At 71.8% G+C, this 115343-nt stretch carries 99 protein-coding genes, 2 tRNA genes and 5 pseudogenes (1 of these 106 running past the window's edge); 49 read left to right on the top strand and 57 right to left on the bottom strand.

Annotated elements, in window-relative coordinates; all coding sequences use genetic code 11:
• Together Mam01_RS26600 and Mam01_RS26595 are read left to right on the top strand one after the other, a co-directional pair.
• Positions 1-824: the 3' portion of an MFS transporter gene (locus tag Mam01_RS26600; protein ID WP_204287907.1), read on the top strand. 676 nt of this gene lie to the left of the window's left edge; the window shows 824 of its 1500 coding nt (coding positions 677-1500); the start codon falls outside the window, past its left edge; the stop codon is at positions 822-824.
• The gene (locus Mam01_RS26595) at positions 802-1434 is read left to right on the top strand and encodes an acyl-CoA-like ligand-binding transcription factor (RefSeq protein WP_204287906.1); all 633 of its coding nucleotides are present in this window, start codon (positions 802-804) and stop codon (positions 1432-1434) included. Before Mam01_RS26600 ends, Mam01_RS26595 begins: the two co-directional genes overlap by 23 nt.
• A gap of 15 nt (positions 1435-1449) precedes the next feature.
• Here the strand turns inward: Mam01_RS26595 and Mam01_RS26590 are convergent, their stop codons facing one another.
• From Mam01_RS26590 to Mam01_RS26580, 3 genes are all read right to left on the bottom strand, one after another.
• On the bottom strand, positions 1450-2838 hold the full coding sequence (locus Mam01_RS26590; RefSeq protein WP_239101635.1) for a C40 family peptidase: 1389 nt from the start codon (positions 2836-2838) through the stop codon (positions 1450-1452).
• Between the two features lie 126 nt (positions 2839-2964).
• Complete coding sequence (gene greA, locus Mam01_RS26585) at positions 2965-3465, bottom strand: transcription elongation factor GreA (RefSeq protein WP_150937703.1); 501 nt, start codon at positions 3463-3465, stop codon at positions 2965-2967.
• Between the two features lie 75 nt (positions 3466-3540).
• Entirely contained in the window at positions 3541-3966 is a 426-nt protein-coding gene (locus Mam01_RS26580; protein ID WP_204287904.1) for a DUF4307 domain-containing protein, read from the bottom strand.
• 146 nt (positions 3967-4112) lie between these two features.
• Here Mam01_RS26580 and mca point away from each other — a divergent pair, with 146 nt between their 5' ends.
• Genes mca through Mam01_RS26565 form a run of 3 tightly spaced genes read left to right on the top strand, consistent with a single transcriptional unit; the run spans position 4113 to position 5485 of the window.
• Positions 4113-4994, top strand: coding sequence for a mycothiol conjugate amidase Mca (mca, locus tag Mam01_RS26575; protein WP_150937698.1), 882 nt, complete (start codon positions 4113-4115; stop codon positions 4992-4994).
• A gap of 9 nt (positions 4995-5003) precedes the next feature.
• Positions 5004-5171: a hypothetical protein gene (locus tag Mam01_RS26570; protein ID WP_191910348.1), complete on the top strand. Its 168-nt coding sequence runs from the start codon at positions 5004-5006 to the stop codon at positions 5169-5171.
• The gene (locus tag Mam01_RS26565; protein WP_204287903.1) at positions 5168-5485 is read left to right on the top strand and encodes a GNAT family N-acetyltransferase; all 318 of its coding nucleotides are present in this window, start codon (positions 5168-5170) and stop codon (positions 5483-5485) included. The genes Mam01_RS26570 and Mam01_RS26565 overlap by 4 nt, the downstream gene beginning before the upstream one ends.
• A 26-nt stretch (positions 5486-5511) precedes the next feature.
• Here Mam01_RS26565 and Mam01_RS26560 read toward each other — a convergent pair whose 3' ends face one another.
• Positions 5512-6675, bottom strand: a complete 1164-nt coding sequence (locus tag Mam01_RS26560) for a hypothetical protein (RefSeq protein ID WP_239101634.1) — start codon at positions 6673-6675, stop codon at positions 5512-5514.
• Between the two features lie 152 nt (positions 6676-6827).
• On the opposite strand from Mam01_RS26560, the gene Mam01_RS26555 reads away from it, so the two are divergent.
• The gene (locus tag Mam01_RS26555; protein WP_204287902.1) at positions 6828-8870 is read left to right on the top strand and encodes a thioredoxin domain-containing protein; all 2043 of its coding nucleotides are present in this window, start codon (positions 6828-6830) and stop codon (positions 8868-8870) included.
• A 194-nt stretch (positions 8871-9064) separates the two neighbouring features.
• On the opposite strand, the gene Mam01_RS26550 is transcribed toward Mam01_RS26555, so the two are convergent.
• Together Mam01_RS26550 and Mam01_RS26545 are read right to left on the bottom strand one after the other, a co-directional pair.
• The gene (locus tag Mam01_RS26550; protein ID WP_239101633.1) at positions 9065-11506 is read right to left on the bottom strand and encodes a transglycosylase domain-containing protein; all 2442 of its coding nucleotides are present in this window, start codon (positions 11504-11506) and stop codon (positions 9065-9067) included.
• Positions 11507-11692: 186 nt separating this feature from the next.
• Positions 11693-12160: an Lrp/AsnC family transcriptional regulator gene (locus tag Mam01_RS26545; RefSeq protein WP_150937689.1), complete on the bottom strand. Its 468-nt coding sequence runs from the start codon at positions 12158-12160 to the stop codon at positions 11693-11695.
• Positions 12161-12256: 96 nt separating this feature from the next.
• Between Mam01_RS26545 and hppD the strand changes: the two genes are divergently transcribed.
• The 3 genes from hppD (at position 12257) to Mam01_RS26530 (ending at position 15509) form a co-directional block, all read left to right on the top strand.
• On the top strand, positions 12257-13360 hold the full coding sequence (gene hppD, locus Mam01_RS26540) for a 4-hydroxyphenylpyruvate dioxygenase (protein WP_204287901.1): 1104 nt from the start codon (positions 12257-12259) through the stop codon (positions 13358-13360).
• 57 nt (positions 13361-13417) lie between these two features.
• Positions 13418-13954, top strand: coding sequence for an RDD family protein (locus Mam01_RS26535; protein ID WP_204287900.1), 537 nt, complete (start codon positions 13418-13420; stop codon positions 13952-13954).
• Between the two features lie 76 nt (positions 13955-14030).
• Entirely contained in the window at positions 14031-15509 is a 1479-nt protein-coding gene (locus tag Mam01_RS26530) for a M1 family metallopeptidase (protein WP_204287899.1), read from the top strand.
• Positions 15510-15518: 9 nt separating this feature from the next.
• On the opposite strand, the gene ilvA is transcribed toward Mam01_RS26530, so the two are convergent.
• From ilvA to Mam01_RS26515, 3 genes are read right to left on the bottom strand one after another with little or no spacing between them, the layout of a single operon-like run.
• Positions 15519-16781 (bottom strand): threonine ammonia-lyase, encoded by a 1263-nt coding sequence (gene ilvA / locus Mam01_RS26525; protein ID WP_204287898.1) that lies wholly within the window; start codon positions 16779-16781, stop codon positions 15519-15521.
• Positions 16782-16835: 54 nt separating this feature from the next.
• Positions 16836-17918, bottom strand: coding sequence for an ROK family protein (locus tag Mam01_RS26520; protein ID WP_204287897.1), 1083 nt, complete (start codon positions 17916-17918; stop codon positions 16836-16838).
• Complete coding sequence (locus Mam01_RS26515) at positions 17915-19102, bottom strand: FIST signal transduction protein (protein ID WP_150937676.1); 1188 nt, start codon at positions 19100-19102, stop codon at positions 17915-17917. The genes Mam01_RS26520 and Mam01_RS26515 overlap by 4 nt, the downstream gene beginning before the upstream one ends.
• 236 nt (positions 19103-19338) lie before the next feature.
• Here Mam01_RS26515 and Mam01_RS26510 point away from each other — a divergent pair, with 236 nt between their 5' ends.
• The 3 genes from Mam01_RS26510 (at position 19339) to Mam01_RS26500 (ending at position 23608) form a co-directional block, all read left to right on the top strand.
• A complete protein-coding gene (locus Mam01_RS26510) occupies positions 19339-20748 on the top strand; it encodes a sigma 54-interacting transcriptional regulator (protein WP_239101632.1) in 1410 nt (469 codons plus the stop codon).
• A complete protein-coding gene (locus tag Mam01_RS26505; RefSeq protein ID WP_204287895.1) occupies positions 20745-22715 on the top strand; it encodes a vWA domain-containing protein in 1971 nt (656 codons plus the stop codon). Before Mam01_RS26510 ends, Mam01_RS26505 begins: the two co-directional genes overlap by 4 nt.
• A 461-nt stretch (positions 22716-23176) precedes the next feature.
• Positions 23177-23608 carry a hypothetical protein gene (locus Mam01_RS26500; RefSeq protein ID WP_150937670.1) on the top strand — a complete coding sequence of 144 codons (432 nt, stop codon included), beginning with the start codon at positions 23177-23179 and terminating at the stop codon, positions 23606-23608.
• A gap of 19 nt (positions 23609-23627) precedes the next feature.
• On the opposite strand, the gene Mam01_RS26495 is transcribed toward Mam01_RS26500, so the two are convergent.
• Positions 23628-24617 (bottom strand): CGNR zinc finger domain-containing protein, encoded by a 990-nt coding sequence (locus tag Mam01_RS26495; RefSeq protein WP_239101631.1) that lies wholly within the window; start codon positions 24615-24617, stop codon positions 23628-23630.
• Positions 24618-24669: 52 nt separating this feature from the next.
• Between Mam01_RS26495 and Mam01_RS26490 the strand changes: the two genes are divergently transcribed.
• Positions 24670-25950, top strand: a complete 1281-nt coding sequence (locus Mam01_RS26490) for an MFS transporter (protein WP_204287893.1) — start codon at positions 24670-24672, stop codon at positions 25948-25950.
• Between the two features lie 192 nt (positions 25951-26142).
• Here Mam01_RS26490 and Mam01_RS26485 read toward each other — a convergent pair whose 3' ends face one another.
• The gene (locus Mam01_RS26485) at positions 26143-27282 is read right to left on the bottom strand and encodes a cystathionine gamma-synthase (protein ID WP_204287892.1); all 1140 of its coding nucleotides are present in this window, start codon (positions 27280-27282) and stop codon (positions 26143-26145) included.
• 103 nt (positions 27283-27385) lie between these two features.
• Positions 27386-28756 (bottom strand): cystathionine beta-synthase, encoded by a 1371-nt coding sequence (locus tag Mam01_RS26480; protein ID WP_204287929.1) that lies wholly within the window; start codon positions 28754-28756, stop codon positions 27386-27388.
• 141 nt (positions 28757-28897) lie between these two features.
• On the opposite strand from Mam01_RS26480, the gene Mam01_RS26475 reads away from it, so the two are divergent.
• The 3 genes from Mam01_RS26475 (at position 28898) to Mam01_RS26465 (ending at position 32590) form a co-directional block, all read left to right on the top strand.
• Entirely contained in the window at positions 28898-29872 is a 975-nt protein-coding gene (locus Mam01_RS26475; RefSeq protein WP_204287891.1) for an SGNH/GDSL hydrolase family protein, read from the top strand.
• Positions 29873-29919: 47 nt separating this feature from the next.
• A complete protein-coding gene (locus tag Mam01_RS26470) occupies positions 29920-31281 on the top strand; it encodes an outer membrane protein assembly factor BamB family protein (RefSeq protein ID WP_204287890.1) in 1362 nt (453 codons plus the stop codon).
• Positions 31282-31372: 91 nt separating this feature from the next.
• Complete coding sequence (locus Mam01_RS26465; protein ID WP_204287889.1) at positions 31373-32590, top strand: acetyl-CoA C-acetyltransferase; 1218 nt, start codon at positions 31373-31375, stop codon at positions 32588-32590.
• Between the two features lie 52 nt (positions 32591-32642).
• Here the strand turns inward: Mam01_RS26465 and Mam01_RS26460 are convergent, their stop codons facing one another.
• The 8 genes and pseudogenes from Mam01_RS26460 to Mam01_RS26430 form a co-directional block, all read right to left on the bottom strand.
• Positions 32643-33053 carry a PPOX class F420-dependent oxidoreductase gene (locus tag Mam01_RS26460; protein WP_150937659.1) on the bottom strand — a complete coding sequence of 137 codons (411 nt, stop codon included), beginning with the start codon at positions 33051-33053 and terminating at the stop codon, positions 32643-32645.
• Between the two features lie 58 nt (positions 33054-33111).
• Positions 33112-33330: a DUF4287 domain-containing protein gene (locus Mam01_RS26455; protein WP_117410461.1), complete on the bottom strand. Its 219-nt coding sequence runs from the start codon at positions 33328-33330 to the stop codon at positions 33112-33114.
• Between the two features lie 231 nt (positions 33331-33561).
• The gene (locus Mam01_RS26450) at positions 33562-34347 is read right to left on the bottom strand and encodes a Bax inhibitor-1/YccA family protein (protein WP_204287888.1); all 786 of its coding nucleotides are present in this window, start codon (positions 34345-34347) and stop codon (positions 33562-33564) included.
• Positions 34348-34530: 183 nt separating this feature from the next.
• Positions 34531-35682 carry an asparaginase gene (locus tag Mam01_RS26445; RefSeq protein ID WP_204287887.1) on the bottom strand — a complete coding sequence of 384 codons (1152 nt, stop codon included), beginning with the start codon at positions 35680-35682 and terminating at the stop codon, positions 34531-34533.
• The gene (locus tag Mam01_RS26440; protein WP_204287886.1) at positions 35679-36641 is read right to left on the bottom strand and encodes a Clp protease N-terminal domain-containing protein; all 963 of its coding nucleotides are present in this window, start codon (positions 36639-36641) and stop codon (positions 35679-35681) included. Before Mam01_RS26440 ends, Mam01_RS26445 begins: the two co-directional genes overlap by 4 nt.
• Positions 36642-36923: 282 nt before the next feature.
• Positions 36924-37105: pseudogene (locus tag Mam01_RS37870) on the bottom strand (IS1634 family transposase); the annotation flags it as partial.
• Positions 37106-37360: 255 nt separating this feature from the next.
• Positions 37361-37591 (bottom strand): annotated as a pseudogene (locus Mam01_RS36950) (LLM class flavin-dependent oxidoreductase); the annotation flags it as partial.
• Positions 37592-37685: 94 nt separating this feature from the next.
• Entirely contained in the window at positions 37686-38669 is a 984-nt protein-coding gene (locus tag Mam01_RS26430) for an NAD-dependent epimerase/dehydratase family protein (RefSeq protein ID WP_204287884.1), read from the bottom strand.
• 168 nt (positions 38670-38837) lie between these two features.
• Here Mam01_RS26430 and Mam01_RS26425 point away from each other — a divergent pair, with 168 nt between their 5' ends.
• Positions 38838-39290: a MarR family winged helix-turn-helix transcriptional regulator gene (locus Mam01_RS26425; protein ID WP_204287883.1), complete on the top strand. Its 453-nt coding sequence runs from the start codon at positions 38838-38840 to the stop codon at positions 39288-39290.
• A gap of 502 nt (positions 39291-39792) precedes the next feature.
• Here the strand turns inward: Mam01_RS26425 and Mam01_RS26420 are convergent.
• The 3 genes from Mam01_RS26420 to Mam01_RS26410 all read right to left on the bottom strand — a co-directional run bounded on the left by Mam01_RS26420 (position 39793) and on the right by Mam01_RS26410 (position 42490).
• Positions 39793-39865: transfer RNA gene (locus tag Mam01_RS26420), tRNA-Leu, on the bottom strand.
• A 302-nt stretch (positions 39866-40167) separates the two neighbouring features.
• Positions 40168-41526, bottom strand: a complete 1359-nt coding sequence (locus Mam01_RS26415) for an NAD(P)/FAD-dependent oxidoreductase (protein ID WP_150937639.1) — start codon at positions 41524-41526, stop codon at positions 40168-40170.
• Positions 41527-41689: 163 nt separating this feature from the next.
• Positions 41690-42490, bottom strand: a complete 801-nt coding sequence (locus Mam01_RS26410; protein WP_204287882.1) for a uracil-DNA glycosylase — start codon at positions 42488-42490, stop codon at positions 41690-41692.
• 250 nt (positions 42491-42740) lie between these two features.
• On the opposite strand from Mam01_RS26410, the gene Mam01_RS26405 reads away from it, so the two are divergent.
• The gene (locus tag Mam01_RS26405) at positions 42741-43946 is read left to right on the top strand and encodes a cytochrome P450 family protein (protein WP_225311975.1); all 1206 of its coding nucleotides are present in this window, start codon (positions 42741-42743) and stop codon (positions 43944-43946) included.
• Positions 43947-43950: 4 nt separating this feature from the next.
• Here Mam01_RS26405 and Mam01_RS37425 read toward each other — a convergent pair whose 3' ends face one another.
• The 3 genes from Mam01_RS37425 to Mam01_RS26390 form a co-directional block, all read right to left on the bottom strand.
• Positions 43951-45027 (bottom strand): HAAS signaling domain-containing protein, encoded by a 1077-nt coding sequence (locus tag Mam01_RS37425; protein WP_204287881.1) that lies wholly within the window; start codon positions 45025-45027, stop codon positions 43951-43953.
• Complete coding sequence (locus tag Mam01_RS26395) at positions 45024-45353, bottom strand: PadR family transcriptional regulator (RefSeq protein ID WP_204287880.1); 330 nt, start codon at positions 45351-45353, stop codon at positions 45024-45026. The genes Mam01_RS37425 and Mam01_RS26395 overlap by 4 nt, the downstream gene beginning before the upstream one ends.
• 207 nt (positions 45354-45560) lie before the next feature.
• Positions 45561-46340 carry a GbsR/MarR family transcriptional regulator gene (locus tag Mam01_RS26390; protein ID WP_204287879.1) on the bottom strand — a complete coding sequence of 260 codons (780 nt, stop codon included), beginning with the start codon at positions 46338-46340 and terminating at the stop codon, positions 45561-45563.
• A gap of 255 nt (positions 46341-46595) precedes the next feature.
• Here Mam01_RS26390 and Mam01_RS26385 point away from each other — a divergent pair, with 255 nt between their 5' ends.
• On the top strand, positions 46596-47258 hold the full coding sequence (locus Mam01_RS26385) for a DUF4097 family beta strand repeat-containing protein (RefSeq protein WP_204287878.1): 663 nt from the start codon (positions 46596-46598) through the stop codon (positions 47256-47258).
• Positions 47259-47462: 204 nt separating this feature from the next.
• Positions 47463-48692 carry a serine hydrolase domain-containing protein gene (locus Mam01_RS26380; protein WP_204287877.1) on the top strand — a complete coding sequence of 410 codons (1230 nt, stop codon included), beginning with the start codon at positions 47463-47465 and terminating at the stop codon, positions 48690-48692.
• Positions 48693-48792: 100 nt separating this feature from the next.
• On the opposite strand, the gene Mam01_RS26375 is transcribed toward Mam01_RS26380, so the two are convergent.
• The 7 genes from Mam01_RS26375 to mfd all read right to left on the bottom strand — a co-directional run bounded on the left by Mam01_RS26375 (position 48793) and on the right by mfd (position 57543).
• Positions 48793-49728 carry a Ppx/GppA phosphatase family protein gene (locus tag Mam01_RS26375; RefSeq protein ID WP_204287876.1) on the bottom strand — a complete coding sequence of 312 codons (936 nt, stop codon included), beginning with the start codon at positions 49726-49728 and terminating at the stop codon, positions 48793-48795.
• Positions 49729-49804: 76 nt separating this feature from the next.
• Positions 49805-50320: a DUF501 domain-containing protein gene (locus tag Mam01_RS26370; RefSeq protein WP_204287875.1), complete on the bottom strand. Its 516-nt coding sequence runs from the start codon at positions 50318-50320 to the stop codon at positions 49805-49807.
• 19 nt (positions 50321-50339) lie between these two features.
• Positions 50340-50747 (bottom strand): FtsB family cell division protein, encoded by a 408-nt coding sequence (locus Mam01_RS26365; protein WP_204287874.1) that lies wholly within the window; start codon positions 50745-50747, stop codon positions 50340-50342.
• A 150-nt stretch (positions 50748-50897) separates the two neighbouring features.
• Entirely contained in the window at positions 50898-52178 is a 1281-nt protein-coding gene (eno, locus tag Mam01_RS26360) for a phosphopyruvate hydratase (protein WP_150937620.1), read from the bottom strand.
• An 82-nt stretch (positions 52179-52260) separates the two neighbouring features.
• Positions 52261-53295, bottom strand: a complete 1035-nt coding sequence (locus Mam01_RS26355) for a nucleoside triphosphate pyrophosphohydrolase (protein WP_204287873.1) — start codon at positions 53293-53295, stop codon at positions 52261-52263.
• Between the two features lie 34 nt (positions 53296-53329).
• Positions 53330-53980, bottom strand: a complete 651-nt coding sequence (locus Mam01_RS26350) for a SurA N-terminal domain-containing protein (RefSeq protein WP_204287872.1) — start codon at positions 53978-53980, stop codon at positions 53330-53332.
• Between the two features lie 53 nt (positions 53981-54033).
• Positions 54034-57543 (bottom strand): transcription-repair coupling factor, encoded by a 3510-nt coding sequence (gene mfd, locus Mam01_RS26345; protein ID WP_204287871.1) that lies wholly within the window; start codon positions 57541-57543, stop codon positions 54034-54036.
• Between the two features lie 275 nt (positions 57544-57818).
• Here mfd and Mam01_RS26340 point away from each other — a divergent pair, with 275 nt between their 5' ends.
• Together Mam01_RS26340 and cysC are read left to right on the top strand one after the other, a co-directional pair.
• On the top strand, positions 57819-58550 hold the full coding sequence (locus tag Mam01_RS26340; protein WP_204287870.1) for a methyltransferase domain-containing protein: 732 nt from the start codon (positions 57819-57821) through the stop codon (positions 58548-58550).
• 178 nt (positions 58551-58728) lie between these two features.
• A pseudogene (cysC, locus tag Mam01_RS26335) lies at positions 58729-59952 on the top strand (adenylyl-sulfate kinase); the annotation flags it as partial.
• Positions 59953-59977: 25 nt separating this feature from the next.
• Here cysC and Mam01_RS26330 read toward each other — a convergent pair.
• The 4 genes from Mam01_RS26330 to Mam01_RS26310 form a co-directional block, all read right to left on the bottom strand.
• A complete protein-coding gene (locus tag Mam01_RS26330) occupies positions 59978-61018 on the bottom strand; it encodes a TolB family protein (protein WP_204287868.1) in 1041 nt (346 codons plus the stop codon).
• Between the two features lie 23 nt (positions 61019-61041).
• Complete coding sequence (locus Mam01_RS36935) at positions 61042-62676, bottom strand: MFS transporter (RefSeq protein WP_239101630.1); 1635 nt, start codon at positions 62674-62676, stop codon at positions 61042-61044.
• A 4-nt stretch (positions 62677-62680) separates the two neighbouring features.
• Positions 62681-63541: an alkaline phosphatase family protein gene (locus tag Mam01_RS26315; RefSeq protein ID WP_204287867.1), complete on the bottom strand. Its 861-nt coding sequence runs from the start codon at positions 63539-63541 to the stop codon at positions 62681-62683.
• Positions 63542-63698: 157 nt separating this feature from the next.
• Entirely contained in the window at positions 63699-64766 is a 1068-nt protein-coding gene (locus Mam01_RS26310) for a glycoside hydrolase family 26 protein (protein WP_204287866.1), read from the bottom strand.
• Positions 64767-65062: 296 nt separating this feature from the next.
• On the opposite strand from Mam01_RS26310, the gene Mam01_RS26305 reads away from it, so the two are divergent.
• From Mam01_RS26305 to Mam01_RS26280, 6 genes are all read left to right on the top strand, one after another.
• Complete coding sequence (locus Mam01_RS26305; protein ID WP_204287865.1) at positions 65063-66475, top strand: Wzz/FepE/Etk N-terminal domain-containing protein; 1413 nt, start codon at positions 65063-65065, stop codon at positions 66473-66475.
• Entirely contained in the window at positions 66472-68046 is a 1575-nt protein-coding gene (locus Mam01_RS26300; RefSeq protein ID WP_239101629.1) for a hypothetical protein, read from the top strand. Before Mam01_RS26305 ends, Mam01_RS26300 begins: the two co-directional genes overlap by 4 nt.
• Positions 68043-69161, top strand: a complete 1119-nt coding sequence (locus tag Mam01_RS26295) for a hypothetical protein (RefSeq protein WP_204287864.1) — start codon at positions 68043-68045, stop codon at positions 69159-69161. The genes Mam01_RS26300 and Mam01_RS26295 overlap by 4 nt, the downstream gene beginning before the upstream one ends.
• Positions 69162-69228: 67 nt before the next feature.
• On the top strand, positions 69229-70086 hold the full coding sequence (locus tag Mam01_RS26290; RefSeq protein WP_204287863.1) for a sulfotransferase domain-containing protein: 858 nt from the start codon (positions 69229-69231) through the stop codon (positions 70084-70086).
• A gap of 25 nt (positions 70087-70111) precedes the next feature.
• Positions 70112-71626, top strand: coding sequence for a lipopolysaccharide biosynthesis protein (locus tag Mam01_RS26285; protein WP_239101628.1), 1515 nt, complete (start codon positions 70112-70114; stop codon positions 71624-71626).
• A complete protein-coding gene (locus tag Mam01_RS26280) occupies positions 71623-72543 on the top strand; it encodes a sulfotransferase domain-containing protein (RefSeq protein ID WP_204287862.1) in 921 nt (306 codons plus the stop codon). The genes Mam01_RS26285 and Mam01_RS26280 overlap by 4 nt, the downstream gene beginning before the upstream one ends.
• 323 nt (positions 72544-72866) lie before the next feature.
• Here Mam01_RS26280 and Mam01_RS26275 read toward each other — a convergent pair whose 3' ends face one another.
• Positions 72867-73250: a tautomerase family protein gene (locus Mam01_RS26275; protein WP_204287861.1), complete on the bottom strand. Its 384-nt coding sequence runs from the start codon at positions 73248-73250 to the stop codon at positions 72867-72869.
• 59 nt (positions 73251-73309) lie between these two features.
• Here Mam01_RS26275 and Mam01_RS26270 point away from each other — a divergent pair, with 59 nt between their 5' ends.
• The 3 genes from Mam01_RS26270 to Mam01_RS26260 all read left to right on the top strand — a co-directional run bounded on the left by Mam01_RS26270 (position 73310) and on the right by Mam01_RS26260 (position 75335).
• Positions 73310-73774 carry a MarR family winged helix-turn-helix transcriptional regulator gene (locus Mam01_RS26270; protein ID WP_204287860.1) on the top strand — a complete coding sequence of 155 codons (465 nt, stop codon included), beginning with the start codon at positions 73310-73312 and terminating at the stop codon, positions 73772-73774.
• A 283-nt stretch (positions 73775-74057) separates the two neighbouring features.
• A complete protein-coding gene (locus tag Mam01_RS26265) occupies positions 74058-74585 on the top strand; it encodes a hypothetical protein (protein WP_204287859.1) in 528 nt (175 codons plus the stop codon).
• A gap of 36 nt (positions 74586-74621) precedes the next feature.
• Positions 74622-75335, top strand: coding sequence for a hypothetical protein (locus Mam01_RS26260; protein ID WP_204287858.1), 714 nt, complete (start codon positions 74622-74624; stop codon positions 75333-75335).
• Here the strand turns inward: Mam01_RS26260 and Mam01_RS26255 are convergent.
• The 4 genes from Mam01_RS26255 to Mam01_RS26240 form a co-directional block, all read right to left on the bottom strand.
• On the bottom strand, positions 75325-75690 hold the full coding sequence (locus Mam01_RS26255) for a hypothetical protein (RefSeq protein WP_204287857.1): 366 nt from the start codon (positions 75688-75690) through the stop codon (positions 75325-75327). The genes Mam01_RS26260 and Mam01_RS26255 overlap by 11 nt on opposite strands.
• The gene (locus tag Mam01_RS26250; RefSeq protein ID WP_204287856.1) at positions 75687-76253 is read right to left on the bottom strand and encodes a flavoprotein; all 567 of its coding nucleotides are present in this window, start codon (positions 76251-76253) and stop codon (positions 75687-75689) included. The genes Mam01_RS26255 and Mam01_RS26250 overlap by 4 nt, the downstream gene beginning before the upstream one ends.
• Positions 76254-76279: 26 nt before the next feature.
• The gene (locus tag Mam01_RS26245; RefSeq protein ID WP_204287855.1) at positions 76280-77578 is read right to left on the bottom strand and encodes a Fic family protein; all 1299 of its coding nucleotides are present in this window, start codon (positions 77576-77578) and stop codon (positions 76280-76282) included.
• Between the two features lie 104 nt (positions 77579-77682).
• Complete coding sequence (locus Mam01_RS26240; protein WP_204287854.1) at positions 77683-78183, bottom strand: MarR family winged helix-turn-helix transcriptional regulator; 501 nt, start codon at positions 78181-78183, stop codon at positions 77683-77685.
• Between the two features lie 98 nt (positions 78184-78281).
• On the opposite strand from Mam01_RS26240, the gene Mam01_RS26235 reads away from it, so the two are divergent.
• The 4 genes from Mam01_RS26235 (at position 78282) to Mam01_RS26220 (ending at position 81154) form a co-directional block, all read left to right on the top strand.
• Positions 78282-79226: an EamA family transporter gene (locus tag Mam01_RS26235; RefSeq protein ID WP_204287853.1), complete on the top strand. Its 945-nt coding sequence runs from the start codon at positions 78282-78284 to the stop codon at positions 79224-79226.
• A gap of 106 nt (positions 79227-79332) precedes the next feature.
• Positions 79333-79953 (top strand): cyclodeaminase/cyclohydrolase family protein, encoded by a 621-nt coding sequence (locus Mam01_RS26230; protein ID WP_204287852.1) that lies wholly within the window; start codon positions 79333-79335, stop codon positions 79951-79953.
• Positions 79950-80801 (top strand): bifunctional 5,10-methylenetetrahydrofolate dehydrogenase/5,10-methenyltetrahydrofolate cyclohydrolase, encoded by an 852-nt coding sequence (locus Mam01_RS26225; protein ID WP_204287851.1) that lies wholly within the window; start codon positions 79950-79952, stop codon positions 80799-80801. Before Mam01_RS26230 ends, Mam01_RS26225 begins: the two co-directional genes overlap by 4 nt.
• A gap of 17 nt (positions 80802-80818) precedes the next feature.
• Positions 80819-81154: a hypothetical protein gene (locus Mam01_RS26220; protein ID WP_204287850.1), complete on the top strand. Its 336-nt coding sequence runs from the start codon at positions 80819-80821 to the stop codon at positions 81152-81154.
• Between the two features lie 30 nt (positions 81155-81184).
• Here the strand turns inward: Mam01_RS26220 and Mam01_RS26215 are convergent, their stop codons facing one another.
• The 8 genes and pseudogenes from Mam01_RS26215 to Mam01_RS26180 all read right to left on the bottom strand — a co-directional run.
• Positions 81185-81442, bottom strand: coding sequence for a DUF6247 family protein (locus Mam01_RS26215; protein ID WP_239101627.1), 258 nt, complete (start codon positions 81440-81442; stop codon positions 81185-81187).
• Positions 81439-82356, bottom strand: a complete 918-nt coding sequence (locus Mam01_RS26210) for a WecB/TagA/CpsF family glycosyltransferase (RefSeq protein WP_204287848.1) — start codon at positions 82354-82356, stop codon at positions 81439-81441. Before Mam01_RS26210 ends, Mam01_RS26215 begins: the two co-directional genes overlap by 4 nt.
• A complete protein-coding gene (locus tag Mam01_RS26205) occupies positions 82356-83276 on the bottom strand; it encodes a glycosyltransferase family 2 protein (RefSeq protein ID WP_204287847.1) in 921 nt (306 codons plus the stop codon). The genes Mam01_RS26210 and Mam01_RS26205 overlap by 1 nt, the downstream gene beginning before the upstream one ends.
• On the bottom strand, positions 83273-84187 hold the full coding sequence (locus tag Mam01_RS26200; RefSeq protein ID WP_239101626.1) for a sulfotransferase: 915 nt from the start codon (positions 84185-84187) through the stop codon (positions 83273-83275). The genes Mam01_RS26205 and Mam01_RS26200 overlap by 4 nt, the downstream gene beginning before the upstream one ends.
• A 158-nt stretch (positions 84188-84345) precedes the next feature.
• On the bottom strand, positions 84346-85608 hold the full coding sequence (gene cysN, locus Mam01_RS26195) for a sulfate adenylyltransferase subunit CysN (RefSeq protein WP_204287846.1): 1263 nt from the start codon (positions 85606-85608) through the stop codon (positions 84346-84348).
• A complete protein-coding gene (cysD, locus tag Mam01_RS26190) occupies positions 85608-86522 on the bottom strand; it encodes a sulfate adenylyltransferase subunit CysD (protein WP_204287845.1) in 915 nt (304 codons plus the stop codon). Before cysD ends, cysN begins: the two co-directional genes overlap by 1 nt.
• A 10-nt stretch (positions 86523-86532) precedes the next feature.
• The gene (locus Mam01_RS26185; RefSeq protein WP_204287844.1) at positions 86533-87306 is read right to left on the bottom strand and encodes a 3'(2'),5'-bisphosphate nucleotidase CysQ; all 774 of its coding nucleotides are present in this window, start codon (positions 87304-87306) and stop codon (positions 86533-86535) included.
• 2 nt (positions 87307-87308) lie between these two features.
• Positions 87309-87938, bottom strand: a pseudogene (locus tag Mam01_RS26180) (sugar transferase); the annotation flags it as partial.
• Between the two features lie 390 nt (positions 87939-88328).
• Here Mam01_RS26180 and Mam01_RS26175 point away from each other — a divergent pair.
• The 6 genes from Mam01_RS26175 to Mam01_RS26150 all read left to right on the top strand — a co-directional run bounded on the left by Mam01_RS26175 (position 88329) and on the right by Mam01_RS26150 (position 97476).
• Positions 88329-88925 carry a 3'-5' exonuclease family protein gene (locus tag Mam01_RS26175; RefSeq protein WP_239101625.1) on the top strand — a complete coding sequence of 199 codons (597 nt, stop codon included), beginning with the start codon at positions 88329-88331 and terminating at the stop codon, positions 88923-88925.
• A 374-nt stretch (positions 88926-89299) separates the two neighbouring features.
• Positions 89300-90517 (top strand): glycosyltransferase family 2 protein, encoded by a 1218-nt coding sequence (locus Mam01_RS26170; RefSeq protein ID WP_204287843.1) that lies wholly within the window; start codon positions 89300-89302, stop codon positions 90515-90517.
• Complete coding sequence (locus Mam01_RS26165) at positions 90518-92845, top strand: right-handed parallel beta-helix repeat-containing protein (RefSeq protein ID WP_204287842.1); 2328 nt, start codon at positions 90518-90520, stop codon at positions 92843-92845.
• A complete protein-coding gene (locus Mam01_RS26160) occupies positions 92842-94812 on the top strand; it encodes a right-handed parallel beta-helix repeat-containing protein (protein ID WP_204287841.1) in 1971 nt (656 codons plus the stop codon). Before Mam01_RS26165 ends, Mam01_RS26160 begins: the two co-directional genes overlap by 4 nt.
• A gap of 3 nt (positions 94813-94815) precedes the next feature.
• Entirely contained in the window at positions 94816-96018 is a 1203-nt protein-coding gene (locus Mam01_RS26155; RefSeq protein WP_204287840.1) for a right-handed parallel beta-helix repeat-containing protein, read from the top strand.
• Between the two features lie 126 nt (positions 96019-96144).
• Positions 96145-97476: a UDP-glucose dehydrogenase family protein gene (locus Mam01_RS26150; RefSeq protein ID WP_150937564.1), complete on the top strand. Its 1332-nt coding sequence runs from the start codon at positions 96145-96147 to the stop codon at positions 97474-97476.
• Positions 97477-97530: 54 nt separating this feature from the next.
• Here the strand turns inward: Mam01_RS26150 and pth are convergent, their stop codons facing one another.
• Positions 97531-98142 carry an aminoacyl-tRNA hydrolase gene (pth, locus tag Mam01_RS26145; RefSeq protein ID WP_150937562.1) on the bottom strand — a complete coding sequence of 204 codons (612 nt, stop codon included), beginning with the start codon at positions 98140-98142 and terminating at the stop codon, positions 97531-97533.
• Between the two features lie 79 nt (positions 98143-98221).
• Positions 98222-98821, bottom strand: a complete 600-nt coding sequence (locus Mam01_RS26140; RefSeq protein ID WP_204287839.1) for a 50S ribosomal protein L25/general stress protein Ctc — start codon at positions 98819-98821, stop codon at positions 98222-98224.
• Positions 98822-99239: 418 nt separating this feature from the next.
• On the opposite strand from Mam01_RS26140, the gene trpS reads away from it, so the two are divergent.
• A complete protein-coding gene (gene trpS / locus Mam01_RS26135; protein ID WP_204287838.1) occupies positions 99240-100328 on the top strand; it encodes a tryptophan--tRNA ligase in 1089 nt (362 codons plus the stop codon).
• 61 nt (positions 100329-100389) lie between these two features.
• Here trpS and Mam01_RS26130 read toward each other — a convergent pair whose 3' ends face one another.
• The 3 genes from Mam01_RS26130 to Mam01_RS26120 form a co-directional block, all read right to left on the bottom strand.
• A complete protein-coding gene (locus Mam01_RS26130) occupies positions 100390-101367 on the bottom strand; it encodes a ribose-phosphate diphosphokinase (RefSeq protein WP_150937556.1) in 978 nt (325 codons plus the stop codon).
• Between the two features lie 230 nt (positions 101368-101597).
• Positions 101598-103094, bottom strand: coding sequence for a bifunctional UDP-N-acetylglucosamine diphosphorylase/glucosamine-1-phosphate N-acetyltransferase GlmU (glmU, locus tag Mam01_RS26125; RefSeq protein ID WP_204287837.1), 1497 nt, complete (start codon positions 103092-103094; stop codon positions 101598-101600).
• Positions 103095-103271: 177 nt separating this feature from the next.
• Positions 103272-103342: transfer RNA gene (locus Mam01_RS26120), tRNA-Gln, on the bottom strand.
• Between the two features lie 361 nt (positions 103343-103703).
• Between Mam01_RS26120 and Mam01_RS26115 the strand changes: the two genes are divergently transcribed.
• The 4 genes from Mam01_RS26115 (at position 103704) to Mam01_RS26100 (ending at position 109023) form a co-directional block, all read left to right on the top strand.
• Entirely contained in the window at positions 103704-104642 is a 939-nt protein-coding gene (locus Mam01_RS26115; RefSeq protein ID WP_204287836.1) for an acyl-CoA desaturase, read from the top strand.
• Positions 104643-104802: 160 nt separating this feature from the next.
• Positions 104803-105768 (top strand): TetR/AcrR family transcriptional regulator, encoded by a 966-nt coding sequence (locus Mam01_RS26110; RefSeq protein WP_373868726.1) that lies wholly within the window; start codon positions 104803-104805, stop codon positions 105766-105768.
• Between the two features lie 247 nt (positions 105769-106015).
• Positions 106016-108112 carry an RNA degradosome polyphosphate kinase gene (locus Mam01_RS26105; protein ID WP_204287835.1) on the top strand — a complete coding sequence of 699 codons (2097 nt, stop codon included), beginning with the start codon at positions 106016-106018 and terminating at the stop codon, positions 108110-108112.
• 29 nt (positions 108113-108141) lie between these two features.
• Positions 108142-109023 (top strand): NUDIX hydrolase, encoded by an 882-nt coding sequence (locus tag Mam01_RS26100; protein WP_239101623.1) that lies wholly within the window; start codon positions 108142-108144, stop codon positions 109021-109023.
• 82 nt (positions 109024-109105) lie between these two features.
• On the opposite strand, the gene Mam01_RS26095 is transcribed toward Mam01_RS26100, so the two are convergent.
• Both Mam01_RS26095 and Mam01_RS26090 read right to left on the bottom strand, forming a co-directional pair.
• Entirely contained in the window at positions 109106-110566 is a 1461-nt protein-coding gene (locus Mam01_RS26095) for a CYTH and CHAD domain-containing protein (protein ID WP_204287833.1), read from the bottom strand.
• A 204-nt stretch (positions 110567-110770) separates the two neighbouring features.
• Positions 110771-111529, bottom strand: coding sequence for a trans-aconitate 2-methyltransferase (locus Mam01_RS26090; protein ID WP_239101622.1), 759 nt, complete (start codon positions 111527-111529; stop codon positions 110771-110773).
• Positions 111530-111612: 83 nt separating this feature from the next.
• On the opposite strand from Mam01_RS26090, the gene Mam01_RS26085 reads away from it, so the two are divergent.
• From Mam01_RS26085 to Mam01_RS26075, 3 genes and pseudogenes are all read left to right on the top strand, one after another.
• Positions 111613-112149, top strand: coding sequence for a MarR family winged helix-turn-helix transcriptional regulator (locus Mam01_RS26085; RefSeq protein ID WP_182883299.1), 537 nt, complete (start codon positions 111613-111615; stop codon positions 112147-112149).
• Positions 112150-112505: 356 nt separating this feature from the next.
• A complete protein-coding gene (locus tag Mam01_RS26080) occupies positions 112506-114155 on the top strand; it encodes a trypsin-like serine peptidase (protein WP_204287832.1) in 1650 nt (549 codons plus the stop codon).
• Positions 114156-114895: 740 nt separating this feature from the next.
• Positions 114896-115343: pseudogene (locus Mam01_RS26075) on the top strand (trypsin-like serine peptidase); the annotation flags it as partial.

Raw genomic sequence — 115343 nt, 5'->3', positions numbered from 1 at the left:
GCGTCCTCGCCGGCCTCGCGGCCGGGGTCGTGTTGCTGGCGGCGCTCGTCCGGGTCGAGGCCCGCGTCCGGCGGCCGATGCTGGATCTCGGCCTGTTCCGCGACCGGGTCTTCGTGTGGGGCGCGGCCGGCGCGACGTTCGTGAGCCTCGGCATGTCGGGCGTGCTGTTCGTCGTCCCCCAGCACCTGCAGGCCGTGCTCGGCCACGACGCCTTCGGCACCGGCGTCCGGGTGATCCCCATGGTGGCCGGGCTCATGCTCGGAGGCCTCGCCGGAGAGCGGCTCACCGCCCGCCTCGGGCTGCGCCTGGTGATGCCGGCGGGCCTGGTCGTGCTCGCCGCCGGCTTCTGCCTGGGCGCGACGACCTCGGCGTCCTCGGCGTACGGGTTCGTCGCGGCGTGGCTCACCGTCATCGGGGCGGGCGTGGGGCTGGCCATGGTGCCCGCGATGGACGGCGTGCTCGCCACGCTGCCCGAGGAGCGGTCGGGCTCGGGCTCGGCGACCCTGCAGACCGTGCGTCAGATCGGCGCCGCGCTGGGCGTGGCCGGCCTCGGCAGCCTGCTTTCGGGGGCGTACGCCTCCGGCCTGCCGGACGGCGCGCCGGAGGCGGCGGGCGACTCGATCACGGCAGCGGTGGCCCTGGGGGACGCCACGCTCCTGCACGCCGCCAGGGATGCGTTCGTCGCCGGCATGGACCTGGTCCTGCTGGTCTGCGGGGCCGCGTCGGCGCTGGCCGCCGTCCTGGTGGCCGTCTTCCTGCCGAGGAGCACGGGCAGGGACGGAAAGACGGCAGAATCGGGACATGAGCTCACCGCAGCGCGCTGACCGGGCCCCGCACCCCTCCGATCGCGTTGTCACGAGCCTGCGTGAGCGCAAGAAGGCCAAGACCCGGCGGACGATCCAGGAGGAGGCCCTGCGGCTGTTCGCCGAGCAGGGATACGACGCGACGACGGTCGAGCAGATCGCGGAGGCCGCGGAGGTCTCCCCGAGCACGTTCTTCCGCTACTTCCCCACCAAGGAGGACGTGGTCACCCAGGACGACTACGATCCCATCCTCCTGGAGGCGATCAGGGCCCAGCCGCCGGACCTGCCCCCGCTGACCGCGCTGCGCGCGGCGTTCCGCACCGCCTTCGAGTCGATGGGGCCGGAGGAACTCGACCGGACGCTCGCCCGGACCAAGCTGTCCACCTCCGTGCCCGCCCTGCGGGCACGGATCACGGAGGGGCTGTTCGCCACGATCGAGATGCTCGCGGGCGCGATGGCCGAGCGGGCGGGCCGCGACCGCCGCAGCCCCGCCGTACGGGCGCTCGTCGGCGCGGTCATGGGAGTCATGCTGGCGTCGCTGTTCACCTGGGTGGAGCAGAACGGCAGGACCCCGCTACCCGTGCTGCTCGACGAGGCACTCGGCTATCTTGAGGCCGGCCTGCCGATATAGGGCACGGCCGGTGGGTCAGCGGACCCGGGCGGAGACCTGGGGGCTGACCCGGACGACCCCGGCGAGGTTCTTCGTGTAGACGTTCGCGATCTTCACGACGTCGCCGGTGTGCGGGGCGTGCAGCATCTTCCCGTTGCCCCAGTAGATGGCGACGTGCGAGATGTAGCCGGGGTTGGTCGGGTCGTTGCGCCAGAAGAGCAGGTCGCCCGGCTGCGCCTGCGACAGCGGCACCTGCGGCCCGGTGACCCACTGCTGGTACGTCACCCGCGGCATCTTCACGCCCGCCTGGGCGTACGCCCACTGCACGAGCCCGGAGCAGTCGAAGCTGTCCGGCCCCTCGGCGCCCCAGACGTACGGCCGGCCGAGCTTGCTGACGGCCGCCTCCAGCGCCACCTTGAGCTGGTCGGCGGACATGAACGCGGTCGACGGCCACACGGTGCGTCCCTTGGGCGTGACCACCACCGGATTGATCGTGGCGACCTGGCTGCCCTTGGGCAGGATCTTCAGCAGGCTCCGGCGGAGCCTGGCCGAGTCGACCTTCGGCGCGCTCACGACGAGGGCGTTGCCGTCCGGGACGCCGAGCGCCGCCGCCGTGTCCTTCGAGACGATCGCGGCGATCGAGCCCATGCCGACCGTGGCGTACGCGCCGATGCGCAGGCGCCTGCCGCCGCCCTCGACGACGGACCCGAGCTTGACCCCGCCGTCGTGGCCGAGCTCGAACGAGACCGCCATGTCCCCGGCCGCGATGTTGCGCCACAGCCCGTCGGTGCCGGCCGTCACCTTCGGCGTGTACGCCCGGAACGTCGACGGGTCGACGCCCATCGTCTGCACGCGCTTGCCGTCCACGGTCACGTCGGCCGCGCCGGTCACCTCGGCGTCCGCCACGCCCTTCACCCGGCGCACCTTCTCGACCAGTTCGGCGGGCAGCGGCTGCTCGGCCACCACGAACAGGTGCGGGCGGATCAGGCGCTCCAGCGGCGCCACCTGCGCCACCGGGCTCTGCGGCGATCCCGCCGCCGGGCCCGCGGGGTCGGGGGCCGTACCGGGTGCCGTCCCGGCGCGGTCCTGCCGCGCCGCCGCCACGTAACCGTGGCCCGCACGCCGCTGGGAGACCGCCGCGGTCACATCGGGGTTCGCGGCGTCCGACGTGAGCTCGCCGAGCGCGAGGACGTCGGCCGCCAGCACGCACACGAGCAGCACGGCGATGAAGGGGACCGTCCGGCGCGACCCGGCGGACCGCCGGGTGAGACCGTGCCGTCCGAGATTGGGCCGTGCGAGGCTGTGCCGTCCGATGGTGTGCCCGGGAAGCCGCGGCCGGTACGCGAGGTCCTGACGCGCCTCGAAGACCGCTCTGGCGAGTTTCCTGCGGACACGGGTGGATAAGCGCGCTCGGCGTTCGAGCACGATCTCACCCCTTCCGCAGCGAATGCTTCGTTCCACGACGAGACTGCCGTACGGCCGGGAATACCGCAATCGATTGCAGAATTCCCGGCCGGGGCGAAAAGGGACAAGACCTGTGGGCCACGGCCCCTAGTTGCCGACGTACGGCACGGCCTCGAGGATCTCGACGCTGTTCTGCCTGCCGTTCGGCATCGTGTAGGTCGCCTGCTCGCCGACCTTCTTGCCGTTGATCGCGGACCCGAGGGGAGAGTTCGGCGAGTAGACGTCGATCGGAGCGCCGCTCTCCTCGCGGGAGGCCAGCAGGAAGGTGACCTCCTCGTCGTCGCCGTCGAAGCGGACCGTCACGGTCATGCCGGGTCCGACGATGCCTTCGGCGCGGGGAGCCTCACCGACCCTGGCGCTGTCCAGGATCTGGCGGAGGTGGAAGATGCGGGCCTCCATCTTGCCCTGCTCGTCCTTGGCGGCGTGGTAGCCACCGTTCTCCCTGAGGTCACCCTCTTCCCGGGCGGCTTCGATCTTCTTGGCGATGTCCGTGCGACCCGGGCCCGAAAGGTACTCGTACTCCTCCTTGAGGCGGTCGTACGCCTCTTGCGTCAGCCAGGTGACGTTGTCGTTCTGGGAGACGGCCACGGGCTCTCCTTGTTTCCGTAAGTGACTCGAAAGGCTAACGAGTTAACGCCTTCGAACGCTTCCCCAAAGATTCCACTATACGAGATCGCAGTAGTCGACATGTACCGCCGTGGCCTGCGCGCTTGTTCTCACCCGCTCGGTGAACTCGAGGTCCGACCGGCCCCGCGGGACGTCCACCTCACGGCTGCCGACCTCCAGGTGCCTGGTGTCGAGCGCCTGGATCCGGCACGTCGCCGCCCGGCCCGCGGGCTTGCTCACGGTGAACGTTATTACGGCGGAGTCCGAAGCGCTCGCGTCGAAGGTGATCACCTGGGCGCTGACGACCGGATTCCCGTTCGCGCGGAGCATGACGTAGCCCCAGCCGCCCGCGATCAGCGCCACGACCAGCGCGATCACGACGTACGGCACCAGCCGGCCGGGCCGCGCCGGGCGCGGCGCGAAGTCGTCCGGCGTGCCGAGCACCGGGCGTGTCCCCCCGCCGCCGGCCTCATCGGTGGGCATCGCGGAATCTCCCTGAGGTTTGTCGGTGTTGTGCGAGACGATCGTCCGCACAGGGGACCGTGCCGGCGCGGGCCATGCCGGTCCGGTGCACACGGTCACTAAGAAGCTAACCTCTTTGACAGCCAGAGGACACCATGAGGAGAGCCGTGAGCGCACCGTTGAGGCTGATGGCCGTGCACGCGCACCCCGACGACGAGTCGAGCAAGGGTGCCGCCACGATGGCCCGCTACGTCGCGGAGGGCGCGGAGGTCCTCGTCGTCACCTGTACGGGGGGTGAACGCGGCTCGATCCTCAATCCCAAGATGGACCGGCCCGACATCCTCGAGAACATGGGCGAGGTCCGCCGGCAGGAGATGGAGAAGGCCCGCGAGATCCTCGGCGTACGGCAGCGCTTCCTCGGGTTCGTCGACTCCGGCCTGCCGGAGGACGAGAACGAGCCGCTGCCCGAGGGCTGCTTCGCGCTCCAGTCGCTGGAGGCGGCCTCGGCGCCGCTCGTCGCCGCCGTGCGGGAGTTCCGGCCGCACGTGATCCTCACGTACGACGACAACGGCGGCTACCCGCACCCGGACCACATCATGACCAACCGGGTGTCGGTCGAGGCGTTCGAGGCGGCGGGCGACCCGGACCGCTATCCGGGCACCGGCGAGCCGTGGCAGCCGCTGAAGCTCTACTACCACATGGGCTTCACCAGGGAGCGGTTCGAGGCGCTGCACAATGCGATGACCGAGCGCGGCATCGGCTCGCCGTACGCCGACTGGATCGCCCGCTGGGAGGACCGCCCGGAGAAGTGGGAGGTCACGACCAGGGTGCCGTGCGCGGACTACTTCGAGCTCCGCGATCTCGCCCTGCTGGCGCACGCCACCCAGGTCGACCCCGACGGCTTCTGGTTCGTCTGCCCGAGGGATCTCCAGGAGGAGGTCTGGCCGACCGAGGACTACCACCTCGCGCGGTCGCTGGTGGACACCACGCTGCCGGAGGACGACCTGTTCACCGGGATCCACGCGGAGGCCACCCCTGCCCGCTCGTAAGCTGGTCGGGTGGACGCAAACAGCTACGGGCCGGGTCTCCTGGGCTTCCTCGTCGTCGCCGCGATCGGCGTCGCCCTGTTCCTCCTGCTGAAGAACATGAACAAGCAGATGAGGAAGATCCAGGTGCCGGACGACCGCCGCGAGGACGAACGGCACGGGAACGGACCGGACGCGTGAGCGCGGCCGTCGAGGTCGTCGCCGACCCGGCCGCGTCGCGCTACGAGATCCTGGTCGACGGGGTGGTCGCCGGGTTCGCGCAGTACCGGATGCGGGACGGCGCGATGGTCTTCACGCACACCGAGGTGCGCGGCGAGTACGAGGGCCGGGGGCTGGGCGGCCATCTGGTGGGCGCCGCCCTCGACGGCGCGCGTACGGCGGGGCTGAGCGTGGTGCCCCTGTGCTCGTTCGTGGCCTGGTACATCCAGCGCAATCCGGAGTACCGCGACCTGGTGGACGACGACTACCGGAACCTGGTCGACACGGCCGGGTGAAGTGTCAGTCGGGCAGGGCGGGGCCGTCAGTCGGGCAGGGCGGGGCCGGAGGACCAGGCGCGCTCCAGCGCCTTGGGCAGGCCCCACCAGCCGAGCGGGGTCAGCACCTCCGCCCGGTCCACGATGCCGAGATGCGCCCACAGCGGGGTGACCGCCGTGAAGAGCATCTCCGTCGCCTCCAGGTCCTCCGGCTCGTCCGGGTCGACGTCGACGTCCTCGGAGTCGGCGATGAACCGGGCGATCCGCTCGGGTGAGGCGAGCACGCCGGGGCCGTACCGGACGAGGGTGATCACCGAGGCGAGCCAGTCGGCGTGGTGGATGGCGCACAGCGAGGCCAGTATCGAGTCCTCGTGGCTGAGGTCGCCCTCCATGTCGAAGAACCGGGCGGCGTCCTCCTCGTCCGGAAGGTCGGAGATCGGCGCGGCGATCCCGGCGGCGACCGTGAGCCACAGGTCCTCGTCCCGTTCCGGCAGATCGCCCTCCTCCAGGCCGGCGCACGCGCGCAGCACGTTGCCGGGATAGCCGGGCCGGCCCAGGGTGACACGCAGCCGCCGGGCGGCCATACGGAGGTCGGCCTCGGGGAAGGGCGGCTCGGGCAGGTCGTCGAGCACCCGCCGCAGCTCGCTCAGCGCGAAGGCCTCCTCCTCGTCCCAGGCGGCGTACAGCTCCTTGTCCTGCTCGTCGTTGACCACGACGTTGGGCACCCGGCCGTCGGGAAGCGGCGTGCCGAGCCAGCTTTCCTGGAGTTCCTCGTAGGCGTGGCGGGCCCCGGGGTCTCCGGCGGCCAGCGCGTCCGCGTCGATCTCCCCGGCCGCCAGGCGCTCCTCCAGGAACTCGACCAGCCGCTCGTACATCTCGGTGGCCACCGGGCCGCGCTCACTCTCCTCGGGCCACAGGAAGTAGCTGCGGGTGAGCATGATCGGCTCGGTCCCGCTGGACTCCAGCCAGCGCTGCACCTCGCCCACCGTGGCCACGCCCGACTCGATGCTGGTCAGCACCGCCTTGGCGGACTCCCAGAACGCGACCGACAACGGATTGCCCGCGGCGAGCAACTGCCGCCGCAGGTCGGGAAGGGCGACCAGGGCCTGCCCGGACGGCACGGCCAGCAGCACCCGGGCGACGTCCCGCCGCGTCATGGCGGCCGCCGGGCGTCCCGAGTGCCTGACCGCGAAGTCCAGATCCAAGCCCACGTCCTGTGAGCCTACGCCCGGACGCGCCCGAACACATCCCCGCGTTCCCCCCGCGCGTTCCCTCCGGGCCGTTTCCCGGACGCGACGTCGCCAAGCATCCCCGTGAGCCGCACTCGCGTAGGGCCTTTCTGAGCGTGTGAGAGGCTGGCCGTATGAACCGGCTGGGCGGCGAGACCTCTCCTTACCTCCTGCAACACGTGGACAACCCGGTGGACTGGTTTCCGTGGGGCGAGGAGGCGTTCGCGGAGGCGCGCAGGCGTGACGTCCCCCTGCTGATCAGCGTCGGCTACTCGGCGTGTCACTGGTGTCATGTCATGGCACACGAGTCGTTCGAGGACGAGCCCACCGCGCGGCAGATGAACGACCTGTTCGTCAACGTGAAGGTCGACCGCGAGGAACGCCCCGACGTGGACGCCGTCTACATGGGCGCCGTCCAGGCGATGACCGGGCAGGGCGGCTGGCCGATGACGGTGTTCGCCACGCCGGAGGGGCATCCGTTCTACGCCGGGACCTACTTTCCCCGGCCGCACTTCCACCGGCTGCTGCAGGCCGTCTCGGAGGCCTGGCGGCAGGACCGGGAGGGCGTGCTGACCCAGGGCGCGAAGGTGGTGGAGGCACTCGGCGGGCAGACCGGGGTGCCGTCGGGCCCGCTGCCGGACGCCGGCACGCTCGCCCTCGCCGTACGGAACCTCGCGGAGGGCTTCGACGAACGGCGGGGCGGCTTCGGCGGGGCGCCGAAGTTCCCGCCGTCCATGGTTCTGGAGTTCCTGCTGCGGCACGGCACGCCCGAGGCGGTGTCCATGGCCGAGGCGACCATGGAGGCCATGGCCAGGGGCGGCCTGTACGACCAGCTCGGCGGCGGCTTCGCCCGCTACTCCGTCGACGCCGACTGGGTGGTGCCGCACTTCGAGAAGATGCTGTACGACAACGCGCTGCTGCTGCGGGTCTACGCCCACTGGTGGCGCGCGACGGGCTCGGTCCTCGCCCGGCGGGTGGCGCTGGAGACCGCCGAGTGGCTGCTGCGGGAGATGCGGACCCCGGAGGGCGGCTTCGCCTCGGCCCTCGACGCCGACAGCGAGGGGCCGGACGGCACCCACGGCGAGGGCCTGTTCTACGTCTGGACGCCCGAGCAGCTTCGCGAGGTCCTCGGAGAGGACGACGGCGCATGGGCGGCCTCGGTGTTCGAGGTCACGGGCACGTTCGAGCACGGCACATCGGTGCTCCAGCTTCTGGCCGACCCCGACGATCGGGAGCGGTTCGACCGAATCCGTACGGCCCTGCGCGCCGCCCGGGAACGGCGCCCGCGGCCGGGCCGGGACGACAAGATCGTGGCCTCGTGGAACGGGCTGGTGATCGCCGCCCTGGCCGAGGCGGGCGCGCTCTTCGAGCGGCCCGTGCTGGTGGACGCGGCGCGGGAGGCGGCCGTGCTGCTCGACGACCTGCACACTGTGAGCCGCGCCCCGGCGCGGCTGCTGCGCACCTCACGCGACGGCCGGGCGGGGACCAACGCCGGCATGCTGGAGGACTACGCGAACACGGCGGAGGGGTTCATCGCCCTCTACGGCGTCACCGGCGAGAGCCGCTGGTTCCACCGGGCGGGCGACCTGCTGGAGACCATCCTGACCCGGTTCCCCGATGGTTCCGGAGGGTTCTACGACGCCCCGGACGATGGCGAACAGCTTTTCCAGCGGCCCGCGGACCCCACCGACAACGCCACCCCGTCCGGGCGGTTCGCGGCGGCGGGCGCGCTGCTGTCGTACGCCGCGCTGACCGGTTCGGCCCGGCACCGGGAGGCGGCCGAGGCCGCGCTCGGCGCGGTCTCCACGCTGGCCGGGCGGTACGCCCGCTTCGCCGGATGGGGTCTCGCGGTGGCGGAGGCCGCCCTGCGCGGGCCGGTTGAGGTGGCGATCGTCGGCCCGCCCGGCGACGCCCGCACTCGGGCGCTGCACCGGGCGGCCCTGCTGTCCGGGGCGCCGGGCCTGGTGGTCGCCCTCGGCGACGGATCCGCCGGCAACGGATCGGTGGGCGACGGATCGGTGGACGACGGATCAGGCGACGCCGGATCAGTGGACGTGCCGCTGCTGGAGGGACGCGGCATGATCGGCGGTTCCCCCGCGGCCTACGTGTGCCGCCGCTTCACCTGCCGGGCGCCGGTGACCACCCCCGCCGAGCTACGGGCCGAACTGGCCAACTGACGCGGGGCCGACGCCCCCTGCCGATACCCCCGGCCCATCGCCCCGGCCGATCGCCCGAGTCGCGTCGACCGGAGCGGCACCGCGCGGCGTCGCCCGACCCGGGGGCCGTCCTTGCCGGCATCTCCGCCGTGGCCTCTCCGCCTCGTGACGCACCATTCCAGACACCGCTCCGTCCGGGCAGATCCGCCCGGCGGTTAGGGCAGTAGGCCCGCCGGGGCTCCGCCGGTGCTCCTCCTGCCGCCCGTGCCGGTGCCGCCGGTGCCCGCGCCCGTGCGGTCAGCCCCCGTGCGGTCGGCGCCGCCGGGTGCGGGGGCGTCCTGCCCGGTGCCGGGCCCGCCCGGCGCGCTCCCCCCGTCGTCGGCCCGGCCCGGGTCGTTCGGGCGAAGATCGTCTGGGAGGAGGCCGTTCGGGCGCAGGTTGTTGGCGCCGCCGCCGCGCTCCGGACCGCCGCCGTCCTGGCCCGTGCCCTCCGGGCCCGTTCCGCCGGGCTGCTCCTCGTCTCCGGGCGCGCCGGGAGGCAGCCCCGGCGCCCCCGGCCCGTACGGCGGGAAGGTGCCCGAGGGGTCCATCGGGATGGCGTTGGGATCGCCGCTGGGCTGGGGCGTGGCCCTGCCGTAGTCCCAGGAGTAGTAGGGGTTCCAGGTGACCGGCTCGGGGAACTCCTTCACCGGCTTGCCCTCCATGGCGGCGCCCACGAAGGTCTTCCAGATCTCCGCGGGAAGCGTGCCGCCGTACAACTCGCCGTATCCGGGGACGGTCACCGGCTTGTTGTCGTCGCGGAACATGTCGACGGCGACCGCCAGTTGCGGGACGTACCCGGAGAACCAGACCGCGGCCGACTCGTCGGTGGTGCCGGTCTTGCCGGCCGCCGGACGGTCCCACAGCCGCGCGGCCGTGCCGGTGCCGTTCAGCACGACCTGCTCCAGCGCGTACGTCGTGTCGGCGGCGGTGTTCTCGCTGAAGGCCCGGGTGCCGGGCGGCGAGAACGTGCGAACGAGCCCGCTGCCGTCGGTGACGGACCTGACCACGTGGGCCTCGCGGTGGATCCCCCCTGCGGCGAAGGTGGCGAACCCGGAGGCCTGCTGCACGGCGCTCACCGACGCCACCCCGAGCGGGAGCGTGGCGGCCTTCGCGTGGGGGGCGAGCTGCGCCTCGGGGATGCCGGCCGCCCGGGCCGCCGCGACGACCTTGTCGAGGCCGATCCGCTGCCCGAGGTCGACGAAGGCGGTGTTGACCGAATATTGCGTGGCCTGGGCCAGCGGAATCGCCGGGCCGTACGACCTGCCGCCGGAGTTGGGGATGCTCGCGGACCCGATGGTGATGGGCGAGTTGCCGTACACCAGCGTGTCGAGCCCGTATCCGGCTTCGAGCGCCGCGGCCAGCGTGTAGGGCTTGAAGGTCGACCCGGCCTGGACCTTGGCGGAGAAGGCGTTGTCGTACTGGTTGGTCTCGTATCGCCCGCCGTAGAAGGCGACGACCTCACCGGTGCCGGGGTCGACGGCCGCGAGGCCGGTGCGGACCTTCTTCGGGGTGCCGTCGGGCAGCACCGACCTCACCGCTTCGGCGGCGAGGGACATGAGCTTCTTGTCGAACGTCGTGGTGACCTTGAGGCCGCCGTGGTTGATGTCCTCGTCGGTGAAGCCCAGCCGGTTGAGCTCGGCCCGCACCTGCGCGAGCATATAGCCGTTCTGGCCGCCCAGGGACAGCGGCGGCCGCTGCCTGGCGAGCGTGGGGAACGTCTGCGCCCCGGCCTCCTCGCGGCTGATCGCGCCGATCTCGCGCATGCCCTGGATCACCGACGCCCACCGCGCCCTGACCGCGTCGAGCGCGGCGCCGGTCGGATCGGCGAAACGGGTGGGCTGCTGGATCACGGCGGCGAGGTAGGCCCCCTCCGCCGGCGTGAGGTTCTGCACGTCCTTGTCGAAGTAGGCGCGGGAGGCGGCCTGGATGCCGTACGCCCCGCGGCCGAAGTAGATCGTGTTGAGGTAGCGCTCCAGCACCCAGTCTTTCGGCTTGGAGCGATCCACCTTGAGCGCGATCATGATCTCCTTGAGCTTGCGCCCGACGGAGCGTTCCTGGCCGAGGCCGCTGTAGTAGTTGCGGACCATCTGCTGGGTGATCGTGGAGCCGCCCTGAAGCTGCTTGCCGGTGACCGTCGACCAGAGGGCGCGCGCCGTGCCCTGCACGGAGACGCCCTGGTCCCGGTAGAAGGTGCGGTTCTCGGCGGCGATCACGGCGTCCCTGACCACCTTGGGCACCCGTGAGAGCGGCACGTTCTTGCGGTTGACGCCCTCGGTGGCGAGGACGGTCTTGCCGTCCCGGTAGTAGATCACCGATCCCTGGGCGGTCGCCAGCTCCTGGGTGCCGCCCGGAATAGGGGTCAGCGCCCACACGACGGCGAGGAACACGACCAGCCCGGCGATCGAGGTGGCGAGGCAGACGAGCAGGACGCGCGGAAGCCGCCGGCGTCCACGGCGTCTCGGCCGTCCACCACCGTCCCCCGAGTCTCCGTGTGCGCCGCCCCCGCCTGCCCCGGCCGCGCCGCCGTGCGCCGCACCCGGCGCGACGGTGCTTCCCTCGCCCGGACCCCCCTCGGCCGAGCCCTCCCCGATCGGGCCCTCCCCGGTGTTGCCCACCCTGTGACCCCCGATAAGTCCGATACCCCCGATACGCCCGCTTTTGGCCCCGTGAGCTGGGCGAATGCAACCACGGTAAACGATGGCCCACGATGGTTCCGCACTCCCCGTCACCTCTGTGGAAAAGATGCCCCGCGGACAAGCGCCTGTGGATAAACCGCGCCAACATGACCCCCCGCGCCCCGATCAGCCGCCCGCCGCCCGTACGAGGGGAAGGGTCCGGTACGGCACCGGCGTGTCGAGCGCGATCACCGACTCGGTCCGCACGACCCCCTGCACGTCGACGATCAGGTCGATGACGCGCTGGAGGTCGGCGTTGCTCCGGGCGACCACCCGGCAGAGCATGTCTCCCCCGCCGGTGATCGTGTGGACCTCCAGGACCTCGGGGATGCCCGCGAGCTGGTCGGCCACCGGCACGTGCCCCGCGACCTGCCTGATGTGCAGCGTCACGAAGGCGGTCACGTCGAAGCCGAGCGCGGCCGGATCGATGTCCGGGCCGTAGCCCGTGATGACCCCCTTCGCGGCCATCCGATCGAGCCGCGCCTGCACCGTCCCCCGGGCGACGTCGAGCCTGCGGGAGCACTCCAGCACGCCGATCCTGGGCTCGGCGGCCAGCAGGGCGACGAGCCGGGCGTCGAGGTGGTCAATCGTCATAACGATTTCCCCTTCACAAGCGCAGAGACTGAGCAAATTGTCCACCGAATCAACTCACTGTTGCACAATTTGGCTACACCAACCGACAGTTGTCACATGAACGATGTCTTTCCGGTTCACGGCATGGACGCGGTGGTCTTCGCGGTCGGCAACGCGAAGCAGGCCGCCCACTACTACTCGACCGCCTTCGGGATGCGCCTGGTGGCCTACCGGGGGCCGGAGACCGGCAGTCGCGACGAGGTGGCGTACGTCCTCGTCTCGGGGTCGGCGCGCTTCGAGCTGCGCGGGGCCGTACGGGCGGGCACGCCGCTCGCGCGGCACGTGGCCGAGCACGGCGACGGCGTGATCGACCTCGCGCTGGACGTGCCCGACGTGGAGGGGGCCTACCGGTACGCGCTGCAGCAGGGCGCCCGGGGGCTGGAGGAGCCTCACGTCGTGGAGGACGAGCACGGCAAGGTCGTCGTCGCGGCGATCGCGACGTACGGCGAGACCCGGCACACGCTGGTCGACCGGGCCAACTACACCGGCCCCTACCTGCCCGGATACGTCGCGGCCGAGCCCATCGTCGCGCCTCCCGCGGTGAAGAACGGCCGGTTCTTCCAGGCGGTCGACCACTGCGTCGGCAACGTCGAGCACATGGAGGAGTGGGTCGGGTTCTACGAGAAGGTCATGGGCTTCACCAAGATGGCGGAGTTCATCGGCGACGACATCGCGACCGAGTACTCCGCGCTGATGTCCAAGGTCGTCGCGGACGGCACCCGCAAGGTCAAGTTCCCCCTTAACGAGCCGGCCGAGGGCAAGAAGAAGTCGCAGATCGAGGAGTTCCTGGAGTTCTACGGCGGCCCGGGCGTGCAGCACGTCGCGCTGGCCACCAACGACATCGTCGCGACGGTGGACGCGATGCGGCAGGCGGGCGTCGAGTTCCTCGACACGCCCGACTCCTACTACGACGACCCGGAACTGCGCTCCCGCATCGGCGAGGTCCGCGTGCCGGTCGAGGAGCTGAAGAAGCGCCGCATCCTGGTGGACCGCGACGAGGACGGCTACCTGCTGCAGATCTTCACCAAGCCCGTCCTGGACCGCCCGACCGTGTTCTACGAGCTCATCGAGCGTCACGGCTCCCTCGGCTTCGGCAAGGGCAACTTCAAGGCCCTCTTCGAGGCCATCGAGCGCGAGCAGGAGCGCCGGGGCACCCTCTGACGCACACTTTGCGCGTGCCGGGCTTTGCCCGAAGGGCGGCGGGGTGACCAATGAGCCATGGGAACGCCGCCGCCTCCGGGAAACCCGTACGAGGAACCCCCACACGGGGGATCCCCGTACGAGGGACCGCGGAGTCCCTGGACGCCCCCTCCCTTCGGGCAGACGGCGCCGCGGCTCGCCGGGCGGTGGAGACGGCTGTTCGCCGGGATCGTGGACGCCGTGATCGTCTCGCTGATCACGGCGCCGGTCACCTGGGACGACTGGAGGGCCGCGTACGACGACGTGACGGGCGTGGTGACGAGGGTCCCGGCCGGTGACGGCTTCCTCGTCGCGCTGATCGGGTTCCTCTACTACTGGCTGCTCCAGTCGTACTGGAACGGGCAGACGGTGGGAAAGCGGCTGTTCGGCATGCGCGTCGTCCGGGAGACCGGGGAGCCCGCCGGTCTCGGGCCGGTCGCGCTGCGGCAGGCGGTGATGACCGTGCTCGGCTCGCTCTGCTTCCTGGGGCTGGTCGACGTCGGCTGGATCCTGTTCGACTCCAGGAAGCAGGCCCTGCACGACAAGGCCGCCCGGACTCTCGTCGTGGACGCCTGAACCCCCTGTGAGCAGGGGAGACACCCTGACGTGGCGACACGGAGCACGCCGACGCCTCGCGTAGAGTGGCGACTCTATGCCGCTGAACCGTTCTCCAGTCATCCCGGCCGTCCCGGCGATCGTCTGCGCCGTCGCCGTCGCGACCGCCACGGCCTGCGCGCCGTCCCAGAGCGCCGCCGCCTCGGCCTCGCAGGGCGCGACCACTGTCGCGGCCCCGCCCGTGGCCACCGCGCGTACGGCAGGCACGGGAAGCACGACGGGCGCTCCCGGGATCGGGGATCCCGACTTCCCCGGTGACGGCAACGGCGGCTACGACGTCGAGCACTACGACCTCACGCTGTCCTACGACCCGGCGTCGCGGAACCTCGCGGGCAGCACGACGATCCGGGCGAAGGCCACGCAGGACCTGACGTCGTTCGACCTCGACCTGCACGGGCTCACGGTGAGCCGGGTGACGGTGGACGGCGCGGCGGCCACGTTCGACCGGCAGGACGACGAGCTCGTGGTGACACCGGCCGGGCGGATCGCGGACGGCGGGAAGTTCGCGGTGACGGTCGACTACTCCGGCGTGCCCCAGTCGCTGCGGTCGGCGAGCCTCGGCGAGTACGGCTTCATCGCGACGCCCGACGGCGCCTTCGTCACCTGCGAGCCGAACGGCGCCAAGACGTGGTTCCCCGCCAACGACCACCCCGCCGACAAGGCGACGTACGACTTCCAGATCACCGTGCCCGCGGGGCTGACCGCGATCGCCAACGGGGAGCTGTCCGGGACGCCGCGCACCACGGCGGGAAAGACCACGTTCGTCTGGCGCGAGAAGCACCCGATGGCGAGCTACCTCGCCACGATGACGACCGGGAAGTTCCAGGTGCGCACCGGCACGAGCGGCGGGGGGCTGCCGATCTACGCCGCCGTGGCCGACTCGTTCCGCGGCTCGCTCGACACCCTGATCACCCAGACGGGCAAGATCACCGACTACTGGTCGAGCGTCTTCGGGCCGTACCCCTTCTCCTCCACGGGCGGGGTGATCGACGACCACGCGGTGGGGTACGCGCTGGAGAACCAGACCAAGCCGATCTACGGCGGCTTCACGCCCGAGCCCGCCATCATCGCGCACGAACTGGCCCACCAGTGGTTCGGCGACAGCCTGAGCATCGGCCGCTGGCGTGACCTGTGGCTGAACGAGGGCTTCGCGACGTACGCCGAGTGGCTCTGGGCGGAGCACAACGGCCAGGGCACCGCCGACGCGACCTTCCGCCGCTACTACGCGAACGAGGCGGACGCGATGTGGAGCTATCCCCCGGGGGTGGCCCGCTCCGACGACCTGTTCAACGCCGCGGTCTACACGCGCGGCGCGATGACGCTGCACGCCCTGCGCCGGGAGATCGGAGACCAGAGGTTCTTCCCGCTGATCAGGCAGTGGACCGCCGCGCACCGGTACGGCAACGTCACGACGCCCGAGTTCGTCGCGCTGGCCGAGCGCGTCTCCGGGAAGAACCTCAAGCCGCTGTTCGACGCCTGGCTGTTCCGGCCGGGGCGCCCGGCGCCGGTCGCCTGACCCGCCCGGTCAGGGCCGCAGGGCCGCGACGACGCCCTCGCCGCCCACCTGGAGGCCGTACTCCGCGTCGATGCGGTAGCCGTGCCGCCGCAGCGCGCCGAGCACCTCGTCGCCGTGCGCGGGCCCCCGGGTCTCCAGTTGCAGCAGGACCTCGGCCTCGTCGAGGTGCAGCCGGGAGCCGAACCGCTCGTGGACCACGTCGAGCACGTTGACCCCGAGATCCGCCAGCCTGGCCAGCAGCACGGCGAGCGCGCCGGGCCGGTCGGTCAGCCGGATGCGGAAGGCGAGGTAGCGGCCGGCCGCGGCCAGGCCGTGCCGCAGCACCCGGGCCAGCAGCAGCGGGTCGATGTTCCCGCCGGACAGCACGGCGACCACCGGCGGCTCGAACGCCTCGGGATGGTCGAGCAGCGCGGCCACCCCCGCCACGCCGCCCGGCTCCACCAGCAGCTTCGAGCGTTCGAGGCAGAGCAGCAGGGCCCGCGACAGCGACTCCTCCGAGACGGTGACGACGCTGTCGACGAGGTAGTGGATCAGTTCGAACGGCAGGTCGCCCGGCTGCCCGACCGCGATGCCGTCGGCCATCGTCGACGTCGGCACGACCATCACCGGGTGGCCCGCGGCCAGTGAGTCGGGATAGGCGGCGGCCCGCTCCGCCTGCACCCCCACCACCTTGATCCCCGGGCGCTGGGACTTCACCGCGAGCGCGACGCCCGCGGCCAGGCCGCCGCCGCCGATCGGCAGCACGATCGTGGCCGTGCCGGGAAGCTGCTCCAGGATCTCCAGGCCGACCGTGCCCTGCCCGGCGACGACGTCGGGGTGGTCGAACGGGTGGATGAACACCGCCCCGGTGCGCTCCGCGTGCTCCCTGGCCGCCCGGAGGGCCTCGTCCACGGTGTGCCCGGCGAACACCACGTCCGCGCCGTACGCCCGGGTGGCCTCCACCTTCGGCAGCGGCGCGCCCTCGGGCATGTAGACCGTCGCCTTGGCCCCGAGCAGGGACGAGCCGAGCGCGACCCCCTGCGCGTGGTTGCCCGCGCTGGCCGCGACCACCCCCCGGGCCCGCTCCTCCGCGGTCAGCCGCGCGATGCGCACGTACGCGCCGCGGATCTTGAACGACCCGGCTCGCTGCAGGTTCTCGCACTTGAGGTGGACCGGGCCGCCGACGGTCTCGGACAGCACCCGCGAGTGCAGCACCGGCGTCAGCGCCGCCACCTCGGACAGCATCGCGCGCGCGGCGACGACGTCGTCGTACGTCACCTGTGGGACAGCCATGCGCCCATCATCACAGGTTCCGAGGGGGACAGGGGGCGTGGGCCGAGCGCGTCGTCACGGCCCGGGCGACCAGTACCGGTCGCCGGCGATCACCAGGGCGGCGGCGCCGACGAGGCCGGCGTCCTGGCCGAGCGCGGCGGGCACGACCCGCACCCGCCGGGCGAACCCCATCCGGGTGTGCTCGCGCAGCGCCTCCTCCAGCGGCCCGAAGATCAGGTCACCGGCCTGGCTGAGCCCGCCGCCGATGGTCACGAGGTCCAGGTCGCAGAGGTTGACGGCCGAGGCGATCGCGATGCCGAGAGCCCGCCCGGCCCGCGTCATCGCGGCGAGCGCGATCGGGTCGCCCGCCGCCGCGTCGGCGGCCAGGCGCCGCGCGGTCGCCGTCCCCTCCTCCCGGTAAAGCTCCCCGCCCTGCCCGGACGGCTCCCGGCCGTCCTGGGACGGCTCCCCGCCCGGCTCCGAAGCCCTGCCCGGCTGTGACGGATCCCCCCCGCCCAGGTCCTCCGGAGATCGGGCGCGGCTGGGCGATCCGGTGCCGCCGGGTGACCAGCCCTGGGCGAGCGCCCAGGCGGCGAGCCCGGGACCGCGGGCGACCGCCTCCAAGCAGCCGTTGCCGCCGCAGCCGCACGGCGGCCCCGCGGGATCGACCACGACGTGACCGACGTGACCGGCGTTGCCCGTCCCGCCGTCGACGATCCTGCCGCCGAGGATCAGGCCGCCGCCGACGCCGGTCGACACGACCATCCCGAGCATGGCCGCGCTCCGCCGCCCCGCGCCGCGCCAGTGCTCGGCCACGGCCAGGCAGATCGCGTCGTTGTGGATGCGGACCGGGATGCCGGGGAACCGCGCGGCGAGCCGCTCCCGCAGCGGGAAACCGCGCCAGCCACCCATGTTGAGCGGGGAGACCTCCCCGGCGGGCCAGGTCATCGGGCCGCCGCAGCCGATCCCCACACCCGCGACGCCCGGAGGCGGTTCCAGCCGGTCGAGCAGGCCGGTCAGGGTCTCCCACAGGGTCTCCGCGTCGCCGCCCCGGGGTGTCGCGACCCGCTCTGCGGCCACGACCCGCCCGTCCGGCTCCACCAGCCCGGCCGCGAACTTCGTGCCGCCGATGTCGACGGCCAGGGTGAGATCGCTCACGCGCCCTTCCCCGCGCCGGACGGGCCGGAGGAGAAGACGAGCAGCGAGGCGGTGAACCCGTGGACGTGGTTGTGCCCGGCGACCGGCCCGACCTCCCCCGCCGCGAAGAACCCCGCGACCCCGATGGGCCCCAGCGTCTCGCGTACGGCCAGCGCGTCGTGGTCGGCCGAGTCGAACATCCCGGAGCCGCGGCCGTTGCAGGAGAACAGCAGCGCGCCGTCGGCCCTGCCGGTGTCGCGCAGATGGGCGTCGAGCAGTTCGTAGAGGTCCTCGTCGGCCGCTTCGGCGTCCCTGACCTGGAACCGCACGGTCCTGCCGATCTCGACCACGTCGCCGATGGCGACCGCCTCCCGCTCGGGGTCGATGCCGATGACCCCCCGGATCAGGAAGTCGCCCCGCTCGTGGCGCTCGGCGTACTCGTCCATGGCGATGCCGATCTGTAAGCCGGCGGCGACCAGTTCCCGGTCCTCCTCGTCGAGGTCGCTCACGATGTCCTCAAGGCGGGCGAGGGCGGGCTGGCCGGCGAGTTCGAGCAGCACGTTGTCCTCGGCGCGGGTGACGACCATGGTCGGGCCTATCGGCCGGCAACCCTGGCTCACCACCGTGCTCACGTTCACCTCACCGCCGATGACCACCCCGATGGCGCCCGACTCGTGCACCTCGCCGTTGGCGAACAGCCGGACGGACCCGCGGCCCTGCAGGCCGTTCGCCAGGCCGCCGACGACCGGCAGGCCTTCCAGCACCTCGTCGGAGTGCTCGACGAAGGCGTCGGTCGGGAAGCTGTAGGGATCGGCCAGGAGGATCGCCACCCGGTCGTCCGGAACCCGCTCGGGCAGCCCCACGACCACGAACTTGTCCTCGGTCCGCAGCGTCTCCAGCGCGAACGCGTCGATCCTGGCCCCGTCGAGGGACGCGGCCCACGCGCTGACCGCCGGGGCGAGCTCCACGCCCTGGCCGTGGCCGATCACGCCCGTCGCGCTGCATCCGATCACGTCGGCCCCGGAGGCGACGGACATCGCCCGCTGTCCCGCCCGGGCCACGTCGTCGGGGTCGTCTCCGCAGACGAAGAAACAGACCAGGTCCGGCGGACCCGACAGGCCGGCCAGCGCCTGGCGTACGGCGGTCTCGGCCGCCTCCTCCAGGTTGGCGCCCACGGCGAGACCGTCGGCGAAGCGGCTCGTCATTACCGCCATCGTCTCGCCCTCTCTTTCGCGACCGCTTCTCATCGGCCGGTCGTTTCCACGATTCTCCCCACTGAACGGAGGTCAACGCACGGTACGCCCGGTGAATCGCGCTCGCACGGCCCGATCACGGCACGGATCACGGTTCGGATGACGGTTCGGATGACGGGCCTGAATGACGGGCCCGGATGACGCGACCCCGCTGCCGGATCACCGGGCGGGGACGTAGGCTCGACTCCGTGCACAAATCGCCCACGCCTGCCCCCAGCACTCTGCGTGAACTGCGCGAGAGTGGACATCGACACCGGACGGTCAAGGCCGAGATCAGGGAGAACCTGCTGGCCAGGCTACGTTCCGGCGAGTCCCGGTTCCCCGGCATCGTCGGCTTCGACGAGACCGTCCTGCCGCACCTGGAGAGGGCGCTGATCGCCGGGCACGACCTCGTGCTCCTCGGTGAGCGCGGCCAGGGCAAGACCCGGCTGATCCGCACCATCACCGGCCTGCTCGACGAGTGGTCGCCCGTGGTCGAGGGCTGCGAGATCAACGACCATCCGTACGCCCCCGCCTGCGTGCGCTGCCGGCGGCTGGCCGCCGAGCACGGCGACGACCTGCCGGTCGCGTGGAAGCACCGCGAGGACCGGTACGGCGAGAAGCTGGCCACCCCGGACACCTCCGTCGGCGACCTGATCGGCGACGTGGACCCCATCAAGATCGCCGAAGGCCGCACGCTCGGCGACCCGGAGACGGTGCACTACGGCCTCGTCCCCCGCACCAACCGGGGCGTCTTCTCCGTCAACGAACTGCCCGACCTGGCCGAACGCATCCAGGTGGCGCTGCTGAACGTGCTGGAGGAGCGCGACATCCAGGTCCGCGGCTACAACCTCCGCCTGCCCCTGGACGTCCTGCTGGTCGCCAGCGCCAACCCCGAGGACTACACCAACCGCGGCCGGATCATCACGCCGCTCAAGGACCGCTTTGGCGCGGAGATCCGCACGCACTACCCCCAGACGATCGAGGACGAGCTGGTCCTGATCCGCCAGGAGGCCGACCTCGACGCCCTCGGCGCCGACCTGCCCGACCACCTCGTGGAGGTGATCGCCAGGTTCACCCGCCTCGTCCGGGAGTCGACCGCCGTCGACTCCCGCTCGGGCGTGTCGGCTCGCTTCTCGATCGCCGCGGCCGAGACCGCCGCCGCCTCCGCCGTACGGCGGGCCGCGCTGACCGGGGAGGAACGGCCGGTCACGCGGGTGTGCGACCTGCCCGGGGTGGTCCACACGCTGCGCGGCAAGGTCGAGTTCGAGGTCAGCGAGGAGGGGCGGGAGGTCGACGTGCTCTCCCACCTGCTGCGCCGCGCCACCGCGGAGACCTTCCGCGGCACGCTCGGCGGGGCCGACCTCACGCCGCTGCTGGACCGGTTCGGCGAGGGCGCTCAGGTCGAGTCGGGCGATCTGGTGCCCGCCACCGAGCTGCTGCGCCGCATCGGCCGCGTCGAAGGGCTGTCGAAGATGATGGCCAGGCTCGGCATGGGCGAGGGCGACGAGTCACCCGGTCACGCCGCCGCGGCGCTGGAGTTCGCCCTGGAGGGGCTCTACCTGATGCGCAGGCTGTCCAAGGACGAGACCGACGGCGGCATGGTGTACCGCACGTGAGCTACTTCTACCGGGAGTACCACGACGGGCCGGATCCGCTGGCTCCGCCGTACGACGTGCGCGCGGCCCTCGACGAGATGGGCGACGCCGTCCTGTCCGGCTCGACGCCGCTCGACGCGCTGCGCGACCTGCTGCGCCGGGGGCTCCCCGGCGCTCCCGACCGGCGCGGCCTCGAGGATCTGCTCCGCCAGGTGCGGCGCCGCCGCCGGGAGCTGCGGGAGGGCACCCGGCTCGACGGGACGCTGGAGCGGGCCCGCGCTCTGCTCGACAAGGCGATCGGCCAGGAGCGGGCGGAGCTCCAGGGGGAGTCCGAGGGCTCGGGAGAGGCCGGGGAGGCGCTGGACGACGCCCGGTTCCGCGAGGCGATGCTCGACGCGCTGCCCTCCGACACCGCTCGCGCGGTTCAGGAGCTCGCCGCGTACGACTGGCGGTCGGCCGCCGCGCGGCAGACGTTCGAGGAACTGCGCGACCTGCTGCGCAGGGAGGTCCTCGACAGCCGGTTCCGCGGCATGCGGGACGCGCTGGCGAACCCCGATCCGGCGGCGATGGAACAGGTCCGGCAGATGATGTCGGACCTCAACGACATGCTCGACCGGGACGCCCGGGGCGAGCACAGCCAGGATGACTTCGATCAGTTCATGCGGAAATACGGGGACATGTTCCCCGAGAACCCGCGGACCCTGGACGAGCTGGTCGACCAGCTGGCCCGCCGCGCCGCCGCCGCCCAGCGGCTGCTGGCCTCGCTCACCCCCGAGCAGCGCGAGGAACTGGCCGGGCTGATCAACCACACGCTGGAGCAGGCGGGCCTGGCCGAGCAGATGAGCCGGCTCGGCGACGCCCTCTACGCCCGCCGCCCCGACCTCGCCTGGGGCGCTCCCGAACGCGTGTCGGGCGAGCAGCCGACGGGGCTGGGCGACGCCGTGACCGCCCTGCAGGAACTGGCCGACCTCGGCGACCTGGAGACCGCGCTCCGGCAGGACTACCCCGGCGCCCGGCTCGACGACATCGACGAGGAGGCCGTACGCCGGGCTCTCGGCCGTTCGGCGGTGGACGACCTGGAGTCCCTGCGGCAGGTCGAGCGCGAGCTGGAGGCCCAGGGCTACCTGCGGCGCAACCGCGGCAAGCTGGAGCTCACCCCCAAGGCCGTACGGCGGCTCGGCGAGACCGCCCTGCGCCGGGTGTTCTCCTCCCTGGAGTCCGGCCGCCGCGGCGACCACGACCAGCGCGACGCCGGGACGGCCGGCGAGCCGACCGGATCGACCCGGCAGTGGCGCTTCGGCGACGAGCAGCCGATCGACGTCGTACGGACCGTCGTCAACGGCGTACGGCGCGGCGGGGGCGCCCCGGTGACCCTGTCCGTCGACGACTTCGAGGTGGTGGAGACCGAGCGGCGCTCGGCGGCGGCCGTGTGCCTGCTGGTCGACCTGTCGTACTCGATGGCCTTGCGCGGCACCTGGGCGGCGGCGAAGCAGACCGCGCTGGCGCTCCAGGCCCTGGTCGCCTCGAAGTTCCCCCAGGACGCCGTGCAGATCATCGGCTTCTCGAACTACGCGCGGGTGCTGCGGCCGGACGAGCTCGCCGGGCTCGAATGGGACATGGTGCAGGGCACCAACCTGCACCACGCGCTGCTGATCGCGGGCCGTCACCTCGACCGGCACCCCGACTTCGAGCCGGTGGTCCTCGTGGTGACCGACGGCGAGCCGACGGCCCACCTGATGCGGAACGGCTCGCCCCGGTTCGAGTGGCCGCCCTCGCAGGAGACGCTGACGCTCACGCTCGCCGAGGTCGACAAGATGACCCGGCGCCGCGCGACGATCAACGTCTTCATGCTGGCCGCCGACGACCGGCTGCGCGAGTTCGTCAACGAGGTGGCCCGGCGCAACGGCGGCCGGGTCTTCTCCGCCAGCGCCGACCGGCTCGGCGAGTACGTCGTGAGCGACTTCCTGCGCGCCCGCCGCACCCGCTGAGCAGGGCCGGACGGGGTACATGGGGCCCGCACGGGGCACCCTGAGGGGATAGAGGCGTCACGGGGGACGGCCTTGCACCGGCACGCGGCACGCCCGCGGAAGGAGACATACGGACAGGCGGCAGGCTCTGATCGGGGGCCCGGAATCCGGGGACCGCCGCCGACGCGATCGATAATCGATTGCCGACCCGGTTGCAATCGGCGGACGATAGACAGGCACTCCCCGTGTTCGCGCTGGTCGTTCCACACGCCGGTGGAAGGAGCGCTCCCATGTTCGCAGCGGTCGGCCTCGTCGTCCTCATGATCCTCACCGGAGTCCTCTACGAGATGTCGGTCCACAACCGCCCGCGCCGCCGGAAGTGAGGCCGGGCGCCGGCCCGCCCGGGCCGGCGCGGCATCGCGTGTGCCGCGATGCGTGCCGTGGCACGTGCGGCGCGGAACCGACGCGATAACCTCTGGCCCATGTCGCCTCTCGACCATCTGCTGCTGTGGCTGCACATAGGATTCGCGATCTTCGCGCTCGGCCCGCTGACGGCGGTCACGAGCGTCACACCGCGTTACATCAGGGCCCGGGATCTTGGTGTACTGCGCTATCTGCACCGCTCGACCCGGTTGTTCGGGCTGCTCACGATCGGGGTGTTCCTGTTCGGCCTGCTGCTGGGCCGCAGCGCCCTCGGGGCGCCCTACCTGTCGGTGTCGATGACGCTGTTCGTGGTGGCGGCCGTCCTGCTGGTGATCGTCGAGCGGGACCAGCGCACGGCGATCGAGGCGCTGTCCACCGAGTCGCCTGAGGACGACGCCAAGGTGCAGACCGGGCGGATCGCCGCGCTCGGCGGGATCAGCGCGCTGATCTGGCTCGTCATCCTCTTCCTGATGGTCTTCTTCAACCCCTGACGCTACCGGTCTCGTCGGTTTAACCGGTAGCACGCCTGGCCCGGCGCCTCTCCGTGAGCCGCCGGGCCTTGGCCTGCGACCCGCAGTCCTCCATCGCGCACCAGCGGCGCGAGCCGTTGCGGCTGTGGTCGAGGAACAGCCAGCCGCACCCGCCCTCCGCCAGGGGGCACACCCGCAGCCGCCGCAGGTCGGCCGTGGACAGGAACTCCACGGCCGCGTGGGCGAGCCGGTCCGGCACCAGGAGCGCGGGGCTGGTGCCCACCAGCAGCCGGACCGCCCGGCCCGGCGCGGCCCCGGGCCCGTGCGTGACGCTTTCGGAGACGAGCGGGGCGCTTTCCGGGACGGTCGGGGTGGCCTCGGGGACCAGCGGGGCGCTTTCCGGGATGGTCGGGGTGGCCTCGGGGACCAGCGGGGTGCTTTCCGGGACGGTCGGGGTGGCCGTGAGGATGGGCGGGGTGCTTTCGGGGACCGGCGGGGTGGCCTCGGGGACGAGCGCCGAGCGCGCCGCGGCGCCCGCCCACCGCAGCCCGAGCCGTTCCAGCGCCGCGAGCACCTCGGATTCCGGACTCGGACCGCCCCCCGCTCCCGCTGGAGACGCGGCCGACGCCCATGTCGCCGGAATGCCGACCGCCGGAACTTCAGCCGCCGACGCCCCAGCGCCCGGCGTTCCAGCCCCCGGAGCCTCGGCACTCGACGTCCCGGCCCCTGCTGCCGCGGCGATCGGGGGGCCGGCCGCCAGCACGGTGTAGACGGACTCCCGGATCTCCAGGGCGGCGTGCCACGCCTGGGCGGCGGACGAGGGAACAGCGGACCAGGCCTGCGCCACCGCCCGCGCCTCCTCCGCGCCGACGGCCCCCGCGCGCTCCGCCCACGCCAGCAGCGCGGCGGGGCCGGGCAGGTACTCGTGATGCGCGGACCCGCCGGGCACCCGGGGCGCCACCGTGTTGACCAGGTCGAGCGCGAGATGCCCTCCGACGATGCGTGGATCACCGTTGTGTGCGTCACTCACGCATGTCATGCTACCAGTAATCGCTGTTTTACCGGTAGCAGATGGAGGACACATGCCGGCCTTACCGGGACGCCGGGAGAGGTGGGCGCTCGCCGCCCTCTCCGTGGCCAGCTTCGCCTACGTCACCACGGAGGTCCTGCCGATCGGCCTGCTCACCGTGATCGCGCACGATCTGGGCAGATCACCGTCCGAGACCGGGTTCCTCGTCACCGGATACGCCGCCGTCGTGGTGCTCGCGTCGCTGCCGCTCACCCGGCTCACGCGTCGGGTGCCCAGGCGCGCCCTGCTCACCGGCACCCTGGCGGTGCTCGTGCTGGGCTCCCTGCTGACCGCGGTCGCGCCCGGCTATCCGGTCCTGCTCGGGGGCCGGCTGCTGATCGGGCTGACCCAGGCGCTCTTCTGGTCGGTCGTCGCCCCGACCGCCACCGCGATGTTCCCCCCGGCCGTACGCGGACGCGTGGTCGCCCGGATGGCGATCGGCACCGCGCTCGCGCCCGTCCTCGGCGTCCCGGCCGGGACGTGGCTCGGGCAGCAGGCGGGCTGGCGGGCGGCGCTCGCCGCGCTCGCGGTCCTCGGGCTCGTCACCTGCGTCGCGGTGGCCACGCTCCTTCCCCCGGCCGCCGCCCGGCCGGCCGGCGCGGACGGCGGGCACGCGGGCCGCGCCCCCGCGCCCGACCTCGGGCGGTACGTGACCCTCGTCGTCGCCACCGTCATCGGCGTCACCGGCTTCCTCACGGCGTACACGTACATCACGCCGTACCTGCTGGAAGTGGGGGGTTTCGCGCCGGGCGCGCTGAGCCCGCTGCTGCTCGCGGGCGGGGTGGCCGGGGTCACCGGCACCCTGCTGGTGGGCCGGGTGCTCGACCGGAGCCCCCGGGGCGCGCTGCTGACGCCGCTCGCCGTCATCGCCTGCGCGTTGCTCGGCCTCCACGCCTTCGGCACGGTCAAGGCCGCGGCCGTCGTCTGCCTCTGCCTGGCGGGCATGGCCTTCAGCGCCCTCGCCGCCGCGATCCAGAACCGCACGCTCCAGATCGCCCCCGGCGGCGTCGACCTCGCCTCCGCCGGGACGAGTTCGGCGTTCAACATCGGGATCGCGGCGGGGTCGATGCTCGGCGGCGCGCTGATCGAGGGGCCCGGCGTCCACAGCGTGACCCTCGTCGGGGCGGTCCTGGCCGCCGTCGCGCTCGCCGCGCTGCTCGGCGAGCCCTGGGCCGCGACGGGCGCGGCGACAGGCGCGGCGACGGGAGCGCGGCCGACGCGCGGGCGGGCGGCGGGCCGCCGGACCCGCCCGGCGGGACCGGCCGGGCGGACCCCGTCCCACACCTCCGCCTAAGAGGCGTCTGGAGATCGCCGCCCGTCGCGAGCGGGGATCCAGGTGGAAGCAAGCGTCACAAGGCGGAGGAGGAGCCGATAACGGCGTCATCGGCGACGGCTCCGGGCCCCGCGGAGATTCCGAGCCTGCGAGGAATCCTCGTGGGTGGGCGGCAACGCGGCGAGACGCCGCCTGCGCCGCGCGCGGCAGGACTCAGCCCAGGGCCTGGGAGAGGTCGGCCAGCAGGTCGTCGATGCTCTCGATGCCGACCGACAGGCGCACCAGGTCGGCGGGAACCTCCAGCGGCGAGCCCGCGGCGGAGGCGTGGGTCATCCGCCCGGGGTGCTCGATCAGCGACTCGACGCCGCCGAGAGACTCCCCGAGCGTGAACAGGCGGGCCCGGTCGCAGACCGCGACGGCCGCCTCCTCGCCACCCTCGACCCGGAAGGACACCATCCCGCCGAAACGCCGCATCTGCTTGGCCGCGACCTCGTGGCCCGGGTGCTCGGGCAGGCCGGGGTAGAGGACCTGGACGACCTTCGGGTGCGACAGCAGCAGGTCGGCCACCCGCTCGGCGTTGTCGCAGTGCCGGTCCATGCGGATGCCCAGCGTCTTGAGCCCGCGCAGGGTGAGCCAGGCGTCGAACGGCCCGGCCACGGCGCCCATGGCGTTCTGGTGGTAGGCGAGCCGCTCGCCGAGGTCCGCCGACCGGGTCACCAGCGCCCCGCCGACCACGTCGGAGTGGCCGCCGACATACTTGGTCGTCGAGTGGACCACCACGTCCGCGCCGAGGCCGAGCGGCTGCTGCAGGTACGGGGAGGCGAAGGTGTTGTCCACGACGAGGAGCGCGCCCGCGTCGTGCGCGACGTCCGCCAGCGCGGCGACGTCGGCGACGTTCAGCAGGGGGTTCGTGGGGGTCTCCACCCAGATCGCCCGCGTCTGCGGCCGCATCGCGGCGCGCACCGCGTCCACGTCTCCGAGCGGCACCGGGTCGAAGGTGACCCCCCACTCCTCCAGCACCCGGGCGAACAGCCGGTAGGTCCCGCCGTACGCGTCGTTCGGGATCACCACGTGGTCGCCCGGCTTGCAGACGGCGCGCAGCAGCGTGTCCTCGGCGGCCAGGCCCGACGCGAAGGCCAGCCCGCGCACGCCTCCCTCGACGGCGGCCAGCGCCTCCTCCAGGGCGGTCCTGGTGGGGTTGGCCGACCGGCTGTACTCGTATCCCGCCCGCAGGCCGCCCACGCCGTCCTGCTTGTAGGTGGAAACGGCATATATGGGAGGCACGACGGCGCCCGTGTAGGGGTCGGGCTCCTGGCCTGCGTGAATGGCGAGCGTCTCGAAACCATGGTTCATGCGTCGAGCGTAGCCGCCCGTCCCGCCTGGTCCCGGCGGGCGCGTCAGCGGGCGGCTCAGTGATCGGCTCAGAGACGGCCGAGCGGCCGGCTCAGCGGTGGGCTCAGTGGTTGGCGAGGAAGGCCAGCAGGTCCTGGCGGGTGACCATGCCCACCGGCTTGCCGTCGTCGAGGACCACCGCGGCGTCGGCCTTCTCCAGCGCCTCGACCGCCCGGGCCACCGGCTCGCCGTAGCCGATCATCGGCAGCGGCGCGGACATGTGGCCGCCGATCTCGTCCTCCGACCGGACCCGGCCGCGATACAGGCCGTCCAGCAGATCGCGCTCGACGATCGAGCCGACGACCTCCGCCGCCATGACCGGCGGCTCCTCCTTCATGACGGGAAGCTGGGAGACGTTGTACTCCCGCATGATCGAGATCGCGGTGCCGACCGACTCGTGCGGGTGGACGTGCACGAACTCGGGCAGCCCGGACGACTTGCGGCCCAGTACGTCGCCGACCAGGCCCTCCTCGCTCGTCTCGGTGAGGAAGCCGTAGTCGGCCATCCACTCGTCGTTGAAGATCTTCGACAGGTAGCCGCGGCCGCCGTCCGGCAGCAGCACGACCACGACGTCGTCCGGCCCGGCCGCCTGGGCCACGCGCACCGCCGCGACCACCGCCATGCCGCACGAGCCGCCGACGAGCAGCGCCTCCTCGCGGGCAAGCCTGCGGGTCATGCCGAACGAGTCCTTGTCGGAGACCGCGATGATCTCGTCGCAGATCGTGGTGTCGTACGTCGCGGGCCAGATGTCCTCGCCGACGCCCTCGACCAGGTACGGCCGGCCGGTGCCGCCCGAGTAGACCGACCCCACCGGATCGGCGCCGATGATCTTCACCCGGCCGCCGGAGATCTCCTTGAGGTACTTCCCCGTGCCGCTGATCGTCCCGCCGGTGCCGATGCCCGCGACGAAGTAGGTGATCCTGCCCTCGGTCTGCTCCCAGATCTCCGGACCGGTGGAGTGGTAGTGGCTCTCCGGGTTCCCGGGGTTGGAGTACTGGTCGGGCTTCCAGGCGTTCGGGACCTCGCGGGCCAGCCGGTCCGACACCGAGTAGTAGGAGTCGGGATGGTCCGGCGAGACGGCGGTCGGGCAGACGACCACCTCCGCGCCGTACGCCCGGAGCACGTTGACCTTGTCCTGGGCGACCTTGTCCGGGCAGACGAACAGGCAGCGGTAGCCCTTCTCCTGCGCCACGATGGCGAGGCCCACGCCGGTGTTGCCGGAGGTCGGCTCGACGATCGTGCCGCCGGGCTTGAGTGCCCCGCTCCGCTCGGCCGCCTCGATCATCCGCACCGCGATGCGGTCCTTCACCGAGCCGCCGGGGTTGAAGTACTCCACCTTGGCCAGCACCTGGGCGGGAGCGCCCGCCGTGACCTTGCGCAACCGGACGAGCGGGGTGTTCCCCATCAGCTCGATCAGCGAGTCGTGTACGCGCACCGCGAGGACCACCTTGTCCGCCCGAGGCCTGTCGGCCGTCTTCACGCCGGGGTCCGTAGGGGTGGCCGGACCTCGGCTTGTCTCCTACTTTCAAACCGTACCGTCAGGTTCCACACCGTACCGTGAGGGTGAGGAGGGCCGGTGCTACCGACACCTGGCACGACGGGCGCCGCACGGCGCGTGGCGACCGCCGCAGCCCTGGGCGGAGGCGGCATCACCGCCCTGGGAGCGATCACCTACGGCCTGCTCCGCTTCGAGGCCGCCGTCGCCCGCCGCATCGTGGGACAGCCGCACGGCCTCGACGGCCCCGCCTCCGACGGCCTGTACGGCGCCTGCCCCGGGGAGCCGATCCGGATGGCCGTGCTCGGCGACTCGACCTCCGTCGGCCTCGGCATGACCCGCCCCGAGGACACCCCCGGCGTGCTGATCGCGTACGGCCTCGCCGAGGTGGCCGAGCGCCCGGTGCGCCTCACCGTCGCCGGGCGGTCGGGGGCCTCCTCCGCCGGCCTGGGCGCCCAGGTGGACCGCGTGCTGGAGACCCGCCCGGAGATCGCGATCGTCTTCGTGGGGGCCAACGACGTGACCACGTCGACCCCGACGGCCCGGGCCGTACGGCACCTGCGGGAGGCGGTGGCGAGGCTGCGCGAGGCCGGAGCCGAGGTGGTCGTGGGCACCTGCCCCGACCTCGGCACCGTGCGCCCGATCGCCCAGCCCCTGCGCTGGGTCACCCGGCGCTGGTCGCGCCGGCTCGCCGCCGCCCAGACGGTCGCCGTCCTCGAGGAGGGCGGCCGGACCGTCGCGTTCGCCGACCTGCTCGGACCCGAGTTCGAGGCCTACCCGGCCGAGATGTTCGGACCTGATCGTTTTCATCCATCTGCCCGAGGTTACCTACAGGCCGCGTACGCAGTGCTACCGTCTGTATGCACCGCGTTGGGGTTGTGGCCCGAGCCGGAACCCGTACGCGTCGAAGGATCGCAACACCTCTTGGCCGCAATGGCCGTGGAGGAGCCCGGCACCGAGGTCGTCGCGACCCGGGTCGCCGGCCGGGCGGTCGGCCCCCGTGGACGGTGGGCGGCGCTGCTCCGCCGGAGACCCGGGCCGCTTCCGAACGCCTAGAGCCGGTCACCTCCTGCGGCCGGGCCGTCACCCCCTGTAGGAGCGAAATGATCCGGCCCCAGTCCACCCACCTGAGACCCGCTCTGGCGCTCGCGGCGAGCGCTCTGCTGGCCGGGACGGCCCTCACCGGCTGCTCCGGCGGCGACGACGCCGCGAAGGACGATCCGGCCTGGCACAACACGCAGGTGAACGCGGTCAGCCGGGCCACCACGGGAGGCGGCGTCGCCGCCACCACCTCCATGCGGCCCGACGGCACGCTGGAGACCGTCGCCCTCGACCTCACCACCGGCCGCCGCCTGTGGTCGCATCCGGCGACGATGGCCGGACGGCTGCCGGGGATGGGGGTGCAGGCCCCCGCCACCGTCGAGACCGGCGTCGGCCAGTCCGTGGTGGTCGCGCTCGACCCCGCCGGCGGGAAGAACGTCACCCTCGTCGCCAGGGACGGGCGCACCGGGCAGCAGAGGTGGACGCGGCCGATGCGGTCCACCTTCGGCCCGCAGCGCTGCGGGCCGTACGTCTGCGTCTCGGAGGACACCGAGCTCGCCACCGCCCGCGTCGTGGTGCTGAACCCCCGCGACGGCGCGGTGATGTGGCGCCTGCCCGGCATCGCCGAGGTCGAGTGGTCCGACCCGGCCAGGGTCGTGCTGCTCAGGCTGGCCTCGCATCCGGTGCTGGAGGCGCGCACGCTGAAGGACGGCAAGGCCGTCTGGCAGTTGCCGATCGAGGAGGCCCTCGGCTCCGGCGTCGACCTGAGCGGAGGCTGGGCCTTCGGCGCGACCGGCGACAAGATCGTCGGGTACGTCGCGCCGTACACCAACCCCCAGACCAAGCGGACCTCGGCGTTCGGCCTGTTCTCGGCGCGTCTCACGGACGGGGCCGTCGACTGGATGCGGCCGTCCGTCGTCCGCGTCTACCCCAGCGGCAACCCCGCGTACGCGCCGATCGTCCGGCCGGTGGACGAGCAGGGCCAGTACGGCGGGTTCGCCCGGCTCGACGCCGAGAGCGGGCGGGTCCTGGGGCAGATCACCCCCGCCCAGGTGCCGGGGTCGGGCTGGTGGCTGGCCTTCCCCCGCGACATGGACCGGCTCGGCTTCCTCAAGCGCGACGCCCCCGGCTCGGTCTTCGACCTCAGCACCGGCGAGCCGACCCCGGTGAGCGGCGCGAGCGGGTGGTCGTTCTGCGTCACCGACCCCAAGCCGCTGCCGCTGCGCGGCGTGATCCCGGGGTTCTACTCGATCGCGGCCCTGTGCGAGTTCGACCTCGCCACGGGCAAGCGCAAGAGCTCCTCCGCCGCGCCGCCCTCCTGGTTCACCGGCAGCCAGAACGGCTGGCGCCTCTGGCGCGACGAGAAGGGCGGCCTGCACGCCGTCAACGACCACACCACCACCGCCCCCGGCATGTACGGGTAAGGCAGGGCGTGGCGGGCGGCGTACCGGAGGGTAACCTCCGGGAAGGAGGCCCCGCGAGGTGGAGGGGCGCGAGTTCAGGCAGGAGAGTCACATGCCCGAGGCAGTCATCGTGGCGACCGCGCGGTCGCCGATCGGCCGCGCCTTCAAGGGGTCACTCAAGGACATCCGTCCCGACGACCTGACCGTGCAGATGGTCCGCGCCGCGCTGGCGAAGGTGCCGCAGCTCGACCCGGCCGACATCGACGACCTCATGCTGGGCTGCGGCCTCCCGGGCGGCGAGCAGGGGCACAACCTGGGCAGGGTCGTGTCGGTGCTGCTCGGCCTGGACAACGTGCCCGGCACCACCGTGACCCGCTACTGCTCCTCCTCGCTCCAGACGACCCGGATGGCCTTCCACGCCATCCGGGCGGGCGAGGGCGACGTGTTCGTCTCGGCGGGCGTCGAGACCGTCTCCCGCTTCGGGAACGGCAGCTCCGACCTGCCCGACGCGCAGAACCCGCTGTTCGAGGGTGCCAAGGCCCGGACGGAGGAGACCGCGAAGGGCGGGGGCCCGGTGTGGCACGACCCGCGTGAGGACGGCGCGCTGCCCGACGTCTACATCGCCATGGGACAGACCGCCGAGAACGTGGCCGCCCTGAAGGGCGTCTCGCGGCGCGAGCAGGACGAGTTCGGCGTGCGCTCGCAGAACCTCGCGGAGAAGGCCATCGCCGACGGCTTCTGGGACACCGACATCACCCCGGTCACGCTGCCCGACGGCACCGTGGTGAGCAGGGACGACGGCCCCAGGGCCGGCACGACGTACGAGGCGGTCGCGCAGCTCAAGCCGGTCTTCCGGCCGGACGGCACGGTGACGGCCGGCAACTGCTGCCCGCTGAACGACGGCGCCGCCGCGGTGATCATCATGAGCGACGTCAAGGCGGCCCAGCTGGGCATCACGCCGCTCGCCCGGATCGTGTCGACCGGCGTCACGGGCCTGTCTCCCGAGATCATGGGCCTCGGCCCGATCGAGGCGTCGCGCCAGGCGCTCGCCCGGGCCGGCATGTCGATCGACGACGTCGACCTGGTCGAGATCAACGAGGCGTTCGCCGCCCAGGTGATCCCCTCCTACCGCGAGCTCGGCATCGACGTCGACCGGCTCAACGTGAACGGCGGGGCCATCGCGGTGGGCCACCCGTTCGGCATGACCGGCGCCCGCATCACCTCCACGCTGGTCAACAGCCTGCGGTTCCACGACAGGTCGATCGGCCTGGAGACCATGTGCGTCGGAGGAGGCCAGGGCATGGCGATGGTGCTGGAGCGGCTGTCCTGAGCAAGCCCCCGCGCCGGGACCGGCTCCCGGCGCGGGTGGTTGTCTCGGACGGTCAGCCGTGGTGGTCGGGGCCGGCGCGGGTGGGCTCGATGCGGATGATCACGCGCTTGTCCCGGACCATCGCCGCGCGGTAGTCGTCCCAGTCCGGGTGCTCGCCGCTGATGTCGCGGTAGTACTGGACCAGCGGCTCCATCGCCTCGGGCAGCGGGACGACCTCCGCCTTGCCCTCGATCTGGACCCACGCGCCGAAGAACGCGTCGGTCGTCACGGTCAGCACGACCTGCGGGTTGTTGCGGAGATTGCGAGTCTTCACGGCGGTTTCACGGCTGCTGACCACGATGTGGCCGTCCTCGTCGCAGCCGACGGTGACCGGGGAGGTCTGGGGGCGTCCGTCCGGATGCCAGGTCAGCATGACCGCTCGGTGGTTGTTCCTGACGAACTCACGCGCCTTGTCGAGATCCATAACACAATGATGCGCCCGCACCTGATCGGTGCGGGCGCGTTCCTGCTCGTGCCTGCCGCTAGAAGCGACGGCGCCGCTCGTGCTCGCGGACGATCGCGGCGGCGTAGCCGTGGCTCAGCCCGTGCTCGTCGGCGAGCCAGTTGGCCCGCTCCTCACAGCGCAGGAACGACGGACCGTTGTCGATGGCTTCGAACCACTCGGGGAGTTCACGCCCGGTTATGGACGGGACGCGGGCGATCAGCTTGGTCTGGGTCTCCGGTGAGTGGTTCAACGACATGGGCACCTCCACGGAAAAGGCTGCTTTGTGTCACAGTGCATCACCGGTCCGCGCTTGACAAGCCCCCAACGGCATCGTTTTGTTACAGGATGTTGATCCAATCTTACAGAACCGATCATCGAATCCTGCTATAGCACCCAAAAAGAGCGCCGCTCCGGGAGGAACGGCGCCCTGCTCACACGGTGAGTGGGAGGCGCCCGGTGGACCTTCGGCAGGCCCGGCGGGCACCCGCTAGTCGTTGTTCGTGAAGTAGCTGATGAACCGGAGGATCTCCAGGTAGAGCCAGACGAGGCTCAGCGTCAGGCCGAACGCCATCAGCCAGGAGTAGCGCTCCGGCACGCCGGCCCGCACCCCCTGCTCGATCTCGCTGAAGTCGAGCAGCAGGAAGAAGCAGCCCAGCAGGATCATGCCGATGCTGAAGATCCAGCCGATCGGGCTGTCGGTGCGCAGGCCCAGGCCGCCGCTGACGAAGATGCTCGCGATCCAGTTGATCAGCATGAGGCCGATCGCCCCGAACGCGGCGGCGACCACGAACTTGGCGAACTTCGGCGTCGGCCGGAAGATCTTCAGTGCGTACACCGCGAGCGTGCCGCCGAAGGCGACCATCGTGCCGAGCACGGCCTGCAGGACGATGCCGTTGTACACCGTCTCGTACATGTGGCTCAGCACGCCGATGGCGATGCCGTAGCAGAGGGAGTAGCCGAGGATCAGCGCCGGGTTCGTGCTCTGCTTGAACGACACGATGAGCCCGAGGATCAGGCCCACGATCATCGCGGGGGCCGCGAGCCCCCAGCCGACGTTGAAGTACCACGCCAGGGCGGCCGAGACGACGAGCGTGCCGAGCGTCATGAAGCCGCGCATGACGACGTCATCCATCGTCATGGCGCGCTCGGACGGCGGAGCGTAGGAGGGGGCGGCGTACATGTCGTTCAGTTCACGCGCGCTGGGCGTCGGGCCGGTCCACGTCTGCTGACCAGCCGCTCCACGCCGACTGAATATGGGGTTCTTGCTCTCCATCCGCTTCCTCCAGGACGCGACTTGCCGATCAGCCGCTGGGGCGGCCAGTGGGGACATGCCCGGGGGGCGGTGTTCCTCGAGCTCAGCACACATGGAACGCCACCCCGCCACAATGGCAACGTTCGGCCCTCCGGCCGGGTTCCCGCCACCGGGTAAGGAAAAAAGCCGGGACTCCCGGTGGAGTCAGAGCCGGGCGAACCAGTCCCGTACGGCCTGCCGCCCACCTCCGCCGAGGGCCGCCATCAGGGCGTACCGCGCCTTGACCGGAGCGAGCCCGCGGGCGCCGATCGCGCCGACCTTCGCCGCGAGCCCGTAGCCGGGCGGCAGTGCCTCCAAGGGAACCGCCCGGGTGCGGCACCGCGAGGCGACCACCACCGGGATGTCCCACTCGGCCAGTTCGCTGATCGCCGCGAACAGCCCGACGGGGACGTTCCCGGCGCCGGTGCCCTCCAGCACGACTCCCCTGGCCCCGGCGTCCACGACGGCCGTGAGGAGCACGGGGTCCATCTCGGGGTAGGTCTTGATCAATGCCACGTTCGTCTCCGGCTCCCCCTCCGGCTCCGGGGGCCGGGGCGGCGGCGCCGCGCACATCTCGGCCCCGCCGTCCACGACCCGGCCGAGCACCGGCGCGGGAGCGGAGGAAAGAGCCGTCACGGCCGTCGCGTCCACCATGGTCACCCATCGGGCCGCGTGCAGTTCGTCGCCCGCGCACACCACCGCGCCCGCTCCTCGCAGAGCGGGGCCGGCCGCCGCGACCAGGGACGACGCGAGGTTGCGCGGCCCGTCACTCGACAACGCGTCGAGCGGCCGTACGGCCCCGGTGAACACGATGCCGCCCCGGTGCGCGGCCGGCCCCGCGAGGAGGTCGGTGAGGAAGGCCGTCTCCTCGACGGTGTCCAGGCCGTGGGTGACGACCACACCGTCGAACCCCTCGTCGAGCAGGGCCGTACGCACCCGCCGGGCCAGCGCCAGCATCGTGGCGGGAGAGGTGTCCCAGCTCGGCTCGGCCCGTACGTCCTCGGTCACGACCTCCAGGCCGAGATCCGCGCCAAGATCCCAGCGGGAACCCCTGCCGAGATCCCCGCCGAGATCCGAGCAGAAGCCCGCACCGAGGGCTCCGCCCAGATCCGCGGCAAGATCCGCACCGAGGTCCGTGCCGAAGTCCGCACCGTGATTCGCGTCAAGGTCCCCACCGCTGCCGACGCCGGGGTCCGTGCCGGGGTCGCGGGACACTGCGGCCAGGAGGTCGTCCGCCGTCGCCAGGCCCGGCCGCGAGGTCCGCCGGGCGTACGCCATGACGTCGCCCGTGGCGACCAGCAGCACCCGTGCGGTCACGGCGCCTCGTCCTCGGCCGGTGCGGCGACGCCGGTGTGCCGCTCCAGACGCTCGACGCGTTCGAGGAGCGGCGCGATCTCCCGGCGGACCATGGCCGCCACCATCTGGACGGCTTCCCGGATCTGCGCCGCGCCGCCCGTCGCCGCGCCGCCCGTCGCCGCGCCACCCGTCGCCACACCCCCCTGCGCCGCACCGCCCTGTCCGGTCCCGCCCTGTGGTGCCGCACCGCCGTGTCCCGCGCCGCCCTGCACGGAAACCGCGGCCTCCTGGCCCTGTGCCCGCAGGTGGACGTAGCCGGCGAGCGCCGCGACGACCGTACGGCGGGTGAGGCGGGGCTCGGCCCCCCGCGCCCGCAGCACCTCTCCGGCGATCCCCTCGGGCTCGGCGGCCAGGCCGAGCAGCAGGTGCTCACACCCGATGTAGTTGTGCCCGAGCGCCTGGGCCTCGGCGACCGCCAGCTCCAGAGCGTTCGCCGCCAGGGTGTCGAACCGCCCGGCGGCCGGCTCGCCGCCAGCCTCCCGCGCGGGCTCCTCGCCCGTCTCGGGCGCGCTCTCCCCGGACCGCTCGGCCTGGTCGGCCCCCTGCCGTACGGCGGGGCGGCGGGCCGCCAGGTCACGCTCGACCAGCGCGGGTTCGATCTCCATGGCCCGCAGGACGTGCAGCGCCAGGTTGGTGCCCTCGGCCAGTATCGCCGCCAGCAGGTGCTCGGTGCCGACGCCGGAGGCGCCCTCGTCCCGGGCCCGTTCCAGCGCGAGCCGGAAGACCGCGCGGGTCCGCGGCGTGAAGTGCGACAGCCGGGGATCGTCGATCTGCAGGTCGCCGAGGATGCTCTCGCGGATGGCGGTCACCCGCCGTACGGCCTGCTCCAGCGCCCGCTGGCAGATCGCGGAGACCGGGAGTGAGGCCTCCTTGACCGCCTCCGCCAGATCGTCCGGCAGATACACATTGATTTTCGGCATAACCCCGTTGTACCCCCGTAGGGGTTACATGTCTACGGGCCAAGCGACGCCGACGTTTCCAGAGGCAGAGGAACCACCGAAGGAACCGTCTGGTTCACCGCGACCGCCCGATTACAGAGGAAGGGCGGATACCTCGTCACCGAAATTCCTGCCCAGAGGATTTCCCGGGTTCCGCAGTCGGTAGGCACACAGGCTCCTGAATTTGCGGGTTGAGCTGAGGAAACGCGTGTAGGGCCGGAAGGTGGCGTGTGCCTACGCCCTCCCAGCCTTGATCGCCTGCGGTCAGGCGGGGTCGAACGCGGAGAGCCATGGCGGCGGGGTGATGGAGAGCGCCTGGTAGATGGCCCCCTGGGGGGGAGCGGGGCCATCTGAACGATCGTGCCGACCTCGCCGGCCAGGGTCACCTGCTTGAGACGGCTCGTTTCACGGTTGATCTGCCGCCGGCTTGTCCTGCCGAGCGACCTTGCCGGCTAACTCGCTACACGCGGGCGATGGTTCGTGATCAGGGCAGTTGTGTCCGGGATCATGCCGTACGCAGCCGTATCTCACCCCCGCCATCGGCTGCGGATGGAGTTACCGCAGCTGGTCGGCGGTGGCCCCGCCCCGTGATCCGAGATCGATCACAGTGGCGAGGTAGAGCCAGCCTGTCCGGGCGTTGATGTAGGTGATGTCCGTGTGCACGAACGCAGGAGCCGCGTTGGCTGACGCCGGATCCATCCCTGGCCGAACCCGGCGATGACCCGGCCGTCGCTGAACTGGTCGAGTGTGGCGTACCTGCGTGCCAGTACGACCGGTAGCTGGAACAGTGGGTTGACAATGTTGGTGCCCAGGGTGATGCGGCTGGTGAGTGCGGCCAAGTGGCTCAGGGTCTGCAAGGGCTCGAAGGTGACGCGGTAGACGTCAGGGATGCGCTCCAGCTCGCCGTCGGGACCGGGAAGCAACGGCGCCATCGGGCGCAGCAGACCTTCGTACGTCCACAACGATCTTGAAATAACCGGATGGCCGCGAGGATGACGAGATCGGCCGAACAGATGAGAAGACAAGTTAAGACTTCATCTCTGCCAAGCCCTTCTCCAGGGTCACATCAGGCGAGTAACCCAGTTCGGTCCTCGCGGCGGTGATGTCGTAGGAACGGTCGCGGCCGGTCCAGCCGACAAGCCAGTTCGTCAGCGGGGGTGCCGTCTTTCGGCGAAGCAGGCGTGCGGTGCGATCCATCATCGCCGCCATGGGTGCCGCGATCGCCATGGGCACGCTGCGGCTCTTGGACAAGTCCACGCCACACGTTGCCAGCAAGGGAGTGAGGAAGTCCCGGATGGGCATCGGGGTGCCGTCGGTGATGTAGTAGACGCCCCCGTCCCGACCGTGCGTGAGCGCAAGGACGATTGAGCTGACCAGGTTTTCGACGTGTACGAAATCGACGGTGTGCCTGCCGTTGTCGATCCAGGAGAACCGTCCGGCCTCGGCGACCTTGGTCAGGTCGTCGAGGGTCGCCATCCCGCGGCCCCAGATGAACGGCGGCCGGAGCACCACCAGTTCGGTCTTCCCGCTACGGGCGTTCAGCAGTGCGCGCTCGGTGGCCAGCTTGACCCGGCTGTAGGCGATGTTCGGCTTGCCTTCCGGAGTGAGTTCGTCGACGACGGGACGACGTTGGCTACCAGTGGAGACGGATGCGGCACTTACCAGCACGAACCGTCGCACCCCGGCGGCAACGCTCGCCGCGTGCAGGGCCACTGTCGGCACGAGGTTGGCATGTTCGAAGAGAGAGTCGGGTCCCCAGAACTCCATGTGAGCCGCGAGGTGCACGACCGTGTCGACTTCCTCCAGCCTGGCGAGCCACGGCCGCGCATGGGGATCGGTCTTGCGGAGGTCGGCGAGATCGCCGGGGACCGGGTCGGCTCCAGTCGCACGCACGCGATGGATGCTTGCGCCCGACCTGGCGAGTGCCAAGACCTCGTGTCCCTCGGCGACGAGGCGATGGACGAGGGCACTGCCGACGAAACCGCTGCCGCCGGTGACGAAAATCTTCATGCTTCCACTCCTTTGTGCGCACTTTCTCGTGTGCAGCTGGTTCGCGTCCCGCAGGGCGGGCGAGCGGTGTGACCACTCGCCCAGCGCATTGCCGTCAAATGGTTTGGCGTCGATGTATCGATGTCTATGTAACCTGCCGTAGGATGGTGCGTCAAGTAGGAGGTGGCGATGTCCAGCGCGAGGGAACGTGTGACCGCGGCGCGGGTGGCCGACGAGTTCAGTCGTGCGGCGAAGATCCTCGTGCGTCACTTCAACGAACGTCTGGGTGAGCACGGCGTGTCAACACCGAGGTCCCGCCTGGTGGTCGAGGTGGCGCGGTCACAGCCGGTTCGTGTCACCGAGCTCGCTCTCGCAGTCGGCATCACTCAAGGGACCGCTTCGTCCCTCGTCGAGGCGCTCGTCCGCGACGGACTGCTCGAACGCCAGGCCAGCGCGGACGACCGCCGGTCCGTATTCCTCCGGGTGACCCCGCAAGGAGCCGCGCTGGCTCAGGACTGGACGACCAGCTACGAACTGGCGGCGGAAGAGCTGTTCAGTCCACTCACCGCGGAACAGCTGTCCACACTGGTCGAGATTCTGGGGGTTCTCAGCGCCGACGAGACGCCAGTCGTCGGCGAGTGACGTGCTGAGCGCGCCTCGCCGAGCCTGACAAGTCGGGCGCGGTGTTCCCGCTCACCGGTGCCGACGAGGAGTGAGCGCCGTGGTCCCATGTCTCACAACAGAGCACGTATCACCGGGTGTGGCGTAAGGCCCGGAAGGCGGCGCTGACCGAAGAGGAGTTCGCCTCCCCACTCGCGAAGCGGCCTTACGACCTTCGTCATGCAGCGGTGTCGACGTGGCTCAACGCCGGAGTGCCCGCTCCGCAGGTCGCGGAGTGGGCGGGACACAGCGTCGCCGTCCTGCTTCACGTCTACGCGAAGTGCATTGCAGGCCAGGAAGAACAGGCTCGTCAGCGCATTGCCGATGCTCTGGGCGAGAAATAAATCGCGGGTACGCCACGGGCACACTACGGGCACGGCTTCTCGTGGACGCTCGTATTCGGCCGAACTCAGCCGGACGGATACGATCGGCCCGTGGGCACGCTCCCGCAGGTCACGGGCTGAATGGGCGAGGCGGCACTCGGTGCCCCCGGTGGGACTCGAACCCACACCACAGCCCTTTTAAGGGGCTTGCCTCTGCCATTGGGCTACGGGGGCGCCGCGATCATATGTCACGGATCACTCCTCTGTAAGCAAGTTACGTCTTACGCGGCTTGTCCCCCTTTCCACGGCCCGTGAACGGCGCCTGTGGGCGCCGACCGGTCAAGGAACGGGAGACCCTCCGGGAGCGCCCGGACCGCGATCCGGCGGCGATCCGACATCGGGTCACGCTTCTATGACATCACCGGTCAGGGCCGTGGAGAGCGCGAAACGGCCCGGCGGTTGAGCGCCGGGCCGTCCAGGCCGGGGTCCGTTCAGGCGGGGTCCGGGCTCCGCCGTGGCGGCGCCCGGCCGGAGGCTCAGCGCTTGAGCCCGCTTTTGGCGGCGGCCCGGAACTCGTCGCGCGGGTGCTCGATCTCGCCCAGGGAGATCGTCTCCCGCTTGAAGAACAGCGACAGCGTCCAGTCCATGACCACCCGCACCTTGCGGTTGACGGTGGGCACCCGCGACAGGTGGTAGGTGCGGTGCATGAACCAGGCGGGGAGACCGCGCAGCTTGATGCCGTAGACGTTGGCGACGCCCCGGTGGAGGCCCAGGCCCGCGACCGACCCGACGTACTTGTGCCGGTAGTCCTTCAGCTCCTCCCCGCGCAGGTACGCGGTGATGTTGTCGCCCAGAACCCGGGCCTGCCGTACGGCGTGCTGGGCGTTGGGGGCGCAGAACTGGCCGGGGTTGGTCACGTCGGGCACGCCCGCGATGTCGCCGGCGGCGAAGGCGCCCTTGACGCCCGCGACGGTCAGGCGGGTGGTGGTCTTGATCCGGCCGCGCTCGTCGAGCGGCAGGTCGGTGGAGTTGACGATCGGGCTGGGCTTGACCCCGGCGGTCCAGACGATCGTGGCCGACTCGAACTCGTCGCCGTCGGAGGTCTTGACCAGGCCGCCCTCGCAGGACTGCAGGAACGTCTCCATCTTGAGCTCGATGCCGCGCTCGCGGAGCTGCTCGGCGGTCCACTCGCCCATCTCGGGGCCGACCTCGGGGAGGATGCGGTTGGACGCCTCAATGAGGACCCAGCGCAGGTCCTTCTTGTCGATGCCCGGGTAGTACTTGATCGCGTCCTCGGTCATGTCCTCCAGCTCGGCGAGCGCCTCGATGCCCGCGAAGCCGCCGCCGACCACGACGAAGGTGAGCGCCCGGCGGCGCACGTCCTCGTCCTCGGCCGACTCGGCGCGGTCGAGGAGGGCGAGGACCCGGTTGCGCAGGGCGATGGCCTCGCCGACGCTCTTGAAGCCGATGGCCGCGTCCTCCAGGCCGGGGATGGGCAGCGTCCGCGAGATCGACCCGGCGGCCATGACGATGACGTCGTACTCGATCTCCCTCGACTGGCCCGCCGGGGGCTCGAAGGTGACCGTACGGGCCTCGTGGTGCACCTTGGAGACCCTGCCGTTGAGGATGCGGACCTTCGGCAGCACCCGGCGCAGCGGCGCAACGACGTGGCGCGGCGAAATGTTGCCGGCCGCCGCCTCGGGCAGGAACGGCTGGTAGGTCATGTACGACTGCGGGTCGATGAGCGTGATCCGCACGCTGCCGTCACGGAGCTCACGACGGAGCGTGCGCTGGAGACGAAGAGCCGAGTAGAGGCCCACGTATCCACCGCCGACGATGACGATGTGCTGCGGCTTGCGGTCTGCCACGATGCCCTCCAAGGCTTGTGAAACCATTCACAAGCTTACGTCACGAGTTGGCCACGAGGCCATCGAGCAAGGGCCGAAGGTCGAGTGATTTTCCCCACTTGGTCATCCGTCGGCGATGTTCCGGCAAAAAATTCCGGCGATATTCCGGGAGTGATCGGGTTCACATTCGTGAATCCGTTCACAAGCATGGTCAGGCGGTGGCCCCGAGGGCAGCGGCGCGGGCGAAGACGGCGTCGAGCATCTCCGCCGTCACCCGTCCGGTGAAGGTGTTCTGCTGGCTGGGGTGGTAGCAGCCGATGAGGGTGACGGGCGTCGCGCCGTGGACGAGCGGCACCTCGACGGCGTGCCCGAACCCGGGCCTGCGGGACGGCAGGGTGAAGCCCGCCGCGCGCAGCGCGGGCCAGACCGCCTGCCAGGCGAAGCCGCCGAGGGCCACGATCACCCGGGTCGTTCCGGCGACCAGCGCCAGTTCCGCGGCGAGCCAGGGGAAGCAGGTGTCGCGTTCCTCGGGGGTCGGCTTGTTGGCGGGCGGCGCGCAGCGCACGGCCGCCATCATCCGGGCTCCGATCAGCCGCTGGCCGTCGCCCGCGTGGACGCTGGTCTCCTTCGCGGCGAGCCCGGTGCGGTGCAGCGAGGCGAACAGCCAGTCGCCGCTGCGGTCGCCGGTGAAGATCCGCCCGGTACGGTTGCCTCCGTGCGCGGCGGGGGCCAGGCCCACGATCAGCGTGTGCGGCGCGTCGTCGCCCCAGCCCGCGATCGGCCGGCCCCAGTAGGTCTCATCCGCGAACGCCCGCCGCTTCACGTCGGCGACCTCCTCCCGCCATTCGACGAGCCGGGGGCAGGCCCGGCACACCGACTGCCTGGCCGTCAGGTCCGCGAGCGTACGGCTCTCGGCCGCGAGCTTGGCGACCTCGTGGGCGTCACGGGCGACGGGGGTGCCGGGGCCGGCGGGGTCGCCCGGCCAGCCGGAACCGGGAGGAACGAAGCTCATGTCACCGATCGTGCCAGGTTGACGGGGATGCGTCGGCCGGAAGCCGGCTCTCACGATGCCCGCGACCGCCGGTCACGACGCCCGGGGACCGGCCCGCCCGGCCCGCGTGAGCGCGGGTGGGGGCGGATGGGCGCGGATGGGCGCGGATGGGCGAGTGAACGAGCGGGCGCGTGCCGTGAGTGCCGTGAGGGCAAACACCGAGAAAGATTCGATCTTTTCCGTCGCACTGGAGGTGGGTACGTACCGGCCCGTGTCCACCGACCCATGCCCCCCGCTGTTCGGCCCCGCCTTCGACGCCGATCCCTATCCCGCCTTCGACTGGCTGCGGCGCAACGCGCCGGTCAGCCGCGTGCCGCTGCCCGGCTGCGACGCGTGGCTGGTCACGCGGTACGAGGACGCCGTCGCCACGCTGACCCACCCGTCGCTCGCCAAGGACCCGGCCGCGGGTTCGCCGGAGTGGCGGGCCGCCGGTCTCGGCCTGCCCCTCGATCACCGGCCGTCGCTCGCCCGCCACATGATCAATGCGGACGGGGCCGACCACGCGCGGCTGCGCCGTGTCGTCAGCGCGGCCTTCACGCCCCGGCGGATCGCCGGGCTGCGGGCCCGGGCACTGGAGATCACCGACGACCTCCTCGACCGTCTCGACGGCCCGGAGGCGGACCTGGTCGCCGGTCTCGCCTATCCCCTGCCGATCGCGATCATCTGCGACCTGCTCGGCGTGCCCGAGGAGGACCGGGCCGTCTTCCACCGGCACGCCTCGGTGATCGACTCCGCCGCGGCGTCGGAGGTGGAGGAGATCGCCCGGGCCACCGACGCCCTGGAGGCGTTCCTCGACGACTTGGTCGAGCTCAAACGGTCGAGGCCGGGGAGCGACCTGCTCACCGACCTCGTACGGCGGTCCAACCAGGGCGAGATCGACAAGGACGAGCTGACCTCGACCGCGTTCCTGCTGCTCGTCGCGGGTCACGAGACGACGGTGGCGCTGATCGGCAACGGCCTCCTCGCGCTGCTGCGGCATCCCGCCCAGGCGCGGGCCCTGCGCGACGATCCCGCCCTGCTGCCCGACTACATCGACGAGATCCTTCGCTACGACGGTCCCGTACGGAACGCCACCTGGCGCTTCCCGACCGAGCCGGTCGTGATCGGCGGCCAGGAGATGCTGCCCGGAGAGCCGATCCTCGTCTCGCTGCCGGCGGCCAACCGGGACCCCGCCGCCTTCGCCGACCCGGACACGTTCGCGCCGGGCCGGATCGGCGAGCCCCATCTCGCCTTCGGCCGGGGGGCCCACTACTGCATCGGCGCCGCCCTGGCCAAGGTCGAGGGCGAGGCCGCGATCGGCAGGGTGCTGGAGCGCTTCCCCGATCTGGCCCTCGCCGTCGACCCGGCCGAGCTGCGCTGGTGGCCGAGCATGATCATGCGCGGCCTGTTCTCCCTCCCGGTCCGGCTGCGCGCCTGACCGGTCAGTCGCCCCGGCGGTCCGGCGCCGGCTTCGTCCGGGACGGGGCCGGCGACGGGGTGGACGCGGCGGGTGCGGCGGGCGCGGGTGTCGGCGGAGCCGTCTCCTCGCCGTCTTCCGGGGTCGGCCTGATCGTGGGGCCCGGCGCGGCGGTGGCGGAGTCGGTGGCCGAGCCGGAGCCGGAGGCGCAGTCGCGCTCCCGGGCGGACCTGGGCTCGAACGACGCGAGCGGCAGGGGGTAGGCGTTGCGGAGCGGCGGCTCCCCCTCGCAGGGGATGACGAGCATCTGCCCGAAGTCCTCCGGCCGCAGGGTGAGCGGCCTGCCGTCCTGGTCGTAGAGGCGCACGTCGTGCAGCGGGGTGCCGTCCGCGGCGTACGGGAGGATGTTGTAGACCGGACCGCCGTCCAGGGTGGCGACGCGCTCGATCGCCATCACCCTCCCTCCCGGCATCTCGGCCGGCCCGGGGCCGTAGTCGAAGGACACCTCCTGGGGCGACGTGCTCGGCACCATGGCCATGGCGGAGATCACGAGAACCACCGCCAGCACGTTGACCCCGGCGAGCAGCGTCCGTCCCCAGCCCCGCGACCCCCTGCGGGCGTGCCGGCCCAGCCAGACGGACAACCAGACGACGGTGAGGGTGAACACCCAGGCCACCAGGTCGCCGGGGATCAGCCCGGGCGTGGTCATGGGCGCGAGCACGGCCAGCGCGATCGCATAGCCGCGCAGCACCCACCAGGCCGGGCGCAGCTCGGGGAGGAAGGCGGCGGCCTGGCGGTAGGGCGGCAGCCCCTGCATACGGGTGTGGACGCGCCGGGCGGCCCCGGCCGTCCGGGAGCGCAGCCGGCCGCGCCGGGAGGTCGCGGCGCCCGCCGGCCGGCCGCCGTAGGCGGCGCGCAGCTCCGCGGCGTACGCCTCCGGGGCGCCGAGGCGGTCCTCCAGGGACAGTCCCGGCTCGGCCGCGACCTCCGAGATGTGGTCGTGGAGGTCCTCCAGCAGGGTCTCCCGGTCCTCCGGGGGAAGATCGGCCAGTGCCTCGCGCACGGCGTCGGCGTACGCCTTGGGCGTCAGGGGGGAGTTCATGCCGGGGCGACCTCCTTCAGCAGGTCGTTCATGGTGGCGGCGAACGACGTCCAGGTCGTCGCCGAGTTCTGGAGGAGCGAGCGGCCGACGTCGTTCAGGCCGTAGTACTTGCGGTGCGGCCCCTCGTCGGAGGCGACCACGTAGGAGTTGAGCGCTCCGGCCTTGAAGAGCCGTCGCAGGGTCCCGTACACAGAGGCGTCGCCGACGTCCTCCAGCCCCGCCTCACGCAGGCGGCGTACGACGTCGTAGCCGTAGCTGTCACGTTCGGCGAGCACCGCGAGGACGGCCAGGTCGAGGACCCCCTTGAGAAGCTGGCTACTGTCCACGCACCGCAGAGTACTACGCAATGCACAGTAGCTACAAGATCTTCGGGTTCTCCACGCGGCGCTCACGCTATCCGGTACTTTCCACTGCCGCAGCCGTCGGCGAGTAGTTGATGGGCCGTTCAGGTGTGCATGACCGCACTGTCGCAGCCGGCCACAGGTGCAGGCGATCCACAAGGGCAGGCGAAAGACAACACGGCCGGCTTCGGCTCATGTTGTGGCGGTCGGGACGGCTGTCTGTCCGTGATCCGAACTCGGCTGGGTGCCGTCCGAGGTCGTTTCGGTTGTGGTGTAGAGGACCTCGCGGACCTGCTCCGCGGCGCGGAGCAGGCTTACGGTGATGAAGTCGTGGAAGCGGGCGACGTTTTCGAGGCGGGTGGCGGCCGGGGTGCCGGGGCCGAGGACGGCGACGCCCTGCCGTGCGGCCTCGACCAGCTGGTCGTTGGACCGAGCGCTGCGGACAACCGCCTGGTACCAGAGGTCGTCGTCGACGACGTAGCGCTCGCGGCGGCGTTCGTCGCGTTCCCGGCGAATGAGGTCCAGATCCCCGAGGAACGTGATCGCTTTGGAGATGGACGCCGGGCTGACCTGGAGGCGCTGGGCGAGTTCGGAGGCGGTGAGGCTGCCGGTGTCGGTGGTGTAGAGGCAGCCCAGCACCCGGGCCATCATCTTGGGCAGGCCCGAGGCCATGAAAACGCCGGTGAGGGTCTCCTGGTAGTCGCGCACAGCCTCGGCGTCGCGTCCGTAGGGCTGCGGGGAAGCCTGCGCCCCCCGGGGCGCGGCCTGCCTGCGTCGCTGGGTGCGCTGCTGGGTGGCGCGGTGGGCCAACTCGGCGCGGTAGCCGGTGGGACCGCCGTTCCGCGACACCTCACGGGTAATCGTGGAGGTCGGACGGCCGAGACGGCGGGCGATCTCGGCGTAGGCCATTCCGTCGGCCAGCCCCACCGCGATCTGCTGGCGCTCCTGCTGGGTGAGCCTGCCTCCCGGCATCACAACCCCCTTCGTGCCCCACGGGCGCCCCATGGCGCCGCCCGGTGTTCCCCTGACGCCTCCACCATAGCGTTCAGCTTCATTACATTGCAATGGCCGAGCGACGAGTATTGCGTTAATCCCGAAGGCCGTTGCAACAATTTTCTGCCATTCACCTGGACAAACACGGATTCTGTGCAACGCTGATGTTGCACACTTTTAGAAAGCAACGTAGCGTTTCAGGTGTCGGAAACAACGCGGCACAAGGAGCACACGATGCAGAAGTTCGAGACCCCCACCCCGATCTCCACCGTCCTTCACATCTCCGCCGGACGCGTCCAGGTCATCGCCGCAGACCGGGCGGACACCACCGTCGAGGTCCTGCCCGCCAACCCCTCCAAGGGCCGCGACGTGAAGGCGGCCGAGCAGACCACGGTCGAATACGCCGACGGCGTCCTGCGGATCGCGACCCCGGTGAAGAACCAGCACCTCGGCCCGACTGGAGCCATCGAGGTGACGGTCAAACTGCCCGCAGGCTCCCGCGTCGAGGCCAAGACGGCCAGCGCCGAACTCCGGACCGTCGGCCGCCTCGGCGACATCGCCTTCGAAGGCGCGTACCGCCAGATCAAGCTCGACGAGACCGCAGGCCTCCGCCTCACCGCGACCGACGGCGACGTCGAGGTCGGCCGCCTGAGCGGCCCCGCGGAGATCAGCACCGCAAGAGGCGACATCACCATCGCCGAGGCCACGGGCGGCAAGGTCGTGCTCCGCACGCAGTCCGGCGACATCTCGATCAACGCCGCCGCCGACGTCTCGGCCTCCCTGGACGCGGGCACCACCCACGGCCGTGTCATCAACACCCTCAAGAACGACGGCACCGTGGAACTCGACATCCACGCCACCACCTCCAACGGCGACATCACCGCCCGCAGCCTCTGACCCACAGCCGACCCGCAGTGCCCGGGGCCGAACGCCACTTTCATCGACTGTCTGGGCTACGCGGCCACGCCACGGGCGTCATGCCCGGCCGGCTACTTCCCAGCCGAGCTCACCCCCGACCCTCGTGCGTCGTTCCTGGAAGCCCATGAACGACGCGCCGGGCGGGTCTCACAAATTCGAGCACCGTACGCAAGGAGATTCATCATGGGAACCGGCGACAGCGGCTTCTCCGCGACCGGGCTGCGCAGACTGCGCGAGGTGCTGGCCCGGCATGTCGAGTCTGGGAAGATCCCCGGGCTCGTCGCCCTGGTCAGCCGGGGTGATGAGACACACGTCGAGGCGATCGGGACGATGCGTCATGACGGTGGCGCGCCGATGCGCCGGGACACGATCTTCCGGATGGCCTCGACGTCCAAGCCGGTCACGATCGCGGCGGCGATGGTCCTGCTCGACGAGTGCCGGTTGCGGCTGGACGACCCCGTGGACCCGTGGCTGCCGGAACTGGCCGACCGGCGGGTGCTGAGGCGGTTCGACGGTCCGCTGGACGACACCGTGCCGGCGCGGCGGCCGATCACCGTCCGGGACGTGCTGACCTCCACGTTCGGGCTCGGCATGGACATGACGTCGCTGGGCACTCCGATCATGAACGCGGTCTTCGAGCGGGGACTCACGCCCAACCTGCCCGTGCCGATGCCCGAGCCGGACGAGTGGATGCGCCGCCTGGGCGAGCTTCCGCTAATGCATCAGCCCGGAGAGCGCTGGCAGTACCAGATCAGCAGCGACCTGGTCGGTGTGCTCGTCTCCCGGGTCACCGGCCGGTCATTCGAGGAGTTCCTGCGCGAGCGCGTCTTCGAGCCGCTGGGCATGACCGACACCGGCTTCCACGTGCCCGCCGACCAGATCCACCGGCTGCCGCCCCTGTACGCCCCCGACCCGCAGACCGGCGAGTTCCTCGTCTGGGACGAGGCCGAAGGCGGACGCCACGGCAAGCCTCCGGCGTTCCAGGGCGGCGGCGGCGGATTGGTCTCCACCGCCGACGACTACCACGCCTACTTCCGGATGCTGCTGAAGGGCGGGATGCACGGGAACGAGCGGATCCTGTCGCGGCCTGCGGTCGAGCTGATGACCACCAACCGCCTCACGCCCGAGCAGCAGGCCGCCCGGGACGCCATGGCCAGGAGCAACGTCCACGTGTCGCACGGCCAGGGGCAGCACGGTGGCTGGGGCTTCGGGATGGCGGTGCGCACCTACCGCGGCGACTACGCGCCCATCGGCCAGTTCGGCTGGGACGGCGGAAGCGGCACCGCGACCTACGCCGACCCGGCCAACCAGCTCACCGGCATCCTGCTCACCCAGGTCGGGGCGTCCACCCCGGATTCGTCCCGGCTCATCCACGACTTCTGGACTACGCTCTACCAGGCGATCGACGACTGACGCAGAGCCGACGCCCCCTGCACCCCTCCCGCCGAACGTCGTCCTGGAGCGGGACGCGGCGCCGGGCGTGCGGAAGGCCGAGCCCGCGGCGGACGGGCGGTCAGGCGGTGAGGGACCAGGCGATCCCGTCGAGGATGTCGTGCTCGCTGACGACGACCTCGGCGAAGCCGTAGCGGCGGACGATCCGGTCGAGGATCAGCGCGCCCGCGCCGATCACGTCCACCCGGCCCGGATGCATGACCGGTATGGCCGCCCGCTCGTCGTGGGTCATGCGCAGCAGGCGCGCGGACACCTCGTGGACCCGCTCGGCGGGGATCCGCGAGTGGTGGATGCGCGCGGGGTCGTAGGCGGGCAGGTCCAGCGCGATCCCGGCGACCGTGGTGACCGAACCGGCGAGGCCGACCAGCGTCCGAGCCGTACGGACGGGCACGTGCTCCTCCACCCGGTCCATGGCCGCCTCGATGTCGGCGACGGCGGCCGTCACGTCACCGTCCGCCGGAGGATCGGCCCGCAGGTGCCGCTCGGTGAGCCGCACGCACCCGATGTCCACCGACAGCGCGCCCTCGACGCTCCGGGAGCCGACGACGAACTCGGTGCTGCCGCCGCCGATGTCGACCACCAGATACGGCGTCTCGGCCGCGGCCCCGGCGCGGGCGAGGCCCCGGGTCGCGCCGGTGAAGGACAGCCTGGCCTCCTCGTCACCGGAGGCCACCTCGGGCTCCACGCCGAAGATCTCCAGCACGCCGGTCACGAAGTCGGCCCGGTTGGCGGCGTCCCGGGTCGCCGAGGTGGCGACCACCCGGACCGGCACCTCCTCGCCCGAGGCGTGCTCCCTGATCAGCTTGGCGTACCCGCGCATGGCGGTGAACGTGCGCTCCAGCGCCTCGGGCGCGAGCCGTCCCGTCCTGTCGACGTCCTGGCCGAGCCTGACGATCTCCATCCGGCGCTCGACGTCCGTGAGGTCGTCGCCGGAGACGTCCGCGATGAGGAGCCGGACCGAGTTGGTCCCGCAGTCGATCGCCGCCACCCGCCTCATGCCCCGGCCCTCCCGTCGGTTCGCGTTACCTTGCCCGTCCGCGCCCATGCCGCGAGAGGCATGTCCCCGCGCGTGGTCACGCGGGATCCGTCTCCACGCAGGGCCCGTCGGCCCACCACTGCGGCAGCGCGTCCAGGGCCTCCCGGCCGAACGGGTTGACGCCCGGCGCGGCCAGTTCGTGCGCGACCAGCGCGTGGAGGCACTTGACCCGGCCGGGCATCCCACCCGCGCTCTGCATGTCGCGGGGCAGCGGCTCCATGCCCTCCTCGCCGGCCGCCCGGTCGCGGCGGTCGAGGTAGTCCTCGTGGGCCGCGCGGTACGCCTCGGCCAGTTCGGGCTCCTCGGCGAGCCGGGCCTGCATCCGCTTCATCAGCCCGGACGACTCCAGCGTGCCGATGGCCGAGGCCGCCTTGGGACAGGTGAGGTAGAACAGGGTCGGGAACGGCGTGCCGTCGGGCAGCCGCGGCGCGGTCTCCAGCACGTCGGGCAGCCCGCAGGGGCACCGGTGGGCGACGGCCCGCACCCCGCGCGGGGGACGCCCCAGTTGCGCCCGCGCCGCCGCCAGGTCCGCTTCGTCCACCCGGTCCGCCACGTCGATTCTCCTCGCCGATCTACTTCTGGCCCGCCGGTGCGGCGGGCCGTCCCTTGTCCGCCGCCTCGAAGGACCGCCAGAGCGTGACGTACCACGCGGGCCGCTCCGGGGGCTTGCTCCCGGCCTTGGCGGCGGTGGAGTCTGCCGCCTCGTCGAGCACCTGGTAGCAGTCGGCCCCCGGCTCGCAGTAGAAGAGCCGCTCCTTGGCCAGGCGCTTGATGTACTCCGGGTCCTCCAGGCGGCGGCGCCGCTCCTCCAGCCTCTGGAGCTTGCTCAGCGCGTTCGCCTGCTGCGCCTCCAGCTGGGCGATCTGCCGGCGCTGGGCGACGTACTCCCGGGCGGGGTAGGCCAGGCTCATCGCGATGGCGCACACGACGACCGCGAGGATCGCCGCGCGCCCGGTGAGCTGCGGCCGCGTCGCCACCACCGAAACCACCCCTCCCGGTCAGTGCTCGCACAGGGCCCGCAGAGGGCCCGGTCACGCCGGGTGCGGCGCGGCGGGGTGCCGCGCCGCATGCCCGTACGGTGCCCGGCCGGGCCGCCCGCGTTCGCCGCAGGCTACCCCGTCGCGCCGCCGTTATCCCTTGAAGCGCGGGAAGGCGGAGCGACCGGCGTACCGCGCCGCGTCGTCGAGCAGCTCCTCGATGCGCAGGAGCTGGTTGTACTTCGCCACGCGGTCGGAGCGGGCCGGGGCGCCGGTCTTGATCTGGCCGCAGTTGGTGGCCACGGCGAGGTCGGCGATCGTGGTGTCCTCGGTCTCGCCGGACCGGTGGCTCATCATGCAGCGGTAGCCGCTGCGGTGGGCGAGGTCGACCGCGTCGAGGGTCTCCGACAGCGTGCCGATCTGGTTCACCTTCACCAGCAGGGCGTTGGCCGCGCCCTCGCCGATGCCGCGGCCGAGCCGCTCGGGGTTGGTCACGAACAGGTCGTCACCCACGAGCTGGACCTTCGCGCCGAGGGACGTGGTGATGGCCTTCCAGCCCTCCCAGTCCTCCTCGTTCAGCGGGTCCTCGATGGAGACCAGCGGGTAGGAGCGGACCAGGTCCTCGTAGAAGGAGATCAGCTCGGCGGACGACACGCCCTTGCCGTCGATCGTGTAGACGCCGTCCTTGTGGAACTCGCTCGCCGCGACGTCGAGCGCGAGCGCGATGTCCTGGCCCGGGGTGTAGCCGGCCTTCTCGATCGCCACCAGGATCAGGTCGAGCGCGTCGCGGTTCGACGGCAGGTTCGGCGCGAAGCCGCCCTCGTCGCCGAGGCCGGTGGCGTAGCCCTTCTCCTTCAGCACGCCCTTGAGCGTGTGGTAGGTCTCGGCGCCCATGCGCAGGGCGTCGGAGAACGTCTCGGCCCCGATCGGGGCGATCATGAACTCCTGGATGTCCACGTTGGTGTCGGCGTGCGCGCCGCCGTTCAGGATGTTCATCATCGGCACGGGCAGGATGTGCGCGTTCGGGCCGCCGACGTAGCGGAACAGGGGCAGGTCGGCGCTGTCGGCGGCGGCCTTGGCGACGGCCAGCGAGATGCCGAGGAGCGCGTTGGCCCCGAGGCGGGCCTTGTTGGGCGTGCCGTCGAGGTCGATCATCGTCTGGTCGATCAGACGCTGCTCCTCGGCGTCGAAGCCGATGATCTCGTCGGCGATCTCGTCGGTGATGCCGAGGACGGCCTTCTCGACACCCTTGCCGAGATAGCGGCTCTTGTCCCCGTCACGCAGCTCGACGGCCTCGAACTGGCCGGTGGAGGCGCCGCTCGGAACGGCGGCGCGGCCGGTGCTGTAGTCGTCCAGCAGTACCTCGACCTCGACCGTGGGGTTCCCACGGGAATCGAGGATCTCGCGGGCGGTAACGGCCTCGATGGCAGCCACGAACGCTCCTAGCAAAAAGGCGGGCGGTTTGCGACCAGAGCCTATCGGTCCCTACTGCACGGTACGGCGGAGGGGCTGGGCTTCACGGCGTGTCCCGCGGCTCCCCGGCCTGCCCTGTGTCGATCTGCTCTGGGCCGATCTGCTCTGTGCCGATCTGCTCTGGGCCGGCCTCCCACCGCTCGACGCGCCGCCGATACTCCCTGGCCGCCGCCCTGAGCTCGGCCTCGGGGTCGAGCCCGTCCTCCTGGACCGTCCGTACGAGTGCGAACAGGCGGGCCCCGGCCCCGGAGGTGAGGCCGTCGGCGAGCGAGGCGGGCGCACCGGCCCGGCCGGCCCGGCGGAGCAGCTGGGCGGCCAGGGAGATCGCGGGCTGCCCCATCGGCACGCCGCTGAGCGCCGACGAGGTCTCGCCCTTGGCGGCGCGCTCGGCGGCCTTGATCGTCTCCCAGTTGTCGCTGACCTCTCCGGCCCCGGTTACCCGGACGTCGCCGAAGACGTGGGGATGCCGGCGCACCAGCTTCTCCACGATGCCGGCGGCCACGTCGTCGACGTCGAAGCCGCCGCCCTCGGCCGTCCGCTCCTGGGCCACCCGGGAGTGGAACATCACCTGGAGCAGCAGGTCGCCCAGTTCCTCCCGGAGGGCCGGGTAGTCGCCCTGGTCGATGGTCTCGAGCACCTCGTAGGCCTCCTCGACCAGGTAGGGCGCGAGCGACTCGTGGGTCTGCTTGCGGTCCCACGGGCACTCGCGGCGCAGCCGGTCCATGACCTGGACGAGATCGAGCACCCGGGCCCCGGGAAGGTCGTAGGAGCCGGGGACGACCTCGATCTCCGGCGGGTCGTCCAGGGCGAGCGCGGCGTGGCCGACCGCGCGCATGAGGTCCTCGTCGCCGTCCTGGGCGGCCAGCCACACCACCGTCGCCGTACGGCTCTCGCGGGCGAGCGCGCCCGGGTCGGGCGTCACCACCTCGACCGCGACCCCGGCCTCGCCGAGATAGGGCAGGTACGGATGGTCGGGGGCGCCGGTGAGCGCCCGGCCCCGGGTGAGGGCCCGCCACGCCGCGGGAGCGAGCAGGCCCGGGGCGACCCGGGGCGAGGTGGTCACCACGATCAACGACATGCCCTCACCCTAACGACCGGCGAACGGCCGCCGCTCAGCCGGCGGCCGGCGGCGCCTCCTCGGCGGCCCCTCCAGCGGGAGCGGCGGGCGCGGCGGGCTGGTACGCGCCGAAGCGGTCGTCGGCCACGAAGCCCTGCGCGGGGTCGTACTTGCCATACCGCGGGCTGTACTTCACCGGGACCGTCGTCTCGGCCTCCTGGAGCACCTTCTGCCCCGCGGCCTGCTGGCTCGCCTCGTCCTGGCCCGCCCCGGCCTGCTGGGCCAGCTTCGACCGGATGATGTAGGCGCGGAGGAAGGCCCGGCTCTGGTCCTTCGGGATGCCGTTGGCCAGCAGCACCTTGTCGAACTGCGCCCAGCCGCCCTGCGCCACGGCGAGGTCGTCGATGTCCCGGTCGCTGGCGGTGACGCCCTTGCGCCGGCCGAGCTCCTCGAACTGCCTGCTGAAGGTCATGTTGAGCAGCACCATCTGCGGCAGCGAGGCGGGCAGCTGGAGCTGGTCCTCGGGGATCTTGTTCGCGGCGAGGTCAGCGCGCAGCGCGCGCACCTCGTCGTTCACCTGGCTGGAGGTGATGCGCTGGTTGCCGATGATGGCCGCGGAACCCGCCTGCACCGGGCCGCCGCAGGCGGTCATGGCGATACCGGCCGCCGCCAGCGTCACGGCGACGCGCACTCGATACGACTTCACGGACAATCCTCCCGAACGACACCGGCCAGGCGTAGTGTTGACGATTTCGCGGGTCACTGTACCCGCATCGGCTCCAGGAACAGGGCCTCGACCAGGTCCCCGCACCATTTCAGCAGGTCGAGGTCGCGCAGCGGCTGCCCGCCGATCGGCTTGGTCTTGGGCACCGGCACGAGCAGGGTCCCGGTGGCCTGCTTCCACAGGGACCGGGGATAGAGCCGCTGCAGCCGCACCTGCTGGGAGTCCCGCAGCTCCACCGGGGCGAACCTGATCTGCTGGCCCTGCAGCGTCACGTCCGTCAGCCCGGCCCGCCGCGCGTTGATCCGGAAGCGGGCCACCTCAAGGAGGTTGTCCACCTCCTGCGGCGGCCTGCCGTACCGGTCGGTGAGCTCGTCGCGGACCGCCGCGATGTCGTCCTCCGAGCCGATGGCCGCGATCCGCTTGTACGCCTCCAGCCGCAGCCGCTCGGAGGTGACGTAGCCGTGCGGCACGTGGGCGTTGATCGGCAGCTCGACCTTGACGTCCGGCCGCTCCTCCGTCTGCGTGCCCCCCGTGAGCTTCGCCTTCTGCTCCTGGACGGCCTCGGCCATCATCCGGACGTACAGGTCGAAGCCGACACCGGCGATGTGCCCGGACTGCTCGGCGCCGAGGATGTTGCCGGCGCCGCGGATCTCCAGGTCCTTCATCGCGACGTACATGCCCGCGCCCATCTCGGTGTGCTGGGCGATCGTGGCGAGCCGCTCGTGCGCGGTCTCGGTCAGCGGCGACTCGGGCGGGTAGAGGAAGTAGGCGTATCCCCGCTCGCGGCCCCGGCCCACCCGGCCGCGCAGCTGGTGGAGCTGCGACAGGCCGTAGTTGTCGGCCCGGTCCACGATGAGCGTGTTGGCGTTGGGCACGTCGAGGCCCGACTCCACGATCGTGGTGCACACGAGCACGTCGAAGTTGCGCTCCCAGAAGTCCACCATGATCTTTTCGAGCTGGGTCTCGTTCATCTGCCCGTGCGCGACCGCGATCCGCGCCTCCGGCACCAGCTCGTGCAGCCGCGCGGCCACCTTGTCGATCGTGCGGACCCGGTTGTGGACGAAGAACACCTGGCCGTCGCGCATCAGCTCGCGCCGGATCGCCGCACCGATCTGCTTCTCGTCGTACGGCCCGACGAAGGTGAGGATCGGGTGCCGCTCCTCCGGCGGGGTGAGGATCGTCGACATCTCACGGATTCCGGTGAGGCCCATCTCCAGCGTCCGCGGGATCGGCGTGGCCGACATGGCGAGCACGTCCACCTGCGTGCGCATGTGCTTCATGGCCTCTTTGTGCTCGACGCCGAACCGCTGCTCCTCGTCCACGATGATCAGCCCGAGGTCCTTGAACCTGACCTCAGGCGACAGCAGCCGGTGGGTGCCGATCACGACGTCCACCCCGCCCGCACGGAGGCCCTCGAGCGTCTCCCGCACGTCGGCGTCGGTCTGGAACCGGGAGATCGGCTTCACCGTGACGGGAAAGCTGGCGAACCGCTCGCCGAACGTCGACAGGTGCTGCTGCACCAGCAGCGTCGTCGGTACGAGCACGGCGACCTGCTTGCCGTCCTGCACCGCCTTGAAGGCCGCCCGCACCGCGATCTCGGTCTTGCCGTAGCCCACGTCGCCGCAGATCAGACGGTCCATCGGGACCGCCCGCTCCATGTCGCGCTTGACCTCGTCGATCGCTTCGAGCTGGTCGTTCGTCTCGGCGTACGGGAAGGCGTCCTCCATCTCCCGCTGCCAGGGGCTGTCGGGGCCGAAGGGGTGGCCCGGGGAGGCCATCCGGGCCGAGTAGAGCCGGATCAGCTCGCCCGCGATCTCCCTGACCGCCTTCTTCGCCCGGGTCTTGGCCTTGGCCCAGTCGGCGCCGCCCATCCGGTTGAGCGTGGGGGCCTCGCCGCCGACGTAACGGGTGACCTCGTCGAGCTGGTCGGTCGGCACGTAGAGCCGGTCGCCCCTGGCGTACTCGATCACGAGGTACTCCCGGGTCGCGCCCTGGATCGTGCGCTGCACCATCTCGATGTAGCGGCCCACGCCGTGCTGCTCGTGCACCACGTGGTCGCCGACCTTGAGCTGGAGCGGGTCGACCATGTTGCGGCGGCGCGACGGCAGCCGCCGCATGTCCTTGGTCGAGGCCTTCTGCCCGACCAGGTCGAGGTGGGTCAGCACGGCGACGCCGGGCGCGATGAACCCGTGGTCGATCCGCCCGGTGGTGACCTGCACGACGTCGGCGGGCAGCGGGCCGTCGAGGGACGGCACCAGCCGCGCCGCCACGTCGACGCCCCGCAGCAGCTCGACCATCCGCTCGGCCGGGCCGTGTCCCTCGCTCAGCAACACGACCGCCCGGCCCGCGCCGAGCCAGCCCTTGATGTCGGCGAGCGCGCGCTGCGTGTCACCCCGGTACGCCTCGACGTCCTGGGCCTCCAGCTCGACGCCCTCGCCGAAGGGGGCGATGCTCCACCACGGCTGGCCCAGCTCACGGGCGTGGTCGCGCACCTCCTCCAGCGTGCGGAACGAGGCCGCCTCCAGGTCGATCGGGGCCTCGCCGCCGGCCGCCGCGGCGATCCACGACGCCTCCATGAACTCCTGGCTCGTCCGGACCAGCTCGACGGCCCGGCCGCGGATGCGCTCGGGGTCGCAGACGAACACGGCCGACCGCACCGGCAGGTGGTCGAGCAGCAGGTCCATCGACCCGGCGAGCACGGGCGCGAACGCCTCCATGCCCTCGACCGGCACGCCCTCGGCGAGCTGGTCCAGCACGTCCTTGAGCGCCGGGTGCTCCTCCCCCAGCTCGCGGGCCCGCCGCCGTACGTCGTCGGTCAGCAGCAGCTCACGGCAGGGCGCGGCGAACAGGCCGTCGCGCGCGACCTCCAGAGAGCGCTGGTCGGCCACCTTGAACCAGCGGATCTCCTCGATCGTGTCGCCCCAGAACTCCAGCCGGAGCGGGTGCTCCTCGGTCGGCGGGAACACGTCGAGCAGTCCGCCGCGCACGGCCACCTCGCCGCGCTTCTCGACCATGTCGACCCGGTGGTAGCCGTTCTGCACCAGCCGGGCCACCACGTCGTCCAAATCGGCGTCGTCGCCCGCGTGCAGCCGTACGGGCGCGAGGTCGCCGAGGCCGGACACGATCGGCTGCAGCAGCGAGCGGACCGGGGCCACCACGACCCGCAGCGGCCCGGCGGCCGGGTCGCCCTCGATCGGGTGCGCCAGCCGCCGCAGGACGGCCAGGCGCTGGCCGACCGTGTCGCTGCGGGGGGACAGGCGCTCGTGCGGCAGCGTCTCCCAGGCGGGGAAGACGGCCACCGTGCTCTCGTCGATCAGGCTCGTGAGCGCCGCCGCGAGGTCCTCCGCCTCGCGCTCGGTCGCCGTGATGGCGAGCACGGGCCGTACGCGGGACAGCGCGGCCACGGCGAACGGCCGCAGCGCGGGCGGCGCCACCAGGTCGGCGCCCAGCTGGGCACGCGGATCGGCGGGCTGTCCGGCGGCGTCGAGCGCGGCGGCCAGCCCTGGTTCGGCGGAAACGAGGTCGAGCAGTCCGGAAAGAGACATTGATGCCTTCAAAAGCCCCGTGACTAAGACAGCAGGCGTGCGGACACGGGCCCGATCCGCGAGACGATCCCGACCGGGCCGCGGCTACCAAGGCTACCCCGGTTTATCCGGCCCACTCCGTCCGGCCACTCGGGGCCTGCGGTCCGTCGGCCCTGCCGGAGGCGCGCGACAGGAGCTTCCCTTGGTATTCGCCCCCTCCCTCGCTCCTAGGTCCGGACATGATGGGTGACGGCAAATGCGCAACGATGAGTCGCCAGATGATTACTCTCGGTGTCATGACAGAGGTTCGGGTGTCGTCCGCCGACCAGGACGACGTGTTCAGTCAGCGGATCCGCGAGCAGTGGACCGACCAGCTCGGGCGGCGGCTCGACATCCTCATCGCCGGATGCGGCCGGGGCGGCGAGCTCGACGTCGGGCGGTACGAGCCCAGGATGACCGGGGTGGACGAGGACCTCCCTGCGCTGCGGGCGCGCACCGCCGCCCGCGGCGACCTGGAGGCGTCCCATCTGGGCGACCTGCGCCTGGTGCCGATCCCGCCGCGCTCCTTCGACGTCGTCTACGTGTCGTTCCTGCTCGAACGCATCCGCCACGCCGAGCTCGTGCTCGACCGGCTCGTCGCGGGGCTGCGCCCCGGCGGGCTGCTGCTGCTCAAGATGCGCGACCGCAGGTCGGCGTACGGCTTCTGCGACCGGACGATCCCCGGCTGGTTCAGGCGGACGGTGTGGCGGGCGCTCGCCCCGGCCGGGACCGTGGGGCCGCTGCCGGCGGTCTACGAGCCGCTGGCGTCGCGCGAGGGCATCCAGGCGTACTGCCTGATGCGCGGGCTCATGATCGCCGAGGACTACTCGGCGGTGAGCGGTTCGGCCCGGCGGGGCCCGCACCCCACCCTGGTCGCCCTGGCCTGCCGGGCCGTGGCCGCGCTCTCGCGGGGCGGGCTCAACGGCACCGAGGACGAGATCACCATGGTGATTCGGCGGCCCCAGAACCACTTCGCCCGCCTCATCTGACCGGGCTTCCGCCGCCGGGGCGGGGTTCCGCGACACGTTCTGCGACACGAGGGCCGGACATCGCCGCGATGTCCGGCCCTCGCGGGGTTCATGGGCAGGTGCGAAGGGCTCGGGTGCGGCCGTACTCCGAGGTAAGGTTTCCTGACCATCCGACGACCCACCGACCGACGAAGCGGAAGCCATGACCGAGTGGACGCCCGACGCGCGTGAGCTGGCCGACCTTGAGCTGCTGCTGTCCGGGGCGTACGCGCCGCTGACCGGCTTCCTCACCGCCGCGGAGGCGGAGAGCGTGGCCGGGCGCGGGCGGCTGCCCGGCGGCGCCCCCTGGCCCGACCCGGTCACGATCGCGCTGCCCGATGAGATCGGGCCCGGCGACCGGGTGACGCTGAAGGACCCCGAGGGCGCGGCCGTCGCGGTGCTGACCGTCACCGAGCGCGACGGGCACCACGCGGCCGGGCCGGTCGAGGCGCTCGACGCCCCCGTGTACGGCCCGTTCGCGCGGCTGCGCCGTACGCCGGAGGAGGTGCGCAAGGACCTGCCGGACGGCGGCGAGGTCCTCGCGGTGACCATGCGCGGGCCGCTCGACTCGGCCGCGCTCGACGACGTCGCGGCGACCGCGGAGGAACTGGACGCGGCCGTGCTCCTGATGCCCCTGGTCTTCGGCGAGGCGGGTCCGGCGGTGGTGCGGGCCGCGCTCAAGGCGGCCGAGCGGCTGCCGGGGGCGATGGTGGTCGCGGTGCCGCTCGCGCCGCGCGAGGACGCCGAGATCGACCTCGAACTCCGCGAGCACGTGGCCCGCAACTACGGCGCCACCGAGCACTACGCCGGCCCCGCGCCGATCACGATCCCCGGACCACCGCACCGGCGGGGGCTCGTCGTGTTCTTCACCGGGCTGTCGGGCTCGGGCAAGTCGACGATCGCGCGGGGGCTGCGCGACGCGCTGCTGGAGCGGGGCGGCCGCACCGTCACCTACCTCGACGGCGACGTCGTGCGGCTTATGCTGTCGGCCGGGCTGACGTTCTCGCGGGAGGACCGCGACCGCAACATCCGCCGGATCGGGTTCGTCGCCGCCGAGGTCGCCCGGCACGGCGGCCTGGCGATCTGCGCGCCCATCGCACCGTACGCCGCGACCCGCGACGAGGTGCGGGCGATGGTCGCGGAGGTCGGCGGCGACTTCCTGCTGGTCCACGTGGCCACGCCGCTGGAGGAGTGCGAGCGGCGCGACCGCAAGGGCCTGTACGCCAAGGCGCGGGCCGGGCTGATCCCGGAGTTCACCGGCGTCTCCGACCCGTACGAGGAGCCCGAGGACGCCGACCTCGTCCTCGACACCACCGGCATGACGATCGAACGCGCGGTCGGGTCCGTGCTGAACCTCGTCACCTCGGGCGGCTGGATCCGCTAGCCGCGCCTCGCCGGGCTTCCCGCGGTCACTCGACGACGACGGGGGCGAGCGCGGCGGTGAGCAGGCGGCGCGGAGCGCCCGAGCCGTCCGCCGGCACTGTCCAGACGTCGGCGCCGAAGTCCCCCGGCAGGGCGTAGCCGAGCGTTCGGGCGTCGAGCCACACCGCCTGGTCGTCGACGCTGCGCCGCTCGGCGACCGGGGTCTCCCGCATCGTCCGGAGGTCGAGGACGTACAACCGCCACGGCGCGTCCTCCGGCAGACCGGGCACCCGCTTCTTGAACGCGAGGCGGGTGCCGTCCGGGGAGAGGGACGGGCACTCCACGTTCTCCCGGACCGTGGTCAGGGTGCGGGCCGCGACGTCGCCGCGGGCCAGCCACGTGCGGCCCCCGGTCGCGAGGGTGACCCAGAAGTGGCCGTCGTCGGCGAAGGTCACCCCCCACAGGTTGACGTCGGCCGCGTGATAGGGACGGCCGTCCTTGACGACGCTGTAGGTCTCCAGGTTGTCCTGCAGGGACCAGGTGCGGGTGTCCAGGATCGAGGTGCGGGTGGAGAAGTTCGTCCCCGCGTACGATTCGCCGCTCACGAAGACGGTCCAGGCCGCCATGCGGCCGGACGGCGAGACCCTCGTGCGGGTGGGAATTCCGGCGAGGGGGAACGCGCGCCGCTCCCGCAGGCGCGCGTCGAGCACCACGGCCCGGTAGGTGTCGCCCAGTGAGCCGTGTACGGCCTGCAGGCACGAGCCGGTGCCGGACGAGGCGTGGAAGCGCAGGCACCGCACCCCCGCCGAGACGCGAGCGGCTCCCGGGTCGTCCGCGGGCACGGCGACCACCTCGTCGCGGTGCGGACCCCACTCCATCGTCCGGAAGAGCATCCTGCGCTCGTGTCCCGCCGCGAGCGTGACCGCTCCCGGACCGGCGGCGGGCTCCGCCGCCCGCGGCAGGCCCCGGCTCTCCGCCCGGGCGGCGGCGTGCACCACCGCCCAGACGGACAGGCTCCCGAGGAGCAGGACCGCGGCCAGCAGGACCGTCAGGCGGGGTGGGACGGTCCGGCGGGGTGGGACGGTCACGGGACTCCCTTCTCGTCGCACGCTCAGGTCGCCCGCCGCCGGGAGGGGCTCGCGGAGGAGCCGGCGGAAGGGGCCGCAGGTGGGCCCGCGGAAGGGGCCCCAGACGGGCCCGAGGATGGGCTTGCTGACGGGCGCAGTGCGGCGATCGCGACGGGGGTGGAGATCGCCAGCCCCAGCGTCGCGACGGCGAGGGCGGGGCCGTCGCCCCAGGCCGTCCAGGCGGCGCCGAAGGCGATCGAGCAGGCGAACCGGGCAAGGGCCTGGCCGGTGCCCACCAGGGCCAGCCCTCTCGCCCGCATCGCGTCCGGCACGAGGCCGGCGACCGCGGCCGCCAGCACGCCGTCGGTCGCCGCGTAGAAGGCCCCGTGCAAAGCGAGCACCGCCGCCACCGGCACCATCACCGGCACCATCACCGGCACCGCCGACAGCGGCCCGCCGGGGACGGCCAGCACCAGCCCGTACGCGGCGAGCAGCGCCAGGTGCCCGAGCAGGAACAACCTCCGCCGTCCGATCCGGTCGGCGACGACGCCGAGGGGCACGGCCAGCAGCAGGAAGGCGGCCGCGGTCCCGAGCGGCAGCAGGGGGAACCACTGCGCGGGCACCTCGAACCTGCGCTGCAGCAGCAGGTAGACGAAGGAGTCGCTCACCGTCGTCAGCCCCAGCAGCACCGCGCACGCCGCGAGCCGCCGTACGCCGGGCATCCGCAGAAGCGCGGTCACCCGAAGCGCCCCGGAGGGAGCCGCACTCCCGTTGGCGTCGGTCAGGTCGGCGTCGGCGCTGGTGGGGTTGGTGGTGGCTCTGGCGGCGTTGGCATGGTCGGCGTCGGCGGTGTGAGCGGCGGCGCGGTCGGGGGTGGCTCTGGCGGCATTGGCTGTGGTGGCGGCACGGGTGGCGGCGTTCGCGGCGTTGGTGGTGGGGTTGACGGTGGCGGGGTTGGCGAGGTCGGCGGCGTTGGCAGTGGGGGTGGCGGCGGCAGGGTTGGCTGCGCTGGCGTTCGCGGTGGCGGCAGTGGCGTTCGTATTGGCACGGGCGGGGCGGGCGGGGACGAAGAGCACCAGCACCACCACGCCCAGCGCGGCGACGCAGGAACTGACCGTGAAGACGGCGTCGTAGCCCTCCACCGCCACGCCGAGCACCAGGAACGCCAGGACGGGCCCGCAGAGGGCTCCGGTGGTGTCCATCGCCCGGTGCACGCCGAACGCCCGCCCCCGGCGCTCCGGCGGGGTGGCCAGCGAGATGAGGGCGTCCCGGGGTGCGGTGCGCAGGCCCTTGCCCGTACGGTCGAGGGCCAGCACCGCGCCGATCGCCGGCAGGGTGTGGGCGAGGAGCAGCAGCGGCTTGCACAGCGCCGACAGGCCGTAGCCGGCCACGGCGACCGCCTTGTGCCGCCCGCCCCCGCCGTCGGCGAGGTGACCTCCGGCCAGCCGCACCAGGGCGCCGACCCCGTTGTAGACGCCGTCCAGCACCCCGAAGCCGAGCGGGGACAGCCCCAGCGCGGAGACGAGATAGAGCGGCAGCACGGCGGTGACCATCTCCGCCGACACGTCCGTGATCAGGCTCACCGCGCCCAGGGCCAGCACGGTTCCCGGAACGGCCGCCCACCGCCGTCCCCGGTGCGGGGCGACGGTGGGCGTGCCGCGGCTGTCCGCGAGATACACGCGGTCAGTTCCAGACGCCGGAGATCGCCGACGCCGAGGCGGCGTTGCCCGCGTGGGCGGTGCCGTACATGTCCTCGATGGTGCGCAGCAGGTTGTAGTGGTTGTAGGTGGTCGCGGAGGACGATCCCGCCAGCACCGGCTGCCCGTACAGCACGGTCGCGATCCGGTTGCCGCTCAGCCGGTTGTCCTCGTCGAAGGTGACCACGAGCAGGCTGTTGTGGGTCTTGGCCCAGGTCGCGTACGCGCCGAGGTTGTTCTTCAGCCAGGTGTCACCGGTGGACACCGAGCAGTCGTGCATGTCGCTGCACAGGTTCGGGACGACGAACGACACCGCCGGCAGTTTGGTGAAGTCGGTGGGGAACTGGGCGAACGTGTACGCGGTGGACGTCGGCACGTTGGAGAACCCGAACCAGGGGTTGTGCTTGCGGGCGTACTTCCCGCTGCTGCACGTGGTCGAGCCCTGGCTGGGCAGCGTCTCGTTGTAACTGGCCCAGGTCCTGCCCGCGGCGATCAGCTCCGACGCCAGGTTGGGCTTGGAGCTGAAGCCGGGGGTGTAGCAGGAGTCGTCGGTGATGCCCTGCGTCGACCCGGAGAACATGGCGAAGTAGTTGGGCTGGCTGGGGTGGGTCTCGGCGTAGAACGCGGTCAGGTTGGCCCCGCCGCTCTTCAGCGAGTTGATGTACGGCGCGCTGGAGCTGCCGACGACCTGGGAGTAGGCGTGGTTCTCGAAGACCACGACCACCGTGTGGTCGGGTGTCGGCAACGTGGCCGCCTGGGCGCTGAGGCCTCCGGTGGCCCACAGGCCCAGGGAGGCGGCGGACAGCGTGAGGGCGGCGGCGAGAGCGGTGATCCGGCGGGACGGCATGGCTGTCCTCCACTGGGGGGTGTCTGCGACCGGCTCAGGCTAGGAACGCGTCGTGACGCGGACCGCACGCCCGACGTGAAAATCGGCCGAACGGTGAGTGAAGACCGTTGTCACCCGAATTCCGGGGCACCTCGCCGCGGTCGGCGAAGCGGGCGGGTCAGGAGGCCGGCACCGGCGTGGAGGTGAAGCGGCGGTCCCGGCCGAGCTGGGCGAACGCCCGGGTGGCGCCGGGCGTGGTGTCGAACCGGGTGTCCCCCCGGGGCGCCAGCGGCGAGTCGAAGTAGACCAGCGCCTTGATCTGGGGATAGTTCCCGATCTGGCGGGCGACGGAGTCGAAGAAGTCACGCTTGAAGTGGGGCGCGTCCGGCCGCTCGAACGCGCCCCACTCTGCGACCATGATCGGTTTGGCCGGGAACCTGGCCTGCATCCACCGGTAGAACCCCGGCCAGCCCGGCACGTCGGGCCGGGTCTTGTCGACCAGCGTGGCGAAGTCGCCCACCCGGCCGTCGGCGTAGGGGTCGAACGCCACCCAGTCGACCACGTCGTCACCCGGGTAGAGCCGGCCGAACCACGGCCTGGCCGTCCAGTTGGGCGCGCCCATGTAGGTCATCACGGTCACCGCGTTGCGTACGCCCTGCTCCCGCAGGCGCGTCACGACGTGGCGGAACATGGCGGTGTAGTCGGCCGCCGAGTATCCCCCGCCCTCGCGCACGTCGTTTTCCGGTTCGTGGTGGATCGTGAGGAAGAACCGGCCGGGGAAGGTGCGTCTGACGTGCTCGGCGAGCCGGTCGATCCGCCCGTCCACGTCGCCGCGGGCGACCTCCGCCCAGGTGTGGTCGAGCGCGGGCTTCCAGTTGACCAGCAGCAGGCGGGGCCCCTTCGCGACCTCCCGCTCCTCCGCGGTCGGGAAGAGCTCGCCGCCCCGGTGGTAGACGTGCACGATGTCGGCCCTGCGGCCCATCCGCCGCTCGGCGAGCTCGATCGCGCGGGCCGGGCCGCGCCCGGAGAAGACGTCGGGCGCGATCCCCCACCACGCCCCGCACGTCGGGATCAGCTTGTCCGTGACCGTGCAGGCGCCCGGCGCCCGCGCGGCGCCGTTCCCCGGCTTTCCCGGCCCCGCGCCGGTTCCGAGCCCGCCTGTCGCGGTGCCGCCCGTCGCGGTGCCCCCGCAGGCCGTCAGGCACGCCCCCGCCACCAGTACGGCCACGCCGGTGATCCGGCTCATCGCGCTCCCCTGTCCCCGCAATGGATGGGTGAACACCATCCCACCGATTCCCCGGATTCCGGAGCCGTTTCCCCCATCTCACGTGTACGGAAATAGTGCGTTTTAAGTAGCTAATTGACGGTCATTGTCCCGAGGAAAATCAGCAATAGCCGGGGACGAAAGTCCGCCGCCGCCTATAGTTCGAAATCGGGTCACGCCGGAGGGCCGCCCGGACCGCGGACACGCCCGTCTCCGACGGCGTGCCGCCGCTGTGCCGCGACCGCGGCGGGGTGACGAACGAGCGCACGGAGAGATCCATGAGCCTGCCGCCGCACAGCCGGGACATCGGGGAGTACGGTTCGGTGCTCTGGCGCAGGCGGCTGGTGGTGACCGTCTGCCTGCTGGCCGGGGTGGGCGGCGGGGCGGCGGCGCTGGCGGTGACCCCCGCGCGGTACACGGCGGTCGCCCAGGTGCAGGTGCTGCCGACCGGCGTACAGGAACAGCTCAACACACAGAGCGCCCGGCAACGCGAACCACTCAATCTCGACACCGAATCACAGATTGCCCGCTCGGCGGTCGTCTCCGCCCTTGCCGCCAGAACTCTGAAATATCAGGATTCGGAGGAATTACGGGAGCACGTCATGGTGGACGTGCCACCCAATTCCGCGATCCTCTCCTTTTCCTACGCGGCGTACGATCCCGAGGCCGCGGCGGCGGGCGCCCAGGCGTACGCGGAGGCGTATCTGCACAATCGCGCCCGCGCCGCCGAGGACGCGCTCGCCGCCCAGCTCAAGCTCATCTCCGCGCGGCTGCGCCAGGTCGAGGACGACCTGGACGAGGCCGCCGGGACCACTCAGCCGGCCGCGCGGACCGGGCAGACCGCAGGGCAGACCACAGGGCAGACCGCTCGCACGGCAGGGCAGACCGCTCGCACGGCAGGGCAGGCGGATCCGGTGGCCCGGCTGGGAGCGGCCCGGCGGCAGGCCGTGCTCGCCCGGCAGGTGTCGGATCTCACCCTGCGCTACGACGCGCTCAGGACGGTCGCGGTCACGCCGGGCACGGTGATCAGCCCGGCCCGGCCGCCGATCCGGCCCAGCAGTCCCAGTCCTCCGCTCTTCCTGGGCAGCGGCCTGTTCCTCGGGATACTCGCGGGGGCGGGCGCCGCCTTCGCCCGGGACCGTACGGACACGCGGTTGCGCACCTGCGCGGACGTCGAGCGGATGTGCGGCCTGCCCCTGCTCGCCGAGCTTCCGGTCAGGCCGGGTCCGGAGTTCCTCGGCGAGATGGCCGCCGCCGTCGCCACGTCGCTGGGCGGTGGCCCGCACCGGCTGCTCGTCGAAGGCGTCGGGGACGGCACCGGACCTCGACGGGGCGGGGACGGCGCCAGGACAAGGCGGGTGGGGGCCGGCAGCGGAGCCCGGCGAGCCGGTGCGGACGACGCGGCCAGGCAGATCGCCAGGGGACTCGGCGGCACGCTCGCCCGTCTCGTGCCGGCGACGGTCGTGACCGCCCGGGCCGCCCACCCGGACGCAGTCCTGCTGCTCGTCGGCCTCAGGCGGACGACCTCCACCGAGGTCGCCCGGGCCGTACGGCAACTCGGGCGGCAGGGAGCGCGGGTGGTCGGCGTGGTCACCGTGCCCCGGGGATTCACCGGGTCCCAGGGATTCACCCCGCCCGTCACCCCACCCGTCTCCGAGCCCGTCACCGAGCCCACGAGGTGGAGCGCTTGACGTCACCCCCGCCACACGCCGCCCTTTCCGGCCGCGTCGATCCCCCGCCGTACGCCGGCTTTCGCGGCCCGGCCGCTCCCTCGCCGTACGCCTCGGGCGAGAGCGGGCGGCTGCCCGCGGCCGGGCCCGCGCACGCGAAGCGCCGGGAGCCCGAGGAGACCTCGGCACGCCCCGCGTACGCCTCGGTTCCGACCGCCGGCGTGCGTGAACCGGTGCGCGGCAGGCACCGCGTGCCGGTGAACGGGCCGGTGAACGGAGCGGCGCGGGCGTCGGTGGCGGCGTGGCCGATCGGAGCGCTGCTGCTGGGCTATCCGCTGTGGTGGGCACTCGGCCTGGGGGCCCTGTCGGTGGTGGTGCTGGCCGTGCCGATGGCGGTGGTGCTGTGGCGCAGGCGGCCGATCAGTGCGCCGAAGGGCTTCGGCCTGTGGGCGCTGCTGCTGACGGGCTACCTCGTCAGCGCGCTCACGCTCGCCGAGACCCCGGACGGCACCTACGGCGAACTCAACACCGGCCGGGTCGTCGGCTACCTGATGCGGCTCGCGGTCTACGTCTCGCTTCTGATCATGGTGCTCTACCTGGGCAACCTGACCCTGGAGGAGCTGCCGCAGCGGACGCTGGTGAGGTGGCTCGGCGCGCTGTTCCTGACGGCCGTCGCGGGAGGGCTGCTCGGCGTCCTCGCCCCGCGCTTCGAGTTCACCTCGCCGCTGGAGATGGTGCTGCCGTCGTGGCTCGGCGGCAACCCGTTCGTCGCGAACCTGATCCATCCGACGGCGGCCCAGGTGCAGCACGTGCTCGGGCACGCCTCGCCGCGTCCGGAGGCGCCGTTCGAGTGGGCCAACGCCTGGGGCAGCGACGTCTCGGTGCTGGTGATCTGGTTCGTGGTGGGCTGGTGGACCTACGGCGGGCCGTACCGGCGGGCGGCGGCCGTGCTGCTGCTCGCCGTCGCGGCGGTCCCGGTCGTCTACTCGCTCAACCGGGGCCTGTGGATCGGACTCGGCATCTCGGCGGCGTACCTGGCCGTCCGGGGCGGCCGTCCTCTCCTCGCGGGCCTGGTCACGGCCGTCGCGGGGGTCGCCTTCCTGCTGTCGCCGCTGAGCGGGATCGTCGCGCAGCGCCTGGACAATCCACAGAGCAACGGCATCCGGGCCTTCACGATCGCGACCACGGTGCGGGTCGCGGCCTCGTCTCCGGTCATCGGCTTCGGCAACACCCGCACCGCGTACGGCAGCCACCGCACGGCCACGACGGGCCGCAGCGCGTGGTGCCCCGACTGCGGCCATCCGCCGCTCGGCAGCGACGGGCACCTGTGGCTGCTGCTGATCAGCCAGGGCTTCACGGGGGCGTTGCTGTACGTCGCCTTCTTCGCCGGCGCGGTGCGGCGCTACTGGACCGACCGTTCGCCGATCGGCAAGGCGGGGACGCTCGTGATGATCCTCGTGCTGCTCTACATGGTCGTCTACGACGGGCTGGTGAGCGCCCTGACCCTCTACCTGATCTCCTTCGCCCTCCTGTGGCGCAACGGAGCCACGACGGCCACCGGTGCGTTCCCCGGCGATCGGCGGCGCCCATGAGAGACGCGGCGGTCCGTCTCCGCTACCTCGACGAGGTGCTCGAAGCGCTTTTCCCGGCCGGTGAGGGACGCTTCCCGCCTGGCGAGGGACCCGACCGCATCCGGTCCGGCGAGGGGCACGGCAGTGTCCCGTCCTCTGAGCCACGCGACCACTTCTCTCAGTCTGCGCGGGGTGGCGGTGACCGGGCCGCCGGGGTGACGGCGCGCACCGTGCTGCCGCACCGCCTCGTGCCCCGGCGAGTCGTCCCCCGCGCGTGGTGGCACGCGGCGCTGGGCCGCCGCCTGCCGACCGGCGGGGCGTCCGGCACGATCGAGACGCACCTGAGCGAGGTCTTCGGCCGCCGTGTGCGCGTCGTCGTCCACGTCAGGCCCGCCCGCCGGGCCAACCGCAAACCGATCCTGGAGGCGTACGACTCCTCCGGACTCGTGGCGTTCGTGAAGATCGGCGATTCCGAGCGGGCCCGCGAACTGGTGCGGCACGAGGGCGAGGTGCTGCGCGGGCTCGCCGACCGGGCGCTCAAGGTCGTCGTGCCGCCCACGGTGCTGCATCACGGTGTGTGGCGTGGCCTGGAGGTGCTGGCGCTGTCACCTCTGTCTGTCCCCTCCCGCCCGTTCACCTCCCGCCCATTCCCCTTTCGCAGAGTGCCCGTCGGCCTGCTCGTCTCGGCCGTAAGGGAGATCGCCGCCCTCGGCCCCCGACCCGGCCGGTCCACAGACGACTCCCCGCACGGCGACCCGTACGCGGACCTCGGCCGGACGGCGGCGTGGCACGGGGACTTCACTCCGTGGAACACGGCGGCGGGCGCGGACGGACGGCTGCTCGTGTGGGACTGGGAGCGGTTCGCCGTCGGCGTGCCCGTGGGCTTCGACGCGCTGCACCGCTTCTTCCACCGGGCGCTGCGCCGGATGCCTCCCCCGGTCGCCGCCCGCGCCTGCCTCGCCCAGGCGGGTCGGATTCTGGAGCCGTTCGGCACCGACGCCGCCGGAGCGCGTCGTACGGCGGCCCACTATCTGATCACCCTCGCCGAGCGGCACCGCCGCGACGGCCACGAGCCGCTCGGGTCCCCCGCCACCTGGCTCAACCCCGTCATCGACCACCTGGAGTGCCTCCTGTGAGACCTGTCGGACGCGCCCGATCGCGCGGGCGAGCTTCCTCCGTCCCGGGACTGTGGAAGGGGCGACCGTGACGTCCGTACTGAAGCGCTCGGCCCACGCCGTCTCGTTCGCCGCCGGACGGCTCACCACGGAGGCGCGGGTGCTCCCGTCGTTCCTCATCGCCGGGGCGCAGCGGTGCGGCACGACCTCGCTCTACCGCGCGCTGTCACGGCACCCGCTCGTCATGAAGCCGGTGCTGCGCAAGGGCGTCCACTACTTCGACATGGCCTACGACCGGGGCCTCCCCTGGTACCGCGCCCACTTCCCGCTGGTGACCACGGCCCGGGCGCTGGGCCGCAGGCACGGCGGCCGCGTTCAGGCCTTTGAATCCACCCCCTACTACCTCTTCCATCCCCTCGCGGGGGCCCGGATCGCCGCCGACCTGCCCGGCGTCAAGCTGATCGTCCTGGTCCGGGACCCGGTCGAGCGGGCCTGCTCCGCCCACGCCCACGAACTGGCGCGGGGCTACGAGACCGAGCCGAGCTTCGAGCGCGCCGTCGAACTCGAACCACTCCGCCTCGCCGGAGAGATCGAACGGCTGCGGGACGTACCCGGCTACGTGAGCGCGGCCCACCGGCACCACGCCTATCTCGCCCGGGGGCGGTACGCCGAGCAACTGGCCCGGCTGGAGCCCCTCCTCGGCCGCGACCGGATCCTCGTCCTCGACAGCGGGCGAATGTTCGACGACCCGGGCTCCGCGTACGACCGGGTGCTGGAGTTCCTGGACCTGCCCCGGCTAGGCGGCGTGGAGTTCGCGCGGCACAACGCCCGGCCGCGTACGGGCGTCGTGCCCGAGTCGGTGCGCCGCCGCCTGAACGAACACTTCGAGCCGTGGGACGCCCTGCTCGTCCGCTGGCTGGGAGCCGACCCGTCGTGGCGACGCTGACCAGGCGGTGGCTGGGAGCGGTGCCGTGACGGCGGTGCTGTCAGGGGCGGCTCATCGCTGGCTGTCCCGCCTTGGCCGGTTTCGCCGGGGGCTCTTCCGGCGCGGCCTGGTGCGGCACGGCGTTGCCGGTCTGGCCGCCGCCGCGACCGCCGCGACCGGGCAGTTCGCGATCGTGCTGGTGGTGACGCGGACGCTCGAACCACGCGCCGCCGGCGCGTTCTTCACCGCCACCACGGCGTGCCTGATGCTCGCGGGCGTCGTACGCCTCGACACCGGCAACGGCCTCGTCCACGCCCTCGCCGGGAGCCGTACGGGACCGGCGCGGAACGCCAGGTCCGCGGGATCGGTACGAGGAGCCCCGGCGCATCGACGGATGCCTCCAGCGGCGTCGGCGGGATTGCTGCGGGGGGTCCTGGCAGGTGTCTCTCAACCGCGGCGATGTGTCCGTGGTGGGTCGGCGGGGATGGTGCGGGGGGTTCTGGTGCCGGTGGCGGCGCTGGCGTGTGTGGTCGCGGCCGGGGTCTGGCTGGCGGCCGGTCCGCTGGCCGGGCTGACCGGCGTGCCGCCCGGCGTCTGGGCGGTGCTGGCCGCCGCCCTGCCGTTCGTGGTCCTGTCGGACGTGCTGGTCTGCGCCACCCGCGGCCTCGGCACGATGCGGCCGACCCTGCTGATCTCCGGGGCCGTCCAGCCGCTCGGCCAGCTCGCCCTCGTCACCGCGGCCGTACTCGCCGGGGCTCCGGCGGCGGCGCTGGCGGCGGCCTGGGCACTGCCCTCCGTGGCCTGCGCGGTGCTCGCCGCCGTCCGGCTGCGCGGGCTCGGGCCGTACGACGTGGGAGACGTGCGCACCTTCTGGCGGCACACCGCGCCCCGGTCGGTGGCGGCGGCGGTGCAGTCGGTGTTCCAGCGGCTCGACGTGGTGGTCGTCGCGCTGCTCGCCGGACCGGCCGCGGCGGCCGTCTACACCGCCGCGACCCGCTTCAAGGTGGTGGGACAGCTCGCCGGTCAGGGGCTCGCCCAGGCCGCGCAGACCCGCCTGGTCAGGGCCCTGGCGGAGGGCGACCCGGCCACCGCCGGGAGGGTGTACCGGACCACGACGAGGTGGCTGGTGGGGCTGACATGGCCGCTCTGGCTGGGGTACGCGGCTCTCGCGCCGTGGGCGCTGTCGCTGTTCGGGCCCGAGTACGCGGGGGGTGTCGCGATCGCGCTCGTCCTGTCGGCCACGATGATGGTCGCCACGGCCTGCGGGATGGTCGACGTCGTGCTCGTGGCGGCCGGGCGTACGACGGCCAGCCTGGCGAACGTGTCCGCGGCCGTCGCCGTGACGATCGCCCTCGACGTGCTGCTCGTCCCCGCGTACGGCGCGCTGGGAGCCGCGCTCGGCTGGTCGGGCGGGGTGCTGGTGAAGAACCTGCTGCCCGCCGTACAGGTCTCCCGCCGCTACGGCCTGCGCCCCTTCGGCCTGGGCCGCCTCACCGACAGGTCCCTCGCGGCCGGTTGCCTGGCGGGGAACACGCGCGGCGCCGGGAGGGCGGCGTCATGACAACACCGGCGGGGCCGCCTGTGCTGGTCACGGGCCTGCCGCGCAGCGGCACGAGCTGGGTGGGCCGGATGCTCACGGCGAGCGGCCGCCTGGTCTACGTCAACGAGCCGCTCAACCCGCAGCGCCCGCCCGGCCGCTCCCCCGGTGTGCTCGACGCGTCTGTCACGCACCGGTTCCAGTACATCTGCCCGGACGACGAGGCGCCATGGCTGGCGGCGTTCTCCCGTACGCTCGCACTGCGCTACGGCTGGTCGGCGGAGCTGCGCCGCAACCACCGGCCCGGTGACCTCGCCAGAATGGCCAAATACGGCACCGCCTTCACGGCCGGCCGGCTGCTCGGCCGGCGGGCGCTGCTCGACGACCCGTTCGCGCTGCTGTCCGCCGAGTGGTTCGCGAGGCGCCTCGGCTGCCGGGTGGTCGTCGTGGTCCGCGACCCCGTGTCGTTCGCCGGAAGCTGGCGGCGGCTCGGCTGGTCGGTCGACGTCCGCGAACTGCTGAGCCAGCCGCTGCTGGTCCGCGACCATCCGTACGTCTCCGAGCTGGAGTCCGTCGTCGGCGGTCAGGACCTGATCGCCGGGGCGGCCATGCTGTGGCGGGTCGCCCACCAGGTCGTACGCACGGTGGCCGGCCGTACTGCCGGCATCAGGATCGTGCGCTACGAGGACCTGTGCGCGGCGCCGCTCGACGGCTTCCGCGACCTGTACGCCTGGTGCGGCCTGCCCTGGACCGATCACGCCGCCCGGCGCATCGCCGCCGCCTGCACGTCCCGCCGTGCCCCGGCCCGGTCCGCGTTCACCTGGACCGGCCTGTCCCGCACGGCCTTCCGACCCATGGACTCCCGCCAGGCTCTCGCCTCGCCCTCCCTCCCCGCCGAAGACGCCGCCCGCGTACGGACCCTGACCGATCCAGCCCGTTGACGCTGTGCGGCCGCACGTACGGCGTGGACACTCGCCCACGACTTTGGCCGGACTTCGCCGCCGGGTCAGGCGGATGACGGGGCGGCCGAGGGGTTCGCCTGGGGCCAGGCAGGCAGAGGGGTGTTCGTCCGCGACCGGCGTCCGTTCGTCGGTCGTACTATCCGCACAGCCTGGGCCGCCGGCACCGCGCTCGCCCGTCGCGGACGTATCCGAGGGGGTGCACCGGCCGTACTCGCCGAACTCGGCCATCCGCAGCGTGAGTTCACCGACAGCGTCACCATACGGCCGCCCACCACGGAGGGGATCGTACGGCGGATCCAGATCTATCCGGAGACGACGCCTCCGAGCCCGGCGCGGCCCTCGGGATGCGCGACGAGTTCGACGCTGGTGCCATCGCGCGTCTCCTCGCCGAGGACACCGGCCACCGCGTCGGTCAGTCCGGCGATCAGCCGTGCGGCGATCTCCTTGCCCTCGGGACGCGTCAGGGCCGCCTCGCGGATGCCGAACGTGATCGCAGGTGCGGCGTCGTCGACGGCCCTTCCGCCGATGCCCCATCGGCCCCGCGGTACGCCGTCAAGGTGGACGACCACCAGGTCGCGAGCCCACTCGCCGTACACCTGAACAACGGCGTCGGTCAGGGCGGCGATCAGCGCCGGCTCGTGCCCGGTCAGTCTCACCTCGGGCACTCGTGCGGTCAGATGTGGCATAGTCGAGACTCCGTTTGCTCCTAAAAAAGCTTTGATTGCAAAGGTAACAGGATGGAGAGATGAGCGCCAGCGACGCCATGACGACGGTCCAGGCAGTCCGTTCGATGCTGCTCCTGATGCCGCGGCTCGTCGGACGGGCGAAGCGACTGCCGATCCCCCCCGCCCTGCGGGGGCTGGACCTCGCTCCCCGGCACCTCGCGCTGCTGGCCCACCTGCAGTACGACGGGCCGCTGACGGTGAGCCAACTGGCGGACCGGCTGGAAGTCGCGCCCACCACGGTCAGCCTCATGGTCGGCGACCTGTCCCGCCAGGGCGTCCTGACACGGCAGGAGGACGACGCCGACCGGCGGCGCAGAATCGTCGCGATCGCATCGGACTACGCGGCGCCGATCAGCGAGTGGCTCTCCGGCACGGCCACCGCCTGGACGGAAGTGCTGGACGGCCTCACGCCCGCCGAACGCGCGACGATTGTGACCACGATGCGCGCCTTCGAAGCCGCCCTGGACAGGCACACGAGCACCTGATCCGGGGACGCCAAGCTCTAGCGCGGGGAACCCCATCGCCACCGCCCGCGCAGGAGACGGCGGGACTTCCGGGACGGCCACTTCTACGAGCCGACGTGCCGGCCGGTGAACGACGGCACCGGTACAGCCGAATTCGGCGGGCGGTCCCGACACGGTTCTGTATCGCCTCCACCACTGCACCGCCCCGCTTTGTACTGTCGGCGGACAGGTCGATCCACGCGTACGGTCCGCTCCCGCCGGGACCTGCCGCCTGCCCTGGTCCGCTCACCGTGAGGACCGCCTTATGACCGAAGAAGCGGTGTCCCCCGTCGCCGAATCCGATGCGCCGGCGACGACGGCCGACCCCGGGGAGGACGAGAAGCTCAAACTCGCGGAGATGCTCGGGCTGGCGAAGAAGCTGGACGGCACCTGGCCGATCTTCGCCCGGAGCCTGGATCCCGCCACCGACCCCGCACGCCTGCGCGGCCGTTATCGGGCGGTGGCCGCGTCCACCGCCCGCTGGTCGATCCGACGCCGGTACGCCGAGGGGAACGTGGCTCTGTACGCCCTCCTGCTGATGATCGTCACGGCCTGCGCCGTACTGGTCGCGGTCTTCTCCGTCGACTCCTGGCAGGAGCTCAGACGGGCCGTCGGCAGCCTCGTAATCTTCTTCGTGATCGCCTGGTGGTCCGAGAACCGCCGCCATCGCCAGCTCTCCCGGCTCCTCGTCGACCCGCTGGTCAACGTGGTGGGATTTGGCTGTTTCCCGGTCGCCCTGTACGTCCGCTACGCGAGCGGCCCGGCATGGGCCGTCGACCTGGCGGGCGAGTAGTGGATGCCGATCGTCCAGAGCATCGGCGTTTTCTGCATGACCACGATCCTCTTCTGGGGTCTGGTCAACGGGGTGATGTGGCTGTGGGACCGCGAGTCCCCCACCTTTCCCAGCGAGCCCCTCTTCGAGCACCTGGCGACCATCCTCACCCGTATGGAACCCGACCACCGCGGTCATCTCCCGCCCAAGGCCCGTCAGGAGATCCTCCTCCTGCTGGCCAAGGTCGCCGTCCTCCTGCGGACAGGCATCCCGGCTGCCGCCCGTGGTGGAACCTCTCTGACCAGGGCCGTCGTCCGGGCCCGTACGATCGAGGCTTCCAAAGCGGTCAGCGACCTCCAGCTCTGGATCGCGTTGCCGTCCCCGACCGCCTACGACGACCTCCGCGCCCGCATCGCCGACCTGACCCGCACCATCCTCACAGGCGAATACGACCGGCTCCCCACCCGCGAGACCACCCCCGAGGCCACGCGCCGCACCTGGCACGCCCGCGCCCTGGAGGCCGCCCGAACCCTGATCATCGCCTTGGTCCCTCTCGCCGCTCTTCTCCTCGTCCACCGGCTGGGCCTCACGCTCCCGTCCCCTTTCGACGACGGCGCCTTGATCGCGGCCCTCGCCTGGGCCGTCGCCCTCCTCCTGGGCCTCCTCGATCCGAACTTCTGCGGCCACCTGGCCGCCGTCCGCGACCCGACCTCCCTCAACCCGTTCACCCGCGCCGCGGAGAAGAGCCCGGGCAGACGGTTCAGCCCGTGACCGGTCTGGGTGCTGGTGCCTCCTGCGCGCGGGCACGTCTGTCGAGGTCCTGGACCCACTTGACCGCGACCGCGGCGACCTGGATCAGCTCACCGCGCAGGCGGTCGGTGTCGTCCTCAGCGAAGGCTTCGAGCACTTCCTCGTACAGGATCTGCCGCCAGGTCAACCGGCCTTCGGCCGCGGCGTCGGCCACAGCGCGCTTGGCGAGGTCGGCCTCGCGTTCGTACGTGGGCCCGGTGCCGTCGGCGTGTTCCTGAATGCCCCACATCGCGTCCTGGGCGGCTCGTTCGGCTGCCACGTCGCTCAGCGCTCGGTCCAGCGACCCAGGCAGGCCGTAGTCACCGGGTTGCGTCATCGCGGAGGTGTCCTTTCTGCGACGGCGCCGCGCATGGTGTGCAAAGCTTCGTGCAGATCGTCCCAGGGGAAGGAACCCGCTCCGGGTGCACCTGAATCGGGGGCGGGGAGCCGGTCCCAGTCGAGAACCATCCGCACGCCCCATTCCTTGAGCCGGGCCACGCTGCCGGGGAAGGCGGGATGCCTCGCGAGCGCGTGGTTGGGCCAGGGGGCGGCGACAATCGGCAGACCAAGGCCGATCGCTTCGTTCAGCAGGCCCAGCGCCAGGGTGTCGCTGATGCCCTGGGCCCACTTGTTGGTCGTGTTGAAGGTCGCCGGGACGACCGCCATCGCGTCAGCCGGGGGCAGCACGTCCGGTTCCTCGGGCTGCTTGTAGTCATGCCGTACGGGATAGCCCGTGAGCGCGATGAGCCGCTCGGCGTCGACGAACTTCATACCTGACGGCGTCACGATCACACAGACCGTCCAGCCGTCCGCCTGAAGACGCTCCACGAAGGCGGGAAGCTCACCCGCCGGCCGTCCCCCACACGCGATCACGTACAGAACCGGCTTTCCTTCTGTCATATCCCGCTGTTCTCCCTCTCGTTTCGTCAGTCTCGTTGCGGGCGGGCGGGCACGACGCGCCGGGGGGCTGACTCGCGCGTGTCCCACCGCGTACTGGCGAGGCGGCGTTCGGTGAGAGTGAGCAGGTCGAACACCTCCCGTGCCAGGTATCCGCGCGTGTTCCTCTCGACCTGCTTGGGATGAAGAATCCCGGCTCCGGCGAGTTCCTCCAGAGCCTGCCGTGCGGCGGGGTGCGTGACCGTGAGCAGACGTTCGACCGTCCGCGCCGTGACGACCGGAACCGCGGGCAACAGATCCAGAAGACGTGCGACCGCCGAGTCCGAACGAGGAGCAGCCCGCAGTCCCTGGGACTCCCGGAAACGGTGATGACGCTCCACCCACTCCTCGTGCAGCCGGCTCAGTTCGTCGGCGAACTTCTCGGCCTGTTCGGCCGCCGTGCGCGTGGCCACCAGGAATGTGCGCAACCAGGCGCCGACGGCCGCCTGCGCCTCGGCGGATGCGCTGTCCCCCGCGTAGCGATAGGCCATGAGACCCGAGACGTACTCGTCCGACCGCGTGAGCAGGACGAGGCTGATCGGCAGGATCGCGCTCGGCGTCAGGCCCCGCCGGGTGAGGACCGTGTGGATGAGTGCTCGGCCCACCCGGCCGTTGCCGTCAGTAAAGGGGTGAATGGTTTCAAACTGGGCGTGGACCAGAGCGGCCTGGACGAGGGCCGCGTGCTCCGCACCGTTCATGTACGACGACAGGTCTTCCATGAGCGGAAGGACGTCCTCGGGCGGAGGCGGGACGAATTCGGCGTCCAGTGGATGCCACTCGCTCCCGCCGACCCAGTTCTGCACCTCCCGGAGCCCGTGGTGCCGTTCTTCGGGCAAGAGCACCTGGTGTAGAGCGACGATGCGGGCGACGGAGACCACGTCGACCGTCACCAGATCGGTGACCGCCTGCCGCAACGCGGTCACGTTGTTGGCGACCAGTCTCGCCGTCGCGGTGAAGCCCTTCGTCACGCCCGTGTCCTGGTCCGCCAACTCGGCGAGGGCCACCTGCTGGGGGGACGCCTGCAACCCTTCGATCCGGGAGGACGCGATGGCCTCGGACCTCAGCAGGAACCTGGCCAGGCCGTCGATGCCGTGACCTGCGGGATGCGCGATGAGCCGCCGTACGAAACGCTCCACCGCGGCGGCTTCCTCGGCGATGTCGGCCGGCAAGAGGAGCGGGCGACCGACGAGCGGGTCCGGCCGGTAGGGGCGGTAGAGGCCACCCCGCTTCTCCCGCTTGCTCGGGGCGGCCCAGGCCATGGGCCACGAGGCCTCAACGTATCCCGCCACAGGCGTTATCCTTTCACGCCAAGCGTGATCGTGAAAGGATAACGCGTATCCTTTCACAGCCGGGGTCGGCGTGAAAGGATACAGTCTCTGGGCAACATCTCTCGCTATCCGAGTGTGGTGTCGCCGAGGGATGCGAGGAGGGTGCGCAGGGCGTCGGCGAGGTGGTCTCGGTCGCGGGGGTCGAGGGCGGCGAGCAGGCGCTCCTCGTTCGCGACGTGCGGCGCCAGCATCTCGTCCACGAGCGCGAGCCCGCGGTCGGTGAGCCGCACCCGGACCGATCTGCGGTCCCCCTCGTCCGGCAGTCGATCGACCAGCCCCTTGGCCACCATCCGGTCGATGCGGTTGGTGATCGCGCCGGAGGTCACCATCGCCGCCTTGACCAGGGTGCCCGCCGCCAGCTCGTACGGCGGGCCCGAGCGCCGCAGCGTCGCGAGCACGTCGAACTCCCAGTGCTCCAGCCCGTACGACGCGAAGAACTCCTTCAGCTCCCGGTTGAGCAGCTTGGCCAGCCGCGAGACCCGGCCGACGACGCCCATCGGCCAGGGATCCACGTCCGGCCGCTCCCGCCGCCACTGATCCAGCAACAGGTCCACGGCGTCGCCCATCGCGACCTCTCCAGATATCTCAACGTTCGCTTATTTGACGTCGAAGCTTCGCTGGTGTTTTTATCTCAACGTTGAGATTATCAACGGAGGAGTAAGGCATGGGAGTTTCGAACCGTACGTCCCTGGCGATCGCGGGCACTCTGGCCGTCACCGGGTTGACCCCACTGGTGTGGGGCTCGACGTACGCCGTGACGACCGAGTTCCTGCCGCAGGACCGGCCGCTGTTCACCGCGCTGACCAGGGCGTTGCCGGCCGGGCTAGGGCTGCTCGCCGTCACCCGCGTGCTGCCGCGCGGACAGTGGGTCTGGCGGGCCGCGGCGCTCGGCGTGCTGAACATCGGGGCGTTCTTCCCGTTCCTGTTCCTCGCGGCGTACCGGCTGCCCGGCGGCGTCGCCGCCGTGCTGGGTGCGGCGGGCCCGTTGTTCGCGCTCGCCTTCGCCCGCGCCCTGCTCGCCGAACGGCCGACCGGCCGGAAACTGCTCGCCGGCCTCACCGGGCTGGCCGGCGTCGGCCTGGTCGTCCTGCGCGCCGACGCGGCGCTCGACGTGGTCGGGGTGCTGGCCGGGCTCGCCGGGGCCGCCTCCATGTCCGCCGGAACCGTGCTGACCAAGCGCTGGGGCCGTCCCGAGGGCGTCGGAGCCCTCGCGCTCACCGGGTGGCAACTGACCGCGGGCGGGCTGCTTCTCCTCCCGGTCGCCCTGCTCATCGAGGGGGCGCCGCCCGCGCTGAGCACAGAGAACATCCTCGGCTACGCCTACCTTGGGATCGTCGGCACCGCCTGCGCGTACTGGATCTGGTTCCGCGGCATCTCCCGGCTCCCCGCGACGTCGGTCGCCTTCCTCGCCCTGCTCAGCCCGGTGTCGGCCACCGTGATCGGCTGGGCGGCGCTCGGCCAGGCCCTCACCCCGATCCAGGTTCTCGGCATGGCCCTCGCCCTCGCCGGCACCCTGCTCGGCCAGGCCCCCGCGTCCCCTCCCGTACGGCCCGCCGCCCCGGGCGGTGGTTCCGTCCCACTGAGTGATCTCAAGGCCGTGAGTTCCTGACTCTCCGCAGGCGACACGCGTGCATGGGGGCCGGGCGGCCGACGGGCCGTGGGACGATTTCCACGTTGTGTTGCGACGAGCAGGGAGACAAGCGGAGGGCGGCGCGATGCGCGAGGAGACGATCGGCGACTTCCTGTTCCACCTCGCCGACCGGGTGCCGGCGCCCGGCGGAGGCGCCGCCGCGGCCCTGCAGGCCGCCCAGGCCGTGGCGCTGCTGGGGATGGTCGCGCGTTACAGCACCGGCGAGAAGTACGCCGAGCACACGTCCCTGGTCGAACGGATCATCGGCGAGACCGACGTGCTCCGGTCGGAGGCACTGCGCCTGGCCGAGGACGACGCGACGGCCTTCGGAGCGGTCGCCGAGGCCTACAAGCTGCCCAAGGACACCGACGAGGCGAAGGACGCCCGGTCCGCCGCCATCGCGCGGGCCCTGGTGGGGGCGGGCACCGTGCCGGCGAAGGTGGTCGCCGTCGCCCGGCGGGCCGTCGAGATCGCCGAGGAACTGCTGCCCGTCGCCAACCGCAACGTCGTCTCCGACATCGCCGCCGCCACCGAGGCCGCGCGGGCCGCAGCGACCACCGCCCGGGTGAACATCGAAGTCAACCTGGGCGGGATCAAGGACGAGAAGGTCCGCGCCGGGCTGGCCGCCGAGGCCGCGGAGGTGGACGGCGTCGCCGCGCGTGCCGAGCGGGTCACCGCCGCCGTACGCGAGGAGATCGCCGGATGAGTGCCCGCGTGCTGTCCGGCAAGGAACTCGCCGCGTCCATCCGGTCCGAGGCCACCGCGCGGGCCGCCGAACTCGCGGCGGCCGGGACCCCGGCGAAGCTCGCGGTCGTCGTCGCCACCGCGGACGAGTCCAGTGCCTGGTACGTCCGCTCGATCGCCCGGGCCGCCGAGAAGTCCGGGATCATGTGTGAGATCGTCGACCTCGGCGCGGCGGCCGAACCCGCCCTGATCCGCGACAGGCTGGCGTCGCTGAGCGCCGACGACACCGTCCACGGGATCATCCTCCAGACCCCGCTGCCGCAGGGGGCCAGGCTTGAGGATCTGGCCGGCGCCATCGCGTTCGAAAAGGACGTCGACGGCGCGAACCCGCTGTCGCTCGGCCGCCTGGCCGCCGGACTGCCCGCGTTCGCCCCGGCGACCGCCGAGGCGGTCGTCGCGATCCTCGACCACCACGGCATCGACCTGGCCGGCCGGCACGTCGCCGTGGTCGGCCGCTCCACCGTCGTCGGCAAGCCCGCCGCCCATCTCCTGCTGGACCGGAACGCCACCGTGACGGTCTGTCACTCCCGTACGAGGGACCTGGCCGCCATCACCTCCACGGCCGACGTGGTCGTCGCCGCGGTCGGCCGCGCCGGGCTGATCACCGCCGAGCACGTACGGCCGGGAGCGGTCGTGGTGGACGTCGGCACCAATCCCACCGAGGACGGCGGCCTGGTCGGCGACGTGGACGCCGTCGCGGTCGCCGACAGGGCCGGGGCGCTCACACCCGTGCCCGGCGGCGTCGGCCCGGTGACCACCGCCCTCCTGCTCCGCCACACCGTCCACGCCGCCCAACGCCACCTGCCGTAGCGCCGGAAAGAACGTCGATGGCCGCTGACGACCCCGAACCGTTCGTCTCCACCGCTCGCCACGACCGTGAGCGCCGAGAGGAGACCGCCCAGGTCGCCGCCCTCCTGTCGTGCGCGATGGGCACCCCAGCCGTCCTGCACGCCCTGCCCCGCGTCCTCCCCTGGGTCAGGCACCTTTCCGGCGACGAGATGCAGCAGTTCGTCCAGGAACTGCTGGCCGCCACTCACGCGACGCCGCACCGGGTCATCGCCGAGTGGCGGGCCACCGCCCGCATACTGGCGAGCCCGGCGCTGGCCACACACCTCACCCAGCCGCTTCCGGACGACGACCACAGCGAGGTGCTCACACCGTAAGCCCCTTATCGGTCGTCACGAACTTCCACCTCACACCCGGCCTTCCCACTCCGGCGGGGTGTAGCGGGCGAACATCTCCGTTCGCTGCTGGAGCGCGTCCTGGACGGCCTCCTCGTAACCCGGGCGAGCGCAAGCGATCGCTCGCAGTCGCCACTGACGCAGCAGCGTCTGCACCTGCCTGAGGTGGGCCAAGTCGTGGGCGGCGTCCAACGCCTCCTCGTACTCCACCCAGAACAGAGCACGATGTGCTGGTGGGAGTGCCTCGGCGATCGCGACCGGGTCCCTCACCGTTTCGGGGAGCGGCCGGCGAGGGCGCGGTGGAGGAGGGCGCTTGTGAGGAGGCGGAGGGCGAAGGGGAGGTCGTCGACGAGGTAGCGGCGGGCGAGGCGGTGGGGCTCGCTGATCAGGCGGAACAGCCATTCGAGCCCGTGGTCGCCCATCCAGCCGGGGGCGCGGCGCACCGACCCGGCGGCGAAGGCGATGGCCGCGCCACAGCCGACGAACCACGTGCCCGGCAGATCGGCCCGGAGAGCGGCGATGAGCCGGTCCTGCCGGGGGAACCCGAGACCCACGAAGACCAGGGACGGCCGCGCGGCGACGAGTCGCCCCCGCATCTCCGCCAGCGCCGCCGGGGAGGTCTCGAACCCGTACGGCGGAACGTGGACGCCCGCGACCAGCAGGCCCGGATGCCGCCCGCACAGCGCGTCACGCGCCGCCTCGGCGACGCCCGGCGGCCCCCCGATCAGGTAGACGGGCAGGCCGCGCGACGCGGCGGCCCCGGTCAGCGACCAGATCAGGTCGGCTCCCGTCACCCGCTCCGGCAGCGGGCACCCGAGCAGCCGCGAGGCCCAGACCAGGGGCATGCCGTCGGCCACCGCGAGTTCGGCCGCGCCGATCAGCGTACGCAGGGAGGGGTCCCGGGCGGCGGCCCGGCAGATGTCGACGTTCGGGGTGACCAGGTGGCCGCCCTCGCCACGCTCCAGCGCGGCCATGATGTGGGCCACCACCTGCGCCTCCGTGAACGGGTCGAGCAGCACCCCGCCCACCCCGACCCTGTCCGTCCCGGCCTCGGCCACCCCAGCGTCGGCGACTCCGGTACCGGTGACCACAGGCCCGGCCGAGGCCGCCTGTCCTGATGCGGCCCGGCCGGGCCGGGCCGGGAACGCCGGGTCCAGAGCGGCCGTAGGGATCGGGTCGGTCATCAGATGCCGTGGCCGCGCAGGTGGAGGGCGTGCAGTACGGCACGCGGGGTGAGCAGGCCGCCGGCGACCGCCAGCGCCATCGCCGCGCGCGGCTCGCCCGGCCGGGCGGAGAAGGCCCGCAGCGACCACCGGGCGGCCTCGCGGCGCCGTCCGAGGGCGGCGTGGCAGAAGGCGAGCTGCCCGTAGACGCGGGCCGCGCCGCGGGGTTCGACGGCCAGGCCCGGATGCCGGGCGAGCATCCACTCCAGCCCCGCGATCCGGTCGGCCCACCGTGCCGCGTAGTGCGACGCTCCCCAGCGCACCCGTACGAGCGGGTGGTCGACGTGGACGATCGGGTGCCGCCGGGCGGCCCGCAGCGCGAGGTCCCAGTCCTCGTTCTGACCACCGGGCGCGCTCTCGTCCACCCACACCGAGCCACGCCGGAACAGGAACGTCGAGGAGTGGACCATCATCATCCGCGAACGGGTGAGATGGTGGTGGGCGACCCGGTCGGTGCCGGCCAGCCGCGGCACGCGGCGCGTCCCGTACTCGACCTCGACCGCGCAGCTCGCGAAGGCCGCCTCGGGCTCCTCCACCAGCGCGGCCACCTGGGCGGCCAGCTTGCCCGGCAGCCAGAGGTCGTCGTCGTCGCAGAAGGCGACGAGATCGGTGTCCAGCACGGCGATCCCGGTGTTCCTGGCGCCCGGCAGCCCGGGGGTGCGCCGGTTGCCCAGCACCCGGACGCCGCGCGGGCCTCCGCTCCCGGGCGGGGTCACGCCGGCGACCTGTCCGGCCACCCGGGGAGCCGGAACGCCGTCGGCCACGACCAGCACGCGCACCTCGCCGCCGTACTCCTGGCCGAGCACCCCGGTCAGCGCGGCCCGGAGCGGGCCGGGCCGGTCGCCCCTGGTGGGGATGACGACCCCGACCGACGGCGTCACCGCCGGGCTCCCGCGAGGCGGTAGCCGTACCAGAGGAGCAGCGGAAGGGTGAGCGCGGTGACCAGCCACCGCTGCGTACGCGGCAGGGGCGCGGTGCGGTCGCGCAGTTCGATCGGGCCGACGGAGAAGCGCATCGGATTGCCGGAGACGGTGTGGGCGACGCCCAGACGCGCGTGGCGGCCGTCGAGGAAGTCGAGCGCGCCGACGGGCAGCCCGAGCCGTACGGCGAGGCGGGTGACGGTGGCGCGCGGGTCGCGCAGCAGGTCCTCGTGCCGGACCCGGACGACCCGCACGCCCCGGCGGCGCAGGATCTCGAAGGCGAGGTTCTGGGCCAGCCAGTGGACGGCGGTCCTGGCGGGCGTCCAGCGGGTCATCGGCCGTCCGTTCTCGGGCCTGCGCACCCTGCGACGCCAGGACGCGGCCACCGCCCTCGGGTCGCGCACCACGTGGACGACCCGCGGTTTCATGATCGCGGCCAGGCAGTACGCCAGGGAGGCGTGCTTGCTGGAGTCGACGACGACCCGGGCGTCGGCCACCTCGGCCGCCGCCGCGTAGATGCGGGCGTACGACCGGACGTACTCGGCCAGTTCGGCCTCACGGCTCGGGAGCCCGAGGGCGAGGACGGGCAACCTGCGGGTGCGGTCGACGCGCATGCGCAGGCTCGGGAGCCACCCCGCCTGGCTCTCCCGCCACTGCCCGAACGCGTGCTCGCCCACCTTCGTCCAGAACGGGCACCGGGAGAACGGCTGCCCGCAGCCGCAGGGCTCGTCGGCCCGCACCCCGCGGTCCCACAGATGGACCACCTCGCCGAGCGGCGCTACCCCCGGCAGTTCGCCGAGCAGGCGCTCGAGCAGGGTGGTTCCGCTGCGTCCCAGGCCGCCCACGAAGATCACCGGCTGAGCGTCGGCCACGTGTCCTCCACGAAAAGGATGCGAAACGTGACGACCCTAGCGCGCAGCGTAATCGGCCGACCGGCGATCCCCAAAGGATCTACCGGAGTGCGGGGCGGCTCCTTGCCTACGAGAACGGCCCCCGGCGCGGGCGCGCTCGGGGGCCGTTGAGCAGAAAATCAGTGCGCGTCGACGATCATGCCGGCGCCGACGGTGCCGTTGGTGGCCTCGTCGATCAGGATGAAGCCGCCGGTGAGGCGGTTGCGGGCGTAGTCGTCCACGAACAGCGGCTGGGTCGTCCGCAGCGACACCCGGCCGATCTCGTTCAGGCCGAGGGCGGTGGCCGACTCGTCCCGGTGCAGGGTGTTGACGTCGAGCCGGTAGTGCAGGTCGCGCACCAGTGCCCGGGCCGTACGGGTGGTGTGCTTGATGATCAGCTTCGACCTGGGCTGGAGCTTCACGCCGTCGGCCATCCAGCTGACCATCGCGTCGATCTCCTGGGCGACGTGCGGCTGGTTGTTCGGCCGGCAGATCATGTCGCCGCGCGAGATGTCGATGTCGTCGGCCAGCCGCAGTGTGACCGACATGGGCGCGAACGCCTCCTCCACCGGCCCGTCGAAGGTGTCGATCGCGGCGATCGTGGTGGTCAGGCCCGAGGGCAGGTGCAGCACCTCGTCACCCGGCTTGAGCACGCCGCCCGCGACCTGCCCGGCGTACCCCCGGTAGTCGTGCAGCTCCTGGCTGGTCGCGCTGTGCGGGCGGATGACGTACTGCACCGGGAAGCGCACGTCGACCAGGTTGCGGTCGGAGGCGATGTGCACGTGCTCCAGGTGGTGCAGCAGCGAGGAGCCCTCGTACCACGGCATGTTCTCGGAGCGGGAGACGACGTTGTCGCCGTGCAGCGCCGAGATCGGGATGAAGGTGAGGTCGCTCGCGTTCAGCTTGCTCGCGAACGCGGTGAACTCCTCGCGGATCTCGTCGAAGCGGGCCTCGGAGTAGTCGACGAGGTCCATCTTGTTGACCGCGAGGACGAGATGCGGCACCCGCAGCAGCGTCGTCAGGAAGGCGTGCCGCCGCGACTGCTCCAGCACGCCCTTGCGCGCGTCGATGAGGATGATCGCCAGGTCGGCGGTGGAGGCGCCGGTGACCATGTTCCGGGTGTACTGGATGTGCCCCGGGGTGTCGGCGATGATGAACTTCCGCTTGGGCGTGGCGAAGTAGCGGTAGGCCACGTCGATCGTGATGCCCTGCTCGCGCTCGGCCCGCAGGCCGTCGGTCAGCAGCGACAGGTCGGTGTATTCCGTACCCCGGTCGCGGGAGGTGCGCTCGACCGCCTCCAGCTGGTCCTCGAAGATCGCCTTGGAGTCGAACAGCAGCCGCCCGATCAGCGTGGACTTGCCGTCGTCGACGCTGCCCGCCGTCGCGAAACGAAGGATGTCCATCAGAAGTAGCCTTCCTTCTTGCGATCTTCCATGGCGGCCTCGGACGCCCGGTCGTCGGCGCGGGTCGCGCCGCGCTCGGTGATCCGGGTGGCGGCGATCTCGTCGATGATCTGGTCGATCGTGGTGGCGGTCGAGGCGACCGCGCCGGTGCAGGTCATGTCGCCGACGGTGCGGTAGCGGACGACGGCCTCGAACGTGGGCTCGTCGTCGCCCCGCTGGACCACCGTGGAGTCGGCCAGCAGCATGGCGTCGCGCTCGAAGACCGTGCGGCTGTGGGAGAAGTAGATCGACGGGATCTCGATGCCCTCACGCCGGATGTAGTGCCACACGTCCAGCTCGGTCCAGTTCGACAGCGGGAACACACGGATGTGCTCGCCCCTGCTGATCTTGGTGTTGTAGAGGTTCCAGAGCTCGGGGCGCTGGTTCTTCGGGTCCCACTGGCCGAACTCGTCACGGAAGGAGAACACCCGCTCCTTGGCCCGGGCCTTCTCCTCGTCGCGCCGGGCCCCGCCGAACACCGCGTCGAACCCGTGCTCCTCGATGGCGTCCAGCAGCGTCGTGGTCTGCAGCCGGTTGCGGGAGGCCCGCCGCCCGGTCTGCTCGACCACTCGCCCGGCGTCGATCGACGCCTGGACCGACGCGACCACCAGCCGCGCGCCCAGCTCGGCGACCCGCCGGTCGCGGAACTCGATGACCTCGGGGAAGTTGTGCCCAGTGTCGACGTGCATCAGGGGGAAGGGGATCGGTGCCGGCCAGAAGGCCTTCTCGGCGACCCGCAGCATGACGATGGAGTCCTTGCCGCCGGAGAAGAGCAGACAGGGGCGCTCGAACTCGGCCGCGACCTCACGCATGATGTGGATCGCCTCGGCCTCGAGCACGTCGAGCTGCGACGTGGTGTAGTCACGCTGAAGCATTCGGCTTCCTTCAGGGAGTCTGGCGATGCAGGTCACGGATTCCGGCGAGCAACGTTGGCGCCAGATCCGGTAGGGAGACCAGGATATCCGGGAGGGAGGGGTCCCCCTGGTTGTAGGTCAGGGCTGAGCCGTCGATCCTGCTCGCGTGGGCCCCCGCCGCGAGCGCCACCGCGACCGGCGCGGCCGAGTCCCACTCGTACTGACCTCCCGCGTGGACGTACGCCTCGACCTCACCCGTGAGCACGGCGGCGATCTTGGCGCCGGCCGAGCCGATCGGGACGAGTTCCGCGCCGAGGCGGGCGGCGAGGTCGCGGACGAACTCCGGCGGCCGGGTGCGGCTGACCGCGACGCGGAACGGCTCGCGCGCCTTCTCCGGCAGCTCCGGTGGAGCCGCCGTGGTGAGCGTGCGCCCCTGGGCCGGCAGCGCGACGGCGCCCGCCGTCAGGGAGCCCCGCTCCCACAACGCGACGTGTACGGCCCAGTCGGCGCGGCCCTCCTCGGAGAACTCGCGGGTGCCGTCGAGGGGGTCGACGATCCAGACGCGTTCGGCCGACAGCCGCCGGGGGTCCACCCGCTCCTCGCGGGTGGCCTCCTCCGACAGCACGGCGTCGTCCGGGCGGAGCCGCCGCAGGGCGTCCATCAGGAACCGGTGCGAGGCCTGGTCACCGGCGTCCTTCAACGCCGGGCCGTCCGCGAAACCGAGGCGTGCGCGCAGCTCCAGGAGCCGCTCCCCCGCCTCCGACGCCAGCTCCCCCGCGAGGGAATGGTCGTCCCGCATCGTCATCTTCAGTACGCTCCCGCCCCGCGTGCGACCGCGGCCCATGTCCTCCATAGGATCCGCAGATCCAGCGTGAGAGACCAGTTCTCGACATAACGCAGGTCCAACCGTACCGATTCCTCCCATGACAGGTCAGGTCGGCCGCTGACCTGCCACAGTCCGGTCATCCCCGGCCGCAGCGCCGGCCTCCCGCGTACGTCGTCGCCGTGCCGCGCGACCTCCTCCGGCGAGGACGGGCGCGGCCCGACGAGCGACATGTCGCCACGCAGCACGTTGAGGAGCTGTGGCAGCTCGTCGATCGAGTAACGCCGCAGCACGGCGCCGAGCGGGGTGACGCGGGGGTCCCTGCGGACCCGGAACAGCTCGCCGCGGGCGTCGCCGGCCAGCTCGACCCTGCGGGCCTCGGCGCGGCGGTGCGTCGTGCGGAACCTCAGGATCGTGAACTCGGCGCCGTCCCGGCCCACCCGCCGCTGCCGGGACAGGGCCGGGCCCGGCCCGCTCGCCCGTACGGCCACGGCGACCGCGGCCAGCAGCGGGGCCAGCACCACCAGCGCCGCGGCGGCCACCAGCCGGTCGAAGACGGCCTTGACCAGCCGCCGGCGGCGGGAGAGCCCTCGACGCCCGACGTGCGGCGGCGGCGGTGGTGGCGGTGGCTCCGCACCGCCCACGCCCGCCGCCCGGCGCCGGCGCAGCCCGCGCCGCACCGCCAGGACGATCACCCATACGACCGGCAGCGCGCCACTCGCCATCACGTACGGACTCACGTACCCAGTACCCTCGCCGGACCGGATCACGACGGTGGTGATCCCCGGGAGAGAGGCGCCCGAGATGTCGCAGACGGCGGTGGCGAACCGGTGTGGCGCGGCCCACTCCGGTGGTCGCGCGGCCGGACGGCGGGGTGCGCCCCGCGACGCGCCGACTGTGACCAGGCAGGTGACGCCGCCCAGCACTCTCACCCCTCGCGATCGTCGCACTACCGAACGTGATGGAATGCTAGCGGCCACGCCCTGGCCCCTCAGGGAGAACTGGTGAAAGCCGAGACGTACATATCCGTCGACATCGAGGCGGACGGCCCCATCCCCGGCCCGTACTCCATGGTCAGCTTCGGCATGACCGTGGCGGGCCGCATGACGGGACGGCGCTTCGAGCGGACCGATCCGGAGGCCCGGACCTTCTACGCCGAACTGCGGCCGATCAGCGACGACTTCGTGCCGGAGGCGCTGGCGGTGAGCGGCCTCGACCGCGACACGCTGCTGCGCGAGGGCCGCGATCCGGCGGAGGCGATGACGGCCGCGGCCGCCTGGGTCGCGGAGGTCTGCGGCGCGGATCTGCCGGTGCTCGCGGCCTTCCCCCTGTCGTACGACTGGATGTGGATGTACTGGTACTTCCTGCGCTTCACCGGCGAGTCGCCGTTCGGCCACTCCCGGTGCGTCGACATCAAGACGCTGTACGCGGCGAAGGCCATGGTGCCGATCGCCTGGGCCACCAAGCGGCAGATGCCGCGCGAGGTGCGGTCGAGCCGGCGGCACACCCACAACGCGCTCGACGACGCCGTCGAGCAGGCCGAGCTGCTGCAGAACCTCATGGAGTGGCGGTCATCCGGCAAGAGGACCACGGAAAGCTGACCCTCTGACAATTTCGTCAAGCTTTGAGTCATCTCACGATCCGACCCACGCTTTGTCCGCTTTGGGGGTTTCGGGTATCCTTAAAGGCGCAAGAAATGATGCTTTTAGCCATTTCTAGTTTTCCTTGCGGACACGGACACTTACCCATCGGTTTACTCAAGGTCACCTCATAAACCCCATCTGCCCCAGATGAAACACATTTCACTCTGATAACAGATGGATCGTTCCAGGCAAGCTAGGCAAATCGCCACGTATCTTCTCTACCTGTCGCTATGCGAGCGCGTCCCCCAGCACACGTGGGCAGGCGGGGAAAAGGTCGGGGAGGATCCGTGGGGTCAGAATCGAATTGGCTCGATGCCGCCTATGAATGGCTGGTGCGCACCGGAACGGATGGTTCCTGGCGCAATCTGATCCCGCTGGGCCTGGCCGGACTGCTCGTCTGGGGGCTGTGGATCTATCGGGTGGTGCTCTCCCGGCTGGCCAGGCCGATCGTGAACGGCTACCGGACGACGGTCTCCGTGGTGGTCCCGTCCTACCGCGAGGACCCCGAGATCCTGGTGCGCTGCCTGGAGAGTTGGCTGGCCCAGGACCCGCTCGAAGTGATCATCGTCGTCGACGTCGCCGACACCGAGTGCCACGCCAAGCTCGCCCAGGTGGAGGACCCCCGGCTGCACGTCCTCATCTACGAGCACGCGGGCAAGCGCTCGGCGCTGGGGGTCGGCATCCGGGCGGCACAGGGCGAGATCGTGGTGTTCGCCGACTCCGACACGTGGTGGCAGCCCGGCCTGCTCGACGCGGTGCAGATGCCCTTCGAGGACCCGGCCGTCGGCGGCGTGGGGACCCAGCAGAACGTCTACCAGCGGACCACCAGCGTCTGGCGGCGCGTCGCGGACTGGCTGGTCAACCTCCGCTACTACGACTACGTCCCGGCGATGGGCAGCAGAGGCGGCGTCGCCTGCCTGTCCGGCCGTACGGCGGCCTACCGCCGCGCGGCCATCCTCCCGGTGGTCCAGCACCTGGAGAACGAGTTCTTCCTCGGTCGCCGCTGCATCGCCGGGGACGACGGCCGGCTCACCTGGCTCGTCCTCGCCTCGGGCTACAAGACGGTGCACCAGTCGACCGCGCGGGCCATCTCGATGTTCCCCTCCTCCTTCCGCGCCTTCGTCAAGCAGCGCGTCCGGTGGAGCCGCAACTCCTACCGCTGCTACCTCACCGCCCTGTGGAAGGGGTGGCTGTGGAAGACGCCGCTGGTGACCAAGGTGACCGTGCTGCAGATCCTGCTCACTCCGGTGACCATGGGAATCACGCTGGCCTACCTGTTCTTCAGCAGGCTCCAGCCCACCCTGCCGAGCATCGCGCTCGCCGTCGGCTGGGTGCTCCTCAGCCGGGGCGTCCGCGGCTGGTCGCATCTGCGCCGCCACCCCGGGGAGATCTGGCTCCTGCCGCTGGTCTGCCTGGTGGTCATCATGATCGCGCTGCCGATCAAGCTGTACGCGTTCGTCACCATGAACAAGCAGGGATGGCTGACCCGCTCGGCCAACCAGATGGGCGGGGCGGGCCAGACCGCGGCCACCCTCAAGGGGGTGGCCTGAGTGAGACGGTCGCTGCCCGCGCTCCTGACGGCGGCGGCCCTGACACTCGGCGTGGCCGGCCCGGCCGTGGCCGCCCCCGTAGGCGGATGGCTGGCGGCGGCCGCGGAGCCGACACCGGTGGATCTCGTGGACCCGGCGGCTCCCCCGTCCGACCGGGACCACAGCCCGACTCCCTCGCCCGACCCGACGCCGACCGAGACCTCCCGGCCGTCCCCGACCCCCAAGCGGAGCCCGTCGGCCCGCCCCACCCGCTCGTCCGCCCAGCCGCCGAAGGCCACCCGTACGCCGGGGACCGGCACGGCCGGGACGGCGCGGCAGACCCCGGCGGGTGGGCAGAGCCTGCCGACTCCCACGCGGGAGGAGCCGAAGGAGGACGAGGAGCCGCGGGAGACGCCGGCGCCGCTGGAGGAAGCGGTGATGGCCGACGACGAGACGCTGAAGGCCGGCCTGATCTCCGCGGACGCCGAGGCGCAGGCCCGGCTGGTGGACGTCGAGGACCAGCGCATCATCCAGACCCGGGCCGCGCTGACGGCTCTGCTGCAGGCCGGCGGCATCGCCGCGGCCCAGCGCAAGCGGCCCCAGGTCTTCGTCTCGGCGTACGGCAGGACCCTGGTGCTGCCCGCGCGCAACGACACCACGGCGCCGTACACGCTGCGTGACATCGCGGCGGTGGAGAAGGGCCGTTATCTGCGGCGGATGAAGGACGGCTCCTACCTGCTCGGCGTGCAGGTCTTCGTGGCCGACGGCGCGCGCCTGCAGGTGCGCGGGCCGCTGACGCTGCGGATGGGCAGCCTGCCCGGGTCGTTCAGCTCGATCATCTCGTTCGGCGGCGACATCGACATCAAGGGCACCGCCGCCAAGCCGGTCCGGATCACCAGCTGGGACGTGCGCACGCGCAGGCCCGACATGACCACGACCGACGGCCGCGCCTACATCAGGGCGGTCGGCGGCAAGTTCGAGATGGCGTACGCCCAGGTCTCCGACCTGGGGTTCTGGAGCGGCCGCACCGGGGGCATCGCGCTCACCGGCACCGAGCGGCCGGCGAGCGTCTACCGGCACCGCACCAAGACGCAGCGGCACCAGGACAAGGCCGAGCGCCTGTCCAGGGCCGGCAGCCAGCGCGGCGGGAGCAGCTTCGGCGACGTGGAGACCATCCCGATCGGCCCCGGCACCGCGACGCACGTGCTCGCCGACGACCTGGTGTCCGGGTCGATCAGGCACAGCGTCATCACCGGCAACGCGTACGGGCTGTTCGTCTCGGGGTCGAACCAGACGCAGATCGTCGACGACGAGATCAGGGACAGCCTGGCGCACGGCGTCTTCCTGCACCGTTTCGTGAACAGCGCGACGGTCCAGTCCACCAAGGTCATCGGCAGCGGCGGCGACGGCTTCGTGCTGTCGCGGGCGACCGAGAAGGTGCAGATCACCGACTGCGTCGCGGAGCGCAACGGCCGCAACGGCTTCACGCTCAACGGGCAGGCCCTCGCGCAGGGCCCGTCCGCGAGCGGCGAGTCGCTGACCGTCTACGGCGACAACTCGGTCAACGACAGCGTCGCCCGCGACAACGGGAGGTACGGCGTCGAGGTGCTCGGCGGCAGCCGCCTGTCCGTCTACACCAGCGAGATCACCGGTGGCGACATGGGGATCGTGGTCCGCGAGGGCGCCAGCGAGGTGCAGATCTCCGGCAACAGGCTGTCCGGCCAGGCTCGGCAGGGCATCGCCCTGCGGGACGGCGCGACCGCCGGCCACGTGGCCGGAAACACGATCACGGACACTGTGACCGGTATCTACCTGCGCGACTCCAACGCCAGGGTGGTGGGAAACAAGATCACGACGCTGGTGAAGCCCAGGGCCCACGGGATCACCATGGTCGGCGACGTCGGCGCCACCGAGATCACCCGCAACACCGTCGCCGGCTCGGGCACCAGCGCGATCAGCGTCTCACGGTCCGCCCACCGGGTGAACGAACACGACAACGTCGAGGACGCCTGGCACGACACCTCGACGTTCTGGGTCAAGGCCAAGCGTTACGTCAAGCCGATGAACCTGATCTGGGCGGCGGTCATCCTCCTGGTCATCGTGTCGGCGCTGCGGTCGCGGCAGGTGGGAGCCGATCGCCGTCGGCGCCGTGCCGCCATCGGCGACCCCTACGCGCGTCAGCGGGTGCTGGAGGAGCGGCCGGCTCTGGCGCTGCGGCCCGCCGTCAGAACCCCGCCGGCCCGCTCCGCCCACGGCGGAGACCGTCCACGGCACCGCGAGCCGTCGCTGCCGATCCATCACCCGGCCCCGGCCCCGGCCGCGCCCGCGACGGGAGGCATCACCCCATGAGCGACACGCCACCGCGCCGGAGCCGCGCCCTGCTCGTGATCCTGGTGCTGAGCCTGGTCGCGGCCTGCACCTGGGCGTACCTCGCCTACACCGACGGAGCCGAGCCGCCGCCCGCGATCAACGACGTGCCCCAGGCGGAGGCCCAGCAGCAGTCGACACTGGTCGACCAGGAGTCGCTGCGCGTGATGCAGACCCGGGCGACGCTGTCCTCGGCGCTGGCCCGGGGCGGGCCGGCCGCCGCCCAGGCCCGGGTGCCGCACATCTCCAGCTCGGCCAACGGCCAGACGCTGGTGCTGCCCCAGCGGCGTGACCCGTACCGCATCGCCGACCTGGAGCGCCTCGGCCTGGAGGAGTTCCAGAAGCAGTCGGACGGCTCCTTCGTGCTCGGCATCAACGTGTTCCTCGGCCCCGGGGCCAAGCTGGTGCTGCAGAACGCGCAGGGCCCGCTCGTGATCCGGATGCGCAGCGAACCCGGCGCCTTCGTCTCGATCGTGGGCTTCGACGCGAGCATCCGGATGAACGGGTCGGCCCAGAACCCGGTGCGGATCACGAGCTGGAACCCCCACACCAGGACGGCGGACACGCAGGTCTCCGACGGCCGCGCGTATCTGCGGGCCATCGGCGGAGAGCTCCGGATGAGCCACACCCGGGTCGAGTACCTCGGCTTCTGGAGCGGCCCGACCGGCGGGCTCGCGCTGACGGGCACCGACCGGCCCGCCGACACCGCCGAGCGGGTCCCCGTACGCGCGGGCGTGGCGGCCACCCCCGCTCCCCGGACACCGGGCAGGGCCGGATCCGGCGAGAAGGCGGGCGACAGGGAGGACCCCGAGCAGAAGACGCTCCTGCCCAACGGCCTGCTCGTGCCGAGCCGGGGCGGCGACGACGAGGTCGAGATCACCGACAGCTCGGGCGGCAGCAAGATCGCCTATCAGATGCCCCAGGCCAACCTGGTCACCGGTGAGATCAGCGACACCGCGATCGTCGGCAACGCGTACGGCGTCTTCATCAGCGCGTCGGACCAGACCCGGATCGACAACGTCACGATCAGCGACAGCCTCATCCACGGCGTGCTGCTGCACCGGTTCGCGCGCAACGCCTCGATCGAGAACACCACCGTGACCGGCAGCAGGGGTGACGGGTTCGTGCTGTCGCGGGGCACGCAGAACGTCACGATCACGGGCTCGACGGCCGAGCGCAACGCGGGCAACGGCTTCACGATGAGCGGCCTCCCCCTGGCCCAGGGCCCCTCCGCCTCCGGAGAGTCGCTGCGCAGCTTCGGCGGCGACTCGCTGCTGAGCAGCGCCGCCCGCGACAACGGCCGGTACGGCGTGGAGGTGCAGGGCGGCATCCGGCCGGTCGTGCAGACCACGGAGGTCGTGGGCGGGGAGATGGGCATCGTCGTGAGCAAGGACGCCACCGGCGCGCAGGTCTCCGGCAACCGGGTCAGGGGCCAGAGCAGCCAGGGCATCGTGCTGCGCGACGGGGTCGTGTCGGCCCGCGTCAGCGGCAACATCGTCAGGGAGGTCCCGACCGCGATCTACGTCAGGAACTCCCGGGTCACGGTCACGGCCAACACCGTGCAGTCGGCCTCGCTGCACGCGATCTCCGTGCTCGGCGCGGCCGGGGGCAGCGAGATCACCGGCAACACCCTGGGCGGCGCCGGCCGCAGCGCGCTGGACACCGCCCGGGCCACCGGGTCGCTGACCGTCGCGCGGAACAACACCGGCGGCTGGCAGGACACGGCCGGTTTCTGGACCATGGTCAGGCGGATCGCCAAGCCGATGAACCTGATCTGGTTCGGCGTGATCCTCCTCATCGCGGTCGCCGCGATCCGGGCGCTGAACGGTGACGGCCCCCGGGCCGGCCGCCGCATCGTCGACCCGTACGAGAAGCAGGCGGTGCTGGAGGAGCGGCCGGCCAGGGAACTGCGGACCGCCGCCGTCGCGGCCGCCGGAAAGGGGGACTGAGCGGTGGACCGCTACATCGACCGCAGGACCCTGGTGGGGATGCTCGTCGGGGCGGCCCTCACGATCGTCGTCGTGGTGCTGCTGCGCGGGTTGTTCGGCGGGGGCTCGGAGCCCCCTGTCGAAGACATCCGCCCGGTGGGCGGGAACACCCGGCCTCCGGCGGCGATGGACGACGGTTCCCAGGACTCCCAGAACGCGCAGCCGGACGACGGCGAGAAGTACGAGGACCAGGACGCGGCGCTGGACGGGGACGACGCGGTGCCGTTCGTCCCGACGCAGGACCCGCCCGCCGTCCCGGTCCCCGAGGGGCCGGGGAAGATCGACTGCCCCGAGGCCACGGTGACGGTCGGCGACGCGTCCGGCCTGACCGAGGCGCTGAAGACCGCCGAGCCGGGCGCGGTGATCGCGCTGGACCCCGGGGTGTACGTCGGCAGGTTCGTGGCGACGGTCTCCGGGACCGCGTCCGAGCCGATCTTCGTCTGCGGCCCGCCCGACGCGGTTCTCGACGGCGGCGGCGTGAAGAAGGGCTACGCCTTCCACCTCAACCAGGTGAGCCACTGGCGGTTGATCGGCTTCGACGTCCGCAACGGCCAGAAGGGCGTGATGGCCGACCAGACCTCCCACACGATCGTCCAGGGCCTGACCGTCCACGACATCGGGGACGAGGCCATCCACCTGCGCAACTTCAGCAGCGACAACACCGTGCAGTACAACACGGTCTACGCGACCGGCCTGCGCCGCGAGAAGTTCGGCGAGGGTATCTACCTCGGCACCGCCGAGAGCAACTGGGCGTCCTTCTCCGGTGGGAAGATGGACCGCAGCGACCGCAACGTCGTGCGCGGCAACGTCATCCGCGCCACCGCGGAGGCCGTGGACGTCAAAGAGGGCACCTCCGGCGGCCGGATCGTCGGCAACGTCTTCGACGGCTCCGCCCTCGGCGGGTCGAAGCACAACGACTCCTGGGTGGACGTCAAGGGCAACGGCTACGTCATCGAGCGCAACACCGGCAGCGGCACCAGCGAGGACGGCTTCCAGACCCACAGGATCGTGGACGGCTGGGGCACCGGCAACGTGTTCCGGGCCAACGTCATCGACCTCGGCGGCTCGGGCGGCTACGGCGTCAACGACACCGCCGGCGGCAACACGATCTCCTGCGACAACAAGGTCACCGGTGGAGCGCTGACCAAGAAGGGCGGCTGCTCCTGACCACGGCTCCGGCGGGGACCTCCCGCCGGAGCCCGACTCCCCCGGCCGCCCGGCACACCCCGCCGGCGGTCACCAGGCACCGAGTCCGCCGGACGGCGACTCGCCGACACTCATTGGGAAACTGACATGAGCGACGCCGAACTCCCCCGGCTGACGGTGATCGGGACCGGTTACCTCGGGGCGACACACGCCATCTGCATGGCCTCGCTGGGCTACGACGTGGTCGGGCTCGACGTGGACCCCGGGAAGATCCGCAAACTGCAGTCCGGGGAGGTGCCGTTCTTCGAGCCGGGCCTGCCCGAGTTGCTGGCCAAGACCCTGGAGTCGGGACGGCTCCGCTTCACCACCTCCTACGCCGAGGCCGCCGAGCACGGCGACGTCCACTTCATCTGCGTGGGCACCCCCCAGCAGCCCGGCCTGGACGCCTGCGACCTCAGCTACGTCGACGCCGCCGTCCGGGGCCTGGCCCCACACCTGACCCGCCGCTGCCTGGTCGTCGGCAAGTCGACCGTGCCGGTCGGCACCGCGGCCCGGCTGAGCGGCCTGCTGACCGAGCTGGCCCCGGCCGGTGCGGAGGTGGAGCTGGCCTGGAACCCGGAGTTCCTGCGGGAGGGCTTCGCCGTCGACGACACGCTCCGGCCCGACCGGCTCGTCTTCGGCGTCACCACGGAGTGGGCGCGTGAGCGGCTGGCCGCGGCGTTCGCGCCGATCCTCGACCTCGGCACCCCGACCGTGGTCACCGACCTCCCCACCGCCGAGCTGGTCAAGGTCGCCGCCAACTCCTTCCTGGCCACCAAGATCTCCTACATCAACGCGATGGCCGAGATCTGCGAGGCCACCGGAGCCGACGTACGCGACCTGGCGCAGGCCCTCGCCTACGACGACCGGATCGGCGGCCGTTTCCTGCAGCCCGGTCTCGGGTTCGGCGGCGGCTGCCTGCCCAAGGACATCCGGGCCTTCGCCTACCGGGCCGAGGAGATCGGCGTCGGCCAGGCCGTGTCCTTCCTGCGGGAGGTCGACGCCATCAACCGGCGCCGGCGCTCCCGTACGATCGACCTGGTCAGGGAGCTGCTCGGCGGCCAGCTCAACGGCCAGCGGGTGGCCTGCCTCGGCGCCGCCTTCAAGCCCAACTCCGACGACATCAGGGACGCCCCCGCGCTCGACGTGGCCCGGACGATGCACGGGCTGGGCGCCAACGTGCGGGTCTACGACCCGGCGGCGCTGGACAACGCCCGCCGCACCTACCCCGAGCTCCGGTACGGCACCAGCGCCATGGACGTGGCCAGGGACGCGGACGTGGTGGTCCTGCTCACCGAGTGGGCCGAGTTCCGCGAGATCCAGCCCGAGGCGCTGTCGGAGGTCGTCGCGCACCGGCGGATCGTGGACGGCCGGCACGCCCTCGACCGCGACGCCTGGCGCGCGGCGGGCTGGGAGTACCGCGCCCTCGGCCGTCCCTGAGGCCCCCGCCGGTCACCCCTCGCCGGGAGCCGCGCGCTCCCGGCGGGGGAACCCTCAGCGGGGCGGCTTGGCCGGGTTGAGGTCGCCGGCGTGGAACCGGTTCTGCGTCGCCTCCAGGCCCGCCGTCATCAACGACTCCACCATGTCGGCGGCCCGGTCCACCAGGAACGGCAGGTCCTTGCGCTCGGCCGTGGCGAAGTCGCGCAGCACGAACGTCGCCGGGTCCATCCGGCCCGGCGGGCGGCCGATGCCGAACCGGATGCGCGGGTAGTCGCGCGTGCCGAGCGACTTCGTGATCGACTTCAGGCCGTTGTGCCCGTTGTCGCCGCCGCCGAGCTTCGCGCGCAGCGCGCCGTACGGGATGTCCAGCTCGTCGTGGACCACGGCGACCCGGTCGGGTGTGATCTTGTAGAAGTCGGCCAGCGCCTTGACCGGGCCACCGGACAGGTTCATGAAGGACAGCGGCTTGGCCAGCACCACGGGCAGCGCGGCCAGGCGGCCCTCGACCACCTCGGCCCGCGACCGGTGTGCCTTGAACCGGCCGCCCACCCGGGCCGCCAGCTCGTCGAGCACCATGAAGCCCGCGTTGTGGCGGTTCCCGGCGTACTCCGGCCCGGGATTGCCCAGGCCCACGACCAGCCACCGCTGCGCGGCCGTGTCGGACATCGCTGTCTCCTCCACTGTCACCCCACATGGAAGAGTCCTCCGCGGGACACCCCGCGGAGGACTCTCTCACGAATCGGTCCTACTCGGCGGCCTCGGCGGTCTCGCCCTCGGCGGCGGCCTCGCCCTCCTCGGGCAGCCCGGCCGACGGAGCGGCGATCACCTGCAGCACCAGGGCCTCGGGGTCGCCGGCCAGCGTGGTGCCCTCCGGCAGCTTCAGGTCGGCCGCGTGCACCACGTAGCCCTCCTCCTTGCCGTCCACGTCGATCTCGACGCCGGTCGGGATGTGGGTCGCCTCCGCCTCGACCGAGAGCGTGTTCAGCGGCTGGTCGACGATGGCGCTGCCGTTCGTCGTGCCGACGACGGTGACCGGGATCTCGACGACGACCTTCTCGCCCCGCTTGACCAGGAGCAGGTCGACGTGCTCCAGGAAGCCCTTGATCGGGTCGCGCTGGACACCCTTGGGCAGCGCGATCTCGTCCACGCCCTCACCGTGCAGGCGGATGAGCACGTTGGGCGTGCGCAGCGCGAGCAGCAGCTCGTGGCCGGGGAGGGTCAGGTGCTTGGGCTCGGTGCCGTGGCCGTAGAGAACGGCGGGGACCTTGTTCGCCCGGCGGATCTTGCGGGCGGCGCCCTTGCCGAACTCGTCACGGAGCTCGGCGGCGATGCGTACTTCGGACACGGCACATCTCCTAGGGATGTCGACGGATGACGCGCTCCCCCTCACCCGCCCTAGCGGAAGGCGTTACGAGCGCAACCCTCACAGCCTACCGTGTCTCCCGCGTCGCTCGTCGGGGCGCTCACGTCCGCCTGGTCGTGCCGGAGGCGCGCCGGCAACATAGCCCTCGTCGCTCGTTCCTCGCTCCTCAGTCCAGACCGGCGGCGCGCCCCTCCGGCTCGCTCGGTCCCTCTTATGCGGTGGCCGGGTGGCCGTTACACTGGCGGCATGCAACGTACGTCGTGTCAGGGCTGGTGGCGCTCCGGATAGGAGCGGCCATCTCACGCGTACGACCGGGCCGTTCGGATGGACGGCCCTTTTTCGTGCTCCCTGGACGAGGGGTCGCCGTCGGCGGCGGACCACCTGCCAAGGGAGAAATCACATGACGACCACTCTGGAGATCAGCCCGTCCGACGACCTCGGCGTGGCGGGCGCACGACGGCGCAGCGCCGAGCTGGAGAGATCGATACGGGAGCGGCCCGGCACGTTCCGGGCGCTGACCGGGGACCGGCCGACCGGACGACTACATCTGGGACACTACTTCGGCACCCTGCAGAACCGCGTCCGCCTGCAGAACCTGGGCGTGGAGATGATGGTGCTCGTCGCGGACTACCAGGTCCTGACCGACCGGGACGTCGCCGACCGGCTCACCGAGCGCGTGGAGGACCTGGTGCTCGACTACCTGGCCGCGGGCCTCGACCCCGACCGGGCCACGATCTTCACGCACAGCGCCGTGCCCGCGCTCAACCAGCTGCTCCTGCCGTTCCTCAGCCTGGTCTCGGTCGCGGAGCTGGGCCGCAACCCCACGGTCAAGGACGAGATCGCCCACTCGCGACAGTCGGCGGTGAGCGGGCTGATGTTCACCTATCCCGTGCACCAGGCCGCCGACATCCTGTTCTGCAAGGCCGGGATCGTCCCGGTCGGGCAGGACCAGCTCCCCCACCTGGAGGTGGCGCGCATCATCGCGCGCCGCTTCAACCACCGCTACGGCTCCCCCGCGAACCCGGTCTTCCCCGAGCCCGAGGCCCTGCTGTCCGCGGCGCCGCTGCTGCTCGGCACCGACGGCGCCAAGATGAGCAAGAGCCGGGGCAACGCCGTCGCCCTGGCCGCCACCGCCGACGAGACCGCCCGGCTGATCCGCGGCGCGAAGACCGACGCGGACCGCCACATCACCTACGACCCGGCCGCCCGGCCCGAGGTGTCCAGCCTGGTCCTCCTGGCCGCGCTGTGCCTCGGCCGGGACCCGCACGAGGTGGCCGCCGAGATCGGCGGCCGGGGGGCCGCCGCGCTGAAGGCGCTGGTCACGGACGCGATCAACGACCACTTCGCGCCGCTGCGGGCGCGGCGGGCCGAGCTCGCCGGAGACCGCGGCCACGTCCGCCGGGTGCTCCGCGACGGCAACGCGCGCGCCGCCGCCGTCGCCGACGCGACCCTCGCGGAGGTCCGTACGGCGATGGGCGCCCTCTACTAGAGCCGGTCCCGGGCCCCTGGATGCGTCCGGGGGCCCGGGCCGGATCAGGCGCCGGAACGGATCAGGCGTCGCCCTCGAAGAGGCTGGTGACGGAGCCGTCGGTGAAGACCTCGGTGATGGCCCGGGCGATCAGCGGGGCGATCGACATCACCGTGAGGCTGTCGAACCTCTTCTCCTCCTCGATGGGCAGCGTGTTGGTCACGACCACCTCGGAGATCCGGGAGTTCTTCAGGCGGTCCACGGCGGGCCCGGAGAACACCGCGTGGGTGGCGGCCACGATGACGTCGGTCGCGCCGTGCTCGTACAGCGCGTCGGCGGCCTTGCAGATGGAGCCACCGGTGTCGATCATGTCGTCGATCAGCACGCAGGTCCGGCCGTGGACCTTGCCGACCACCTCGTGCACCTTCACCTGGTTCGCCACGTCGAGGTCGCGCCGCTTGTGGATGAATGCCACCGGGGTGCCCAGGGTGTCGGACCAGCGCTCGGCGAGCCGTACGCGCCCGGTGTCGGGCGAGACGATCGTGGTCGTCGCCGGGTCGAGCTTGCCGCGCAGGTAGTTGATCAGCACGGGCATCGCGAACAGGTGATCGACCGGGCCGTCGAAGAAGCCCTGGATCTGCGAGGTGTGCAGGTCGATGGACATCATCCGGTCGGCGCCCGCCTGCTTGAACATGTCGGCCACCAGCCGGGCGGTGATCGGCTCGCGGCCACGGCCCTTCTTGTCCTGGCGGGCGTAGCCGTAGAACGGCATGATCACGGTGACCCGCTTGGCCGAGGCCCGCTTGAGCGCGTCCACCATGATCAGCTGTTCCATGATCCACTGGTTGATCGGCGCGGTGTGGCTCTGGATCACGAAGGCGTCGCAGCCGCGCACCGACTCCAGGTAGCGCACGTAGATCTCACCGTTGGCGAAGTCGCGCAGCGCGGTCGGCGTGATCTCGACACCGAGGGCGTTCGCGACCTCCTCGGCGAGCTCGGGGTGGGCCCGGCCGGAGAAGAACATGAGGTTCCGCTCGCCGGTCGTCTTCTTGCCGCTCATGCCGCGCTCCTCGCGTGTCGAGCCTGTCGGCCGTGCCACGCCTGCTGTGGCCGGGCCTGCCGGTCCGCGGTGGCCTCGCGTCGCCCGGGGCCCGCGAACCCCTTCGCCCCGTCGATGTGGTCGGTCACGGTGTCCTCCTGGCCTGGCCCTTCGGCGCTACGCGGTCGGACCGCGCCTCGTACTCTTCCTGTCCCCGCACGGCGCGCTGGGGCGCGCGCCGTGGGTGGTCCTCACCGCGCGGCGGGGTCCGCGCCGTTCACCCCGGGCGTGCCCTCCGCAGCGGTCTCGGGGGCGGTCTCGGGGGCGGCCAGCGCCCGCCGGGCCGCCTCGTCGGACGGGGTGCCGGCCCTGCGGCGGGCCACCCAGCCCTCGATGTTGCGCTGCCGGCCACGGGCGACCGCCATCGCCCCGGGCGGGACGTCGGACGTGATCACCGAGCCGGCGGCCGTGTAGGCGCCGTCGCCGATCGTGACCGGGGCGACGAGCATGTTGTCGCTGCCCACGCGGACGTGGTCGCCCACGACGGTGTGGTGCTTGCCGACGCCGTCGTAGTTGACGAAGACGCAGGCGGCGCCGATGTTCGAGCCGGCGCCGATCGTCGCGTCGCCGACGTAGGTGAGGTGGGGGACCTTCGAGCCCTCGCCGATGCGCGCGTTCTTGGTCTCGACATACGCGCCGATCTTGCCGCCGCGGCCGAGCACGGTGCCGGGGCGCAGGTACGCGAACGGGCCCACGGTGGCGCCGGCGCCGATCTCCGCGCCGTCGGCCACGGTGTTGCGTACGACGGCGTCCTCGCCGACGACGGTGTCGGTCAGCGTGCTGCCCGGCCCCACCTCGGCTCCCGCCCGGACCCTCGTGGCGCCCCTGAGCTGGGTGCCGGGATGGATCACGACGTCGGGTTCCATGACGACTCCGGCGTCGACCCACGTGCCGGCCGGGTCGACGACGGTGACCCCGGCGCGCATGTGCGTCTCCAGGATGCGGTCGTTGAGCACCCGCCGCACGAAGGCGAGCTGGACGCGGTCGTTGACGCCCTCGACCTCCGCGTGGTCGGCGGCGACGCAGGCGCCCACCCGGTGGCCGTCCTCCCGGAGGATGGCCAGCACGTCGGTCAGATACTCCTCGCCCTGGGCGTTGGCGGCGCCGATCCGTCGCAGGCCGTCGGCCAGCAGCGCGCCGTCGAAGGCGTACACGCCCGAGTTCATCTCGGTGATCGCGCGCTGCTCGGGGGACGCGTCCTTCTCCTCGACGATCTCCAGCACCGCGCCGTCCCCGTCGCGCACGATGCGTCCGTACCCGGTGGGGTCGGGGACCTCGGCGGTCAGCACGGTGACGGCGTTCGCGTCGGCGGCGTGCCGCTCCAACAGGGCTGCCAGAGTCTCGGCGCGCAGCAGCGGCGTGTCGCCGTACGTCACCAGGATGGTGCCCTCGATCGGGCCCTCGGCCTCCAGGGCGGTGCGCACGGCGTGGCCGGTGCCGTTCCGCTTCTCCTGCACGACCAGGCGGGCGTCCGGCGCGGTCTCGGCCAGGTGCGCGCCGACCTGTTCCCGGGCGTGGCCGATGACGACGACCAGCCGTTCGGGGGTGAGGCCGCGCGCGGCGGCGAGCATGTGGCCGACCAGCGTCCGGCCACAGACCTCGTGGAGGACCTTGGGGGTTTTCGACTTCATCCGGGTGCCCTCGCCGGCGGCGAGGACGATCACGGCTGCCGGGCGCGGCACACTCACGGACTGAGGCTCCCTCGGCGTCGCGGCTACTACACGAAACGGTGCGGGATCGGCTGCGGCTTCCACGCGTCCACTACCCAGGAACCGCACGGTCACCCGCTCGACAAGGTGAGCTTACCTGCCGTCCCCCGGACGGGAACCAGGCCCCCCGGGGCGCACGACGGACGGACGGACAGGCTCCCGGGGGAGGATTCGAACCTCCGTTGACAGAACCAAAATCTGTAGTCTTGCCCCTAGACGACCCGGGAATGGGCCAAAGTCCCATTTGTCGGATTCCGGCAGGAGCCGGAATCCGACCTCAGGATACAGAGCCGACCCCTCACGCGCGCCCCCAAAACGAGCCGGACGCCCACGACAACGGGCCGCGATGTTAGTTAAGCCACATTTCGGGCAGGTCGCCGTGGACCTCGCGCGGCCGGCGACGAGCCTCTGATGTGGGGCGTCAGGCATTACCAGATTGCCGAGAGTTGGTGCAAGACGTGGATTCGCCACCAGATGTGGCCCCGCGCGTCACCTTCCACACATTCGCTCTTAGGGGTTCCTAACTTACGATGGCGTAAGTTACGGTCGCGTAGCTAGACAATCTTCCCAACACCCGTGAGGTAGCCCATGACCGTCGTCACCGACCGCGCCGCACCACAGCCGAAGCCGGACTTCGAACCGCAGGACAAGAGCAAGGCCGACTTGGTTGTCTTCGCGATCGTCGTCGGCGCGCCGATCCTGGCGGTCTTCGCCGCGGTGCCCTTCGCCTGGGGCTGGGGCCTCGGCTGGACCGACCTCGCGATCGCCGGGGTGTTCTACGTCGTGTCCGGCCTCGGCGTCACCGTCGGATACCACCGCTACTTCACGCACGGATCGTTCAAGGCGAACCGGCCGCTGAAGATCGCCCTCGGCATCGCCGGCAGCCTCTCGCTGGAGATGTCCGTCCTCGACTGGGTGGCCGCCCACCGCAAGCACCACAAGTTCTCCGACAAGGACGGCGACCCGCACTCGCCGTGGCGCTTCGGCCCCGGCTTCAAGTCCATGTGCAAGGGCCTGCTCTACGCCCACATCGGCTGGCTGTTCGAGTCGGAGCGGGTCAACCGCGCCAAGTACGCCCCGGACCTGATGAAGGACCCGGACGTGATGAAGCTGCACCGGGCCTTCCCGGCCCTGGCGATCACCTCCCTGCTGCTCCCGGCGATCCTGGGTGGCCTGATCACGTGGTCCTGGCAGGGCGCGGTGACCGCGTTCTTCTGGGGCACGGTGATCCGGATCGGCCTGCTGCACCACGTCACCTGGTCGATCAACTCCATCTGCCACGTGTTCGGCGAGGAGGTCTTCGAGTCGCGTGACAAGTCCCGCAACGTGTGGTGGCTGGCGATCCCCTCGTTCGGCGAGTCGTGGCACAACCTGCACCACTCGGACCCCACCTGCGCCCGGCACGGCGCGCTGAAGGGCCAGATCGACCTGAGCGCCGGCCTCATCCGCTGGTTCGAGAAGGCCGGCTGGGCCCGTGACGTGCGCTGGCCGACACCGGAGCGGCTGGCGGCGAAGCGCATTGCCTGACGCCCCCGTCGGCGCGGATGGCGGGGCCGCTTTCGCACACGCGGCGGCCCTGTCCCCCACCCTCTCTCCGCTGACGTCCGCACCGGCGCCCTCGACGGCGCCGCTCCCCTTACCCGTCCCGGGCCGGGCTCCGGCCGGGGCAACCGCCATCATGGAACCTGTGAGCGAGTCCTCCCGAACTCGAAGACGCATGACCGGCGCGGAGCGGCGCGAGCAGCTGATCCAGGTCGGCCGGGCCCTGTTCGCGGACAAGGGCTTCGACGGCACGTCGGTCGAGGAGATCGCGGCCAGCGCCAAGGTCTCCAAGCCCGTGGTCTACGAGCACTTCGGCGGCAAGGAGGGCATCTACGCCGTCGTGATCGACCGGGAGATGCAGCGCCTGCTGAGCCTGGTCACCCAGGCGCTGTCGGCCTCGCACGCCCGCGTCAAGCTGGAGCGCGCCGCGCTCGCCCTTCTCCAGTACATCGAGGAGAGCAGCGAGGGCTTCCGCATCCTGGTCCGCGACTCCCACGCCGCGTCGGGGACGGGCACCTTCGCCAGCCTGATCAGCGACATCGCGAGCCAGGTCGAGGACGTGCTCGCGGACGAGTTCAGGGAACGCGGCTACGACCCCAAGTTCGCGCCGATGTACGCGCAGATGCTCGTGGGGATGACCGCTCTCACCGGCCAGTGGTGGCTCGACGTGCGCACGCCGCGCCGCGAGGAGGTCGCCGCGCACCTGGTCAACCTGTCGTGGAACGGCCTGAAGGGCCTCGACTCCGACCCCGGGCTCACCGGCGCGACCCGCGGGCTGGTCCTGACCCCCTCTGCCGAGTCCCGTACGCCGCGGCCCACCGAGCGCGAGGCGAAGGAGCAGGAGAAGCTTCGCCGCGAGCAGGAGAAGGCCCGCGAACGCGAGCAACGCGAACGCGCCAGGCTGCTCGAACGCCGTCAGCGCGAGCTGGAGAAGCTCAAGGAACGTGAGCAGCGCGAGCGCGCCAAGGAGCTCGAACGGCAGCTCAAGGAGCAGGAGAAGCTCCGGCGGGAGCAGGAGAAGGCCCGCGAACGCGAGCTACGTGAACGGGCCAAGGAGCTCGAACGCCGCCAGCGCGAGCTGGAGAAGACCAGGGAACGCGAGCAGCGCTAGGTGTCCACGAGCCGTGGCCGGGCGGGTCACTGCGCCGGAAGGAACCTCCGGTCCTCGCGAAGCCCGCTTCGCTGGGCCTTCGCTGCGGTCCTCGCTCCCTTCCGCTCCGCTCCCTCCACCCCGGTGACCACTGGCGGGACGGCCCGCGATACCGCGGGCAAGGTGACCGGCGGGGGTGAACCAGCCTGACGGTTTCGTTGCTGCGAAGTTAACGTTCCGTTCAATGTTGTGGGGCATATTTCGTTATATGTCCGCCCAAAGCTCCCCCTCACCTGCGCCGGAGGAGGCCGACCTCCCCGTGCCCGCCCCCTTGCCGAACGACCGGTTCCTCAACCGTGAGGAGAGCTGGCTCCTCTTCAACGAACGGGTCCTGGAGCTCGCCGAGGACTCGTCGGTGCCGCTGCTCGAACGTGTGCGGTTCCTCGCCATCTTCGCGAGCAACCTCGACGAGTTCTTCCGCGTACGGGTGGCCGGGCTGAAACGGCGGATGGCGACCGGGCTGCTGCTGCGGACGCCGGGCGGGCTGAAGCCGAGCGAGGCGCTGACCCGGATAGCGTCGGTCGCCGACGACCTCGCCCGCAGGCACGCGGCGGTCTTCCACGACCGGATCTGCCCGGAGCTGGCCGAGGAGGGCATCGCGATCGTCCGCTGGGAGGACCTCGCCCGGGAGGAGCGGACGGCGCTGCGCAAGCTCTTCCGCGATCGGATCCGGCCGGTCCTGACGCCGCTGGCCGTCGATCCGGCCCACCCGTTCCCGTACATCTCGGGGCTCTCGCTGAACCTGGCGGTCACCGTGCGCAACCCGGTGACGGGCCACACGGTGTTCGCGCGGGTGAAGGTGCCCTCGCAGCTCCCCCGCTTCGTGAACGCGTCGAAGGACCGGTTCGTCCCGCTGGAGGACGTGATCGCGGCGCATCTGGGCGAGCTGTTCAAGGGCATGCAGGTGGTGCAGCACCACGTCTTCCGGGTCACCAGGAACGAGGACCTGGAGGTCGACGAGGACGTCACGGAGAACCTGATGAAGGCGCTGGAGCGCGAGCTGCTGCGGCGCAGGTTCGGGCCGCCGGTGCGGCTGGAGGTCGAGGACACCATCACTCCCGAGGTGCTCGATCTGCTGGTCGACGAGCTGGGGGTGGGCGACCACGAGATCTACCGGCTGCCCGGCCCGCTGGACCTCACCGGGCTGCACGCCATCGCCGACCTCGACCGCCCGGAGCTCCACTTCCGGCCGTTCGTCCCGGCGGAGGCGGTGAGCGCCGAGGACGACCTGTTCGCCACCCTGCGGGAGCGCGACATCCTGGTGCACCACCCGTACGACTCGTTCGCGACGAGCGTGCAGCGGTTCGTGGAGGACGCGGCGGCCGACCCGGACGTGCTGGCCATCAAGCAGACGCTCTACCGCACCAGCGGCGACTCGCCCGTCGTGGACGCGCTGATCGACGCGGCCGAGGCGGGCAAGCAGGTCGTGGTCGTGGTGGAGATCAAGGCGAGGTTCGACGAGCACGCGAACATCTCCTGGGCCCGCAAGCTGGAGACGGCCGGGTGCCACGTGGTCTACGGCGTGCTCGGCCTCAAGACGCACTGCAAGCTCGCCATGGTGGTCCGCCAGGAGGCGGGCGGCGAACTGCGGCGCTACTGCCACATCGGCACCGGCAACTACAACCCGAAGACGGCCCGGCAGTACGAGGACTTCGGCCTGCTCACCGCCGACCCGCAGGTCGGCGAGGACGTGACCGACCTGTTCATCCACCTGACCGGCTACTCCCACCAGTCCGACTACCGCAGGCTGCTGGTCGCGCCCGACTCGCTGCGCCAGGGTCTGCTCGACCGGATCGAGCAGGAGATCGCCCATCGCGAGGCCGGCCGCACGGCCCGCATCCGGATCAAGACGAACTCGATGGTGGACGAGCCGGTCATCGACGCGTTGTACCGCGCGTCGCAGGCGGGCGTGCCGGTGGACCTGTGGGTCCGCGGCATCTGCACGCTCCGCCCGGGCCTGCCGGGCCTGTCGGAGACCATCCGCGTGCGCAGCGTGCTCGGCCGCTTCCTGGAACACTCCCGCGTGTTCGAGTTCGGCGGGGGACGCCGGCCGGAGATCTGGATCGGCAGCGCCGACCTGATGCGCCGCAACCTGGACCGGCGGGTCGAGGCGCTGGTCAAGGTCACCAGCCCGGAGCACCGCAGGTATCTCGCCCACCTGCTCGACCTGGCGTTCGAGGACACCACCACCGCCTGGACGCTGCACTCCGACGGCAAGTGGCTGCGCCACCGGGGCGAGACCGACCTCCAGCACCACCTGATCGCGAGCCGCCGCTGGCGGACCGTGGACGACGGGGCCGAGTGATGTTCGGCGCGGTGATCAGGGCGGCACGAGTGATCAGAGCAGCGGGGGCGGTCGTCTGGCGGGGCGAGGAGGCCGATCCGGAGATCGCGCTCGTCCACCGGCCGGCGTACGACGACTGGAGCCTGCCCAAGGGCAAGCTCAAGCACGGCGAGCACGTGATCGCCGCGGCGCTGCGCGAGGTGCGGGAGGAGACCGGCCTGCGGGTCGTGCTCGGCCGCGCGCTCCCGCCGGTGCACTACCTGAAGGACGGCCGGCTCAAGCGGGTGGACTACTGGCTCGCCCGCGACCCCGGTGACGGGCGGGCGGCGGGCGGCGACGGCCCCGTGATCGACAAGGAGGTCGACGAGGTCGTCTGGCTGCCGATCGAGGAGGCGGTGCGGCGCCTCACCTATCGATGGGACAGGCGCCTGCTGCGGGCCGTCCGCGCCGCACCGCTCACGACCACCCCGCTGATCTTCCTGCGGCACGCGCTGGCGGGCTCCCGGCAGGAGTGGAAGGGCGACGACGACCACCGCCCGCTGGACGAGCGGGGTCGCGCCCAAGCCGAGATCCTGGCCGCGGTGCTCGGGGCGTACCGGCCGGAACGGCTCGTCAGCTCGCACGCCAGGCGCTGCACGCAGACGATCGGGCCGTACGCGGAACGGCGCGGCCTGGAGGTGCGTAAGGAGAAGGCACTGTCGGAGAGCGGCTACGACCCCCGCGAGGCGGAACGCCTGGTGCGCGAGTCGCTCGCCGCGGCGGAGGCGGCGGTGCTGTGCAGCCACGGCAAGGTGCTGCCCGCGCTGCTGGGCACGGCGGGCGAGGCGCTGCACCGGGCGCGGTCCGCCGACCTCGCCATCGCCAAGGGCGGCTTCGCCGTCCTCCACCACGCGGCCGGTCAGGCGGTCACACTGGAGCGCTACGTGACCTGACCGGCCGGCGAGGCGGGCGCCTGGCGCGTCAACCGTGAACCGGCCGCGGTGGCCGTGGAGACGCGGCGCGTGGGCCGGCGGGTCATCCGGTGACGGACGCCCACACGGCGGGGAACTCCTCGTGGGCGCGGGCCGCCTCGGCGCTCTCGACGCCCGCGAGCACGCCGTAGGTGAAAGTGTCCTCCCCGGCCTCCCGCGCCCGGGCGGCCTCCTCCAGAAGCGTGTCCTGGGCGACCACGCCGTCCTGGTGCCGGCCGAGCACCGTCTGCACCTGCTTGGCCCGCTTGGCCGGCCCGGACATGCCGGCCGCCTCCGCGGTGTAGCGGGCGCGCTTGGCGGCCTTGCGCACCTCGTGCATGGCCGTCTCGCGCTCCTCGCCCTCCTCCGCGCGCCCGGCCGCGTCGTAGGCGTCCACCACCCGCCGCCAGTTCCTGTCCACGATCTTCGGCAGGGCCGTGGCCGCGTCCCTGCCCGCCGCCGCCGTCAGCGGCGGGTCGGCCGCCAGCGCGTCGAGGGCGTCGAGCAGCGCGAAGTAACGCTCGCCGCTGAGCGCGGCCCGGATGCGGTCGTACGCGTCGTGTTCCCTGGCCAGCAGGTCGTCACCCAGCCTGCGGCGCGCCTCGCCGGTGACGAGCCGGGGGTCGACCGCGTCGAGACGGCCGGCGAAGCGTGCCCGCATGACCTCCAGGTCACGTGCCTCGCCCAGCACCTCGCCGAGCCACTTCAGCTCCTCCTGCACGGATTCGGTCTCCACGACGATCCGCTTGAACGCCTTGAGCGCGCTGCGCAGCCGGCGGCAGGCCACCCTCGCCTGGTGCACGGCGTCCTCCCCGGCGAGCCGTACGCGGGGGTCCTGGGCGGCGAGCGCGGCGACCTGGGCGCGGAGGTAGCCGACGACGACCTCGCCGACGGAGCCCGGCTCGGGCCGGGTCGCCGGGCGCGGAGCGGGGAGCCGGTCGCCGAGGACCCGTGCGAGCTTGCTCCCGCTGGCCGAGGGGGCGGCGCCCGCCTTACGCAGCCGCTTGCCCACCTTCTTGAGGATCTCGGCGTCGCCCTCCTTGATCTCGGCCTCGACCTCCCGCCAGCGCCGCACCACCGGCTCGTCGCCGAGGACGGTGCCCTTGACCCGGTCGTCGGCGACCTCCACGAGCGGAGCGTCCTCGGGTCCGAGCAGCAGCGCGATGGAACGGCGGGTCTCCAGCTGGGCCACCGGCTCCAGCGGGGCGCCCCGCGTGTACGCCAGGACGAGGCTCGCCAGCTCGGCGGGGACGGTCTTCGCACTGCGGGTGAGCGGCCGGGTGATCTCCTCGCGGGCGCCCGCGGCCTTGGGCAGCTTGAGGTGCCAGCCCTCGTCGTCCCCGCCGCGCCGGCGCCGCAGCGTGACGCCCCGGGCGGCCAGGCGCAGATCGGGAGTGTCGAAGTAGACCGCGGTCAGCCGGTGTGACAGCGGTTCGGCCACCCGCGCGCATCCCGGCACTCCGCCCAGGTCGGGCAGGGCGAAGTCTTCCTGTACGTCGAACTTGTCCTCGATCTCAAGCGCCACCGTTCCCCCAAGTGCCTCCCGGTCGGGCCGTCATACTGCCACGCCAAAATGAACAGTGTTTCCCGCTCACCATCGGGGCGCTCACACCCGCCCGGTCGTGCCGGAGGCGCGCGAAGAACACAGCCCTCGTCGCTCGTTCCTCGCTCCTCAGTCCAGATCGGCGGCGCGCCCCTCCGGATCGCTCGGTTCCCCCTCCGGGTGAGTTCATGAGTGGGCGACGGCGAAGATGCGGCGGAAGGGGAAGAGGGTGCCGTACGGCCGGGGCGGGTAGGCCTCCCGCAGGGCCCGCGCGCAGTCGGCGAGGAAGGCGGCGTGCCGCTCGGGCGGCAGCCGGTCGAGCATCGGCCGCAGCGCCGTGCCCTTGACCCAGTTCAGCACCGGGTCCTCCCCCCGCAGGACGTGGACATAGGTGGTCTCCCAGGCGTCCACCGTGAGGCCGAGACCGGCGAGCAGGTCCACGTACTCCTCGGGCTCCCCCACCGTCGTCCCGCGCGGCACGTCGCCCAGCTCGGCCCGCCAGGTCGTACGGCACAGCTCGCGCACGACGGCGTGGCTCGGCGCGTCGAAGTTGCCGGGCATCTGGAAGGCGAGCCACCCGTCGTCGGCCAGCCAGTCCCGCCACCGGCGCAGCAGGTCGCGGCGCTCGGGGAGCCACTGCAGGAGCGCGTTCGAGACGATCACGTCGACCGGCCGCGACGGACGCCAGTCGCGTACGTCGGCCACCTCGAAGCCGAGGCCCGCCGGCGCCCTGCCGATCATCGCGGGTGAGGCGTCCACTCCGTGGACCAGCGCGCCGGGCCACCGGGCGAGGAGCGTCGCCGTGAGCTCCCCGGTGCCGCAGCCGAGATCGACGACGTACCCGGGCGACCGCGCGTCGATCCGGCTCACGAGTTCGTGGAAGGGCCTCCCGCGTTCGGCCGCGTAGCGCTCGTAGACCTCCGGGTCCCAGATGTCCCCAGGCATGCTCGCCTCCTCGATTATCTTGATGTCGAGATACTCGATATCGCGCGAGATATCTCGATGTCAAGAAAAGCTAGACTCGGCGCATGACCTTCTCGAGGCCCGCCGAAGACGAGGTGGACCGGCTGGTCGCGGCCTGGAAGCAGGAGCGCCCGGACCTGGACGTGACACCGCTTGAGGTGCTCAGCCGGGTCTCCCGCCTGAGCCGGCACCTCGAGCGTGAGCGCCGGGCCGCCTTCGCCTCCCACGACATCGAGTCGTGGGAGTTCGACGTGCTGACGGCGCTCCGCCGCTCCGGCGAGCCGTACGAACTGAGCCCCGGCGCGCTGCTGCGCGCCACCCTGGTGACATCGGGCACGATGACGAACCGCATCGACCGGCTCGCCGCCGCCGGGCTGGTCACCCGGCGCCCCGACCCCGAGGACCGGCGCGGCGTGCTGGTGCGCCTCACCCGCGCCGGCATGGACCGGGTCGACGCCGCGTTCGCCGACCTGCTGCGACGCGAGCGCGAACTGCTGGCCGGGCTCGACCAGCACGAGCAGCAGGCCCTCGCCCGGCTGCTGCGCACGCTTCTCGTGCCCTTCGACGCCCCCTCGGACGCGCTCGACAACGGGCTCCGCTAGGCGGCACCCGTTCAGGCGGCACCCGTTCCCCTTGGGCGCCGGCCCGAGGTGTCGGCGCGGCAATCTCGGACGAGTTGTGAGCGACAACCGGTTTCATCGCCAGGTGTGATGTTTGTCACATCCATAGCTGGACCGATCCATCACCCAGCGTGATAACGAGGGGGATCCACCCGTCATGATCAGCGGAAACGACCACGCCAGAGCCCTCCGGCCGCCGACGCGGTGCCGCGACCCCCGCAATCTGGTCAGGCGAAATACCCCCTTTCCCAGGATTCTCTCAGATACCTTTCCATTTCGTTCCTTTACTGACGCTTGGGGCGCAGGTGACGCCTCACGACAGACCAGGGAGTTTCCCCTTGAAGCGCACGCTCGCTCTCGGTGGCGTCGCGGCCGGCCTGCTGGCCTCCGCCGTCGTCGCCTCCCCCGCCGCTCATGCCGGCTCCGACCACCGCGCCGCCACTCTGGCCGGGACCAACCTGGCCGCCAAGGAAGTCGCGGCGTTCTGGTACGGCGAGAACAAGGCGAACCTGATCAACGCCACGCCGTACGGCGTGGAGACCAAGGTCGTCGCCAAGCACGTGTCCAAGGGCGGGCCGTCCGCGGACAGCAAGCCCGGCATCGTGCCGGCGATCGGCGACGAGAAGAAGTCGACGTCCAAGTCGAAGAACGTGAACCTGCCCAAGACCACGGGCAAGGTGTTCTTCATCGGCGCCGACCACAGGCCGCACTGGTGCACCGCGACCTCGGTGCAGTCGTCGTACCACAACCTGGTCGCCACGGCCGGGCACTGCGTGTACGACACCGAGTCGAACCGCGCGACGCTGGACCGCTGGGTGTTCGTCCCGGGTTACTACCAGGGCAAGACCCCGTGGGGCATCTACGTCGGCAAGACGGCCTACACCCACTACGACTACGACGTCTACGAGGACGGCGACCGCGACTACGCGTTCGTCACCGTGTACAACGGCGTGCTTCCCACCGTGGTCGACGACGGCTACGGCCGTGACGACCACCACGGCCGTGACGACCACCACGGGCGCGACGACCACCACGGCCGTGACGACCGTTACGGTCGCGACGAGCGTCGTGGCCGCGGGCACGACGACCGCACGCTGGTCCGCCAGATCAGCATCCGCGAGTTCCAGGCCAAGAACAGGGGCAAGGACCTCACGGGCAACGGCCCCTGGGCCCAGGGCACGAGCGTCGTGACCAGGGAGATCACCGGCCGCGAGTACGACAGCAACCGGGACTGGTACACCGAGGACGGCAAGACCCTGTACTTCCGCAAGGAAGTGCGTGGTCGCGACGACCACCACGGTGACGACCACCACGGTCGTGGTGACCACGGCGACCGCGACGCGGCGCCCGCCGGCCTCGTGGGCAGGCGCCCCTCGCCGAGCCCGTCCGCGAGCGCGACTCCCACCCCTTCGCCCAGCGCGACGCCCTCGGTGACGCCCTCGGCCTCCCCGTCCGCGACGCCCACCCCCAGCTGGCCCGGGCGCCGGGAGTACCGCTACTTCAAGCGGACCTTCTACGTGAACAGCCTGCGCGGTCACGGGCACGGCCCGCTGATCACCCTGAAGGACGTCGGCCGCCTCGGCGACAACGTCGGTGGTCAGGGCCTGGCCTACAACCAGAAGATCGGCAGCTCGGTCTTCGTCTTCGGCTACCCGAGCGGATACCACCCCGACGGCAACAACGCCTTCTCGGGTGCGACCCTCAAGTGGAGCTACGGCAAGACCTTCGCCGCCTCGGCCGCCGCGGTCAAGGGCGAGGAGCTGGTCGGCGTCAAGTCCTCCTTCACGGGCGAGGGCGCCATCGGTTCGTCCTGGCTGCTGCAGTACAAGAGCGCCCGTCGCCTCGGTTACCTGAACGGTGTGACCATCGGCCTCGCCGACACCGACAAGAACGACCGGATCGACACCAGCGTCTCCCCGTACTTCGACGGTGAGACCTACGGCGTCTACAAGGCCGCGGCCGGCAACTGGTCCGGCAAGATCGTCTGATCTGTCCCAGACTGATCCCGAAGGGGCCCGGCATCCAGCCGGGCCCTTTTCGTGTTTCCGGCGGCATCTCCACCGCCCTTCGCGGCGCCTCCGCCGTCACTTCCAGGCGCCTCCGCCGTCGCTTCCAGGCGCCTCCGCCGTCGCTTCCAGGCGTCTCCACCGCGCCTCGCGGCATCCACACCGTCCCTTCCGGGCATCTACACCGTCACTTCCGGGTATCTGCGCCGTCGTCTCGGGCGTCTCCTTCGGCGGCCGTCCTCCCTTTCGCGCGCCCGCTCCTCGCCGGTCGCGCTGAGCGCGCGCCTGACGGCCGTACGCGCTTCTCCTGCCGTGCGGAGACCCTCTCAAGGCTCGTCGCGACTCAGCGGCGCCGCACACCGCTTCCAGGACGGCCCGAGCCGCGCCGAGACCCCACCGTCACGGCGGCAGGCAACTCAGACGTGATCACCATGCTTTCTGGTTTCGTCTCTTTGGTGTGATTTAGGTCACATTGAGCGGCCCTAAGGGATCTTGCGAGCAGCCCCGGATTCGGCCGAAGATTCACACTCCTAACAGGCGAAACACAGCAAAATCTCAGAATCGGTCAGAGGGCCCCAAGAGGCCGATGATCACGGAGTGCGATGGTTCGCTCACCCAAACACCGTTGATCCTCCCGATTTCTCTTATAACTTTGCTTATCAGTCCTTTACTGACGCATGGGGCGCAGGTGGCGCCCCACGACAGACCAAGGGAGAACCCTCTTGAAGCGCACCCTCACCCTCGGTGGCATGGCGGCCGGCCTCCTGGCCTCCGCCGTTGTCGCCTCCCCGGCCGCCCACGCCGGGAACGACATCTCCCACGACACGCTGGCCAGCAGCAACATGGCCGCCCAGCAGGTCGCGGCGTTCTGGTACGGCGAGAACAAGGCCAACCTCGTCAACGCCAAGCCGTACGGCGTGGAGACCAAGGTCGCCGCCAAGCACATCTCCAAGGGCGGGCCGTCCGCGGACAGCAAGCCCGGCACCGTCCCGGCGATCGGCGACGAGAAGAAGTCGTCGTCCAAGTCGAAGAACGTGAACCTGCCCAAGACCACGGGCAAGGTGTTCTTCATCGGCGCGGACCACCGCCCCCACTGGTGCTCGGCCACCTCGGTGCAGTCGAAGTACCACAACCTGGTCGCGACCGCGGGTCACTGCGTGTACGACACCG

This window comes from Microbispora amethystogenes, assembly GCF_016863015.1.
Taxonomy (GTDB): domain Bacteria; phylum Actinomycetota; class Actinomycetes; order Streptosporangiales; family Streptosporangiaceae; genus Microbispora; species Microbispora amethystogenes.
This window is presented reverse-complemented; position numbering and strand designations above follow the sequence as displayed.

Excerpts from the sequence above, each read along its gene's own strand:
- Mam01_RS26485 (WP_204287892.1), bottom strand. The coding sequence starts at position 27,282 with ATGAACCATGGTTTCGAGACGCTCGCCATTCACGCAGGCCAGGAGCCC.
- Mam01_RS26535 (WP_204287900.1), top strand. The coding sequence starts at position 13,418 with ATGGGAACGCCGCCGCCTCCGGGAAACCCGTACGAGGAACCCCCACAC.
- Mam01_RS26160 (WP_204287841.1), top strand. The coding sequence starts at position 92,842 with ATGAGCGACACGCCACCGCGCCGGAGCCGCGCCCTGCTCGTGATCCTG.
- Mam01_RS26375 (WP_204287876.1), bottom strand. The coding sequence starts at position 49,728 with ATGAGGCGGGTGGCGGCGATCGACTGCGGGACCAACTCGGTCCGGCTC.
- Mam01_RS26265 (WP_204287859.1), top strand. The coding sequence starts at position 74,058 with ATGACCGAAGAAGCGGTGTCCCCCGTCGCCGAATCCGATGCGCCGGCG.
- Mam01_RS26220 (WP_204287850.1), top strand. The coding sequence starts at position 80,819 with ATGGCCGCTGACGACCCCGAACCGTTCGTCTCCACCGCTCGCCACGAC.
- Mam01_RS26470 (WP_204287890.1), top strand. The coding sequence starts at position 29,920 with ATGATCCGGCCCCAGTCCACCCACCTGAGACCCGCTCTGGCGCTCGCG.
- Mam01_RS26530 (WP_204287899.1), top strand. The coding sequence starts at position 14,031 with ATGCCGCTGAACCGTTCTCCAGTCATCCCGGCCGTCCCGGCGATCGTC.
- Mam01_RS26515 (WP_150937676.1), bottom strand. The coding sequence starts at position 19,102 with ATGACGAGCCGCTTCGCCGACGGTCTCGCCGTGGGCGCCAACCTGGAG.
- Mam01_RS26090 (WP_239101622.1), bottom strand. The coding sequence starts at position 111,529 with ATGCCTGGGGACATCTGGGACCCGGAGGTCTACGAGCGCTACGCGGCC.
- Mam01_RS26310 (WP_204287866.1), bottom strand. The coding sequence starts at position 64,766 with ATGAGCCGGATCACCGGCGTGGCCGTACTGGTGGCGGGGGCGTGCCTG.
- hppD (WP_204287901.1), top strand. The coding sequence starts at position 12,257 with ATGAACGATGTCTTTCCGGTTCACGGCATGGACGCGGTGGTCTTCGCG.
- Mam01_RS26450 (WP_204287888.1), bottom strand. The coding sequence starts at position 34,347 with ATGGAGAGCAAGAACCCCATATTCAGTCGGCGTGGAGCGGCTGGTCAG.
- Mam01_RS26455 (WP_117410461.1), bottom strand. The coding sequence starts at position 33,330 with ATGTCGTTGAACCACTCACCGGAGACCCAGACCAAGCTGATCGCCCGC.
- Mam01_RS26185 (WP_204287844.1), bottom strand. The coding sequence starts at position 87,306 with ATGACGATGCGGGACGACCATTCCCTCGCGGGGGAGCTGGCGTCGGAG.
- Mam01_RS26390 (WP_204287879.1), bottom strand. The coding sequence starts at position 46,340 with ATGCCGGGAGGCAGGCTCACCCAGCAGGAGCGCCAGCAGATCGCGGTG.
- pth (WP_150937562.1), bottom strand. The coding sequence starts at position 98,142 with ATGTCCGACACGGCCGCGCAGCGGTGGCTGGTCGTGGGCCTGGGCAAT.
- Mam01_RS26085 (WP_182883299.1), top strand. The coding sequence starts at position 111,613 with ATGACCTTCTCGAGGCCCGCCGAAGACGAGGTGGACCGGCTGGTCGCG.
- Mam01_RS26105 (WP_204287835.1), top strand. The coding sequence starts at position 106,016 with ATGTCCGCCCAAAGCTCCCCCTCACCTGCGCCGGAGGAGGCCGACCTC.
- Mam01_RS26425 (WP_204287883.1), top strand. The coding sequence starts at position 38,838 with ATGTCCAGCGCGAGGGAACGTGTGACCGCGGCGCGGGTGGCCGACGAG.
- Mam01_RS26250 (WP_204287856.1), bottom strand. The coding sequence starts at position 76,253 with ATGACAGAAGGAAAGCCGGTTCTGTACGTGATCGCGTGTGGGGGACGG.
- Mam01_RS26385 (WP_204287878.1), top strand. The coding sequence starts at position 46,596 with ATGCAGAAGTTCGAGACCCCCACCCCGATCTCCACCGTCCTTCACATC.
- Mam01_RS26500 (WP_150937670.1), top strand. The coding sequence starts at position 23,177 with ATGTCGCCTCTCGACCATCTGCTGCTGTGGCTGCACATAGGATTCGCG.
- Mam01_RS26415 (WP_150937639.1), bottom strand. The coding sequence starts at position 41,526 with ATGGTTTCACAAGCCTTGGAGGGCATCGTGGCAGACCGCAAGCCGCAG.
- Mam01_RS26235 (WP_204287853.1), top strand. The coding sequence starts at position 78,282 with ATGGGAGTTTCGAACCGTACGTCCCTGGCGATCGCGGGCACTCTGGCC.
- Mam01_RS26275 (WP_204287861.1), bottom strand. The coding sequence starts at position 73,250 with ATGCCACATCTGACCGCACGAGTGCCCGAGGTGAGACTGACCGGGCAC.
- Mam01_RS26355 (WP_204287873.1), bottom strand. The coding sequence starts at position 53,295 with ATGTCGTTGATCGTGGTGACCACCTCGCCCCGGGTCGCCCCGGGCCTG.
- Mam01_RS26555 (WP_204287902.1), top strand. The coding sequence starts at position 6,828 with ATGAACCGGCTGGGCGGCGAGACCTCTCCTTACCTCCTGCAACACGTG.
- Mam01_RS26545 (WP_150937689.1), bottom strand. The coding sequence starts at position 12,160 with ATGACGATTGACCACCTCGACGCCCGGCTCGTCGCCCTGCTGGCCGCC.
- Mam01_RS26430 (WP_204287884.1), bottom strand. The coding sequence starts at position 38,669 with ATGAAGATTTTCGTCACCGGCGGCAGCGGTTTCGTCGGCAGTGCCCTC.
- Mam01_RS26240 (WP_204287854.1), bottom strand. The coding sequence starts at position 78,183 with ATGGGCGACGCCGTGGACCTGTTGCTGGATCAGTGGCGGCGGGAGCGG.
- ilvA (WP_204287898.1), bottom strand. The coding sequence starts at position 16,781 with ATGGCTGTCCCACAGGTGACGTACGACGACGTCGTCGCCGCGCGCGCG.
- Mam01_RS26260 (WP_204287858.1), top strand. The coding sequence starts at position 74,622 with ATGACCACGATCCTCTTCTGGGGTCTGGTCAACGGGGTGATGTGGCTG.
- Mam01_RS26580 (WP_204287904.1), bottom strand. The coding sequence starts at position 3,966 with ATGCCCACCGATGAGGCCGGCGGCGGGGGGACACGCCCGGTGCTCGGC.
- Mam01_RS26280 (WP_204287862.1), top strand. The coding sequence starts at position 71,623 with ATGACAACACCGGCGGGGCCGCCTGTGCTGGTCACGGGCCTGCCGCGC.
- Mam01_RS26380 (WP_204287877.1), top strand. The coding sequence starts at position 47,463 with ATGGGAACCGGCGACAGCGGCTTCTCCGCGACCGGGCTGCGCAGACTG.
- Mam01_RS37425 (WP_204287881.1), bottom strand. The coding sequence starts at position 45,027 with ATGAACTCCCCCCTGACGCCCAAGGCGTACGCCGACGCCGTGCGCGAG.
- Mam01_RS26315 (WP_204287867.1), bottom strand. The coding sequence starts at position 63,541 with ATGCCGTCCCGCCGGATCACCGCTCTCGCCGCCGCCCTCACGCTGTCC.
- Mam01_RS26340 (WP_204287870.1), top strand. The coding sequence starts at position 57,819 with ATGACAGAGGTTCGGGTGTCGTCCGCCGACCAGGACGACGTGTTCAGT.
- trpS (WP_204287838.1), top strand. The coding sequence starts at position 99,240 with ATGACGACCACTCTGGAGATCAGCCCGTCCGACGACCTCGGCGTGGCG.
- Mam01_RS26255 (WP_204287857.1), bottom strand. The coding sequence starts at position 75,690 with ATGACGCAACCCGGTGACTACGGCCTGCCTGGGTCGCTGGACCGAGCG.
- Mam01_RS26270 (WP_204287860.1), top strand. The coding sequence starts at position 73,310 with ATGAGCGCCAGCGACGCCATGACGACGGTCCAGGCAGTCCGTTCGATG.
- Mam01_RS26490 (WP_204287893.1), top strand. The coding sequence starts at position 24,670 with ATGCCGGCCTTACCGGGACGCCGGGAGAGGTGGGCGCTCGCCGCCCTC.
- Mam01_RS26305 (WP_204287865.1), top strand. The coding sequence starts at position 65,063 with ATGAGCCTGCCGCCGCACAGCCGGGACATCGGGGAGTACGGTTCGGTG.
- Mam01_RS26210 (WP_204287848.1), bottom strand. The coding sequence starts at position 82,356 with ATGACCGACCCGATCCCTACGGCCGCTCTGGACCCGGCGTTCCCGGCC.
- Mam01_RS26465 (WP_204287889.1), top strand. The coding sequence starts at position 31,373 with ATGCCCGAGGCAGTCATCGTGGCGACCGCGCGGTCGCCGATCGGCCGC.
- Mam01_RS26115 (WP_204287836.1), top strand. The coding sequence starts at position 103,704 with ATGACCGTCGTCACCGACCGCGCCGCACCACAGCCGAAGCCGGACTTC.
- Mam01_RS26130 (WP_150937556.1), bottom strand. The coding sequence starts at position 101,367 with ATGAGCGGCAAGAAGACGACCGGCGAGCGGAACCTCATGTTCTTCTCC.
- Mam01_RS26225 (WP_204287851.1), top strand. The coding sequence starts at position 79,950 with ATGAGTGCCCGCGTGCTGTCCGGCAAGGAACTCGCCGCGTCCATCCGG.
- Mam01_RS26460 (WP_150937659.1), bottom strand. The coding sequence starts at position 33,053 with ATGGATCTCGACAAGGCGCGTGAGTTCGTCAGGAACAACCACCGAGCG.
- cysD (WP_204287845.1), bottom strand. The coding sequence starts at position 86,522 with ATGCTTCAGCGTGACTACACCACGTCGCAGCTCGACGTGCTCGAGGCC.
- Mam01_RS26150 (WP_150937564.1), top strand. The coding sequence starts at position 96,145 with ATGAGCGACGCCGAACTCCCCCGGCTGACGGTGATCGGGACCGGTTAC.
- mfd (WP_204287871.1), bottom strand. The coding sequence starts at position 57,543 with ATGTCTCTTTCCGGACTGCTCGACCTCGTTTCCGCCGAACCAGGGCTG.
- Mam01_RS26595 (WP_204287906.1), top strand. The coding sequence starts at position 802 with ATGAGCTCACCGCAGCGCGCTGACCGGGCCCCGCACCCCTCCGATCGC.
- Mam01_RS26440 (WP_204287886.1), bottom strand. The coding sequence starts at position 36,641 with ATGCCGAAAATCAATGTGTATCTGCCGGACGATCTGGCGGAGGCGGTC.
- cysN (WP_204287846.1), bottom strand. The coding sequence starts at position 85,608 with ATGGACATCCTTCGTTTCGCGACGGCGGGCAGCGTCGACGACGGCAAG.
- Mam01_RS26230 (WP_204287852.1), top strand. The coding sequence starts at position 79,333 with ATGCGCGAGGAGACGATCGGCGACTTCCTGTTCCACCTCGCCGACCGG.
- Mam01_RS26295 (WP_204287864.1), top strand. The coding sequence starts at position 68,043 with ATGAGAGACGCGGCGGTCCGTCTCCGCTACCTCGACGAGGTGCTCGAA.
- Mam01_RS26410 (WP_204287882.1), bottom strand. The coding sequence starts at position 42,490 with ATGAGCTTCGTTCCTCCCGGTTCCGGCTGGCCGGGCGACCCCGCCGGC.